Origin of the sequence: Afipia massiliensis, from assembly GCF_001006325.2 — a bacterium.
Classification (GTDB): domain Bacteria; phylum Pseudomonadota; class Alphaproteobacteria; order Rhizobiales; family Xanthobacteraceae; genus Afipia; species Afipia massiliensis_A.
On record NZ_LBIA02000001.1, the window covers coordinates 2,340,027 to 2,452,735 of the forward strand.

Below are 112,709 nucleotides of genomic sequence, written 5' to 3' on the forward strand. Positions count from 1 at the left end.
GCTGCGCTGGGTTGCGCTGTTCGTCTTCATCGCCGCGGCCATCACCGATTTCCTCGACGGCTATTATGCGCGGATCTGGGACCAGCAATCGTCGCTCGGCAAGATGCTGGACCCGATCGCGGACAAGCTTCTGGTGGCGTCGTGCCTGCTGATGCTGGCGGCGGACGAAACCATTCGCGGCTGGTCGCTATGGGCGGCCATCGTCATCCTGTGCCGCGAGATTCTGGTGTCGGGCCTGCGCGAATATCTCGCCGTCATCCGCATCAGCGTACCTGTGTCACAATTGGCGAAGTGGAAGACGACCGTGCAACTCGTTGCCATCGGCTTCCTGATCGCGGGCGAGGCGGGCGAAATGATCCTGCCGCCGACCGTCCTGATCGGCATCACGCTGTTGTGGATTTCGGCAATTCTCACCATCTACACCGGATGGGATTACCTCCGTGCAGGAATCCATCATTTGACCGAGGAAGACCGGTGAAGGTTCTCTATTTCGCCTGGGTGCGCGAACGTATCGGCAAGACCGAGGAAACACTCGATCCGCCCGCGGATGTGCGCACCGTCGCGGACTTGATGCAGTGGCTGGTGGCGCGGGGCGAGGAATACGCCAACGCATTCGCGTCGCCGCGCACCATCCGCGCCGCGATCGATCACACCCACGTCAAGCCCGACACCGCGATCGCGGGCGCGCGCGAGATTGCGTTCTTTCCGCCGATGACCGGCGGTTAAATTTCTATGACGACGCCCGTCACCATCCGAATTCAGTCAGCGGATTTCGACATCGCCGCGGAAATCGCGGCGCTGACCAGGGCGCGTCACGATGTCGGCGCGGTGGTAAGTTTTTCGGGGATCTGCCGGGGCGGCGAGGGCAAGGACGCCATCGCGGCGATGACGCTCGAACATTACCCCGGCATGGCCGAAGCCGAGATCGGGCGGCATGTGTCCGAGGCGATTGCGCGCTGGCCATTGACCGGCGTCACGGTGATCCATCGGTATGGCCGCGTGGTGCCGGGTGACAACATCGTACTGGTGCTGACAGCCTCGGTTCATCGCGAAGCGGCGTTTCAGGCGGCGGAGTTCCTGATGGATTATCTCAAGACCAACGCGCCGTTCTGGAAATCCGAGGAACGTGCGGGTGGTGGCGATACTGCTTCAACAAGCTGGGTCGATGCGCAGGCCCATGACGACAACGCAGCGGCGCGGTGGAAAAAGTAATGGCGAAGAAAACGAAGTCCGCGGCCGCGAAGGCGTCTGCAAAACGCGGTACGACGCGCGCAAAGCCGAAGAAGGTACTGAAGCCCGCAGCGCCGCCCAAGGTCGCACCGGGCGAACTCGTCACGCTGCTGGACCTGATGCGCTACGGCGTCAGCCGCTTCATCGAAGCCGATGTGGTGTTCGCCCACGGCACCACCGATCCGGTGGCGGAGTCGGCATTTATCGTGTGCGAGGCGCTGCATCTGCATCCGGACCAGTTCGAGATGTTTGCGGGCGCGCGGGTCACCTCGCATGAGGCGCAAAAGATTCTGGGTCTGATCGAAAAGCGCATCGCCACCCGCAAGCCTGCCGCCTATCTCGTCAACAGGATCTACATGCGCGGGCTGCCGTTCTATGTCGACGAGCGGGTGATCGTGCCGCGCTCCTTCATCGGCGAACTGCTGGATTCGCATTTCAGCGGCGAGGTCGAGGAGGAGGGCGGTTCGCTGATCGACGATCCGATCAACGTCACGCGCGTGCTCGATCTCTGCACCGGCTCGGGTTGCCTCGCGATTCTTGCGTGCCAGAGTTTCCCCAATGCGACCGTGGACGCGGTAGACATTTCACCCGACGCGCTGGCGGTGGCCGCGCGCAATGTCGCCGACTACGGCCTCGAGGATCGCGTCGCGCTGTATCAGGGCGATCTGTTCGATGCGGTGAATGATGCGCGCTACGACCTCATCATCACCAATCCGCCTTACGTTGACGCGGAAGGCATGGCGGGCCTGCCGCGCGAATGCCGCCATGAGCCGTCGATCGCGTTCGATGGCGGCGATGACGGTCTCGACGTCGTGCGCAGGATTCTCGACACGGCGAAAGATCACCTGACGCCGGACGGCGGCTTGCTGTGCGAGATCGGCCGTGGCCGCGACGTACTCGGAGACGCCTATCCGAATCTGCCGCTGTTGTGGCTCGACACAGAAGACTCCGACGGCGAAGTGTTCTGGCTTCCGGCTGAGGCGCTCTGATCCGAACAGACAGGGAGAGGCTGCATGTCCGCTGAACGCTTTTTGTGTGAAGCGATCGGGCTGGCGCGCGACAATGTCCGTCGCGGCGGCCGGCCATTTGGCGCAGTGCTGGTCAAGGACGGCAAGACGATTGCAATCGGCGTCAACGAAATCGCGGCGACCGGCGATCCCACCACACATGCGGAGTTGCAGGCGATCCGCGCCGCGAGCCAGGCGCTCGGTTCGCCCCGGCTTGATGGCTGCGCGATCTATGCCAGCGGACATCCATGTCCGATGTGTCTGGCGGCGATGCACCTCACCGGCATCACCGAGGTGACTTACGCCTATTCCAACGAGGACGGTGAATCTTACGGCCTGTCGACGGCGGCGATTTACGCGCAACTGGCGCAGCCGCTGCCGTCGCAGTCTTTGAAGATTGCCTATCTTCCCGTTCGTCCGGACGGAGAAGAAGACCTCTACAAGATGTGGAAGTCCGGCGTCAGCGGATAAGCGGACACGCGGATCGCGCCGCGATCTGCGGGAGGGCGCGCGTATCCGCATCTGCCGCTGGTGAAGTTTGTGATGTTACCCGCCTAGAATCCTGCGTCGTCCCCGCCTTCGCGGAGACGACCAAGTTGTATCGATTGCGATTCAGCTCTTCATCGGCTTATTTCTTTGCGCGCTCGGCCTGATCCCATGCAAACTGGAGACCGGCGGTGCCGCCCAACTCGATATTGATGTCGAGGAACGCGGGCACGGTGTCGGTGCGCTTCCAGTCGCGCTGAAGTTCGCAGAGCAACTGCACGAGCGTGATCATCTTGCCGCCGGCCTGCTCGATCCTGCGCAACGCCATGTCGTGCGAGACGACCGACGTGCCGCCGACGGCATCGACCACGACATAGACTTCGTATCCTTCCTTGAGCGCGTCGAGCGCGGGGAAGGTCAGGCACGCTTCGGTCCACAGCGCCGTCATGATCAGTTTTTTGCGGCCGGTCGCCTTCACGGCCTTGAGGAATTCGACGTCCTCCCAGGAATTGATCGTGGTGCGGTCATAGGTCGGATAGTCCGCCAGCACCTTCTGCAGTTGCGAGATCGGCGGCTTGTTGAGGCCGGTCTTCACGTTGACCGTGGAGTGGACGATGGGAAGGCCATAGGCGACGGCGGTCTTCGCGGTGCCGACGATATTCTTGACCATCGTCGGGCGGTCCATCGAGGCGATCGAGTTCACCTGAACCGGCTGATAATCGATGACGATGAATGCTGCGTTCTGCGGCGTGAGCAGATGATCCTTGACCGGATCGCGGATGGCTTCGCTGGTCATGATGGTTTTCCTTCCTTCAAAAGCTCGCAAGGGTGCCGCGCGCAGGCCACGCCTCCGCCGGTTGGGCAGTGCGAGCGCTCTGTCCCGATGTGATGTTTTTGAGAAAGACTCCGGCCTGGTCTGTCAGGCCGGAGTCTTATCTTTGCTTGGCTTATGCTTGGGCTATTGCGCCGAAACGACCAGCATTGAAGTCGTCGATCGCCTGACGGATTTCCGCCTCGCTGTTCATGACGAACGGACCGTGGCCGACGATCGGCTCATCGATCGGCTCGCCTGTGAGCACCAGCACGATCGCATCGCTGCTTGCATCGATGGTAGCGCTGCTGCCGTTGCGATCAAGCAGCACCATTTCCGCTTCGCCCGCGTCCTGCGTGCCGTTGACCGTAACCCGGCCGGAGACAACGACGAGCATGGTCGTGTGACCCTCGGGAAGATCGAGGGTAACGGCCGCGTCGCGGTTCAGCCTCACGTCCCAGAGGTTGATCGGCGTGAACGTCCGCGCCGGCCCCTTGCGGCCGTCGAAGGCGCCGGCAATCACCCGCACCCGCCCTGCATCACCGGGCAGATCGGCCACGGGAATGTCGCAGTCCGTGATGGTCTGATAGCCCGGTTGGCTCATCTTGTCCTTCGCGGGAAGATTCACCCAAAGCTGAATCATGCGAAACGGTCCGCCGCTGCGCATGAAGCCGCGCGAGTGAAATTCCTCGTGCAGGATTCCACCGGCCGCCGTCATCCACTGGACGTCGCCGGGGCCGATCACGCCGCCCTTGCCGGTGGAGTCCCGGTGCTCGACTTCGCCGTCGTAGACAATCGTCACGGTCTCAAAGCCGCGATGCGGATGCTGTCCGACGCCGCGCGGCTTGGCCGCGGGATCGAAGTAGTGCGGCCCGGCCTGGTCGAGCAGCAGGAACGGGCTCGCATGCTGGCCAAGCGTGTCATAGGAAAACAGCGAGCGGACCGGAAAGCCGTCGCCGACCCAGTGCATGTTGGGATTGCTGTAAACGCCAAGAACCTTCTTCATCTCAGATCTCCTTGGAGCATCGGGGCGATCCCCGGTTGCTGATGGGAAGGTTGTATTCCTCGGACGATAAGGCAGAAAGATTGTAAACAGGCACTCTGCGTCCTATAAATAGGACAATGCAGGACCTCAACGATCTCTACTATTTCGTCCAGGTGGTCGACCGTGGCGGCTTCGCCGCCGCCGGCCGTGCGCTGGGAATGCAGAAATCAAAACTGAGCCGCAGGATCGCGCTGCTGGAAGAGCGGCTCGGCGTTCGGCTGATCCAGCGTTCCACGCGGCGTTTCTCGGTTACCGAGATCGGGCAGGAATATTACGAGCGTTGCGTCGCCGTTCTGGTCGAGGCGGAAGCCGCGCAGTCGGTGATCGAACGGGTGCGCTCGGAACCGCAGGGTGTGATCCGTGTCGCCTGTCCGACCGCGCTGCTCAACTTTCAGTTCGGCGAACTGATCGCGCGATTCATGATCGAGAACCCGCGCGTTGAAATCCATCTTGAGAGCACCAACCGGCGGGTGGATGTGATCGGCGAAGGATTCGATATGGTGATCCGGGTCCGCTTCCCGCCGCTCGAACACTCCGAACTGGTGATGCGGCGGCTCGACGAAAGCACGCAATGTCTGGTGGCCAGTCCTTCATTGATTGAAGGCCGAAAGCTCCCCGAAAGCCCGGCGGATCTTCACGGCTGGCCGAGTCTCGATCTGGGGCCGGCGCATCGTGAGCATGGCTGGTCGCTCGAACAGTCCGACGGCAAAACGGCCATCGTCCCGCATACGCCCCGGCTTGTGACCGACGACATGGCCGCGCTGCGCGAGGCCGCGATCAAGGGCGTCGGGATTGTGCAACTGCCGACAATGATGGTCTGGCTGGATGTCCAGGCGGGGCGGCTCACTCACGTCCTGCCGCAATGGATTCCCAAGAGCGGAATCATTCACGCCGTCTTCCCGTCACGCCGCGGACTGCTTCCGTCCGTGCGCGCGCTGGTGGACTTCATGGTGAGCGAATGTGGCGCGCGGCGCCGCGCGATCAGTGCGTGAAGAAGGAGAGGCGGCGGAATAGTTCCGCCGCCGCCGATCAGAAGACCTTTCTGATCCATTTGTGCGTGTCGGCCGCGCGACCGTACTGGATGTCGACCAGCTTCTTGCGCAGCCCCATCGCGACGGGACCGGCGGCGCCGCCGTTGATGAGAAAGTCGCCGCTCGCGGAACACACCTTGCCGATCGGCGAGATGACAGCCGCGGTGCCGCAGGCAAAGGCCTCTTTCAGCTTTCCGCTGGCCGCGTCGGCACGCCACTGGTCGATGGTGTAGAGTTCTTCGCGCACGCGCGTGCCGGACTCCTTGGCGAGCGCGATGATCGAATCCCGGGTGATGCCCGGCAGGATCGTGCCGAGCGGCGGCGTCAGCAGCGAACCATCGTCGAACGCAAAGAAGACGTTCATGCCGCCGAGTTCCTCGATGTAGCGGCGCTCGACCGCATCAAGGAAAACCACCTGATCGCAGCCGTGATCGATGGCCTCGGCCTGCGCGCGCAAGCTTGCGGCGTAGTTGCCGCCGCATTTGACGGCGCCGGTGCCGCCGATCGCCGCGCGTGTGTAGTTCTCCGACACCCAGATCGACACGGGCGCAGGTCCGCCCTTGAAATAGGAACCGACCGGCGATGCGATGACGGCGAAGATGTATTCCGAGGACGGCTTCACGCCGAGGAAGACCTCGTTCGCGATCATGAAGGGCCGCAGATAGAGACTGCCCTCGCCACCGGGGATCCAGTCGCGGTCGATGCGCACGAGCTGCTCCACCGCTTCGATGAACACAGGTTCGGGCAGCGGCGCCATGGCCATCCGCTCGGCCGAATTTCGGAAGCGCCGGGCATTGGCGTCGGGACGGAACAGGTTCACGCCGCCGTCGTCGCGCTTGTAGGCCTTGAGACCTTCGAAAATCTCCTGAGCGTAATGCAGCACGGCCGTGGCCGGATCGAGCGCGAAATTCGCGCGGGATTCGACGCGCGCGCCATGCCAGCCCTTCGCCTGGCTGTAGCGAACCACAGCCATGTGATCTGTGAAAATCCGCCCGAAGCCGGGGTCAACGAGCTTTGCCGCGCGCTCCTTCTCGGGCGTCGGATTCGTCGCGGGCTGCTTTTCGAACTCCAGCAGCATCGCGCCATCGATCTTATCGAACGAAACTCCCATCGCTTTCCTCCAGATCCGCCGGTCCTGTTTCAGGAGCCGGCAGGCGCTCGTTCGTTTGTCGAGAGCGGTTAAGTCCAGTATGTTTCGTGGAATGTCGACCGACAATCGCACGGCGAAAAATTCGCTTCTTTTCCGGCCGAAGTTTTCAGGAACTCCGAGAGCCCGGCGACGGCGAAATATCCGAATATTTCGTGAAGCTTGGTCTTTTTGTAATATTGAACCCAAGATATGTCAATATGCCTGACGTAAATTTCAAAACGCAGGGTGCAGGGCAGCCTTCCGCCAAGGAGGGAGCTGTCGGCGCATCGTCGCGCGGCGACCAGCGCTGGGACATCATCGAGCTGCTGTTTTTCGCCTATCGGGACTTTGTCGGCGATGCTGACGACGTGCTGGAGGAATTCGGCTTCGGCCGTGCCCATCACCGGGTGGTGCACTTCGTGACCCGCTACCCCGGCCTCAAGGTCGCGGATCTGCTGGACGTGCTGCGGATCACCAAACAGTCGCTGGGGCGTGTCCTGAAACAGCTGCTCGACGAGGGCTATATCGTTCAGAAGGCCGGCGACAACGACCGGCGTCAGCGTCTTCTTTTCGCCACCCCGAAAGGCGAGGCCCTTGTGGCGAAACTGGCCGGATTGCAGACCACGCGCATCAACCGCGCGCTTGAGGCGATCGGCCCGGAGGGCGCCGACGCCGCGCGCCAGTTTCTGCTCGGCATGATCGACGATACCGATCCCGACAAGGTGCTGGAGGGAATCCTCCGAAGCGGCCGCACGACGGCGAAGGATGCAAGGTGATCGACATCGCAACACCGGAGCGAACCCGCCAGCAACCGGCCGACGATGCGCCGCATCTGCTGCTGGTCGATGACGACCGCCGCATTCGCGATCTGCTCTCGCGGTTCCTCGGCAACGAGGGCTATCGCGTCACCACCGCCAAGAGCGCTGCCGATGCGCGCGCCAAGCTGACCGGCCTGCATTTCGATCTGTTGATTCTCGACGTAATGATGCCCGGCGAAACCGGCTTCGATCTCGCGCGCTCGATCCGCGTATCTTCCGCGGTACCGATCATCATGCTCACCGCGCGGCACGAAGCCGAAAGCCGGATCGAGGGATTGCAGATCGGTGCCGACGATTACGTGGCCAAGCCGTTCGAGCCGCGCGAACTGGTGCTGCGCATCGCGAACATCCTCAAGCGCGCCGCGCCGGTGATCGCGCCGCCGGTGGAGTCGGTCGCGTTCGGACCTTATGTCTATCATCTCGAGCGCGGCGAACTGCGCGACGGCGAGAAGATCATCCATCTCACCGACCGCGAACGTGACATGCTGCGCATTCTTAGCGCGACGCCGGGCGAGACGGTGCCGCGCGGCGCGCTGACCGGCGGCGACGGCAGCGCCAACGAGCGCGCGGTCGACGTGCAGATCAACCGGCTGCGGCGCAAGATCGAGCGCGATCCCGCCAATCCGCTGTTCCTGCAGGCCGTGCGCGGCATCGGCTACCGCCTCGTGGCGTCGCCGTAAGCATGGCGGACGCTTCATCATGAGCACGCTCGACACCGGCCTCACATTTATCCGCACAGCGTCGCGGCGCGTGTCGGACGCCAGCGGATGGCTGGGACGCTGGTTCAAGGAGCTGATGCCGAAGGGGCTCTATGCCCGTGCGCTGCTGATCATCATCGTGCCGATGGTGATCCTCCAGTCGGTGGTCGCGTTCGTGTTCATGGAGCGGCACTGGAACACGGTGACGCGGCGCCTGTCCGCCGCCGTGGTGCAGGACATCTCCGCGCTGATCGATGTCTACAGATCCTTCCCGCAGGACAAGGACCGCACGCAGATCAAGCGGATCGCGCAGCAGCGTCTCGGGCTGGTGGTGGACTTCCTCCCGGTCAACGACATGCCGGCGCCGGGGCCGAAGCCGTTCTTCTCGCTGCTCGACCAGACCTTGTCGGTGCAGCTCAGCCGCCAGATCGCGCGCCCGTTCTGGATCGACACCGTCGGGCGTTCGTCGCTGGTCGAAATCCGTATCAAGCTCGACGACACGGTGATGCGCGTCTTCGCGCAGCGCAGCGCAGCCTATGCGTCGAATTCGGAAATCTTCATCTTCTGGATGCTGGGCACATCATCGATCCTGCTGATCGTCGCGGTGCTGTTCCTGCGCAACCAGATCAAGCCGATCCTGCGGCTGGCAGATGCGGCGGAGAGCTTCGGCAAGGGCCGCGAGGTGCCGGATTTCCGGCCGCGCGGCGCGCGCGAGGTTCGCCGCGCGGCGCTCGCTTTCATGGAAATGAAATCCCGCGTCGAGCGCAGCATTGAGCAGCGCACGGCGATGCTGGCCGGCGTCAGCCACGATCTGCGCACCATCCTGACGCGCTTCAAGCTGGAGATGGCGCTGATCGGCGACAGCCCGGAAGTCGAGGGCATGCGCAAGGACGTCGACGAGATGAGCGGCATGCTGGAGGCGTATCTGTCCTTCGCGCGCGGCGACAGCGGCGAACACGCGCAGCCGACCGACATGGAGCGGGCGCTGGAGGAATTGCGCAGCGACGCCGAGCGCCACGGCCATGCGGCGACGGTGGTCTTCCACGGCCTGCCGGTGGTGATCGTGAAGCCCGCGGCGTTCAAGCGCTGCCTCGCCAATCTTGTGTCGAACGCCGCGCGTCATGCCGATGCGATTGCGATCACCGGTCACCGCGATCATCGCTATCTGACGGTGACGATTGACGACGACGGCCCCGGCATTCCGCTCGACATGCGCGAGGAAGTGTTCAAGCCGTTCCTGCGTTTGGATGATGCGCGCAATCAGGACGAGGGCGGCACGGGTCTCGGTCTGGCGATTGCCCGCGACATCGCGCGCTCGCACGGCGGCGACATCACGCTCGGCGACAGCCCGCTGGGTGGATTGCGGGCGACCGTGCGCGTGCCGGTGTAAGGCAATCGCGGAATGTTTCCACACGTCGTCCCCGCGAAGGCGGGGACCCATACTCCCTACGTCTTCGATTTTGACGAGGACTCGTCACGATATCCCGCTTCAAATAGCAATTCAGGGGTTATGGGTCCCCGCCTTCGCGGGGACGACATCGTGAATGGAGATGTCGTTGTCCCTCAGTTGCGGTAATTGAGATAGGGAAAACTACTTCGCCAGTTCCCTCGACCGCTTCGTCGCCGCGGCAATCGCGCGGGTCAGCAGCGGCTGAAAGCCGCCCGGTCCCATTAACACCTCAAGCGCTGCCGCCGTGGTGCCGCCGGGTGAGGTGACGTTCTTGCGCAAGGTCGCGCTGTCGAGGTCCGAGCGATGCAGCAGTTCGCCTGACCCCGCGACGGTTTCGCGTGCAAGCTTTGTCGCCAGCGCTTCTGGCAATCCGGCTGCCACGCCGGCGCGCGCGAGTTCTTCCGCGAGCAGGAAGACATACGCCGGTCCTGAGCCGGAGACGGCTGTGACGGCATCCATCAGCGCTTCATCTTCGACCCATTCAACGCTGCCGGTGGCGCGCAGCAATGCATCGGCAACCGCTCGCTGATCCGGCGTTACGCCGTTGGCCGGCACCGCGACCGTGATGCCGCGTCCGATGGCGGCGGGTGTGTTGGGCATGGAACGGATGACCTTGCCGCCGCAGACTTCGGTGAGGGCGGCGATGGTGGTTCCGGCCATGATCGAAACCACAAGCGTGGACGCGCCGACCAGCGGCCGCAGTTGCGGCCCGGCGTCGCGAAACATCTGCGGCTTCACCGCCAGCACCAGCACGTCGGCGGTGCCGATGCTCGTTGTTTCCGGATTGAGCCGCACACCGCGCGCGATGAAGTCGCGCGTCTCGTCGGAGGGATAGGGCTCGATGATCGTGACGCGTTTGGCATCGAGCCCTCCGTCGAGCCAGCCGGACAGCATCGCGCCGCCCATCTTGCCAGCGCCCGCGAGCACGAGGGAGCCCTGGAAATTCTTCAGCGCGTTGGGGGAAGTTAATGTTGCCATGACTCAATCCACTCGGGTCGTCCCCGCGAAAGCGGGGACCCATAACCACAGAGTTCTATTGAATCAGCGGGAGCGCAACAAGCTATCGCAGCTTGCGCGGACCAAAAGATGGGTCCCCGCTTTCGCGGGGACGACATCATTTACTTGGTCAGCGCTCGGAAGACCGAGTGAAATTACGCCTCGCCGGCGGTATCGAACATCGCCGCGGTCATGGCTTCCGCGGCGGTCTTGCCGGCCCAGACCACGAACTGCAGCGCGGGATAGTAACGCTCGCAGGCATGCAACGCGCCGTCCAGCATCAGTTCGCATTGCGCGGGCGATGCGGTCATGCCGCCGGGCAGGATCAGCGCCTGCCGGTACATGATCGACCCTGTCGTCAGCCAGACGTCGAAATGGCCGATCCACAACTGCTCGTTGATCGCCGCGATCAGGCGCTGCACTTCGCTGCGCCGCGCCTCGGGGATTTTTATGTCGAAGGCACAGGCCAGATGCAGCGCGTCGATGTCACCCATCCAGGTGAAGGACAGCTGATAGTCGGTCCACTGTCCCTGCGTCAGGATCGTGATCTCGTCCTGACCCGATCGTTCGAACGACCAGTCATTCGTTGATGCAATCTCTTCGACCACCGACAGTGGGCTGTTCCGCGAATCCGTGATGATGTCCAGATGGGACATGCTGCCTTCACCCTGAGTTGGTGTGGGATGTGAAACGCTGAACGAAACGCAAAGAACGAGCGAGGACTGTCGCTGCAAGTTCTCCGTTTACGATCATGACGGTCCGAGTTTCGGATCGTGCGCCGCAACGGCAACCTTGTGTCAAGATTGATCGGTGATTTGCGGAATCTGCGCAACGCCGTGCCGAATCCCGTCCACAGGCAAAGGGTTAATTTCGTCAGTCTTCAACAGGAAGCGCCACGCGCGAAGATGAATTCCGGTTTTACATCGAGCCGCGAGTCAATTCGTGAGTCCGCGCTTGAGCTTAACCCGGATCGTTTCACGTTTCGGCGCGCGTGCGCATGAGAACAAAACGGAATCGGATTCGCCAATCGCGAGTCGCGCGGGCTGATTGCGCGCGCAGGGCGAAGAAAAAATATTTTTGAAGATTGAGCCGTTCAGTCGAACAGGCTCGACACCGACTCTTCGGACGCGGTGCGGCCGATCGCTTCGGCGATCAGGGAGGCGACCGAGAGCACGCGGATGTTCGGAGCCTTGCGCATCGCGTCAGTCGGCTGGATCGAGTCGGTGATGACCAGTTCCTTGAGCCGCGATGAGGTGATGCGCGCGACCGCGCCGCCCGACAGAACGCCATGGGTGAGATAGGCCGAGACTTCCTTGGCGCCGTATTTGAGCAGCGCGTCGGCGGCATTCACCAGCGTGCCGCCGGAATCGACGATGTCGTCGATCAGGATGCAGTCGTAGCCGGCGACATCGCCGATCACGTTCATGACTTCGGATTCGCCGGCGCGTTCGCGGCGCTTGTCGACGATCGCCAGCGGCGCGTTGATCCGCTTGGCGAGGCCGCGTGCGCGGGCCACGCCGCCGACGTCCGGCGACACCACCATCACCTTGGCAAGGTCGAACTTGTCCTTGATGTCGCGCACCATCAGCGGCGAGGCATAAAGGTTGTCGGTCGGGATATCGAAGAAGCCCTGGATCTGGCCGGCATGCAGGTCGAGCGTCATGACGCGGTCCGCACCTGCATGGGTGATCATGTTAGCTACCAGCTTGGCCGAAATCGGGGTGCGGCCGCCGGCTTTGCGGTCCTGCCGCGCGTAGCCGAAATAGGGGATCACGGCGGTGATCCGGCGCGCGGAGGCGCGGCGCAGCGCATCGGTGATGATCAGCAATTCCATCAGATGGTCGTTGGTCGGAAACGACGTCGACTGGATAATGAAGACGTCGGAGCCGCGGACGTTTTCCTGAATCTCGACGAAGATTTCCATGTCGGCGAAACGGCGCACACTCGCCTTGGTCAGCGGCACGCCGAGGACAGAGGAAATTTCGGCGGCCAATTCGGGGTTCGAATTGCCGGCCACCAGCTTGATGGAGCCATTTTTCGCTGAAATCGCAGCCTCTCCTCGTGATGTGGGGGAAACGCTCTTCAACATATCAACCGCCGCCTATGGAACCTGGATCGTGCTCTTCGCGCGCGCGAGCGTGATAACAAGGACCGAACGAGGCTGGCAATACAAAGCCAAGGGTTGGGGCGCGTTTTCCTGCAAAAACCCGTGCCGCGCAGGGCTGGCATCCTTCAATGGGCGTTGAAGGCGAGGGTTTGCGTTTGTCCGGGGGCCGATTCAGGCCGATTCTCGTCAGTCTGCGCGATGGCGGGGCCGGATCGCGGCGTGGCCGGTGGGGCGCTTTCCGGGGCCGGACCGCTTCCGCTGATCAGGCCGTTCAGGCCGTTCAGTCCGGCCAGCGCTATCCGGCGCATCAATTGCTCGTCCGCGGTGGCCCAGGCGTCACGGCCACCCTTGCCGCCGGGTTCCTCGCCGCTGAGGCGGATGGCGCGTTCCTGATCCCGGTCATAGACGTCCCAGACCCAGGCGATGGTGGTCTTGCCGCGCCGGACCTGCGCCGACAGGTAGCTGCGGACCCGGTACGAGGCCTGCGCCTCGCGGGAGACGATGGTGAAACTGCGGGCGGCGGATTCCGTCTCCAGCGCGCGCACCAGCCGGTCGAACACCTGGGGTGGCGGGCCATCCACGGATTCGAAGGCCACCGTCGGTCCAAAACTCGCGGTGGTCGCCACCGGGCCGGAGCCATTGGTGGTGCAGGCCGCCGTCAGGCTCAGCAGAACGAGCAACAGGGGCGCCCGCGCAAACCGCAGCGCCGCCGAAGTGATTGTTCGTCCTTTGAAACTCATGTCCGCCCCGAGTCCGTCGCCGGCGGGGTTGTGCCCTGCACGGCGGGGTTCGGTCCAGCGATATCGTTAATGAGCGTTAACGTCTAGGGCAGGCCGTGGGCAGGGTTTGCAAACCGCGACCACGGCCGTCGGTATTTGAGCCAAATCCGAGCGAAGACCGGACGATCAGCCCAGATGATGCTTCATGGCGTCGATGATCCAGGTCCACTCCCGGTTGGGACTGGTCTGCGGCGACTGGCCTTTCATGATCGCAACAAGCTCCCAATAACGCACCGCGCGGGCATCGTGCGCGGCGTATCTGGTCCGCAGCCAAGCCTTGTAAGCGTCATCCGGCGCACGGCCCATCACCCGTGCGGAGGTTTCCAGCCATTCCTGCGCAAGCTCATGGGCTCTCTCCGATTCCGGTCCAAACCCTTGCGCGATGGCGTCCTTGGCTTTCGCGATGAAGGGGTCGGTGGCTGCCTGCCAGGCGGCAAGATCGAAATTGGCGCCGTCCCAGACTTCCTTGGCGTTGGCGCGCATGGTGGCGACGAATTCCGGATCATCGAGGATCGCGGACAATTCGATCCATGCATCGCACTGCTCGGGCGTTGGATCGTCCGGCAGTTCCGGCGTGCTGGCCTCGATCATCTGCCGCATCCATTCGGGATCGATGCGGACGTCCTTTGACACCTGGCTGTAGAAGCGTTCGATCACGTTGCGGCGTTCGGTACGGGACAGATTGGTCATGGTCCAGAATCTCCTCAGGTCTGCTTCAGTGAGTTCGGGGGAACGGAGCGCGGCGCGCAGCGCGGATGCGACGCGGCGCTGCGAGGCGATCTCGGCCTCGAGTGCGCGCAGCCTGAGCCTCAGTGCGTCGGTCAGCGACAGTTCGTGCGACAGCACCTCGCGAATGGCGTCGAGACCGACGCCGGCGTCGCGCAGGCAGCGAATGAGATCGAGGCGGACGAGCTCTTCGTCAGTGAAGACGCGGTAGCCGCTCTCGGTCCGTCCCGCGGGCGGCAGCAATCCCTTGTCGGAATAGAAGCGCAGCCGCCGGACCGAAACGCCGCTCAGGCGGGCGGCCTCGCCAATGGTGTAGGTTCGATGTGTCATGGAAGCGTTGTGGGGCTTCCACCGGGTGGAGAGTCAAGGCCGGTCGCCGGAACAAATTCCGGTCACGACGTTCGATAATGTCGCAGGTGATGGGAGCTAGCCGTCCAGCACGATAGCGTGGATGTTGCGGCCGTAATCCGGTTCCTTGCGGTGGGTGGTGCGGCGGTAGCTGAAGAACCGCTCGTCCGCATAGGTGTCGACGCCGACATCGTCGATCATCAGGATGCCGGCACGCTCCAGCCGAAACCGGATGTATCCGGCAAGGTCGAACATCGCATGATCCGCGCGCGTGGACGGCACGAAGAACCGCGCGTTGTCGGGCGCGCCTTCCGAAAACCGCGCGACGAATTCCGCGCCGACCTCGTAGCTCTGCTGGCGGATCAGCGGACCGATCGCGGCGATGATGCCGCTGCGTGCTGCGCCGAGACCTTCCATCGCGGCGATCGTGTTTTCAAGCACGCCGCCGATCGCACCCTTCCAGCCGGAATGGGCCGCGCCGATCACGCGCGCTTGCGGATCGATAAACAGGATAGGCCCGCAATCCGCCGCGGTGACGCCGAGTGCGAGCCCCGGCACGTTGGTGACGATGGCATCGGCGCGCGGGCGCGTCTCCGTATTCCACGGCGTGGTGGCGACCGCGACATCGGGCGAGTGAATCTGGAACACGGTGAGGAATTGCGCGGGCGCGACGCCGAGATGTTCCGCCATGCGCCGGCGGTTCTCCGTGACATGCGCCGGATCGTCATTCGAACCGATGCCGCCGTTGAGGCTCTCATAAATGCCGTTCGAGACGCCGCCCTCACGCGAAAAGAATGCGTGGCGCACGCCGGGCACAGCCGAGAGAAGCGACGACGAAAACGTCATGGTTTTGCATCCTGATCGGACAGCGCCGCCAGCGTGTCGATCTCGGGATGTGAGATGCCGAGCACCTTGAACAGCGACCCCATGCCCTCGGGACTCGGGCCGGTGAGGCGGGCCAGTCCGGCGGCCGTGAGTTTCTGGCTGTCTTCGGTGGCGTTCTTCATCAGCGCCTGCGCGCGGGTCTCGATGCCGAGGTTTTTGAGGAACACGCCTTGCTCCACCGGGCCGTGGGCGCGCGCGCCGACATCCTCAGCGGCGCGGGCGAGCGCCTGAAAATCCACATGCGCGGTGAGGTCGGCGAGGCCGGCGTTGCGCAGCGGGTTGGTGTAGTTATGCCGCGCCACCGCCTGGAAGGTGTCGCCGGCGTCGCTGCGCAAATGGCCGTAGTCGATGATCAGCGCCGCGCCGCCCTGATCGCGGACCCGGCGCGCCAGCGTGATGATCTCGTTGTCCGGGCGCCATTCGAAAATCGCGCCGACCGGTGCGGCGCGCGCCAGCGGCGGCAGCAGCACCTCGAAACGCGGCATCGGATTCTCGGCCGTGCCGTAAGCGAGAATGCCGTCATCGATGCCGATGGTGCGCTCATGCCATCCGGTTTCCTTCCTCACCGCCTGATGGATCGGCAGCGCATCGAAGAATTCATTGGCGAGAATGATCGCAGGGCCTTCCGGAATGTCCTCGATCCTGTCGTACCATTCCACATAGGCCGCATCGGCGAGCTTGTCCCGCTGCTTGTCGCGCAGCGTCGGGCTCGCTTCGACCAGATGCACGCTGATGGCGTCATGGAAGGCGGGCAGAATCCGCACCGCGCGCAGCGCGTCGGCCATCATGGTGCCGCGGCCCGGTCCGAGCTCGATGAACTTGACTTCTTCCGGCATGCCCATCGCGTTCCAGACCGAGGCCGCCCACAGGCCGATCAGTTCGCCGAACATCTGGCTGACTTCCGGCGCCGTGATGAAATCGCCGTCGCGGCCGAGGGGATCGCGCTTGAGATAGTAGCCGTATTGCGGATGCGTCAGGCAGATCTGCATGTACCGCGACACCGGCATCGGCCCGCTTGCGGCGATCTGCTTCCGGATCAGGGTTTCAAGCGGGGAATAATCGGACACGGCAATCTTTCAGAACAATCGGGAATCGCGAGTTCAAATATTATCTTACGTTATTATGCCTTGCTTGGCTTTGCATCCGCCGTTCGCGGTCCCCGCCGCCATGCGGCCGCGATGAAGGCGAGGCCGGCAATGATCATCGGAACCGACAGGATCATCCCCATCGTCAATCCGCCCCAGAGAAATCCCAGTTGCGGATCGGGCTCGCGGAAAAACTCGCTGATGATGCGCGCCACGCCATAGAGCGCGGCGAACGCGCCGATGATCAGGCCGGGCCGCTTGAGCGCGCCACCCCGGATCAGCAGCGCCAGAACGATAAAGAGCGCCACGCCTTCGAGGCCTGCTTCATAAAGCTGGCTCGGGTGACGCGGCAGCGGCCCGCCGTTGGGGAATACCATCCGCCACGGCACGCTCGCGTCCGCGGTGCGGCCCCACAACTCGCTGTTGATGAAATTCGCCAGGCGGCCCAGCAGCAGGCCGATCGGGCCGACCGCGCAGGTGACGTCGCCGAGCGACAGCACCGGGATCTTGCGCTTCCAGCCGAACAGCAGCACCGCGATGACGCAGCCCATGAAGCCGCCGTGGAACGACATCCCGCCGGTCCACAGCTTGAAGATCTCGGTGGGATGCTGCGCGAAGAAACCGAAATTGTAGAACAGCACATAGCCGGCGCGGCCGCCGAGAATAATGCCGAGCGTCACCCACAGGATGAAGTCGTCGAAATCCACCACCGTGAACGGCGCCTTGCCGCCCCACAGCCGCTCGCTGCGGATGATCTTGCGGGCATAGAGCCAGCCCAGCACGATGCCGCCGATATAGGCCAGCGCGTACCAGCGGATCGCGATCGGCCCGATGGCGATGGCTACGGGATCGAAAACGGGGAACGCGATGGTCAGCATCATGAGTGGGGCTGTTTCCGGCGGGGGCGCATGTCTGTTCGAAGCCTTGTCGAAAGCCTCGGCGCGTCGGGCGCAAAATTGGCACCGGTTTGCGACAGGAATATGCGTTTACGATCCGGATGTTTACATCTTGCGTCCCGGCAACGCCATCACCATTGTCTGGGCAAGCTAGTGGTCCGTTTCTAACATTCGCACCCGGTTTCAGCAGACATTCTTGCGAATGTTAGAAACAAAGGACCACTAGCAAATATAAGTCTCTGGTGGAGTTTTGGATTTGACATTCGCTTCGCTGGCGTGTGGTTAGTTGGATAGCGAATGTCAAATCCACTCCACCAGACGCGGTAATCGGCCCCTCGGAGTTTCATGATGACCCAGACCAGCAACCGTTTTTTCGACGAGATCGCGCGCCTGATGAATGACGCCGCGGGCGCCGCTTCGGGCGTGAAGCGCGAGGTGGAAACCGTCGTCCGCAGCCAGGCCGAGCGCATCCTGAGCGACCTCGATCTCGTCAAGCGCGAGGAATTTGAGGCGGTGAAGGATATGGCCCGTCTGGCGCGCGAGGAGAACGAGGCGCTGAAGACGCGCATCGCCGCGCTGGAGAAGAAACTAGGACCCGTCGCGGAGACGTGAGGTTCTTCCGTCTACCGAGAGAGTGACGAAAGCAAGTGATCCGCGATCCATCACCGGGTCGTCCCCGCGAAGGCGGGGACCCATATTTCCTAAGTGTGATGTGCAGCGAACAAGTTTCCAGCTTTCGCAAAAAAGAGAGTGCGGTGGTTATGGGTCCCCGCCTTCGCGGGGACGACCGGTTAGGCCCTTCGTGCCGTGCCCCCGCAATTGCAGGAGCGCAACAGTCTGCTCCCGCGCAAAGCCGACCATTTGAATCGAAAAGCTTCGAGTTTGCGCCACAGACGTTGACTAATCTGTTCTCAGAATCACGACTTTGATTGCGTGGGAGTAGCTTGACGCGCGCTGACGTTGCGAGGTGAGCCGTGGCTCCATTTAACCGCACAAATATCTCCGAGGTTGAGCACGTCATAAGAGCGCCCGCATCACGGTGGGACAAGAAGATTGCCGCCGATCTGGTTTCGGAAATGGAGGCCTTCTTCGGCAAGGTGGATACGATTCCGCAGATGAAGCAGGCCCTGGCCATCGCAGGCTACCAGGGACTGCAACGGCAGATTGAAAAGGCTGTCGAAGGAAAAACGCATCTGGATGCGGTTCGGGCGATGGCGCATGCGATGCGCAGCTTTGCTCTCGGCAGTCCCGGATTGGCAGTCGCGTCATTTCGCGATCCGGATGTCGATAACTCCGAGTCCCAGAAAGCGGCAGGGCAACTGGCTCAGGTCGTGCTGCATGTTTTTGGTGACGCAGGCATCAGCGGCACGACGGCCAGGCATGCGATCCGTATCCTCAAGAGCCTTGTCCGTGGATTCGTGCTCAACGAAATGTCGGCTCCGGTGGCTCGCCCGATGGAATATCAAAAGAGCTATGTCTTCGCTGTCGAGATGTTTGTTCGCGGCTTGACTGAGCTTCGGGATGCTTCAACCGCAAAAGAAACCTGAGCGCATCGGATGATGCGCCGCGATTGCAGATTTTCGAATTGGATCAATCCAGCTTGATGCCCGCGGTCTTGATGACCTTCTCCCATTTCGCCGTTTCCGACGCGACATAGGCCGCCATTTCCTGCGGCGTGCTTTGCAGCGGGTCGATCCCGGCATCGATCAGCTTCTGCTTGTTCGCGGGGTCGTTGACCGCCTTGAGATAAGCCTCGCGCAGCTTCGCGATGATGTCGGGCGAGACTTTCGCCGGCGCGGAAAATCCCTGCCATGCCCATGCCTCGAAGCCCGGCACCGTGGCGGCGACGGCCGGCACGCCGGGCAATCCATAAAACTCGCCGGGCGAGCACACCGCAATGGCCTTGATCGATTTCAGGTTGAGCTGCGAACGCGCGGTGGCGAAATCGACGAACATCATGCCGATCTGGCCGCCCGCGAGATCCTGCAGCGCCGGTCCCGCGCCTTTATAAGGCACGTGGTTGAGCTTGATGCCGGATGACTGCGCGAACAGTTCAGCCGCCAGATGAAACGGCGAGCCGACGCCGGCGCTGGCATAGTCGATGGAGCCGGGCGCTTTCTTCGCGGCATCGATCAACGCCTGCACCGAGCCGACATTGAGCTTGTCGGTATTCACCAGCAGCACGATGGCGAAGCGTCCGGTCAGCGAGATCGGCGCGAAGTCCTTCTGCGGATCGTAAGGCAGCTTTTGATACAGGCTTCTGTTCGACGCATAGGTCGAGGTGTCGCCGAGCAGGAAGGTGTAGCCGTCGGGCTCGGCCTTGGCGGCGGCTTCGGCGCCGATCTGTGTTCCGGCGCCGGGGCGGTTTTCCACCACGATCTGCTGGCCGAGCGTTGCGCTCATCGAGGTCGCCACCAGCCGTGCGAAGAAATCGGTGCCGCCGCCGGCGGCATAAGGAACGATGAGACGAACCGGTCGCGCCGGATAGGCCGCCTGCGCCCAGGCGGGCACGGTCAGACCTGCGGGGGCAGCCAAATTCGCGCCGAGCGCGGCGGTGGCTGTCATGAACGAGCGGCGGGTCAACGGCGTATCGATCGGCATGGACGTTCTCCCTGCGCGGCCGATACGTGCCGGCCGACGGTCTCAATTAGTTGCAAGTGCATCTAATCGCGTCCCGCGGCTGAAATCAACAGCGTGGCGGAGCCCTACGTCCCCAGCGCGACCGGGCGAAAGGCCTGGCGCAATGCGTTGTCGAGCTTGTCGCCCATCAGTTCCATGATGCCGAAGGCCTGTTCCGGCGTCATCGCCGCTGTGCTGGCGTCGGGCTCGAGCAGGCTGGCGTAAGTATCCACCAGCGTCATGATGCGGACGATGTCGCTGATCTGTTGTCCCTGAAGCCCGTCAGGATAGCCGGTGCCGTCGAGCATCTCGTGATGATGCAGCACGACGTCGAGCACCTCGCCGGGAAAGCCGCGCTGTTCCTTCAGTGCATTGTATCCGAGCCGCGTATGCTGGGCGAGGATGGTGCTTTCGTCATCCGTTAGTTCGCTGCGCTTGTCGAGGATCGGCAGCGGCACGAACGCCTTGCCGACATCGTGAAGCAAAGCGGCGCGGGTCAGGCGGCGCTGGTCGTCCTCGCGCATGCCGAGATGGTGAGCGAAGGCGACGGCATAGCCGGTGACGTGGAGGGTGTGGCGATAGCTCTTGTTGTGATGCTTGTTCACGGCGATCAGCCATTGCCGCAGCGAGCAGCGCTTCAGGGCGCGCAGAATCTGCGTCTCCGCCTGCATCACGTCGTCGAGCGAGAACGGCATTCCGGCGGGGAGCCGGCGGAAGATCTTCGACATCACGACCAGCGCTGCAGTGACGCCGTTGCTCAGGATGCGGGCGTCGGTGGTGTGCTCGTCTTCCGGCGTTTCCGGAAACACCTGGCGAATCCGGTGCAGGATGCTTTCGGGATGGAACGGCCGCTGGATCGTGTCGGTCGCACCGAGCGCCCAGGCCTGCGCCGATCCGTGATGCAACGCGTCGGCCAGCACGAACAGCCGGGGTAGCGGCAGATAGGACTTGCCGGTCAGCTTGCTGCGGACGCGCTGCACCGCCGTGGCCGAGGTGAGATCAATGTCGATGACAACGCCGGCAAAATCGCTGGCGGGCTGATCGGGCAGATCGAAAATCGAAATTGCTTCCACGCTGCCCGCGTTTCTCAGAATGCGCGCGAGCTCCTCGCTCTGGTCTTCGCAATCCGATGCGAGCAGCAGACGCCGCGTGGATTGCGGCATATCTGCCAAAGCCGGGAGTTTTGCCAAAGCGGCCATGTCCGTCCTCTGCGGGGCGTTCGGTGGTTATGTACTCCATAGATGTAGCGAAAAACCGATTCCCGACCCTTAACAGGTATCCTTAACGGGGCGTGGCGGCGCAGGGTCAGATTGGCTGTCAGGAGACGTTTTTTGGGGCTTTTAAGGTCCAAAATCGGAGATCGAACCCCCTCATTTCCTTGTCTTTCCGGCGGTTTGGGGCTAAGAACCCGCCACGTCCGCGGCCCCCGCACCCCTGGAGGCTTGTCGCGGCGTGAAACCGGGCCGCTTTGCGGCCCTTCACTTTTCAAGACTCAAGGAACTGAACAATGGCGACCGTCAAGGAATTGAAGGCGACCGCTCGTCCGAAGGCCGGCAAGGGGGCCGCTCGGGCTGAACGTCGCGCTGGCCGTATCCCGGCAGTGATCTATGGCAACAACCAGCCCCCGCTCACGATCTCGCTCGACGACGCGGAACTGCGTCTGCGCATCAATGCCGGACGTTTTCTCACCACGGTCCATGACATCGAACTCGACGGCAAGAAGCACCGCGTGATTCCGCGCGACTTCAGCCTCGATCCGGTGCGCGACTTCCCGCTGCATGTGGATTTCCTGCGTCTCGGCGAAGGCGCCAAGATCCGCGTCAGCGTTCCGCTGCACGTTCTGAATGCGGAAACCGCGCCGGGCGTGAAGCGCGGCGGCACGGTCAACATCGTGACCCACAACATTGAACTCGAAGTCCCCGCGGACAACATCCCGCAGTACCTCGAAGCCGACGTTGGCAAGCTGGACATCTCCGGCTCGCTGCACATCACCGACATCAAGTTGCCCGCCAATGTGAAGCTGTTGACGCGCGATGACGCAACGCTGGTCACCATCGTTCCGCCGTCGGGCTACAACGAAGAGCTCAAGGCTGCTGCTGCGGCTGCTGCCGGTGGCGCAGCTCCTGCGGCTGGTGCGGCTCCTGCGGCCGGTGCTGCTCCTGCGGCCGGCGCTGCCAAGGCGCCTGCGGCTGGCGGCAAGGCTCCTGCCGCTGCTGCGGCGAAGCCCGCTGGCGACAAGAAGAAGTAAGCGGCCAGACGTAAACCAAGAGAACCCGCGCCATGCGCCTGTTCGTCGGACTGGGCAATCCCGGCACGAAGTATCAGGGCAACCGGCACAATATCGGGTTCATGGCTGTCGACGAGATCGCGCGGCGTCACGGATTTGGTCCGTGGCGCCGTCGCTTTCAGGGCGAGACCTCCGAAGGCCATCTCGGCTCCGGGCGAGTCATTCTGCTGAAGCCGGCGACTTATATGAACGAGTCGGGCAACGCGGTCGGCGAAGCAACGAAGTTCTTCAAGATGGGCGTCGGCGACATCACGGTGTTTCACGACGAGATTGAGCTGCCGCCCGCGAAGCTGCGGGTCAAGATCGGCGGCGGTATCGCGGGGCATAACGGGTTGCGCTCGATCTCCGCACATGTCGGCAATGACTATCGTCGCGTGCGGCTCGGCGTCGGGCATCCCGGCGTCAGGGATCTGGTGCATCAGCACGTCTTGTCCGATTTCGCCAAAAGCGAAATGCCTTGGGTCAGCGCGCTGTGCGAAGCGGTTGCCGACAACGCGGCGTTTATCGTCACCGGGCAGGACGCGTCGTTTGCAAACAAAGTGCATCTTGCGATGGATGCAAAAGGATTCACATCGAAGGACGACGGCGGCTAGTTCGCGCATCGTCCGGAAAATTCAGGGCAGGTTATGGGTTTCAAATGCGGCATCGTCGGACTGCCCAATGTCGGCAAGTCCACACTGTTCAACGCGCTGACGGAAACGGCGGCGGCGCAGGCAGCGAACTATCCGTTCTGCACCATTGAGCCGAATGTCGGTGCGGTGGCGGTGCCCGATCCGCGGCTCGACAAGCTGTCGGCGATTGCGAAGTCGCAGCAGATCATCCCGACGCAGCTGACGTTCGTGGACATCGCGGGTCTCGTGCGCGGCGCCTCCAAGGGCGAAGGCCTCGGCAACCAGTTCCTCGCCACCATCCGCGAAGTCGATGCGGTGGCGCATGTGGTGCGCTGTTTTGAAGATTCCGACATCACCCATGTCGAAGGCAAGATCGCGCCGCTGGCCGACATCGAGACCATCGAAACCGAATTGATGCTGGCCGACCTCGACAGTCTCGAAAAGCGCGTCGACAATCTGTCCAAGAAAGCCAAGGGCAACGACAAGGACGCCAAGGAGCAACTCGAACTGGTCGATCGCGCGCTGAAGCTGCTGCGCGAGGGCAAGCCGGCGCGTTTCCTCGAACGCAAGGCGGAAGAAGAGCGCGCGTTCCGCATGCTCGGCCTGCTGACGTCGAAGCCGGTGCTGTATGTCTGCAACGTCGAGGAAGGCGCTGCCGCCACCGGCAACGCATTTTCGCAAGCGGTGTTCGAGCACGCCAAGACAGAGGGCGCGGTCGCGGTGGCGATTTCGGCCAAGATCGAATCCGAGATCGCGACGCTGTCACGCGAGGAGCGCGTCGATTTCCTCGATACGCTCGGGCTGGAAGAAGCCGGTCTCGATCGCCTGATCCGTGCCGGTTACGAGCTGCTTCATCTCATCACGTATTTCACGGTCGGTCCCAAGGAAGCCCGCGCCTGGACCATCACCAAGGGCACCAAGGCGCCTGCGGCGGCGGGCGTGATCCATACCGATTTCGAGAAGGGCTTCATCCGCGCCGAAACCATCGCCTATGACGACTACATCGCGAACGGCGGCGAAGCCGGCGCGCGCGACACCGGCAAGCTGCGGCTGGAAGGCAAGGAATACGTTGTCGCCGATGGCGACGTGATGCATTTCCGGTTCAATACGTAATTTGCCAGAAGCGTGATCTCTCTGGTCGTCCCGGCCTGCGCCGGGATGACCAGAGAGAGATTAAACCTGCCCCTCGCGGTCGCGGCCCTGATCGCGGATCGCGCCGAGATGCTCGTTGATCCGGAACACGATCAGGATCAGTTCGGCGCTGATGCGCGAGAGAATGATTCCGACGACGATCCCTGCGAGCGCAGCCAGCAGCAGCACGAAGCCGCCGAACGGGCTGATCGCCATCATGGTCAGCGCGGAGAACACGCCTGAGATGCCGAACAGGATCACCAGCGCGATGACCAGCCAGTAGAACGCCTTGATGATGGCGGGCGTGATGAACCTGTCCCACTGGAAGAGATCCTGAAACTGAAACATGGGTTTGTCTCCAGATAAACCGCAAAGATGGATGACGGCAGGCGAACGGGTTGCCCGGAGCCGTCAGGCGATTGAGCGAATCAGCGGCCGACTGAATCGCTCCGGATGGTAAGGGTTGTCGCATATCGCCGAAAAGGACGGAAGGCGACGGCGAAACGCCTCACTTGAGGTGTCTGCAAATAACGGCCAAACTGCGCCTATCCACAACGTGATTGAAATGATGAAACGCGCATTCGAAGACTTTAAGCCCGGTCACCTCGGTACGTTCGGCCCGCATCATGTGTCCCGCGAAGATATTATTGAATTCGCCACCGAGTTCGATCCGCAGCCGATGCACCTCGACGAGGAGGCGGCCAGCCGCACCATTTTGAAAGGTCTGTCGGGCTCGGGCTGGCACATGTGCGCACTCTGGATGCGCATGGCGTGGGACGGTTTCATCAGCGGGATCGCTTCGATGGGCGCCCCGGGTGTCGAGGAAGTCAAATGGGTCTCGCCGCTGCGGCCGGGAGACGATCTCATGCTTGATGTCGAGGTGCTCGACACGCGAGAATCGAAAAGCATGCCGGACATCGGATTTGTCCATCTCAAGCAAGAGATGCGAAACGCATCCGGGCAGGTTCTCATGTTCAGCACGATTAAGATTATGGTCCTGCGGCGACACGCCGTGGAAGCGATGTGAGAGGCGCGCCGCAATGCCGTATTTCGACGACATCAAGATCGGCGATCGCCGCGAACTGGGATCGTTCACGTTTACGCCGGAGAACATCAAGGCCTTCGCCACGAAGTTCGATCCGCAGCCGTTTCATCTTGACGAGGAAGCGGGCCGCAAGTCGGTGTTCGGCGGTCTCGCCGCGTCGGGATGGCATGTCGCTGCGGTCTACATGAAGCTGACGGTCGCGAGTTTTCAGCGCGAGGCGGCAGCGTTGATCGCGCGCGGCGAGAAGCCGGTGGCGTCAGGTCCGTCGCCGGGGTTTCGCGAACTGAAATGGATCAAGCCGGTGCTCGCCGGCGACACGCTGACCTACGCGTCGGAGGTTACCTCGATGCGGCCGCTGGAATCGCGTCCGCAATTCGGCTTCGTCGGCTTCTACAACACCGGCGTCAATCAGCGCGGCGAACTGGCGTTCTCGTTCATGGGTTCGGTGTTCGCGCCGAGGCGGCCCGCCGCTTGAACCTCGCAGCCATGCGATAAAGAAAAAGCGCCGCCCGCTCGTGTCATGGAGAGGGCGGCGACAAGCCTCAGGGAGATTGCTTGTTTCAGAAGGCGTGATCCCGAAAGATCACGCCCGAACAAACAGAGTTCGGTCCTTATTTAGTCCTGGCGCGGTTCGGGAGCGGTGCGCTTCCACTGCGCCAGATTGTCGGCGATCATGCGGGTCGACTTCATCGCGGTCTGGCCGAGCTGGGCATAACCGGCCAGTTCGCGCTGAATGCGCTGGCCTTCGTTGTGCATCAGCGTGCGCAGTCCTTCCAACTCGGTGATCAGGTTTTCGATTTCCCCGAGCGACGCACCTGCGACGCGATGGATCAGCGTGTTGACGCTGCTGACCGCGGCTTCGGCGGACGTGTCTGCCGGTGCGTCGGTGGCTGGTGTTGCTGCTGTCGGGTTGCGGCGAAGATAGGCGACGTCCTTGCGGACGAAATCGCGAATTCCGGCTTCAACATCGCTGACGGCGGCGAGGTTCTTGTCCTCATCACTGATTTCGGACTTTTCTGCCTGAATGGCGTTCATCGGCTGTTCCTTGTTTCGCAGGTTGAGCGAGCGCGGAGGTCCCCCGCACGACGAATAGAGGTACATCAGTCCAGCCGATCGTGACCGAAACGCGGCAGGGATGCGGCGAAGACCGATTCATACAGTGGACAAACCGGGAAAGGCCGGGATGGTAGCCATCCGGTTAAGCGGAACCTACCAGCGGGTCTTGAAGCCCGCGCTCAGGCTGCGGTTGGCGAACCCTTCGGACGTCTCGCTGACCGATCCCGTGACAGTGACGCCGCCGAACAGTTTCTGTTCAGCGCCGATCCGGCGCAGCCATTTGTCGTCGGCGGTCGAATGGGTCTGGCCCGCGATGAAGCTGGTGCCGGTTTCAACGATGCCGAGCCGGGCGGACTGATCGACTTCATAAATCCGCGACGACGCGCCGAGGCCGAACACCGGCACCAGCGTCTGTTGCGTGACATTGTAGCCGTTCTGAAGCGTAAGCGAGTATCGATCGCCGCCGAACGGCAGGGATTTGCTGAGTGACGTGGCGAGCTTGCTCTGTTCTTGCGCGGGATCTGTGCGCGCCTCGATGGCGGTCTTGTCCCAGATCGAGCCGAGACCGGGCGCGGTCATCGCGGCCCATGCGCTGCCCGACGATTGCGAAATCTGATTGTTGTGCGCGATTTTTTCCGCGAGGACTGCCGACGAGGTCAACGGCATCTGGGTCGTGACGTTCAGGTCGGCGCCGACGCGGGTGTCCCAGAATGGCGTGATCGGTTGCTTGATCGTGACCGCGGACGAGCCGTCCTCTTTGTCGTTGCGGCTCCATGACCAGGGGGCGTCCAATGCAGCAGCCGTCTTGCGATCGATCGCGGAAGGCGATTCATAAACCGATGTGGGATCGGTATTGAGGATGCTCCAGTCGATGTCCGCAGGCTCGATGAATTCCGGCGTGGCGGTCTCGGCGGCTTCAACCGCTTCAGGTGCATCGCCGTCTTCCGCTCGCGCGACATCGGCAACACAAAGGCCGCAGGCGAACGCCAGCGCGATCGTCGTCAAGCATCGTGATGGCGGGGAGAGCGGCATTCGCGGCGTCATTGCATTGCGTCCGGCATTTTCGCGGGTCGTTATGGCTGATCGGGAGCCATCAAGTCATCAGGCAGGTTAATATCGTCTTTCGACGCCATCGCCGCCAGCCGCAGCGACGGTGTCTCAATCGTGTTTGTCGCAATTGTGACTCGGTGGGCTCAGGTGAATGAACCTTATGTGATGCTGCACATAAAAAAACGGCCCCGCATCGGGGCCGCTTGCGTTCGCCGAAGGATGCCGGGATTTGATTACGCGATTTTCGGCAGATGAATCTGACGGCCCAGCGCCTGCTCGACCAGATCGAACGTGTCGATGATGGCGCGAAGGTTGGTCAGTCGACCGGCCTTGAACGTCGCGAAGATGGCGATCCGGACGCTGATCGGATTGCCCGAGGCGGCCGGCGTTAGCGAATAACGCATCAGCGACGCTGCCGAATCCTCGCCCAGCATGATCGATTCCCGGTCGAAACGATGAAGGCTGACGATGTCGGAGATTTCGCGAACGACATCGATCACGGCGCGCTTGCCGTGGCGGGGGCCAAGAAAGGCGAACATGTCGATCGGGCCGTAGATCGCCCAATCGACGTTCTCGTCGAGGATCGATTCGAGGTGATCGGTCTGACGCTCGTTCAGCGCACGATGAAACGCGCGAGAAAAACGCCAGAGGCTGTGCTCTGTCATTTTGAGGTCCTGAAATGTCACTTAACCAAGCAGCAAACGGCCCATGTGGCGTCGCCGATGACGCCGGGCCAGGATGCTGGAATTCCAATTGATGACATCGGAAGTATCAAATTTAGCCCGGATGACAACGCACGATATTGCATTGCACAAATGTGCGAAACGCGGGTTAGGCGCTCAAAGTTCAATCAGAACGTGCGGTGGCACAAAACGGCAGCAGCTCTGAAGGGGCTGAAACGCGTCAGGCGTCGCTTTCCATGCGGATGCGGGCGCGTGCGGCGGTATAAGCGGCCCAGATGGCGCCGATCAGCCCGCCGAGAACGGCGCCGATGGGCGCGAAGGTGAAGAACACCAGCATCGCGCTGTAGCCTTCGAAATCCGTGGTCTGAAAAATGCTGACCCATGCGATTCCCGCCAGGATGCCCAGCGCGACTCCCAGAACGAGGCCGACGACGGTCCCCAGAGCTGCCAAAACGATTGTCTTCATCATGTCCCTCGTGATCCGGGTTGCGTCCCGGACACCGGTTCGTCGGGCGGCAAGGCCGACAGGTTCATGGCCGGGAGCGGCTTGAACGCGATACGGTCCCGCGCCATCCTCGAAGTCATAAGTTGACCAAGCGCTTTTCAGGAACGAATCGCCGATGACATGGTCATCCGCTCTCAATCGGCTGCGCGCGGCGGCATGTGTCTGCGTCCTGCTTGTGGCCGGAGCGGCGAAGGCGGAGGTGTCCGGCACACCCGCTGCCAAGACGTGCGGGCCGTCGTTCTCCCATTCAGGACCGGATGCGGAGGCCTATGGCGCGGTCCGGAATTACCCGCTCGGCACCATCGCCGACCGGCGGCGTCAGGACTACATGGTCGCGACGTTCAGCAATTTCGACAAGCTGCTACCTGCTCACGCTGTGGCGCCGCCGGCTGCGCCATCGCCGCTGGCGCGCGATTGCGACCGCGCCGCCTGGCATTATGACTTCGACGGCGAGCGCCGCACCCTCGACCAGTATCTGGCGCGGCATCCCACGACGGGACTACTGATTGCGCGCGACCAGACCATCCTGTTCGAGCGCTATCAGTACGGACGCCGCGACACCGATCGTCTGCTCTCCAACTCGATGGTGAAAACCATGGTCGCGATGCTGGTCGGCATCGCCATCAAGGAGGGCAAGATCCGCTCGATCGAGGATCTGGCGCAGGACTACGTGCCGGAGATGAAAGGCAGCGCCTACGGCCAGACGTCGCTGCGGGCGCTGCTCACCATGAGCGCGGGTATTGAGTTTTCCGAACGATACGACGGCACCGACGACGCCATGAAGTTCGCCATGGATCTGCGCCGCTCCGATTTGCCGAGCGCCGCCATCCTCCTGCGGCGCTACAACAACCGGCCGGTGCCGCCTGAAACGAAATTCGCCTACACCGGATCGCAGACCGAAACCCTCGGCCTTGTGCTGATGGCCGCGACCGGCAAGCGCCTGTCGGATTATCTGTCCGAGAAAATCTGGAAGCCGATGGGCGCGGAGGACGAAGCAAGCTGGACCGTCGACGGCCACAATCAGGAACTGGCCTATTGCTGTCTCGCTGCACGGCTGCGGGATTACGCACGCTTCGGCCTTCTGCTCGCGCGGGACGGCGGCGGAATCATTCCGGAAGCATGGGTGATCGAGGCGACCACCGCGCCCGAAGGATCATTTCGTTCGCCGCGCGTGGCGACGCCGTTCTACGGCTACGGCTACCAGACCTGGATCATGCCGGCGAAGCGCCGCATGTTCGCGATGCTGGGGATCAACGGGCAGGCCATCTTTGTCGATCCCGCCTCGAAGCTCGTGCTGGTGCATACCGCTGTGCGCGTGAAGCCGAACAGGGATCCCGCAGCGCGCGAATTGACCGCGCTGTGGTTCGGGCTGGTGCGTGAGCTCGGTGTATCGGCGGCGCGTTAGTTCTGGCGGACCATCGTGGCTATTGCCGCATCGCGTTCTTCAGGCGGGCCGCGAATTCGCCGGTCAGATCACGCCCGAGCAATTGCTGCACCAGATCGAAGGTATCGAACAGCGAGCGGTGCTCCAGGATGCGGCCGTTACGCAGGGTGAAGAATTCCCCGACATTCAGCGTGATGACGCGCTGGTCGCTGCGCTTGGTCAGGGTCGCCTGCACGAATGTTGCGGCCTGCGTTTCATCTGCGACCACAAAATCGATCGTATGGCGCCGGTCGGAATAGCGCTCATGCTGGATCTGGATCGCCTTCGCGATCCACGCCTTGCTCTGCTGGAGGCCGAGATGCGGAAATATTTCAACGGGGGCATAGGTGACTGAAACAAAAGCATCGTCGCAGCACTGCTCCATGCGCGCGACGTCACCGGAATAATAGGAGTCGATAAAAGTCCGCACACATTTTTCGGACTGTTGATTGTTCATTGCGTCGTCTCCCCCGTCTGGCGGTTCCGTAGGTGGGAACCGATTGAGGATCAAGCCGCATGCGGTGCGAGGTTTAACGAAGTCTATCCAATGTGTCGATGATTGTTCATGCATGTCCCAACGACGGAGAGCGACGTCGGCGACGAAAATTTCACCGGTAGTTAATGCTCCATTGCACGATTTGCGGACGCACGCGGCGCAACACCAGATTTGTCGACGCGATCAGCACGTCGCCCGTCACCGATGCGAAGCGGGGCGGTAACGGATTAGCGATACCGGGTTCGAACCTGATTTTCAGGGTGCAGTCACCCGGCAGATCGACGAACGGACTGTTGAGCTTCGAGGCCTCGCCGCCACCGACGCCACCGAAGCCGGTGACGCTGAAGCCGCCACCGTTGAGCTTTTCGAGATCCTTCAGCGTCAGGCCGTTCCGCACGCTGCCGGGGCCGGTCCAGGTGGAAGGCGCCTCGACGGTGATGGACAACGGCTTGGAGCGGGCCTTGCTGTCCTTCCAGAAGACAACGAGGCGCCGGGTCGGATCGCCGTCGAAAAGCACGGTGGCCTTGGTCAGCACGTTGTTGGTCACGTCGACGTCCTTGAAGGCGACATTCTTGACGCCGAACGCCGCCACCAGCTTGTCGTGCGTGGTGTCTTTCGCAAACGGCCCTTCGCAGGCCAGCGACGGAGCCTTCGGCGCGTCCTTCAGATTGTTGAGCGAGGTATCCTGCGCCATCGGCTCGGCAGGCTTGGTCGCCTTCTTCGCGGCATCAGCACCGGTCAACGCGAAAGCGCAGATCAGCACGGCTCCGAATAGGGATTTCATAGCCGTCATTGTCTTGTCCGTGGTGTGTCGCCTGAGCCAGTGGCGCTACCATACTACATCATACAGTAAGGTTGCGGGGAACGGTTGTCCGCAAGGCGCATTGTCTTCCCAATACACTGGAGGACTGCATGACCAAAACGATCCCGCCCGTCCCGGAAGACAACCGCAGCGACAAGGGCCCCGGCAGCGCGCCGAAGGTGACGACTGACGACACCAAGGGGCATCGTGACGATGAAAAGCAGAACATCGATGAGCAGGGCGACCACGGAAACATGAAGCAGAACACCAGCAACCGCAGGTCCGGTTGACGGGAAGCTGTCATGCCCCGCTCTTGTCAGTGCCCGTCCGCATGGACGGCAAGCGAATGGCATCCTAAAGTTCCCTCATGAAAGCTATTGCGATCCTGACCAGCGGCGGCGATGCCCCCGGAATGAACGCCGCGATCCGCGCGGTCACGCGTAGCGCGCTCAATCGCGATATCGCGGTGTTCGGCGTACGCGAAGGCTGGCAGGGGCTGATCGATGACCGGATGACCCGGCTCAATGCGCGCGACGTCGGCGGCATCATCCAGATCGGCGGGACGTTTCTCGGCAGCGCGCGTTCGAAGGAATTTCGCGAGGAAAGCGGCCGCTCGAAGGCGCTGCGCAATCTGGCGACGCGCGGCATCGACGCGCTGGTGGTGATCGGCGGCAACGGATCGCAGACCGGCTCCGCCGCGCTGCATGGTCTGGGCTTTCCCGTCGTCGGGGTCGCTTCGACCATCGACAACGATCTCTTCGGCACCGACGTCACCATCGGTTGCGATACCGCGATCAACGTGACGCTTGAAGCCATCGACAATCTGCGCACCACGGGCTCATCGCACACGCGCGCGTTTCTGGTCGAGACCATGGGGCGCAACTGCGGCTATCTCGCCATGATGGCTGGTCTTGCCGGAGGCGCGGAGGTCATTTCAACGCCCGAGCTGGAAGTGTCGGCTTTTGAAATCGCCGAGCGGCTGCGCGCGGCCTATGACCGCGGCAAGACCCATGCGATCGTGGTGATCGCCGAAGGCGTCAAGGAGAATGTTGCGCGTATCCTGGCTCACTTCGAGAAGGATCGGGATATGGTCGGGTTCGAATTGCGCGCCACCGTGCTCGGCCATGTGGTGCGCGGTGCGCCGCCCACGGCCTTCGACCGGCTGCTCGCGACACGGCTGGGTGTTGCCGCGCTCACGTCGCTGGCGGAAGGCGTGTCGGGAGTTCTGGTCGGCGAGCAGCGCGGCGAAATTACCCGCACGCCGCTGGCCGAGATTGCGGGACGCACCAAACCGATTTCCACCAGTCTCATCGACCTCGCGCGCGTGTTGGCGCAGTAGATGCTCGCAGCATACCGCGCGGCGTTGTGACGAGGATAATTTGCGTCAGTAGACTTTCGCGCCGGGCGCGACGATGTCGCGGCCGGTGTCATCTTTGCGCGGCGACAGCAGGATGACTTTTCCATCGGCGTTCGGTGCGCCGAGGATCAGCACTTCGGACATGAAGCCCGCGATGTTCCGCGGCGAAAAATTGCAGACGCACACCACCAGCGAGCCGACAAGCTGCTCGGCCGCGTAGTTGGTGATCTGTGCGCTCGACCATTTCTCGCCGAATTCGCCGAGATCGACCCGCACCTTCCACGACGGATTGCGGGCTTTCGGAAACGGCTGAACTTCAAGAACGCGTCCGACGCGGAGGTCGACCTTGGCGAAGTCGTCATAGGTGATGGGGGAGGAGGTCACATTCATCGATTGCGTTCGTGCACTGAGCGTGATGCATCACTATCTTCAACGCGACAGAGGGAACACCCGGTCTCGCTACAACATCTTGTTGTCTAGAGGAGAGAATTCACACGAGCAAGTTGTCTTGTCTGTTCGCGACGTCATCGATGTTCGGGATGGACAGGATTTCTTCCGGTGCTAGTATATTTTCAGCTCCCGACGGGACGAAGGACTGCTGTCCTTACGCAGCGACAGCATGATCACTTCAACGACGTCCAGTCCGGCGCACCGAGGTTTCTCGGAGAGCCCGCGATGACGCGGTGCGAACTGAAGAAGTAAATCAAGAACGTGGCGACGAACGTCGGCGGCGTAATTTGTGATGTGTGGTCGCGACGGCGACGATCAGCCCTTGGCTTTCCTGGTCGCCTTTTTAGCCTCCTTCTTGGAGGCTTTTTTCGCGGTCTTTTTTGCCGGTTTAGCGGATGCGACGGCCTTCTTGGCGGCAGCGGCATCGATTGCCTGCCGAACCGACCGGGCATAGCTGTAGGCGGCGTTGTCGGCGGACATCTGCAGGCGCTTCACCGTCGCCGTGCCGATCTCGAGAATGTCTTTCGCAAGCTGCCGCTGACGCTGCTTGCTCTCGGCATCCTTCGCCTTGGCGGCGAGGGCGATGGCGCGGTCCCGCCGCTTCTTCACGGCAGCCGTCAGAGCCTTGTTCTGCTGCTTTGCAAGCTGCCGGATGAGCGCATCGAGATCGGCGTCGGCCATTTATTCAATCCCCCAGGTGACGTGCAGAAATTCTGCTGATGACCTAGCAGGTGGCGAGGGGATTTTGCAATCGACGGCGCAGATGGAAACCAAGCATTTGAGCTTGTCTGAAACACAGAAGCAGGATCTCTCATCGGAGGACTGAGGCGACTAAGTGGGCGATGGTGTCGATAAACCTTATAAGAAGTGAAATTGCCATCATAACCAAGATGAAAACTGCGAGCCGCTTGGGCCAGCGACGCGGTTTCCAGTGAGAAGCTGGCTGGCTCTGGCTCACCGCTTCTTCCATCCCCCACGTTTGCCCGGTGCGCCGCCGGTGGAGCGGCCTGAGAATTCCGGGCCGGACTGGCGCGAGTCGGTCGGCTGGAAGATTTTGCTTTCCATTCCCGGTCCCATCTCGTCGAGGGTCGGCTTGCGCGCGCGGGACTTGTTGCGGGCCGCGGCCTTGTCCAGTTGCGCCGGCAGATTCGCCGCGTCGCCATACTTCTTCTTGCCGGCATAGGCGCCGGCTTTCGCCGCGACGCCGCGCTGCTTGATGGTCGGATTGTCGACCACGGCGAGCTCGGTGGCGCGCAGGCGCTTGACCTCGTCGCGCAGCCGCGCCGCTTCCTCGAAGTTGAGGTCGGCGGCGGCTTCGCGCATCCGGGTTTCGAGATCGCTCAGCACCGCCTCGAAATTGTGCCCGATGGCCACGGCGTCGTCGGCCATGCCGCCGTCGCCGATTTCCACCAGCACGTGATCGCGCTCATAGACGCTGCCGAGAATGTCGCCGATGTCGCGTTTGATGCTTTCCGGCGTGATGCCGTGCAGCGTGTTGTATTCGACCTGCTTCTCGCGGCGGCGATCGGTCTCGGCGATGGCGCGTTCCATCGAGCCGGTGATCTGGTCCGCATAGAGAATGACCTTGCCGTCGACGTTGCGTGCGGCGCGTCCGATCGTTTGAATGAGCGAAGTTTCGCTGCGCAGAAAACCTTCCTTGTCGGCGTCGAGAATGGCGACCAGCGCGCATTCCGGAATGTCGAGACCTTCGCGCAGCAGGTTGATGCCGACCAGCGCGTCGAACGCGCCGAGCCGCAGGTCGCGGATGATCTCGATGCGCTCGATGGTGTCGATATCGCTGTGCATGTAGCGCACGCGGATTCCCTGCTCGTGCAGGTATTCGGTGAGGTCTTCCGCCATCCGCTTGGTCAGCACGGTGATCAGCGAGCGATAGCCCGCCTGCGCGGTGGCGCGAACCTCGCCGACGAGATCGTCGACCTGGGTGCGGGCGGGGCGGATGTTCACCGGCGGATCGATCAGTCCGGTCGGGCGGATGACCTGCTCGACGAACACGCCGCCGCTCTCGTTCAATTCCCAGCCGCCCGGCGTCGCCGACACCGCGACCGATTGCGGACGCATCATGTCCCACTCTTCAAAGCGCAGCGGGCGGTTGTCCATGCAGGAGGGCAGGCGGAAACCGTATTCCGCCAGCGTCGCCTTGCGGCGGAAGTCGCCTTTGAACATGCCGCCGATCTGCGGCACGGTGACGTGGCTTTCGTCCGCGAACACCAGCGCGTTATCCGGCACATATTCGAACAGCGTCGGCGGCGGCTCGCCCGGCTTGCGGCCGGTGAGATAGCGCGAATAGTTCTCGATGCCGGCGCAGCTTCCGGTCGCTTCCATCATTTCGAGATCGAAGGTGGTACGCTGTTCGAGCCGCTGCGCTTCCAGCAGGCGGCCCTGCGCGTTCAACTGCTCAAGCCGCCATTTCAGCTCGGCCTTGATGCTCTTCATCGCCTGAATCAGGGTGGGACGCGGCGTCACATAGTGCGAGTTGGCGTAGATCTTGATGAATTCGAGTTCGTCCTGCTTGTGGCCGGTGAGCGGATCGAACTCCTCGATGCTTTCGATGGTGTCGCCGAACATGTTCACGCGCCATGAGCGGTCTTCATAATGCGCCGGGAAGATGTCGATGGTGTCGCCGCGCACCCGGAAGGTGCCGCGGGTGAAATCCGCCGAGGTGCGCTTGTATTGCAGCGCCACGAGGTCGGCGATGAGCTGGCGCTGGTCGACGCGCTCGCCCTTCTTCATCGCGAAGGTCATCGCGGTGTAGGTCTCGACCGAGCCGATACCGTAGATGCACGACACCGACGCCACGATGATGACGTCGTCGCGCTCCAGCAGCGCGCGCGTCGCCGAGTGGCGCATGCGGTCGATCTGCTCGTTGATCGAGGAATCCTTTTCGATGTAGGTGTCGGTGCGTGGCACGTAGGCTTCGGGCTGGTAGTAATCGTAATACGAGACGAAATACTCCACCGCGTTGTCGGGGAAGAAGCTCTTGAACTCGCCGTAGAGCTGCGCCGCCAGCGTCTTGTTCGGCGCAAGGATGATCGCCGGGCGCTGCGTCGCCTCGATCACCTGCGCCATGGTGTAGGTCTTGCCGGAGCCGGTGACGCCGAGCAGCACCTGGGTCCGGTCGTTGCGGTTGATGCCCTCGACCAGTTCCTTGATCGCGGTCGGCTGGTCGCCCTTCGGCTCGTATTCGGATTTCAGCTCGAAGCGCACGCCGCCTTCGGATTTTTCCGGGCGGGGCGGGCGATGCGGCGCCCAAATCTTGACCTGACCGTCTTCGCCGCGAAATTCCGGGCGGCCATCGCGCACCAGAGCTTCCAGCGCGTCGGCGGTCGCCTGCACGCCCAGCGCTTCCATCTTGTTGCGGGGCGGACGGGCCATCGCGGCTTCGTCTTCTTCCTCGGTGGTGTAGCCGAGTTGCTTCGCCAGTTCGGGATCGAGGGTCGGAATCGGCGCGCTGGTGCCATAGTTGGCCTGCGGGGCTTCGTCGAACCCGTGCGCTTTTTCTCCCTCCCCCCTTGCGGGGGAGGGTTGGGGAGGGGGGTAAGCTGCGGATTCTGAATTTGCATTTCCCCCCACCCCCGACCCCTCCCCGCGAGGGGGAGGGGAGGAAGCTTCGCGCCCATCAGCGAAATCCTTCGGCGTCGATGCGCGGGCGCGATGGATCGCTGCCTCGCCGCCGGAGCGCCGGTCCTTCGAATTGTCCGGCGGCGGCTGCAAGCCGGTGCCTGAGCCCAGCCCGCTTTCGCCGCGATTGATCGCGGGGTTCAGCAATTCCGCCAGCGCAGGCCCGATCGGCTGCACATCGGGACGATGCGCTTTCGATTTCGGGGTTTTGGGGGGCTTCTTCGAGGAATCGGGGTTCTTCGCCATGGGCGGAATATGGGGCGCGAAGTGCGGAGAGAAAAGGGCATTTTCTTCGCCGCTTTCAAGTGGAGTGGATTTGACATTCGCGGCCGACCCGGCCGCACGTTCGCATCGCGAATGTCAAATCCAAAACTCCACTAAAAGCTTATAATTGCTAGTGGTCCTTCGATTCTTGCATTCGCAAGTTTGCCTATCGAAACGTGATGCGAATGTTAGAATCGGACCACTAGCGAAGTTTGCGATGAAATTGACGCGTTTCCCCTGATAGGCTGAAGCCAACGCGTGGCGCATGCCGAGGACCACGCGGCAGTCCGGGAGTGTCCCATGTCATCATCGCGCATTGCCAGCCTGCTGGCCGCCGTAGTTGCCATCGCGCCGCTTTCGTCCGCATTCGCGCAGTCCAAGGACGCCGAACCTGCCAGCCGCGCAGTCAACGACACTTTCCTCAAGACGCTGCCGTTCGGCGACCGCGCCGATTTCGAGGACGCCAAACGCGGATTCATCGCCACGCTGCCCGACGGCATCATTCCCGGCCCTACCGGCAAGCCGGCGTTTGACACCAAGCAATACGATTTTCTGAAAAGCGATCAGGTGCCTGCCACGGTGAATCCCAGCCTGTGGCGGCAGGCGCAGCTCAACGCCATCAACGGCTTGTTCAAGGTCACCGAGCGTGTCTATCAGGTGCGCGGCCTCGACATCGCCAACCTCACCATCATCGAAGGCGACAGCGGCCTCATCCTGATCGATCCGCTGCTGTCCAACGAGACCGCGAAGGCCGCGCTCGACCTTTATCTGAAGAACCGGCCCGCGAAGCCCGTCGCTGCCGTGATCTACACCCACAGCCACGCCGATCACTTCGGCGGCGCCAAGGGCGTGATCAGCGAGGACGATGCCAGGCAGGGCAAGGTGAAGGTGATCGCGCCGGATGGTTTCATGGAACATGCGGTGGCTGAAAACGTCATCGCCGGTAACGCGATGTCGCGCCGCGCGCAGTATCAGTTCGGCAGCGCGCTGCCGGTCGGCGACCGGGCGCAGATCGACACCGGTCTGGGGAAGGCGCTGGCGCGGGGCTCCATCTCCCTGATCCCACCCAATGATGTGATCAAGCAGTCCTATGAGGCGCGCAATGTCGATGGCGTCGAGATCGAATTTCATCTGGTGCCGGGCTCCGAAGCGCCGTCCGAGATGATCATGTACTTTCCGCAGTTCAAATTGCTGAACATGGCGGAAGACGCCACCCACAACATGCACAATCTTTACACCATCCGCGGCGCGGAAATCCGCGACGGCCGGCTGTGGTCGCGCTACATCAACGAGGCGCTCGCGCGCTATGGTGACAAGACCGAGATCGTGATCGCACAGCATCACTGGCCGATCTGGGACAATGGACGCGTTGTCGCCTTTCTGAAGAAGCAGCGCGATCTTTACAAATTCATCCACGACCAAAGCGTGCGGCTGCTTAACCACGGCCTGACCTCGACGGAAATCGCCGAGCAGTTGAAGTTGCCGCCGTCGCTGGCGAACGATTGGGCGGCGCGCGGCTATTACGGCACGCTCAGCCACAACGCCAAGGCGGTCTACCAGTTCTATCTCGGCTGGTACGACGCCAATCCCGCCGATCTCAATCCGCTGCCGCGTGCGGACTACGCGAAGAAACAGGTGGAATACATGGGTGGCGCGGAGGCGACGATCAAACGCGCGCGCGACGACTTCAAGGCCGGACAGTATCGCTGGGTCGCCAGCGTGATGAGCCAGGTGGTGTTCGCCGATCCGGCCAACAAGGAGGCGCGCGAACTCGGCGCGGACGCTCTTGAACAATTGGGGTATCAGAGCGAGGCGGCGACATGGCGCAACGCCTATCTGCTCGGCGCGCTGGAGCTGCGCAGCGGGGTCGGCCCGCAGCCACCGGCGCTGGTGAATGCGGAGCTGCTGAAAGGCATTTCCATCGATCTCGCGTTCGATTTCCTCGGCGTGCGGCTCAATGCGGCCAAGGCGGAAGGCAAGACAATCGTCATCAACTGGACCTTCACCGATCTCAACGAAACCTATGTGATGAATCTGGAGAATTCCGCGCTGACGCACACGTCGGGCAAGCTTTCGGACAAGGCCGATGCCAGCGTGACGCTGACCCGCGCCGCGCTCGACGCCATCACGCTGAAGCAGCGGACGTTCCTCGGCAGCGTGCTGACAGGGGATGTGTCCGTGGGCGGCAATCCGTTGAAGCTGCGCGAGCTGTTCGGGATGCTCGATGAATTCTCGACTGGCTTCGAGATCGTGGAACCGAAGAAGGCGGCGGTGGAGTAGGGCGCAGGCGGGTCACCCCCACCCGGCGCTTTGCGCCACCCTCCCCACAAGGGGGAGGGAGAAGACGGTCTTCTATGAACGCCGCATTTCTTATCCCTCCCCTGAATGGGGAGGGTGGCCGGCCCAAGCTTGGGCCGGTCGGGTGGGGTGATATCTTTGAGCGAGTGGACTGCGAACAAGGAGTGGCTACCGCTCCGCGCCGCCCTTCAGATGCGGGCGGATCATCCCGACCATCTTCGCGGCATCGGTGCCCGGCGGAAAGAAGCCGAGATACTTGCCGTCGCGGTCGATCAGGTAGATGAAAGCCGAGTGATCCACGGTGTAGTCGTCGGGCTTCGATCCTGTTGAGACCCGCTTGTAGTAGACCCTGTAGACATCGGCGGCCTGCGACACGTCCTTGATGCTGCCGGTGAGGCCGAGCAGTCGCGGATGAAACAACGGCACGTACTGTGCGAGATGCCCGACCGTATCGCGTTCGGGATCGAGCGTAATGAACAGCGGCTGCACGTTCTTCGCGTCGTCGCCGAGTTGCTCCATCGCCAGCCCGATCTGCTGAAGATCCGTCGGGCAGATATCGGGACAATAGGTAAATCCGAAATAGACCAGTATCAGCTGGCCGCGGAAATCGGTGTCGGTGCGGATTTTGCCTGTCTGATCCTTGAGTGCGAACGCACCGCCGATCGGCTCGCGATTCCACATCACCGCGTCCATCAGTTCGGCTGCGGAGCGGGGCGAGCTTTGCGCGGATGCGGGAGATGTTATCCAAAGGCCAAACAGCAGCGCGGCCACAATGGCCGCGCCGGGCTTGCGCCACATCACAGGAAGGCCGCGCGCGCTCACGCGCTGAAGATCAGGCGGCTGCCGGTGGAGACGTTGATCACGTTGTCCGGCATCTGTGCGCGTGCTTCGAGCAGGAAGTTCAAGCCGCTGCAATGCATCGGGATGACCTCATCCGGCTGCAGCGCCTTGATCTCACCGACGATTTGCTTGAGGTAATCGGCGGGCGCGGGTCCGAGATGGAAGCCGCCGACCACGGCATGAACCTTCTGCACGCCGGACACTTCCTGCGCCTGCCGTACCGAATTGACGATGCCGACATGGCCGCAGGAGCTGATCACCACGAGTCCCTTGCCGCGGATGTTGAAGCAGGTCGCGTGCTCGTGGACATGTTCGTCCGGAACGAAATTGCCCTGCAGTTCGGCGGCGGTGTAGTGGCCATAGTCGCAACCGGCGCTTTCAGGTTTGTAGTCGACGAAGGTGTTGGGCAGAATTTTCTCGACGCTGCTGCGCTTGATCTTGCCGGTGGTGAAGGCATGGCCTTCGATCACGGTCGGCGTTTCGCAGAGTATGGTCTGGACTTTCTGCGCCGTGATCTGCTTGCGATCCAGCACGCCGCCTTCGCCGAATTGGCCGGTGGATGCGCGGCTGACACGGTGACAGAAATTATCCTCGCCACCCGCATAGAGCTTCAGGTCGGGCGGAAGCACGTTGCGATACTTCTCGAGGAAGCCGATCAGGCCGCCGTAGTGGTCGATATGGCCGTGGCTGACGATCAGCGCATTCACCTTGGCCGGATCGACCTTGAGCAGGCCGATGTTGTTGATGATGGCGGGCGAGGTGTAGCCGAAATCCAGCAGGATGTTGCGTTGCTCCTGCTCGCGCTGCGATTCCAGAAACAGTGACAGGCCCCATTCGTTATGCAGGACGTTGCGCGCATCGGCGCTGCGGCCGCCGCCCGGGCCTTCGTGCACCACGCCATTCACCGTGCTGCCGCGCAGGAACTGGTCGTGCTGCTGATCGACCAGCACGCGGATCGACAGCTTGTCGATGGTCGGCACCTGGATCGGCGCTGCGCTTGCGACGCCCATGCATGAGAAGCCGCCGGTTGCGGCCAGCCCCATTGCGGTGGAGAGCTTCAGAAAATCCCGCCGTGCGAATTCTTTTGTCATTGTCGACCTTTCCTGACCCTGAATCCGGGTTTGCCGGAACTCTATCTGCGGGACGCGAGAGGGACTGTTCTTAGTTTTCGTCGGAGCGATGGAAATCTTTCACGATCATGGGCTTGGAACGAATGAAATATATTTGATATGCGCCGCGCGGCATTGACTTCGCAGACGCGAAGCGCAAGGTTCATGCAATAGCATTGACTTTGCGGCGCCTGCAAATGACCCTTAGTTCAAGGATAGCAAGATGATCGATCTCTATTACTGGCCGACGCCAAACGGCCACAAGATCACGATGTTCCTCGAAGAGACCGGCCTCCCGTACAAGATTCACCCCGTGAACATCGGCACGGGCGATCAGTTCAAGCCGGAGTTTCTGGAATTCTCGCCGAACAACCGCATGCCCGCGATGATTGACCATGCGCCTGCCGACGGCGGCGCGCCGGTGAAGATCTTCGAATCCGGCGCGATCCTGATCTATCTCGCGGAAAAGACCGGCAAGTTCATGCCGTCCGATCTGCGCAAGCGTTTCGATGTGATGCAGTGGCTGATGTGGCAGATGGGCGGCCTCGGGCCGATGGCCGGCCAGAACCATCACTTCAATGTCTATGCGCCGGAGAAACTTCCCTACGCGATCGACCGCTACATCAACGAGACCAACCGGCTTTACGGTGTGCTCAACAAACGCCTCGCGGATCGCGAGTATGTCGCCGGTGATTACTCCATCGCGGACATGGCGTCCTATCCATGGATCGTGCCGTATGAGCGGCAGGGTCAGAAGCTGGAAGACTTTCCGCATCTCAAGCGCTGGTTCGAGACTATCAAGGCGAAGCCGGCGACGGTTCGCGCTTACGCGGTCGGCCCGACGGTGAATCCCAGCCTTGGAAAGACCTTCACCGATGAGCAGAAAAAAGTGCTGTTCGGACAGACCGCGTCCGTTGTGAAGGGCTGAGAAAGATGACCGCGTCGCGAAAGCTGTTCGAACTCTGCGGCACTGAAACCGAGCGCGTGTTCAGCCCGTTCTGCTGGCGCACGCGGATGGCGCTGGCGCACAAGGACATCAAGGCCGAAACGATTCCGTGGCGCTTCAGCGAAAAGGAGGCCATCGCGCCGCATCAGTCCGACAAGGTGCCGGTGTTCATCGACGGCGACACATCCGTCGCCGACTCGTGGACGATCGCGAACTATCTCGAAGACACCTATCCCGATCGTCCGTCGCTGTTCGGCGGCGAGGGCGGCCGCGCCATGGGCCGGATGCTGAACTGGTGGGGCGATACGGTAGTGCTCGGCGGCATCTTTCCGATGATCGCTGCGGATATTCATGCCCTGCTGCGGCCGGCCGATCAGGTGTATTTCCGCAAGACCCGCGAAGCGCGTCTCGGCAAAACGCTGGAACAGGCGGCTGCCAATCGCGACGAGGCGGTCGAGATGTTTCGCCAGAGCCTCACCCCGATGCGGCTGACGCTGAAGACACAAGCCTATCTCGGCGGCGCGTCGCCGAATTACGCCGACTACATCGTGTTCGGCCCGTTCCAGTGGGCGCGTGCGACCAGTCCATTCAAGCTGTTGAAGGAAGACGATCCGATCTACGCTTGGCGCGAGCGGCTGCTCGATGCGTTCGGCGGCATGGCGCGGAACTCACCGGGCTATGCGGTGTAGCTATATTTGATACTTTTCCGCAACCCTCAGTCAAATTCGTCATGGCCGGGCTTGTCCCGGCCATCCACGTCTTTGATGCTTGTGACAAGAAAGACGTGGATGCCCGGCACAAGGCCGGGCATGACGAACTGATTGAGATAGCTGCGTCACGACGTTGTCCGCTGCTCTGCCGCCGCGGTCCGCAGGCAGGCCCGACACAGACAGTCCTCGCCCTCGGCGGGCATCGGCAGCTTCGCGGTCTCATCCATGCACCAGCAATGCCCGGACAGGTCGCAGGTGAACGCTGTTCCGCAACGCGGGCAGTTCAGCGCACGGTGCGCCGCAGCGGCAGGTGAGGCGTTGTCTGGCCGATTTGTCATGAGGCGGTCCGGGAAATTGCCAATGTTTTGCGTGTCCTTCACGTCAGGTTCATGCGCCCGGGCAGCATAGTCTGCCGTTCCGGTGTATATTGGCCGGGACGTCAGCGAGATCAACCGTGAGATTCAGCCATGGCGCGTGACCCGCAAGGTGCTCTCGTCGCTCTCAACCGGTTCGGGTTTGGCGCGCGCGGCGGCGCGGCCAGCGATTTCTCCAGCGCGGCCTCCGATCCGCGCGGTTTCGTGAAGGCCGAACTGGGTCGACCGAACGCGGCGCTGCTCGATGCGCCGGGTTTGCAGTCATCCCCCGCGCTGGCGCAGGCGGTGTTCGACTATCAGCACGACATCAAGCGGCAGCGCGAAGCCGCCGCGAAAACCGCGCAGGCGATGGCTGCTATTGGTGACGATCTGACCAGAAAAATGCAGAACGACTTGCCGAAAGAGCTGGCGGCAGAGTCCGGGCTCGAGATGAAGCCCGGCGTGGCAACATCGACGACGTCGCCAGATGTGATGCAGCCGACCGCGTCTCCCAAACAACCGCCGAAGCCGCTCAACATCATCCAGAAGACGTTCCGCGCCGAGGCGCTGGCGCGGATTCAGCGCGCCACCATGGCGGAAAGCGGATTCGTCGAACGGCTGGTGACGTTCTGGTCGAACCATTTATGCACCTCCGCCAGCAAGGGTGAACTGGCGCGGATATGGTCCGGCGCGTTCGAGCGTGAAGCGATCCGGCCTTACGTGCTGGGGAATTTCGGCGAGATGCTCCGCGCCGTCGAGCAACATCCGGCGATGCTGTTCTTTCTCGACAACCAGCGCTCGTTCGGTCCGCAGTCGCGCGCCGGGCAGAACCGCAAGCGGGGTCTGAACGAGAACCTCGCCCGCGAGATCATGGAATTACACACGCTCGGCGTGAACGGCGGCTACACCCAGGATGACGTCGCGGCGCTGGCCCGTATCATCACCGGCTGGACCTTCGCCGGACGGGACGGGAAGCTCGCGCCGCCCGGCACCTTCACGTTTTTCGCCAATGCCCATGAGCCTGGGCCGCAAAAGCTGCTCGGCAAGGTCTACGAGGACACTGGCCTCGCGCAGGGCGAGGCGGCGCTGGCCGATATCGCGCGGCATCCGGCGACGGCGAAGTTCATCGCCACCAAATTCGTGCGCCACTTCGTGGCGGACGATCCGCCGCCTGCGCTGGTGGCGAAACTCGAAAGCACGTTCAAGAAAACCGGCGGCGATCTGCGCGCGATGACGCTGGCGCTGGTCGATGCGGACGAGGCATGGCACGCGCCGATGACCAAGATCCGCATGCCGTATGAATATCTGGTGGCGGCGGGACGGATGATGGGGCGCATTCCTGAAGATCCGCAACGCTATCTCGGCGGGTTGAATGTTCTCGGCCAGCCGCTGTGGGCGCCGGCAGGGCCGAACGGTTTCGCCGACACCAACGCGGCATGGGCCGCGCCGGAAGGGATCAAGTTGCGGCTCGACATCGCGTCGCAGATTGCGTCGCGCATTGCCGACAACGTCGATCCGCGCGCACTGCTCGATGTGGTGGCAGGGGAGGCAGCGTCAACGGAGACGCGGCAGACCGTTGAGCGCGCGGAATCGCGGCAGCAGGCCTTCGCGCTGCTGCTGATGTCGCCGGAATTCCAGAGGAGATGAGCATGTCGGATATCCCGATGGATTGCTGCGAAAGCCACACCGCGCGCGGGCTGACGCGGCGCGCGTTGCTATTGGGCTCGGCGACCTTCGCAGCCTGGGCTTATCTGCCGAAATTCGCCCGTGCCAAGGACGGACGCGATCCGCGCTTCGTCACCATCATCCTGCGCGGCGCGCTGGATGGCCTTGCCACTGTCGCGCCGGTCGGCGATCCCAATTACGCCGGGCTGCACGGATCGATCGCGCTGTCGCTCGACGGCGCGCACGCCGCGACCCCGCTTGATTCATTCTTCGCGCTGCATCCGTCGATGACGGAATTCGCGCGGATGTATAAGGACAAGAAAGCTGCCGTCGTTCACGCGGTGGCGACGCCATATCGCGAGCGCTCGCATTTCGACGGGCAGGACGTGCTGGAAAGTGGCTTCGGTGGACCGGGCCGCGTACAGAGCGGCTGGCTCAATCGCGCGCTGGAAGCGATGCCGCGCGGTGAGCGGGTGATGAGCGGGCTCGCGGTCGGCCCGACCACGCCGCTGGTGTTGCGGGGCGCCGCGCCGACGGTCGGCTGGGCGCCGCCCTATATTCCGCAAGCGGCTGACGACACTGCGATGCGCCTCGTCAATCTCTACAATCATCGCGATCCCGCGCTGGCCGCGGCGCTGTCGCAGGGTCTGCAGATCGACAGGATTGCGGCGCGCGACGACAGCATGAAACCGAAACGCGGCATGAACGGCGCGGCTGCGATGCGGCTCGCGGCCAAGGGCGCGGCGCGGTTGATGGCGGCGGATGACGGGCCGCGCATCGCGGCCTTGGCGTTCGACGGCTGGGACACCCACGCCAATGAAGGCGGATCCGTCGGTCGTCTGGCACAATTGCTGTCCGGCCTCGACGGCGCGCTGGCAGAATTCGAGAGCGGCCTCGGCGAGCGCTGGCGCGATACGGTGATCGTGGTCGTTACCGAGTTCGGCCGCACCGCGCGCATCAATGGCACCGAGGGCACCGACCACGGCACTGGCACGGTGGCGCTGCTTGCAGGTGGCGCGGTCAATGGTGGGCGTGTGATTTCGGATTGGCCGGGACTGAAGGTCGCGAACCTTTATGAAGGCCGCGACCTCAAGCCGACCGCCGATCTGCGCGGTGTCATCAAGGGCGTGCTGCGCGATCACCTCGGCCTCGGAGAGCGCGTGCTGGCGGAGACTGTATTCCCCGACAGCGGTGCCGTGAAAGCGATGCAGGGGCTGGTTGTTTAGTTACCGGCCAACGATCTTGTTTTCATCCCTCCCCCTTGTGGGGAGGGTCGACCGGCGTTAGCCGGTCGGGGTGGGGGCGTTGCACAAAATACCGCGTCGTCCCCGCGAAAGCGGGGACCCATAACCACCTGCGTATCTGTTCAGAAGAGATGTTTTAACGACCGCGCTAAGACACGATGACAGGGAGTATGGGTCCCCGCTTTCGCGGGGACGACATTGAATGTGATTGCGCGCGCTTCTGCCTGCTAACGCCTCAGCCCTTCGTGATGCCGTCGATCTGCGCCATCTCGTCCGCCGTCAGCTTCCAGTTGATGGCCTTGGCGTTCTGCTCGATCTGTTCGGCGCTGGATGCGCCGGCGATCACGCTTGAGACCTGCGGCCGCGCCGCGAGCCATGAGAACGCCAGTTCGATCATCGTCTTGCCGTGCGCATTGGCGAAGTCCTGAAGCTTCGCGACGATGTCGAAGTTTCTGTCGGTCATGTAACGGTCACCGAGAGACGAGACCTTGCCGAAGCGCGAGTCGGCGGATGGCTTCTCGCCGCGCTTGTATTTGCCCGTCAGCAGGCTACTGGCCAGCGGGAAGAACGGCAGCAGGCCGAGATTGTAGGCCTGCGCCGCCGGCAACAGATCCTTTTCGATGTCGCGCACGATCAGGCTGTATTCGTCCTGACATGACACGAAGGCGTGGGTGTTGATGCCGCGCGCGGTGAACTGCGCTTCGGCGATGCGCCATGCCGGAAAGTTCGAGCAGCCGATGTAGCGTACCTTGCCCTGGCGGATCAGGTCTTCCAGCGCACGCAGCGTCTCTTCAATAGGCGTCAGTTCATCGAAGTCGTGTTGCTGGTAGAGATCGATGTAGTCGGTCTTCAGGCGGCGCAGGCTGTCTTCCACGGCATTCATGATGTAACGCCGCGATGCGCCCTGCTTGGTGCCGTCGTCGCTCATCGCCTTGGAATATTTCGTCGCCAGCACGATGTCCTTGCGGCGGTCGCCGAGCACCTGACCGAGCACGGTTTCCGAGCCGCCGCGCCCGGCATAGATGTCGGCGGTGTCAAACAACGTGATGCCGAGGTCGATGGCTTTGTGAATGATCTTGCGCGAGGTTTCGAGATCGCTGCGCTGGCCGAAGTTATTGCAGCCGATGCCGACGGCCGAGACGCGCAGGCCGGAGCCGCCGAGATTTCTGATTTCCATGATCTTATCCGTCAGGTTTGTTCGAATGCGGGAACGGTCGATGCCGCCGCTTCATCCGTACCTGACGGCTGCGCCGCAGGCGAGCGCAAAGCGCGCGCCGTCATGCGCCGCACCGCGTTTTCGGCGTCCCGCGCGATCTCCTTGCGGTTCGCGGTCATGCCGTAGCCGATGGGATCGCCCCAGCTCACCGTGACATCGACGGCGCCCGACGAAAACACGCCGAGCAGGTGCGGGATCAGATCGACATCGCCATACCACGCCACCTTGTCGCGCAGCGCGCGGCCGACCGGAACGCCGCCATAGCGCACATAGGCGAGCGACACCGGCTGCACGGTGACGCGGTCATGATGGGTGGAATCGCCGATGGCGTGATGCACCGAGCCGATCAGCGCGGAGCGAAACGGCAGGATGCGGATGCCGTCGCTTGACGTGCCTTCGGGAAACAGCACGACGGCGTCGCCGCCGAGCAGGCGGTCGCCCATTGCGCGTGCGGCATCGCCGGTCTTGTGGCGGCGTTCGCGTTCGACGAACACCGTGCGCTGCAGTTTCGCCAATTGGCCGAACAGCGGCCAGTTCGCGACTTCGGATTTGGCGACGAACACCACCGGGGCGATCGCACCGAGCACGATGATGTCGAGCCAGGATGCGTGGTTGGACAGGATCAGCGCCGGACTTTCGCGGGTGCGCTCGCCGATCTGCGTAATCCGGACGCCGATCACAGCGCAGGCGGCGCGATGAAACAGGTTCGGCACGATGCGCTGCAGTCGGGAATTGAGCAGGATGCCGGCGGCTTGAAACGGCAACAGCAGCAAGGCGATGAAGACCATGACGATGGTCACGTAGGCGGTGCGGATCATGATGACGTGTCGTGAGAGTGAAAAAGCCTGACGCGGCTGCGGGGAACCTGTCGAAAGATTATAGCGGGTCGGACGCTGCTGGCAAAAGCAGGTAAGATCGAGGCATGAGTGGAAAGCTGAGAGATTGGGCGCGTGCTCTCAAGCGCGATGTTCATGCGATCTACCTTGCCAGCCGCGATCCGCGCGTGCCCTGGTATGCGAAGGCATTGGCCGTGGCGGTGGCGGGATATGCGCTGTCGCCGATCGATCTCATTCCCGATTTTATTCCGGTTCTCGGTTATCTCGACGACGTCATTCTTGTGCCGCTGGGGATCGTGCTGGTTCTGCGGCTGATCCCGCCGCAGATCATGGCCGAGCATCGCGCCTCGGCGCTGGTGCAGCAGGATCGTCCGGTGAGCCGCATTGCTGCATTTGCAATCGTCTGCGTCTGGATGGTGTCCGCCGTGCTCGCGGGCTGGCTTGTGTACGGTCACGTCGCGGCATGAATGTCCCGCTGACTCTCCGGAAAAAATGCGGCCCCGGCCGGATGCAGCGCAGAGGGGATTTACGCGACCGGGGGCCGCCCGAACGCGCGATCGGTGACGGGGGCATATCGCGCGCCATCGTCAGGCTAGAGGTTGAGCATTACAGGGCTGTGACAGGGCGAGTTGTCCACAGGGCATCAGGTGAGTTACCGGATTGCGCTCAAAACCTGTGTCGTCTCCGCTTTCGCGGGGACAGTGCAGTTTGTTCTCGAAAGGTCATCCATGCCCATTGCCATCTCTCCCGCGCTTCAGCCGTTCCTGCTGCTCCTCGTGTCCAATGTCTTCATGACCTTCGCCTGGTACGGGCATTTGAAATACAAGGAACACTCGCTGCCGCTGGTTATCATGGTGAGCTGGGGCATCGCCTTTTTTGAATACTGCATCGCCGTGCCGGCCAACCGCTGGGGCAGCGCGGTCTATTCGGCGGCGCAGCTCAAGACCATGCAGGAAGTCATTACGCTGGTGGTGTTCGCCGGCTTCTCGGTGCTGTATCTGAAAGAGCCGCTCGGCTGGAATCACGCCCTCGGCTTCGCGTTCATCGCCGCCGGCGCGTTCTTTATTTTCCACAAATGGTCGTGAGCTGCGTCGCAACGCAGCCCGGCGGCTCCGCCGGGCTTTGGCCAAGCGCCTGCGTTGCGATCAAAAATCCTGCAACGAGGACGATCGCCAGCGTCAGAGTCGCTGAAACCACGACAAGCGGTGCTTTCATTCGTGTCTCTCCACCGCGCACGCCAACGCGAGGCCGCGGGATTCCATCTCGGTGCGCAGGGAGTAAGTGGCCTCAGCCGGCAATCGGCATGGCGGCCACGACCTTGATCGACAGCGCCGTGACAGTGACGAGCAGGCATACTGACAGCGACGCCACCGCGAGCGAGGCGGCGAGGGCGTTCGACAATCGGGCCGACGCAATGCGCGCGGACCGCAGTCCGAAACCAATTCCTGAAACCGGCGACCGGATCATGGTCGTGAATCCTCAAATCGGGCGGCGAATCACCGCTGCCCGGAATCTCTCAGGAATCGCTGTCAACATTGCGGCGCACGCGCGTCAAACGTGGCGGAAACGAGGCGAGTTGAGCAAAATCAGCGGGTTATGCCCGCTATCCCGGCTGGAATCGGCGCGTTTCAGGCCTCGGCCGTGAGGCCGGTCTCGGTCCCCGGGGCGGTTTCGGGAGCCGCCACTTCGGCGGGTTTCCACGCCATCGAGACGAAGCGCGGCTCCTGTTCGATCCGCTTCAGCCAGGCACGCACCGACGGATAGCCGGAGAGATCGAAGTCGCACTGGTTGGCGACGTGGGTGTAGCCGTACATCGCGATGTCCGCGACGGTGAGATGTCCCGCCGCGAAATAGTCGTGGGTCTTGAGGTGATTTTCCATCACCCGCAGCGCGGCGTAGCCACGCTCCATCCAGTCTTCCAGCGAATGGGTCTGCAGATCGCGGCCGCCGCGCACCAGCACCAGCCAGAAATACGCGGCGCCGACGCTCGGCTCCAGCGCATGCTGTTCGAAGAACATCCATTGCAGCGCCTGCGCGCGATCGATGCGATCTTCCGGCGCGAGCGACGTGCCGATGGCGACGTACCAGAGGATCGCGTTGGACTCCGCAAGGTAACGGCCGTCAGCCACTTCCAGCAGCGGCACCTGTCCGCTGGGATTGCGCGCGAGAAATTCCGGCGTGCGGCTTTCGCCGCGCAAGATGTCGACCTCGATGGCCTTGTAGGGCGCGTTCAACAGCGCCAGCGCAAGGCGAACCTTGTAGCTGTTGCCGGAACGTTGCATCGAGTAAAGTTTGTACATGCGGGCTTTCGAAAAATACCGTCCAGAATAATTGCCAGTGACCAGCGGCGCGAGCGGAGTGCCGTCCGGCCGACCCTCAGGCCGGTGTAACAATGAGGTTCCGGGCCGCGTGCCGCAAGGCCTCCGCGTTAGAAAAAGTCAAATCGATCACAGCCATGCGGTCGGAGGCGATTTTATTCTGCGGTGCACATGATCGCGCGTCAATTTCGCGCAAAACGCCGTGAGGAAAATCCGGAAATCCGTGATCGTCAGGACTTGTTCGCAACTGCGTCAAGATCGAGATAGCGCATGCGCTTCGCCTCGCGGCGGCCCTGCGCGATGGCTTCGAGCACAAGGCCGATGGCGAAGGAGAGGAAGCCGAGTTGCGCGATGGCGGCGGCGAGAATCGCGGTCGGAAACCGCGGTACCAATCCCGTTTCCAGATAGGTGACGATCAGCGGCGCGCCGAGACCGGCGCAGATGATCAGCAGCATGGCGCCGATCGCGCTGAAGAAACGCAGCGGCCGGGTTTCCTTGTAGAGCTTGATCAGCGTCAGCAGGATGCGGGTGCCGTCGCGATAGGTCCGCAGCTTGCTCTGCGATCCTTCCGGCCGCGTCGCATAGGGCAACGGCATTTCACCGGTGGCGATCTTGAGATCGAGCGCGTGGACCGACAACTCCGCCTCGATTTCGAATCCGCTCGAGGTGACCGGAAACGATTTCGCGAAGCGCCGCGACAGCACGCGGTAGCCTGAGAGAATATCGGTAAAGCCGTCGCCGAACATATGCGCGAGGATGCGGTTGAAAAGCTGATTGCCGAAACGATGACCGCGCGGGAACGCGCCGTCGCCGCCGTTGCGGGTGCCGACCATCATGTCGAGGTTGCGTGTCACCAGCGCCTCGATCAGCGCGCCGGCCGCGGTCGGATCGTAGGTCGCGTCGCCGTCGGCGAGAATGTAGATGTCGGCATCGATGTCAGCCAGCATGCGGCGGACGACGTTGCCCTTGCCCTGAAGCATTTCGCGCCGGACGATGGCGCCGGCCGCGACAGCGGCCTCATAGGTGCCGTCGGTGGAATTGTTGTCGTAGACGTAGATCCGCGCGCCGGGCAGCGCGCGCTTGAAACCGTCGATCACGCGACCGATGGCGGCTTCCTCGTTGTAGCAGGGCAGCAGCACGGCGATGGAGCGATTGCGCACCAGCGCGCTGTGCGGAAACAGGTCGTCGATTTCGTCGCGAACGCGATCAAGCTTTGACAAGGCGGCTGCTCCCGATTGTCTGGATGCCGAGGTCGCTCGCCGCGCGCCGCAGCGTCATGGCGTAGAGCGCGAGCATGACGATGAGGCCGAGCGGAATGCCGCTCAGTCCGGCGATGCTGCGGGTGAGAAATGGCACGGCCCAGGCCAGCGCCAGCAAGGACAACTCATAAGGATGAAAGCCGCGCGTCAGTCCGTGACGGACGAGAAACGCAATCGCGATGCCGAGCACCACCATGTCGTAGTCCAGCACGTAGGGCGTCGCGAGGAGGCAGGCGACCGCGAGCGCCGCGGCCTTGAGTTCGAACGCCGCCTGCGAGCGCCACAGCCAGACGATGGATGCGGCGAGCGCCAGCGCCAGTGCGCCCTGCGCGGCATAGGCGGCATCGATGCTGCCGCCCCACATCCGCACCGCCGAGAACAGCGACTGGATTTTCTCCCAGCCGGTGCCGCCGGCTTCCAGCACCACTGTTCGGGTGAAGGTCGCGGAAGCGGCGAAGGCGTGCCACACGCTCATGCCGAATAGCAACGTCGATGCGACGATCAGCGCCGCCACGGTGGCGGTGGCGCTCAGGATCGTGGTCCAGCGTCCGGTCGCGAGCAGCACGAGCGGAATCAGGAGTCCGAACTGCGGCTTGTACGACAGCAGGCCGAGCAGCACACCGGCCAGCACCGGCCGCCGGTCCAGCAAGGTGAGGAAGCCGCCAAGCAGCGCCGCGGTGAAAAACGCATTCTGGCCGTGACCGATATTGACGAACACGGCGGGGAACGCCGCTGTCGCAAGCCACGTCTCGCGCCGTGGCACGATGGCATAGACCGCCGCCATGAAAGCCGGGAGCGAGACCGCGAGCCAGCACGCGAGCGCGAGCGCGTAGGGCATCAGCGCCAGCAGTGCGGCGACCATCAGGAAGAACGGCGGATAGTGCCAGCCGAAGAAGGGGACGTCGCGGCCTTCGAACACGGCGATCTCGGCGGCATGCTGAAGCTGTGGATCGTAGGCGTCGGGCGCCTTGCCCGACAGCGTCAGGACACCGGCGGCATAGACGTTGGAGAAATCGGTTCCGATCGGCTTGCCGTTGCGGTCGATGAAATGATTCGAGGTCGCAAGCAGGCCGATCAGGCCGGCCAGCGAAATGGCGAGCACCAGCAGGCAATAGCCGCGGATACGGCCTGGCGTGAGCCAGCTTCCGGTCCGCAGGTCTTGCCAGATATGGCTCATTTTCTCGCCAGAATTTACGAATGTTGCAGGGAGCGCCTTGGGCAGATTCTTGGGCGCATCGACCCTAGGCGGCGCGCTTTAAGGTTTCCTTAGTCCGGCGTGCAATTTCGTGTGTTTCCGGCAAAGTTTCTTGCGATGCAGCGTCGCCCGTTTTAGGGTGCCCCGCCCCGCTAAATCCGCGAATCCGGGCCTTCGCGACCCTTCAGCATCCTTTAGGAGAATATGATGCCGTTTCTGTCCGCTGCGCTTGACCGTGTGAAGCCGTCCGCGACCATCGCGGTCACGGATAAAGCACGTCAGCTCAAAGCCGCGGGCCGCAATGTCATCGGCCTCGGCGCCGGCGAGCCGGATTTCGACACGCCCGCCAACATCAAGCTGGCGGCGATCCACGCCATCGAAGCCGGCAAGACCAAGTACACCGCGGTGGACGGCATTCCCGAACTGAAAGAGGCGATCATCGCCAAGTTTCAGCGCGAGAATGGCCTGACCTACAAGCCGAACCAGATCACGGTCGGCACCGGCGGCAAGCAGGTGCTGTACAACGCGCTGATGGCGACGCTCAATCAGGGCGACGAGGTCATCATCCCGGCGCCGTACTGGGTGAGCTATCCGGAAATGGTGGCGCTGGCCGGCGGCGTGTCCGTGCCTGTGGTCTGCACCGCGGAGTTCGGTTTCAAGCTGCAGCCCGCCGCGCTGGAAGCTGCGATCACGCCGAAGACCAAGTGGATCATCCTGTGCTCGCCGTCGAACCCGACCGGCTCCGCCTATAAGCGCGCGGAGTTGAAGGCGCTCACCGACGTGCTGCTGAAGCATCCGCATGTCTGGGTGATGACCGACGACATGTACGAACATCTCGTCTACGACGACTTCGAGTTCACCACGCCGGCGCAGGTCGAGCCGCAACTGTTCGACCGCACGCTGACGGTGAACGGCGTGTCGAAAGCCTATTGCATGACCGGCTGGCGCATCGGCTATGCGGGCGGCCCGCAGCCGCTGATCTCGGCGATGGCGACCATCCAGTCGCAGTCGACCTCGAACCCGTCGTCGATTTCGCAGTGGGCTGCGGTCGAGGCGCTCAACGGGACGCAGGAGTTCATTCCGGCGAACAACAAGGTGTTTAAGGAGCGCCGCGATCTGGTCGTCGCCATGCTGAATCAGGCGACCGGCATCTCATGCCCGCGGCCGGAAGGTGCGTTCTATGTCTATCCGTCGTGCGCGGGCACCATGGGCAAGACCGCGCCGTCGGGCAAAAAGCTCGCGACCGATGAAGATTTCGTGACCGAGCTTCTGGAGACTGAAGGCGTCGCGGTGGTGCAGGGGTCCGCATTCGGCCTCGGCCCGGCGTTTCGCATCTCCTACGCGACGAAAACCTCGGATCTCGAGGAAGCCTGCAAGCGCATCCAGCGCTTCTGCGGCAATTTGCGATAACGCAGCACCACAAAAGCAACACTGCCGAAACAATGTCGGCAGTTTGATATCAAATAAGGGAAGCGCCATGTTTTTGACACGGCGCTTCCCTTTTGTCCGGCCGCCAATCAAACTTGCAATCTGGAGTTCTAATTCATGCGTCTTTCATCCCTCCTCGGTGTCGCGGTCGCGGCACTCGTCGCCTCGGTCGCTACGGCGAATGCACAGCAGCAGCAGGGCGTGCGCGTCGGCGTGCTCGAATGCAGCGGCGGCCAGAACGTCGGCATGGTGATCACATCCGCGACCACGCTTGAATGCGTCTTCCGCAGCGAAGGCCGCCGGCCGGAGCCTTATCTGGCGCATGTCAGCCGCTTCGGCATCGATCTCGGCGTCACCGCGAACACCGGCCTTGCCTGGGCCGTGCATGCGCCAACCCGGCGCGTTGGCCCCGGCGACCTCGCTGGTAACTATGGTGGCGTGGGCGGCAACGTCTCGTTCGGCGTCGGAGGCGGCGGCAACCTGCTGTGGGGTGGTTCGCAGAATTCCTTCGCGCTTCAGCCGCTCAGCCTGCAGGGCCAGACCGGCGTGAACGTGACGGGCGGCGTCGTCGGCCTCGACCTCGAGCCGGTCGCCTACAAGAAGAAGCGTCGCCATCGCGGTTGAGTTAACAAAACGGAATGAAAAAGGCCCGCTGATGCGGGCCTTTTTTGTGACTCTTTAAGTGCTGTCGACGGGCGGCAATTGAACATTGGCCGATGGTATGACTAGATGCGGCGACTTTTCACATCATCAGTTCTGTTTGCGCCATTCAGCCGGAGATATCTCATGCGCCGCCTTTCGACTTTCCTGACCGTTGCCTCGACAGCCCTGATTGCGACGGCTGTTCTTGCTCATGCGCAGTCAGGACGCACCCAGGTCGGCGTGCTGGAGTGCCGCGGCGGTCCGAATGTCGGCATGATCGTCGGCTCGGTCACCAATCTCGGCTGCGTCTTCCGTTCGCAGGGCCGTCCGGATGATCTCTACACCGCGCGCATCACCAAGATCGGCGTCGATCTCGGCATCACCACCGAGACGGCATTGTCATGGGCCGTGTTCGCGCCCACCGTGCAACTCGGCTCGGGTGACCTGGCCGGTAATTACGCCGGCGTGAACGCCAGCGCCGCCGTCGGCGTCGGACTCGGCGCCAACGCCATGATCGGCGGCTCGCAGAACTCGTTCGCCTTGCAGCCGCTCAGCGTGCAGGGCCAGACCGGATTGAGTGTGGCGGGAGGCGTGCAGAGCCTGGAACTGCGTCCCGGCCGCTTCTGATTTCCGCACGAAATATTTTTGCAAAGGCCCGTCGTCATGGCGGGCCTTTTGTTTTCGATAATGTCTGCAACGGGTCAGCAACTTTAGGTGATCGGAGGATGCTGCGCAGCGGCATGTTTCCCGCTTGCCAACCGCGCCGCGCCTTGAGACGATCACCCTGCCGACCCGCGTGAGCGCATTCCGCAGAAGTGGGCTTGGCGCGAGCGGAATGCGCGCAACATTGAAGTAAGAGTGTTCCGGCGGCGACCGGATTCCACCTCGGGTCAAACCCATGGGGCTTGCCCAAGGACATGCTTCGCCGGAACTTGCTCGATGCGGGCCGTGCTCCAGACAGGAGACGGCAAATGGGACAAGACAACCTGAGAAGTCCCCGTGGTCCCCGGTGCATCGCGCTGGTGGGCCCATTTCAGAGTGGCAAGACCACGTTACTTGAAGCGATCCTGGCCCGAACCGGGGCCATTCCCAAAGCAGGCACCATCGAGGCATGCAACACCGTCGGGGATTCCTCTCCGCAGGCGCGGCACCATCGCATGAGCGTCGGTCTGACTGCCGCGACCACGACCTTCATGGGCGACAGCTACACCTTTATCGATTGTCCTGGCTCCGTCGAATTCGCGCACGACATGCGCGCGGCGCTGCCGGCGGTCGACGCCGCCGTCATCGTGTGCGAAGCCGACGAGCGCAAGCTGCCGCAGTTGCAGCTGATCATGCGCGAGCTGGAAGACCTCGGCATTCCGCGCTTTCTGTTTCTGAACAAGATCGACAAGGCGAACAAGCGCATCCGCGAAACGCTGGCGACGTTGCAGCCGGCGTCACGCACGCCGCTGGTGCTGCGGCAGATTCCGATCTGGAAGGGCGATCTCATCGCCGGTTTCGTCGATCTCGCGCTGGAGCGCGCCTTTGTCTATCGCGAGCACATGCCGTCCGAGGTGATCGAGCTTGAGGCTGGCGATCTCGACCGTGAAAAGGAAGCCAGGCTCACGATGCTGGAGAAACTCGCCGATCACGACGACCGGCTGCTCGAACAGTTGCTGGAAGACATCCCGCCGCCGCGCGATGAGGTGTTCGACGATCTCGCCAGCGAATTGCGCGAAGGCCAGATATGCCCGGTGCTGCTCGGCTGCGCGACGCGCGAGAACGGCGTGCTGCGGTTGCTGAAGGCCTTGCGTCATGAAGCGCCCGATGTCGCCGCAACGGCGGAACGGCTCGGCGTCTCCAACGAGACCACAGCGCTCGCCTACGTCATGAAGACCACGCATCTTCAGCACGGCGGCAAGCTGTCGCTGACGCGGATCCTGCGCGGTCATATCGCCGACGGCGACACCGTGCAGTCCTCAGGTGGCGGCGCTGGCCGCATTTCGGGAATTGTTGCGCCGAATGTCGGCAGTGACACCAAGCGTGCATCGGCCGCTGCGGGCGAAACGGTCTCGCTCGGCAAGCTGGATGCGGTGAAGACCGGCGATACGCTGACGACGGGCAAGACCGTGCCTGAAGCGCTGGTGGACGTTGTGCCGACCGCGCCCGTGCTGGCGACGGCGCTCGCAGCAACGGATCGCAAGGACGACGTCAAGCTCGGCCAGGCTCTGACGCGCCTTGTCGAGGAAGATCCGTCGCTGAGCGTGGTCCACAATCAGCTCACCCACCAGATGGTGCTGTGGGGGCAGGGCGAGATGCATCTGCGCGTCGCGGTCGAACGGTTGCAGGACCGCTTCGGCGTCAGCGTGAAGCAGCACGCGCCGCCGGTGGGTTATCAGGAGACCATCCGCAAGACGATCACCCAGCGCGGGCGTCACAAAAAGCAATCCGGCGGCCACGGCCAGTTCGGCGATGTGGTGCTGGCCATCAAACCGCTGCCGCGCGGCAGCGGTTTTGTGTTCATCGAGAAGATCGTCGGGGGCGCGGTGCCGAAGAATTATATCGGCGCGGTCGAGGAGGGCGCCGGCGACGGTCTTGCGCGCGGGCCGCTCGGCTTCCCGGTGATCGATGTGGAAGTCACGCTGACGGACGGCTCCTATCACAGTGTCGACTCGTCCGATCAGGCGTTCCGGACTGCGGCGCGGATCGGCGTCACCGAAGCCTTGCCGCAATGCGCGCCGGTGCTGCTCGAGCCGATCCATGTGGTCGAGATCGTCTGCCCGACCGACGCAACCGCGAAGATCAACTCGATCCTCTCCGGACGGCGGGGCCAGATTCTCGGCTTTGACACCCGCGAAGGGTGGACCGGCTGGGATCTGGTGCGGGCGATGATGCCCGAAGCGGAGATCGGCGATCTGATCGTGGAGGTTCGTTCCGCAACGGCCGGTGCGGGCGGCTTCACCCGGCAGTTCGACCACATGTCCGAAGTGACCGGCCGCGCGGCGGACCAGATCATTGCCGCTCATCGCGCGGCGGCGTAGGCCTGTCCCCAACACTTGCGACAAAGGCCCGCCCTTGCGGGCCTTTTTTTTGACGCGGGCGGACTTCCCCGACTCGGCATCGTTGGCGACAATGGCGCAGGGGGACATCGATGCTGGACTCACGCGCGAACATCGCACTGGCTTGCCTGCTGAGCAGCCTCGCCGGATTTGTCGATGCCATCGGCTTTATCCATCTCGGCGGGCTGTTCGTCTCCTTCATGAGCGGCAACTCGACACGGCTCGGCGTGAGCTTGCAGGAGGGGCACTGGCGTGAAGCGCTTGAAACGGTGGGGCTGATCGCCTTGTTCGTCGCCGGCGCGGGCGCGGGAAACCTGATCGTGCTGGGCCGGGCCTCGTATCGGCAGACATGGGTGCTGCTTGCCGAAGGCCTGTTGCTGGTCGGTGCGGCGCTGTCTCATGGCTTCGGCTTTTCCGCGCTGTCGATTGCGCTGATTGTTTTCGCGATGGGGCTGGAGAATGCCGTGTTTTTCACCGGCGGTGCGGGCGGCCTCGGGCTGACTTACATTACGGGCGCGCTGGTGCGGGTCGGCCAACTCATGGCGCTGGCGCTACGCGGCGGCAAGCGGTGGGAATGGCTGCCGAGCTTCTTCCAGTGGGCTTCGCTTGTGGTCGGGTCCGTGCTCGGCGCATTCGCCTACCGGCTCTACAGCCTCGATGCGATCTGGTTCGGTGCGGCTCTGGCGCTCATGCTGAGCGCGGGGCTGGCGTTCGTTGCGCGCGCGAATGCCGCCGCTCCCTAGCGGTTCGCATTGACAGCCGCGGGTGCCGCGTGATTTGACCCATCATCCAACCGGAGTCCGTCCTCATGAGCGCCACCCCCGCCGCGTGTCTGATCGGCTGGCCGGCGGCGCATTCGCGTTCGCCGCTGATCCATAAATACTGGCTGAAGTCGTTCGGCATCGACGGCGATTATCGCATCGAGGCGGTGGAGCCGGCGGCCTTCGCGGAATTCATCGGCGGTCTCAAGGCGCGTGGCTACAAAGGTGCGAACGTCACCATCCCGCACAAGGAGCAGGCGCTCGCTTTGTCGATGCCCGATGCGCGCGCGCGGGCGGTGGGCGCGGCCAACACGCTCTATTTCAATGACGGTGAACTGTGTTCGACCAACACCGATGTCGAAGGCTTTATCGGCAATCTCGACGCCAGCGCGCCGGGCTGGGACAGCGCGGACGACGTGCTGGTGCTGGGCGCGGGCGGATCGTCACGCGCGGTGATTTTCGGATTGATCGAACGCGGCATCAAGCGCGTGCATCTTGCCAACCGCACCGCGTCGCGCACTCAGCTGCTGGCCGATCAGTTCGGCGCACAGGTGCAGCCGCTGGCATGGGATGCGGTTGCCGGAGTGTTGCCGCGCGCGAAGCTGCTGGTGAACACCACGTCGCTCGGCATGAAGGGACAGCCGCGGCTCGATATCGATCTCGGTGCACTTCCGGCGGGTGCGACTGTTGCTGATCTGGTTTATGTTCCGCTGGAAACCGATCTGCTGAAAGCCGCGAAGGCGCGGGGCCTGAAAACCGCCGATGGCCTCGGCATGCTGCTGCATCAGGCTGTGCGCGGATTCGAGTTATGGTTCGGGAAACGGCCGACGGTGACGCCGGAACTGCGCGCGCTGGTCGAGGCTGATTTGCTAAAGTAGATGCTTTCAACAAACACAATGTCGTCCCCGCGAAAGCGGGGAACCATACTCCCTGCGCTCCCATGTTTTGTCAGGAAGTTGCAACGCGTCGTTTTGGGTGCAACACGAGAGTTGAGGGGTTATGGGTCCCCGCCTGCGCGGGGACGACCCGAGATTTGTTAAAGCTTCAACACAGGACTTGATGTGAACAGAACCGGAAAATTCATCGTGCTCGCGGCGCTGGCGATCGTGCTCTACAGCGCCTGGACCGTTTATCAGGGCGCGCAGGGTTTCAATCCGCCTGCGATCGAGGATGTAAAGAAGCGCATGCAGGTGGACTTCGCCGCGAAGAACATGACGGTGACCGAGATATCGATGCTTCGCCGCAGTCCTCGCGAACTCGCGGGCTTCGTGAAGCTGAAGGCGCAAGGTTCCGATGAGATTCAGCAGAAGGCCTGCACGGCGACCATGGCCAAGGACAACGTGACCACGTCGTGGAGTTGTCAGTAGGGTGGGCTCAGTTGCGAGTCGTCATTGCGAGGAGCGTAGCGACGAAGCAATCCAGTCTTTGTATATGTTGCTCTGGATTGCTTCGCTTCGCTCGCAATGACGTCAATTCCTCGGGCTGCTCACCGCGTTGGTCTGCATGTAATCCGTCAGCACGCGGCGATCGATTTCGTCGATACGATTGACGCCGCACAGGCCCATCGTCACGCTCAGCTCCTTGCCGATCAGGTCGAGCGCCATGGTTACGCCGGCCTGTCCTCCGGCACCGAGGCCGTAGATATAGGCGCGGCCGATCATGCAGGACTTCGCGCCGAGCGCCAGCGCGCGCATCACGTCCTGACCGGAGCGGATGCCGCCGTCGAACATGATTTCAGTTTGCGAGCCGACATCCTGCACGATCTCCGGCAACACCGAGATCGATGACGGTGCGCCGTCGAGCTGGCGGCCGCCGTGGTTCGACACGACGATTGCTTCCGCACCGGTCTTCACTGCTTCGCGCGCATCGGCGACATCGAGGATGCCCTTGATGATGAGTTTGCCCGGCCAGATGCTGCGGATCCATTCGACGTCCTTCCAGTTCAGCGTGGTGTCGAACTGCGAGGCGACCCATTCGGAAACCGAGCCGAGATCCTGCGACCCGGCGACATGGCCGGCGATGTTGCCGAAATTCCGGCTCTTGCCCTTCAGGATGCCCGAGACCCAGCCCGGCTTGGTGGCGAAGTCGATGATGTTCTTCAGTGTCAGCAGTTTCGGCGGCACCGACAGGCCGTTCTTGACGTCGGCGTGACGCTGCCCCAGCACCTGCAGATCGACGGTCAGCACCAGCGCGCTGCATTTCGCGGCGATGGCGCGTTCAATGAGTGATTTCGCGAAGCCGCGATCCTTCATGACGTAAAGCTGAAACCAGAACGGCTTGTCGACATTCGCCGCGACGTCCTCGATCGAGCAGATCGACATGGTCGAGAGGGTGTAGGGAATGCCGAGCGCCTGCGCGGCGCGGCAGGCGTAAATCTCGCCGTCGCCATACTGCATGCCGGTCGAGCCGACCGGCGCCAGGATCAGCGGCATCGCGGCGGGCTCGCCGAGGATGGTGGTGGTCAGCTCGCGCTTCGAGACGTCCACGAGAATGCGCTGGCGAAACTTGTACTTCTGCATGTCGCTGACATTGGCGCGCAGGGTTTCTTCCGCATAGGAGCCGCCGTCCACGTAGTCGAAAAAGGGCTTCGGCACGCGGCGCTTGTGAAGCAGCCGCAGGTCCTCGATGCAGGTAATGTTCTTCATGGACGCATCCTCACGTCATTGAATTTCTTATTGTGGCGATCATCTATCATGGTTGAGGCGCACGCAAATAGCCGCTGCGCCGTGGAGAGGCTCATGAGCAAGAAAACCTCCAGTCCCAAATCAGCCAAGTCCGCCAAAGAGGCGGAAGCCGAAAAGCGCAAGCTGGACGAGGAGCTTGATGAAGCCCTGCGGGAGACTTTTCCTGCCTCCGACCCGGTCAAGCTGACCCAGCCGGACCCGCACGCCGAGCCCGATCCCGAGACGTGATCGCGGAGCGACCGGCGGCCTTCGGGTTTCGCGGCGGAACATGGGCCGTTCCCGGACGTTGATCCTGCGTACCAAATGCAGGAGCGCAACATGGCCGAGGCCGACACCAAGCCGAAAAACGACAACAAGCCGAAAGACCCGGAAAAGAAGAAGCTCGACGACGCCCTTGAGGAGGGGCTGGAAGAATCATTCCCGGGCTCGGACCCGGTCAATGTGACCCAGCCGGCGCCGTCCAGGCACGATCAGAACATCAAGCGGAAAGGCTGAATGAATCTCCGGGAGCCCCCGCCAAGGTAGGGGAGTCGAGATAAAGTCTTTATATATCAAATAGATAATGGCCGCCGCCCGCTCCGGGCGGCGGTAATGATTCATCATATTATTTGAAGGATTACCGCCCGCAGAGGCATTATAACTCGCTCTCCGCTAGAATGGGGCGTTCGCCAGTGTCCTTGAATCCGAAGTTCGCCTTACTTGGCAGCGTCTTCTGCAGCGAACTTCGGATTCAAGAGGACACTGGTATTTATGGATTCTAGTGTGGCTTTGGTTCGCAAGTCCGCAACAGTGCGTGCTGCAAAGAAATGCGGACTTGCGAACCGCCACACTAGAGCCAAACAGGTGCTTTTCGGGGACCTGGCCGGAGACGCGGCGGAGCAGGGGAATTCATGGTGCGCAAATATTTCGGGACCGACGGCATTCGTGGCCGCGCCAATGGCCTGATCACGCCTGAACTGGCGCTCAAGGTCGGGCAGGCTGCCGGGCTGGTGTTTCAGCGCGGTGACCATCGTCATCGCGTGGTGATCGGCAAGGACACCCGCCTGTCCGGTTACATGATCGAAAACGCCATGGTGGCGGGCTTCACCTCGGTGGGCATGGACGTGCTGTTGCTCGGCCCGATGCCGACGCCGGCCGTCGCCATGCTGACCAAGTCGATGCGCGCCGATCTCGGCGTGATGATTTCAGCGTCGCATAACCTGTTCGACGACAACGGCATCAAGCTGTTCGGCCCCGCCGGATTCAAGCTGTCCGACGATGTCGAAACCCAGATCGAACAGTTGATGGACGAGAACCTCGACAAGCGGCTCGCCCAGAGCGCCAGTCTCGGCCGCGCCCGCCGTATCGACGGCGTGCATGACCGCTACATCGAATTCGCCAAGCGCACCCTGCCGCGCGATCTCAGCCTCGACGGTCTGCGCGTCGTGGTCGATTGCGCCAATGGCGCGGCCTACAAGGTGGTGCCGGAAGCGCTGTGGGAGCTGGGTGCGGACGTCATTTCCATCGGCGTCGAGCCGGATGGCTTCAACATCAACAAGGATTGCGGATCGACCTCGCCCGAAGCGCTGTCGCGCAAGGTGCGCGAGATGCGCGCCGACATCGGCATCGCGCTCGATGGCGACGCCGATCGCGTCATCATCGTCGACGAGCGCGGCCATGTGGTCGACGGCGACCAGCTTCTCGCGGTGATCGCGCAGAGCTGGAAGGACGACGGGCGGCTGTCCAAGCCCGGCATCGTCGCCACCGTGATGTCCAATCTCGGCCTCGAACGCTATCTGAAAGAGCAGGGCATCGAGCTGCTGCGCACGCCGGTTGGCGATCGCTACGTGCTCGAGCAGATGCAGAAGGGCGGCTACAATCTCGGCGGCGAGCCGTCGGGTCACATCATCATGTCCGACTTCGCGACCACCGGCGACGGCTTCGTCGCGGCGCTTCAGGTTCTCGCCGTGGTGCAGCGCCTTGGCCGTCCGGTCTCGGAAGTCTGCCACCGCTTCGAGCCGATGCCGCAGATCCTCAAGAACGTGCGCTACCGCACCGGCAAGCCGCTCGACAATCCGGGCGTGAAATCCGCGATCCTTGATGCCGAGAAGCGCCTCAACGGCAGCGGCCGCCTGCTGATCCGTCCAAGCGGGACCGAGCCGGTCATCCGCGTGATGGGCGAGGGCGACAACCGCGACCTCGTCGAGGAAGCCGTCGACATGATCGTGTCGGCTCTCGGGACAGCCTCCGCCGCGGCGTAAAAAGCTCCAGTCGTCCCCGCGAAAGCGGGGACCCATACTCCCTGTCGGCGTTGTTCTGGAAAGACGTTAGCCACGCGGCCCAACGGCGGGCTTCGTGGTTATGGGTCCCCGCTTTCGCGGGGACGACGAAAACCAGTGAGTCCGGCCAATCCGGCACATCAGCCATGGTCAATCGCGACTGGTGGGATTGCCGCTGAATTTGTATTTCGTGGTTCATTCGATTTTGAATTTGCCGGGAAACTGCCGTGAACAAGCCCGTTATCCTGTCCGAAGATACCCTCGTTGCGCCCATCGTCGTGGATGCACCGGCGACGCCGGCTCCGGCCGCGCCTGCGTTCGCGGTCATCGGCGCCATCAGCTTCTCGCATCTTCTCAACGACCTGATGCAGTCGCTGATCCCGTCGGTCTATCCGATCCTGAAGGACAACTACGCGCTCGACTTCGGCCAGATCGGCATGATCACGCTGGCCTTCATGTTCACATCGTCGCTGCTGCAGCCGCTGATCGGCGCTTACACCGACAAGTATCCGAAGCCGTTCTCGCTCGCGCTCGGCATGGGCTTCACCTTCGCCGGGCTGATCCTGCTCAGCGTCGCGCACCATTACTGGGTGATCCTGCTGGCGGCCGGCCTCGTCGGCACCGGCTCGGCGGTCTTCCATCCGGAATCCTCACGCATCGCGCGGATGGCATCGGGCGGCCGCGTCGGCATGGCGCAATCGGTGTTTCAGGTCGGCGGCAATCTCGGCACGGCGATCGGCCCGGTGCTGGCGGCGCTGATCATCGTGCCGTTCGGGCAGGGCAGCATCGCGTGGTTCTCGCTGGTCGCCGCACTCGCCATCGTCGTGCTGTGGCAGATCGGGCGCTGGTATCAGCCGCGCATCGCGCATCGCAAGGGCGCGCATACGTCCCTGCCGGAAGACGGCCCGTCTTCGACGCGCACCATGGTCGCGCTCACCGTGCTGATGGTGCTGCTGTTCTCGAAGACGTTCTACACCGCGAGCATCGGCAGCTACTACACCTTCTTCCTGATGCAGAAGTTCGGCGTCAGCACACAGGCGTCGCAGATCTATCTGTTCCTGTTTCTGGGGGCGAGCGCGGTCGGCGTATTCTTCGGCGGCCCGCTGGGCGATCGCTTCGGCCGCAAGTACGTGATCTGGTTTTCGATCATCGGCGCGCTCCCGTTCACGCTCGCGTTGCCTTACGTCGATCTCTACTGGAATGCGGTGCTGAGCATCGTGATCGGCTTCATCATCTCGTCGGCGACACCCGCGATCATCGTCTACGCGCAGGAGCTGATGCCGCATCGTCTCGGCATGATCTCCGGACTGTTCTACGGCATGGCGTTCGGGTTCGGCGGCATCGGCGCCGCAGTGCTCGGTCAGGTCGCGGACTGGAAGGACATCAACTTCGTCTATCAGGTCTGCGCATTCCTGCCGGCGATCGGCCTGCTCGCGATCTTCCTGCCACAGATGAAGCACCGCAAGCTCTGAGTCTTTTCTCGTCATTGCGAGCGAAGCGAAGCAATCCAGTCTTCACAGATTCTGGATTGCTTCGTCGCGAGTGCTCCTCGCAATGACGAATGCAAATAGTGACCATGTCCGATCGCAGCGGCCCAGCGCCATCCTGTGATCTTGCGTCAGGATTCCTGACCTACCAGTCAACACATCGTTAGGATTTGCGGCGCGATGCCGCGCGCGTTGTGTAAACGTTTACCGTCTCGCTTAAGGCCGCTTAAAAATCACGGTTAAGAATTAGGGTTAAGTGGCGCTTAAGCATTTGGTGGCATCGTCCGGCTCGTGAGTTTTGTGTGTGAGGCCGTGTTGCCTCACCGGGGAAAGGACCGGACCAATGCGTACTCTCAAGAACCTGATTGCCGCAGGAGCGGCGTCATTGATTTCATCGGCCGCGCTCGCCGCCGACCTGCCGCCGCCGCCCATGTATGTCCCGCCTCCGGTCGAGGACTTCGGCGGCTGGTATCTGCGCGGCGATATCGGATTCAGCAATCAGCAGGTCAAGCGTCTCGACAACGCGCTCTACTACACGCCTGGAACGACCGTGCAGAACACCGGCCTCGGCTTTGACAGTGCCGGCATCTTCGGCCTCGGCGCCGGCTATCGCTTCAACAACTGGTTCCGCGCGGACGTCACCGGTGAGTATCGCGGCAAGTCGAATTTCCACGGCACCGACATCGTATTCTCCAACGGCGTGCCCACAAGCACCAACACCTACACCGGCAGCAAGTCCGAGTGGCTGGTTCTCGCCAACGCCTACTTCGATCTCGGCACCTGGTGGTGCATCACGCCGTTCGTCGGCGCCGGCATCGGTGGTTCTGCCAACACCATCTCGAGCTTCACGGATACGGGCGTGCAGAACAACAGCGTTGCATTCGGTCCAACTGCGACGAAATGGAATTTCGCTTGGGCGGTCCATGCCGGTCTCGCCTACAAGATCAATCCAAGCCTGACCATGGAACTGGCGTATCGCTACGTCGATATGGGTGACGGCATCACCGGCGACATGTACGCCTACGACGGCACAAATGCTCTCTACAACCCGATGCACTTCAAGAACATCACGTCGCATGACCTGAAGTTCGGTGTGCGCTGGGCGATCGATCCGGCTCCGGTTTACGCGCCGCCGATGCTGCCGCTCATGCGCAAGGGCTGATCGGATTTCTTCTCTCTTCTCGTCTTGCCTTCTTACAAACTTCATCGGCGCGGATTTTTCCGCGCCGCTTTCTTTTGCGCTACACGCGCTGTGGGAACGATTGATTAAGGTTAACGCGGCATCATCGAACGTAGTTAAGCGTTTATGACGGAGTTTGGTGATGCGTCGGACTGTGTTGGCGATGGCTCTGGTTGTGGCGGCGCACGGCGCACAGGCCGCGGACCTTCCCGATCTCCCGATCCTGCGCGGAGGCTTTAACGACGGCGTGATCCCGCGATGGCAGGGCTTCTACGTAGGTGGGCAAGCCGGAACCGGTTCGTCGGATATGAACTTCGCCGGCACGACGCAGGACATCGTAGCCAAACTTCTGGTGAACACCGCGATCGAAAACGTCGGCCGTGTTTCCGAGTGGCCGGTCATGGGCAAGAAATCGCAGCGGGGCAATGGCGCTGGCGGTTTCGTCGGCTACAACTCGCAGTGGGATGACGTCGTGCTTGGCATTGAAGCCAGTTACATGCATGGCAATTTCGGCGGTAGCGATTCAGGGACGATATCGCGATTCTTCGATGCGGGAGGTTCCACCAACTTCGTGGATTATACCGCGTCGTCAAGTTTCAAGATCAAGGACATGGGGTCGATCCGCGCGCGCGCCGGATATGCCTGGGGCGCCTTCTTGCCCTACGCGTTCGGCGGTGTTTCGCTCGGCCGGGCCGACGTCTTCAAAAGCGCGACCGTTTCGGGCACGCAGGTGCAAATTGCTCCTCCAAACACTGTCGTTCCTTTCTCGGTCAGTCAGACCGAAGGCCAGAGCAATCGCTTCATCTACGGTTATGCAGCGGGTCTCGGGGTCGATGTGATGCTGGCCGGCGGCCTGTTCATGCGCGGTGAGTGGGAGTATCTCAAGTTCGTTGGCCCCATCGATACCAGCATCAACACGGTGCGCGGCGGTCTCGGCTACCGGTTCTGATTGATCCGTCATCGGCAATCGTTTCTGGCGCAATTCCTGCGGCTGCTGTCGTTGACAGCGGCCACATCGCCTGTTGTGCTGCTCGCCTTATGAAAGTGGCGGCCATCGGGAAGGTGCGGTCATGAAAATCTATGGCGACCTGAAATCCGGCAATTGCCTGAAGGTGAAATGGGTGTGCGACAGGCTTTCGCGCCGCTACACCTGGGTCGAGATCGATACCCTGAAGAATGAAAGCCGCACGGCGGAGTTTCTCAAGCTCAACGGAGCGGGGCAGGTGCCCGTGCTTGAGCTCGACGACGGGCGCACGCTCGCGCAGTCCAACGCCATCATCCGCTATCTGGCGCGCGGCACCGACCTGATCCCCGCCGAGGCATTTCTCAGCGCAAAGATGGACGAGTGGCTGTTCTGGGAGCAGTACAGCCACGAGCCTTATCTCGCGGTCTGCCGCTTCCAGATGTTCTACCTCGGCAAGTCGCAGGGCGAGCTCGATCCCGAGAAGGTCAAGCGCGGCTATTTCGCGCTGGCGCGGATGGAACATCAGCTTCACGACACGCGGTTTCTGGTCGGCGATGCGCTGTCGCTCGCGGACGTGGCGCTGCTGGCCTATACCCGCGTCGCCCATGAAGGCGGCTTTCACCTCGACGGTTACGCCTCGGTGCGGCGCTGGATCGCGGACTCGGAGAAGGTGCTGGGGCTTTGAGGCTTCTAAGAGCGGCGCGTTGCCGCACATGCGGATAGTTTTATCCCTCCCCCTCGTGGGGAGGGTCGACCGGCGCAAGCCGGTCGGGGTGGGGGGCCGCCAGTTTCGACAGAATGACATCCATGACGCCATCGAGATTGGCGTCAATGTCCGAATTCCAGAAACGGATAATGTGGTAGCCCTGCGATCTCAGAAAATTGTCGCGAATGCGATCTAGCTCTGCGTGTTGCGAGAGGTTGTGTTGACCCCCATCGGCCTCGATGATGATCTTTCGACTGAAGCAGACAAAATCGACGATATAGCGGCCGACCGGCGCCTGGCGGCGAATATGCAAACCCATGGTTTTCAAGCTCCGCAGCTTGACCTAGAGTTTGACCTCCTGCGGCGTGAGACGCTTCCGAAGGCGGCGCGCATTCTCATTTGCCACGGAACGCTCCAGCAGTTCACCCCACCCGGCTGCCCTGCGGCATAGCCGATGCAAAGCATCGGCGTTCTATCATAAGAACGGCGGCCAAAAGCCGCCTATGCACCCTCCCCATCAAGGGGAGGGATAGACTCGCAGCAGGCATGTGCTCTGTCCATCCGGCCGTTCGGTACCCGGCCTTCGCCGGGACGACCTCAACCAGAGGTGCGCGCCGGCCCCGCATCCCAGCCTTGTGAACGGGGCCGGGCGAAGTTTCTTGACGAAGTCCAGAACCTCCCATATTCACGGCGGCGGGAAACCTCCCCCCACCGGGAGGCAGCTATCTGGAAGGATAGACTATGACTGTAGCGAAGCCCGCTTCGCGGCCTAACGTGCCGCATTTTTCGTCCGGCCCCTGCGCCAAGCGCCCCGGCTGGAACCCCCAAAATCTCAAGGACGCAGCCCTCGGCCGTTCGCATCGCGCGAAGGTCGGCAAGGCCAAGCTCAAGCTCGCGATCGATCTGACGCGCGAGGTGCTTGAAGTGCCTGCCGACTACAAGATCGGCATCGTGCCGGCGTCCGACACCGGCGCCGTCGAGATGGCGCTGTGGTCGCTGCTCGGGCCGCGCCCGGTCACCACCATTGCCTGGGAATCCTTCGGCGAAGGCTGGGTCAGCGACGTCGTCAAGGAATTGAAGCTCAAGGATGTCGTCAAGCTCCACGCGGGCTATGGCGAGATTCCCGATCTGTCGAAGGCCGACAAGAACTCGGACATCGTGTTCACCTGGAACGGCACCACCTCCGGCGTGCGGGTTCCGAACGCCGACTGGATCCGTGACGACCGCGAAGGCCTGACCATCTGCGACGCCACCTCCGCCGCGTTCGCGCAGCCGCTCGACTGGCCGAAGCTCGATGTCGTCACCTTCTCCTGGCAGAAGGCGCTGGGCGGCGAAGCCGCGCACGGCATGCTGATCCTGTCGCCGCGCGCCGTTGCCCGGCTCGAGAGCTACACGCCGCCGTGGCCGCTGCCGAAGATCTTCCGCATGACCAAGGGCGGCAAGCTCAACGCCGGCATCTTCGAGGGCGAAACCATCAACACGCCGTCGATGCTCTGCGTCGAGGACTATCTCGATGCGCTGAACTGGGCGAAATCCGTCGGTGGCCTCAAGGGGCTGATGGCGCGCGCCGACGCCAACACCAAGGTGCTCGCGGACTGGAAGGCGAAGACGCCGTGGGTGGATTTCCTCGCGGCCGACCCGGCGATCCGTTCCAATACCTCGGTGTGCATGAAGGTGGTCGATCCGGCGATCACGTCGCTGTCCGCCGATGCACAGGCCGACTTCGCCAAGAAGCTGGTTGCCGCGGTGGAAAAGGAAGGCGCCGGTTACGACTTCGCGCACTACCGCGATGCCCCCGCGGGCCTTCGCATCTGGTGCGGCGCGACGGTCGAGGCCAAGGACGTCGAGATCCTCACCGCATGGATCGACTGGGCGTTCGCCGAGACCAAGGCTTCGCTCGCCAAGGCGGCATGATTTTCCAAAGATGACGTCTCCTCTCCCATAATGGGGGAGGGGTTCTCCGCTTCGGAGGCCTTCATGATCTCACGCATCTGGCATGGCTGGACCACGCCCGCGAACGCGGACGTTTACGAACGTCTGCTGCGGACGGAAATCTTTCCGGGAATTCTCGCTCGCAAGGTCGCGGGCTTTCACGACATTCAGCTTCTGCGGCGTGACGCCGGCGCGGAGGTCGAGTTCGTCACCATCATGACGTTCGAGACACTCGACGCGGTGATCGCTTTCGCCGGGCCGAACTACGAAGAAGGCGTCGTGCCTGACAAGGCGCGTGCCGTGCTGTCGCGCTTCGACGCGACATCGCAACACTACGAAATCATCGAGACGCGGCAGAACCGCCAGCGCCCCCCAAATTTCTGATTGGAGTTTCCATGTCCAAGCCTAAAGTTCTCATTTCCGATGCGTTGTCTCCTGCCGCGGTGCAGATCTTCAAGGATCGCGGCATCGAGGTCGATTTCCAGCCCGATCTCGGCAAGGACAAGGACAAGCTCGCCGAAATCATCGGCAACTATGACGGCCTCGCGATCCGCTCCGCCACCAAGGCGACTGCGAAGATCCTCGAGAAGGCGACCCGCCTGAAGGTGATCGGCCGCGCCGGCATCGGCGTCGATAACGTCGAGATCCCGGCCGCCACGGCCAAGGGCATCATCGTGATGAACACGCCGTTCGGCAATTCCATCACCACCGCCGAACACGCGATCACGCTGATGCTGGCGCTGGCGCGCGAAATCCCCGCCGCCGATGCGTCGACCCAGGCCGGCAAGTGGGAAAAGAACCGTTTCATGGGCGTCGAGATCACCGCCAAGACTCTCGGCGTGATCGGCGCAGGCAACATCGGCTCGATCGTCGCCGACCGCGCGCTTGGGCTGCGCATGAAGGTCATCGCGTTCGATCCGTTCCTGTCGCCGGAGCGCGCCAAGGACATCGGCATCGAGAAGGTCGACCTTGAGGATCTGTTCAAGCGCGCCGACTTCATCACGCTGCACACGCCGCTGACCGATAAGACCAGGAACATCATCGATGCGGCCTCGCTCGCCAAGATGAAGAAGGGTGTGCGCATCATCAACTGCGCGCGCGGCGGTCTGGTGGACGAGGCGGCGCTGGTCGATGCGCTGAATTCCGGCCAGGTCGCGGGCGCAGCCTTTGACGTGTTCGTGGAGGAGCCGGCCAAGACCAACGTGCTGTTCGGTCATCCCAACGTCATCTGCACGCCGCACCTTGGCGCATCCACCACGGAAGCGCAGGAAAACGTCGCGTTGCAGGTCGCCGAGCAGATGTCGGATTACCTGCTGACCGGTGCAATCTCTAACGCCGTCAACTTCCCCTCGATCACTGCGGAAGAAGCGCCGAAGCTGAAGCCGTTCATTGAACTCGCCGAAAAGCTCGGCTCGTTCGCGGGCCAGCTCACCGAGACCGGCATCGCCAAGGTCACGATCACTTATGAAGGCGTGGTTGCGGACATGAAGATCAAGGCGCTGACCTCGGCGGCGCTGACCGGGCTGCTGCGGCCGATGCTGGGCGACGTCAACGTCGTTTCCGCGCCGGTGGTGGCGAAGGAGCGCGGCATGGTGGTGGACGAAGTGACCCGCGCCGCGCGCAGCGACTACGAAAGCCTGATCACGGTCACCGTCGCGACCGAACGGCAGGAGCGGTCGGTGTCCGGCACGGTCTATCACGACGGCAAGCCGCGCCTCGTGGACATCAAGGGCATCCGCGTCGATGCCGAGTTCGGCAAGTCGATGATCTACATCACCAACGAGGACAAGCCGGGCTTCATCGGCAAGTTCGCCTCGTTGCTTGGCGATGCCAAGATCAACATCGCGACCTTCCATCTCGGCCGCAACGAGCAGGGCGGCGACGCCATCGCGCTGGTCGAGGTCGACGGTGCGGTGCCGGCCGAGGTTCTCGCCAAGGTCTCGGCGTTGCCGCAGGTCAAGCAGGCCAAGGTGCTGACGTTTTAGAGTTCGGGTTCCCTGAACTGAAATACGCTCACTCCGCTCATTCCCGCGGAAGCGGGAATCCAGCCCAATGAAAATCATGGGTCCCCGCTTTCGCGGGGACGAGCGAGATGAATGACGGGCCGGAGTTTCTCCGGCCCGTTTTGCTTTCGGCGAACGAGAATCCGCAAACGTGACAGGGGTAACAAACCCGAAAGGAAGTTTCGATAGCTGATGGGAACGAATCCGCGCAGAAGCGCGCGATCCCGCCCCGGAGTGTCATCGTGAAATTCCTGAATAACCTGCCCATCACCGCCAAGCTCGGTATCTTGGTCGGTGCGACCCTGCTCGGCCTCAGCGCAGCCGGCCTGTACTCTGCCTACATGATGCAGCGTGAAATGGTCAGCGCACGCGAGGCTCAGACCCACGCACTGGTGGAAACGGCACTCAACACCGCGATCGGACTGCAGAAGCAGGTCGATGCCGGGAAGATGACCAAGGACGCCGCGATCGCTGAATTTGGCCGCGTTGCCCAGACCATGACCTACGACAAGGGCGATGGTTACATGTTCGCCTACACGATGGACGGCGTCACCGTGGCGACGCCGAACGCCAAGCAGATCGGCACCAACCGCCTCGACATCGAAACCAACGGCCGCAAGCTGGCGCGCGAGCTGCGCGACGGCGTTGCCGCCAAGGGCGATGTGACCCTGCGTTATGAATACTTCAAGCCCGGCGAGGAAAAGCCGATCCGCAAGATGTCCTATGCCGTGGCGATTCCCGGCTGGAACATGTTCGTCGGCACCGGCGCCTATCTCGACGATCTCGACGCCAAGCTGAAGCCCATCATTGTTGCGCTCGCGCTCGCCACTCTCCTGATCGGCGCATTCTCCGGCGCGGTTGCCTGGATGATCGGCCGCAGCATCACCAAGCCGCTCGGCCAGCTCGGCGCCCGCATGCAGACGCTGGCGGACGGTCAGCTTGAGGAAAACATCCCCGGCAGCGACCGCCGCGATGAAATCGGTGCGATGGCCGCGACCGTGCAGGTCTTCAAGGACAACGCAATCCGCATCCGCGAAATCGAGAAAGTAGACGCCGAAGCTCAGGAACGCGCTGCCGCGGAGCGCAAGGCGATGATGAACAGCATTGCCAGCAGCTTCGAGAGCAGCGTCAACGGCATCGTGCGTTCGGTGTCGGCCTCGGCGGCCGGCATGCAGAGCACCGCGGAATCCATGACGGCGTCGGCGAGCGACGCCAGCGCCCGCGCGGCCAACGTGGGATCGGCCTCGGAGCGGGCTTCCAACAACGTCGGAACGGTCGCGGCTGCGGCGGAAGAACTGTCGAGCTCGGTCGCCGAGATCGCACGCCAGGTCAACCAGTCCAACGAAATCGCCAGTAAGGCGGTGGGCGATGCCGAGCGTACCAACGCGACGGTTCAGGTGCTCTCCAGCGGCGCCGAGAAAATCGGCGAGGTGGTTCAGCTCATCCACTCCATCGCGGCGCAAACCAACCTGCTCGCGCTGAACGCGACCATCGAGGCGGCGCGCGCAGGCGAGGCCGGTCGCGGCTTCGCGGTGGTGGCATCCGAGGTCAAGGCGCTGGCCAACCAGACCGCCAAGGCCACCGAGGAAATCTCCGCGCAGGTTGCCGCCATGCAGGCGACCACCAGCGATGCGGTCGTGTCGATCGGCGGCATCACCGAGACCATCGCGCGGATGAGCGAGATTACGATGAACATCTCCAGCGCGGTCGAGGAGCAGGGAGCTGCGACCCGCGAGATCGCACGCAACATCCAGTCGGTGGCGGCGGGATCGAGCGAGATCAGCGATCACATCGGCGGCGTCAGCGCGGCGGCGGCTGCGACCGGCACCGCGGCGTCGGACGTTCTCACCAGCGCCCGCGATCTCGACCAGCAGTCGGGCATGCTGCGCACGGCAGTGGACGAATTCCTCGGCAAGGTGCGGGCGGCTTAGCGTTCGGTAGCGAAATATAGCTACGTACAGGGTGTCGTCCCCGCGAAAGCGGGGACCCACGCTTCCTAAGAAATTCCGGAGATGGCGAGATCAGACAAGTCCCGCCATTCCGGGTTCATCTTTTCGATGAGTTCGATTTTCCAGGCCCTATTCCATTTTTTAAGTTGTTTCTCCCGGCGGATCGCATCTGAAGGCGTGTCGTAGCCTTCAACGTAGACAAGACGATTAACGGCATAGCGTTGCGCGAACTCCGATCCGCGCCCGCCCTTATGCTGAGATAGCCGAAGAGCAAGATTATTTGTGATGCCGATATAGAGCGTGCCGTTGAGCTGGCTCGCGAGAATGTAGACGTAGTACGTCACACTCATTTGCGGTCACCACGAGTTCACTTCCAGGCAATGGGTCCCCGCTTTCGCGGGGACGACATCTTTTTCATAACCAGCGCTATCGTAATCGATAGCAACTACTGCTTCTCGATCTTGGCTTCGCGGATCAGCTTTTCCCACACCACGAGCTGCTCCTTCAGGAACTTGTCGAAGCTCTCGGGCGTGCCGGAAAATGCCTCCATGCCGCGGCCGGCCAGTTCCTTCTGCATGTCGGGCCGCTCGATGACCTTGCGGATCTCCGCATTCAGCTTCGTCACGATATCCTTGGGCATGTTGGCCGGGCCGAGATAGCCCTGCCATGACGTGATGTCGAAGCCCTTCACGCCGGCTGCATCCATGGTGGGGAGATCCGGCAACAGCGCGGAGCGCTTCATCGTGGTCACCGCCAGCGCCTTCAGCGCCTTGGCGTTGACATGCGGCAGGCCGGTCGGAACGTCGATGAACATCATCGAGACCCGGCCGGCGATCACGTCGGTCAGCGCCGGCGGCGAACTCTTGTAGGGAACGTGAAGCAGATCGATGCCGGCCAGCGTCGCGAAGGTCGCGCCGGAGACGATCGCCGACGAACTGCCGCTGGCATAGGAGTATTTGCCGGGATCCTTCTTGGCGAGCGCAACCAGTTCGGCAACCGAGTTGGCCGGGATTTCGGGATTGATCACCAGCATGAACGGCAGGTCGCCGGTGCGTGCGATCGGCGTGAAATCCTTGATCGGATCGTACGTCATGTTCTTCAGGAGGTACGGATTGGCCGAGTGCGACGTGTTGGTGGTGACGAAAATCGTATAGCCGTCCGGCTCGGCGCGCGCGACATAGCTCGCCGCGATCGACCCGTTGGCGCCGGGCTTGTTCTCGATCACGATGTTGGCGCCGAGCCCGGCGGCGAGCTCCTTCGAGATCAGGCGCGTCGTGCTGTCGGTGCCGCTGCCCGCCGCGAACGGCAGCACCAGTGTGATGTTCTTGCCCGGCGCCGGCCAGGGTGTTTGCGCGGCCGCTGGTCCGGCAGCCAGAACGCCCGCCGCGACGGCGAGCGCCAAGGTCATTGGCGATATCGTTGATTTCAGGAAGTTCATTGATGGTGTCTCCCGCCCTGTCAGTTTTTTGACATGCCGGTCGCTACGTCACCGAGGCGGTGACGACGCCGGCACTTGGAGCAGAGATTGCGCGAACTCGTGGCGAATTGCCAGCTAGTGGTCCGATTCTAACATTCGCACCCCTTTTCAACAGGCATTCCTGCGAATGTTAGAATCAAAGGACCACTAGTAAATATAAGTTTCTAGTGGAGTTTTGGATTTGACATTCGCTTTGAGGACTCGCCTCCGGCGGGCCGCGAATGTCAAATCCACTCCACTAGGAAGCGGGACGTTTCCCGGCCGATCCGCGCCGCGATGCGGTGAAAATGCCGGCCAGTACCAGCACGTAGCCGACCAGATGAAACAGCTCCGGCTTTTCGCCGAGCAGCATGATCGCCATCACCGAGCCGAACACCGGCACCAGATGGAAGAACGGCGCGGCGCGGTTGGGGCCGATCAGTTCGATGCCGCGGTTGTAGAAGATGTAGGCCAGCGTCGAGGGAAACAGCACGACAAAGACGATTGTCGATACCGTGAGCGTGTCGAAGGTCAGCATCTCGCCGGTCGAGACTTCCCATCCCACCAGCGGCAACAGCATCACGGCGCCGGTGCCGGTGGTGAAGGCGATCAGCGAGAGCGGGCTGATCCGCGGACGTTTCGGCATCAGGGCCGAGTACAATCCGAACACGAACAGCGCGGCGGCAAAACTGATGTCGCCGGCGTTGACCTGGATCGCTGCCAGCGCGGCAAGATCCCCCCGCAGCACGATGACGAGCACGCCGAGCAGCGAGACGACAATGCCGGCGGCCTGCATCCATGACAGCCTGACGCCGAACAGCATCAGCGACCAGAGCGCCACGAACAGCGGCCCCGACGACTGGATCAGCAGTGCGTTCAATGCCTGGGTGTGCTGCAGGCCCCAGTAGGACAGCGCATTGTTGAAGGCGAAGCCGGTAAAGGCGAGCAGCAGCAATAGCGGCAGATTCCTCCGGATCACCGGCCAGTCGCGCACAAGATACGGCCAGGCGAAGGGAAGGATTACGAGAGCCGTTCCGGCCCAGCGGCAGAATGTGAGGGCGAAAGGCGGCACATGACCCGCGACGAAACGGCCGAGCACGATGTTCATCGCCCAGAACAGCGACATCAGGCTGAGCATCAAATAGGGCTGATTGAAAAGCCAGCTAGCCGGCGAGGGCTTGCGCAAGGGCGGATCGGCAACGGTCATGGGGCTTTGGGAAAGAGGATGCGCAAATTGTGCCGATATTTCGCACCTTCACAACCGCCAATCCCGGATTGCTCCGTTGCGCTATGCGGGCAGCGCGTCATCTCAACGTCATGCCCGGGCTTGTCCCGGGCATCCACGTCTTCGTCGTTCCGCTCCTCGCAACGACGAATGAGAATTTCGCGGCCTCAAACCGGATTCGCCGAAGTCCGCCGCGCGGCGATGGCGACGCCCGCCAGCACCAGCGCGTAGCCTGCGAAATGGAAAGGCTGCGGCCGCTCGCCGAGGAACGTAATGGCGAGCAGCGATCCGAACACCGGGATCAGGTGGAAAAACGTTGCTGCGCGGTTCGCGCCGATCAGTTCGACCCCGCGATTGAAGAACAGATAGGAGAGGATCGAGGGAAAGATCGCGACATAGGCCAGCGTCAGCGCATTGTTCACGGTCAGTGCCGGGTGGTGTCCGCTCGCGGCTTCCACGATCACGGCGGGAATCAGCAACAGCGCTCCATAGCCGGACGTGAAGGCGACGAAGGCGAGCGGATGAATCGTAGGCCGTTTCATCGCCAGCACCGAGTAGACTCCGAAGATGACCATCGCGACGAGGAAGATCACGTCGCCCTTGTTCAGGTGGATCGCGGCAAGCGTCGCCGGATGGCCGCGTGACAGAATGGTGAGGACGCCGAGCAGCGAAATGCCGATGCCGATGGTCTGCGGCCAGGTGAGGCGGATGCCGAGCAGGGCGAGCGACCAGAGCGCCACGAACAGCGGCCCTGCGGACTGGATCAGCAGCGCATTCAGCGCCTCGGTGGATTGCAGGCCGAGATAGGCGATGGCGTTGTAGCCGGCGAGCCCGGTGAGGGACAGCAGCGTGAGAATCGGCAGGTGTTTGCGGATCACCGGCCAATCGGCCCGGAGATGCCGCCATGCGAACGGCAACGTGATCAGGCAAGCGAAGCCCCAGCGCAGGAAGGACAGCGCCATCGGCGGAAAATCGGCTGCGATGAAGCGCCCCAGCACGATGTTACCGGCCCAGAACAGGGCGGCGAGCGACAGCAGCACATAGGGCTGGTTCTTTAGCCAATTGGCCGGAGAACGCGGGGCGGGATCGTTCATGTCGGTGGCGGATTGGAGACTTTGCAAGGGTGCTCGGGACTGGCCGGAATTATTTGGGGATATCAATGATTTGCACCCCATTCGGCGCGAGCGTCAACCGCCGTTGGCGCTTGCGTCCCATGCGCGCATCCGTTATCCGATGATGCCTCGCACATGAGCGGCCCTGGCTGCAAGGCGCTGGATTTTCGGCAGATTTGCGGGTCGAGGAGATTCTCTGGAAATGGCCAATGTTGTCGTCGTCGGCGCCCAGTGGGGCGACGAAGGGAAAGGCAAGATCGTCGATTGGTTGTCGGAGCAGGCCGACATCGTCGTTCGCTTTCAGGGTGGGCATAATGCCGGCCATACCCTCGTCATCAACGGCAAGACCTACAAGCTCGCGCTGCTGCCGTCGGGCGTGCTGCGGCCGTCGAAGCTGTCGGTGATCGGCAACGGCGTGGTGTTCGACCCGCAGGCGTTTCTCGCCGAACTCGACAAGCTGCGGTCCCAGGACGTGTCGATCACGCGCGACAATCTGCGCATCGCCGAGAACGTCACGCTGATCCTGCCGCTGCATCGCGAACTGGATTCAGTGCGGGAGAACGCCAGCAAGGCCACCGCCATCGGCACCACCCAGCGCGGTATCGGCCCGGCCTATGAGGACAAGGTCGGCCGGCGTGCGATCCGGCTGATGGATCTCGCCGACCCCGAGACGTTGCCGCACAAGATCGACCGCCTGCTCGCGCATCACAACGCGCTGCGGCGTGGCCTGAACCTGTCCGAGATCGACGGCAAGGACGTCCTGTCCGAGTTGATGGCGGTTGCGCCGAAGGTGCTGCCGTTCGCCGATTCAGTCTGGAACCTGCTCGACCAGAAGCGCCGCGAAGGCAAGCGCATCCTGTTCGAAGGCGCGCAGGGCGCGCTGCTCGACGTCGATCACGGCACTTATCCCTACGTCACCTCGTCCAACACCGTGGCGGCGCAGGCCGCGACCGGCACCGGCATGGGGCCGAGCGCGGTGGGCTATGTACTCGGCATCTGCAAGGCCTACACCACCCGCGTCGGGCAGGGACCGTTTCCGACCGAACAGGACAACGACATCGGAAAGCTGATCGGAGAGCGCGGCCGCGAATTCGGCACCAACACTGGCCGTCCGCGCCGCTGCGGCTGGTTCGACGCCGTACTGGTGCGGCAGACCGCGCGCACCAGCGGGATCAACGGACTCGCCCTGACCAAGCTCGACATCCTCGACGGCTTCGATGAGATCCAGGTCTGTGTCGGCTACACGCTGGACGGCAAGGAGATCGACCATCTCCCCGCAGGCGAGGGCGCCCAGGCGCGCGTCGTGCCGATCTATGAAACCATCGAAGGCTGGAAAGAGCCGACGGCCAACGCCCGGTCGTGGGCGGACCTGCCGGCGCAGGCCATCAAGTATGTTCGCCGGGTCGAGGAATTGGTCGGCTGCCCGATCGCGCTGCTTTCCACCAGCCCCGAACGTGAGGATACTATCCTCGTGCAAAATCCGTTCGAGGCATAAGGATGGCCGGGCCCCGGTTTTCGGATCAGGCCATGGACAAAAAGAGCACGATCTTCGAGCAGGTTGTGAGGATTGACGTTTTTTAAGTACAGGGTTTGTAAAGAATCCTGCAGACTGGACGAGGATGGCTGATTACTACCCGCTCATAGCCCGTGCCATCGCCGGACTGGACCCCAGTGCTCCCGGCGAGCAGCGTCGTGCGCTCTATGAACGCGCGCGGACAGCCCTGATTTCCCAGTTGCGCGGCGTGCAGCCCGCATTGAGCGAAGCCGAAATCACCCGCGAGCGCCTGGCGCTCGAAGACGCAGTGCGCCGGGTCGAAGCCGACGCCGCCCGCCGCGCTGCGGCGCTTCAGGGCAATGAACCGCCGCGCGAGCGTCCCGCCGCGCCGCCGCCACCGGGTCCTTCCGCACCGCCGCCGTCCGCGCAGCCGCGCGCGCCGCTGCCGGGCCGCCGCGAAGGTCCGCGCCCGGGCGATGCCCTGCGGGAAAGCGCGCGCAGCGCGCGTGGCGGAACCGCGCCGCCCCCGCCAGGCCGGCCGGCTCCGCGACCCGATGCGAATGGAGCACCGGAGCAGCGTCCGCCGCGCAACCTGCGCGGCGATCAGCCGCCGCCGACCCGCGCCCAGCCGCCCGGTCCCCAGCAAGGTCTGCCAACGTCCATGCGTGACGTCCGCGCGCGCGATCAGCGCAGCGACGACACCCGCATGCTCGATGAATTCACGGAAGGCGCGCGCATGCCGCGCCGCGCACCGCAAGGCTCGGGCATGCGCGATGTGGTCGCGGACGCCAACGACCTCGGCAGCGCCACCCGTTCGGCGCGGCGCAGCCAGGCGCAGGACTTTCCCGATCAGCGCGGCGGCCCGGCGCCGTACAGCTACGACGAATCCGCCGAAGAGGCCGGGCGCTATCAGCCGAACGACCGGCCGCGCGCCCGCATTCAATCGCGCGACGAACCGGAAACCGCCAAGCGCGGCTTTCCGGTCAAGACCGCCATCGCGGTCTGCGTCGCCATCATCGCCATCGGCGGCGCGGTCTGGGGCGGGCCGAAGGTGTATTCGCTGGTCAAGTCGCTGACCACGAAGCCTGCGCAGCAACAGGCCGATACCGCGCAGAAGGATGCCTCGGGAACGCGGCCGAAGATCACCGATCGGGTGGGCCAGCCCGGCTCGGCGCAGATTGCGCCGGTGGCGCAGCGTGTGGTGCTCTATGACGAGGACCCCTCGGCGCCGCAGGGCAAGCAGTATGTCGGCTCGGTGATCTGGCGCACCGAAGCGGTCAAGGTGCCCGCCGGTCAGCCGCCGGATATCGGCGTGCGCGCCGACATCGATATTCCCGAGCGCAAGATCAAGATGTCGCTCTCGATCCGCCGCAACACCGATGCGTCGCTGCCCGCGAGCCACACCGCCGAACTCACCTTCGTGCTGCCGCCGGACTTCGGCACCACCATCGCCAACGTGCCGGGCGTGCTGATGAAGTCCAACGAGCAGGCGCGCGGCACGCCACTGGCCGGGCTCGCGGTGAAGGTCACCGACGGCTTCTTCCTGGTCGGGCTGTCGAATGTCGAGGCCGACAAGTCGCGGAACCTGCAGCTTCTGAAGGAACGGTCGTGGTTCGATATTCCGCTGGTCTACGCCAACCAGCGCCGTTCGATCATCGCCATCGAAAAGGGCGCGCCGGGCGAGCGCGCGTTCAACGAAGCATTCACGGCCTGGGGGCAGTGATCCTATGAAAATAACGCTTGCCGGCTCGCGCCACTTTGGCGTGGAGACGCTGAACATGATGCGCGGTCATGGCATCGAGGTGATCCGCGTCGTGGTCGCCGACGGCGAGGACCGTCTCGCCACAGCCGCGCGCGCCGCGGGCATCGAGGTCGTGGTGCAGGCGAAGCCGAAGCTGATCGTGGCGGCGGAAATCGCGCCCGGCACCGATCTCATCGTCACCGCGCACAGCCACGCGCTCGTTAGCGAGGGCGCGCTGCAAGCCTCCAAACATGGCGGCATCGGCTATCACCCGTCGCTGCTGCCGCGTCATCGCGGCATCGCCGCGGTGGAATGGACCATCAAGGAAGGCGACGCGATCGCCGGCGGCACGATCTATCACCTGTCGGAGCGGCTCGACGCCGGTGCGATCGCCGCGCAGGACTGGGTGTTTGTGAAGAAGAACGAGACCGCGCGCGAACTGTGGGAGCGGGCGCTGGCGCCGCTCGGACTCAGGCTGCTGGCGCAGGTGATCGATCAGGCCAAGACCAGCGGCAACCTGCCGTCGATGCCGCAGGACGAGCAGTTCGCGACCCATGCGCCGCGGCTCGACAAGGAAACGCCGCACGCCGCGCGAAAAAGCGCGGCGTCGGGATCGTAGTTTTCCGCAGCTTCATCTGTGAAATTTTCAGTGTCGTCCCCGCGAAAGCGGGGACCCATACTCCCGATGGCAGATGGGAGAACGCATCAGCATGCACCCCCACCCCGACCGGCTTCGCCGGTCGACCCTCCCCGCAAGGGGGAGGGATGAAGAGTCACGCAGCACGAGTCTCGCCGACGCGCACCGCGCTCGAAACAAGATCGCTGGCGTCGGTCACGCCGTCGGCGGCACGGCGCACGATGGTCTGCGCCATCTTCGCCTTGGTCGCGGGTGTGCGGTTCTCCTGCGCGATCTGTTCGACGGCGATGTCGAGAATTTTCCTCAACGTAGCGACATAATCCGGATCGAATTTTTCGTTGAGGTTGTTCAGCGGGCGATTGACCATACGCTTCTCCTCTTTGGTATTTCAAAACGTGATCGCGAATTTGCATCTGCGATCGCGCCTGCGGTGAGCGGGCGGACCATGCTTGCGCAATGGGGCAGATGTGAGTCAGCACTGCGAATTGCGCATACACCGATGTGAACTTGGAAAAGCTCCAGTCACATTTCCTTCAAACAGGTTACGATACCGCAACGCACTTTGACGGTTGATGCGGAGAATCGCACCACATCTTGTGTCGCCGAATAGACTTTCGATGCGGTGCAATGCATGCTTTCACAGGAACGTCAAAATCGTGAACGCCGGAACTGCGGTTACGTTCGCGGAACACAATTCAAATTGAACACTCCCAAGGAGAGAAGATGGCCGACACTCCCGCAATACCTTCCGATCCGAACTTCATTCCGATCGAAGGCATCATGGAGGCACCGGTGATCTTCTTCGAAGTGTGCCCCACGTTCGGCAACAATGGCGGCCTGCTCAATCTGATGCTGGCGACCGGCCTGATCGACTCCGCGCCCCATGGCAAGGTCGTCAGCCGCGTGAAAGCAGTGGCGCATCTGCGCATGACGGCCGCCGCTGCGGTGAACCTGCGCGACACGCTCAACAATGCGCTGGCGATGGGCGCGCCGAAGCCCGAGGGCCGGGCGAACTGATTAGCGCCGCACCGCGGCTGCGCGTGATGTGTTGCAAAGGATGATCCATGATGTTTCGCACAATGATGTTTCGCACAACGAATCTTCGCACAATGAGCATCCGCACACCGGATTCCCGGACAGTGATGCAGCATGCGCTCGCGGCGCTGGCCGCGCTCGCGGTTGCGTTGCTGGCGTGGCCGCTGGCAGCGCAGCATGCGACGCCGAGCAAGCCGTTCCTGGAAAAGAACGCCTTCTATCTGCGCTCGGCCGGGTTCCGGATTCAGTTCGCCAATGACGCGGCGGGCCAGCGCGCGCTGAAAGCACTACCGCCGCACCGTTTCGTGGTGCACAAGGCCGGCGGCGCGCCGCGGTATGTCTATGCCGATCCCGGCGTGTGCAATTGCATCTTCAGCGGGACGCAGGACAACTACAAATCCTATCTGGATATCCTGCGCCAGCCGTTGCCCGGCGTCGATGACGTGTCGCCGGATTACAAGACGCAGGCGAGCGCGCTGCTGCTGGACCAGCCGGTCGACTTCGGCATGACCAACAACGACGACAGCCTGTCGGATTATTTCCGCGACTATCTGTAACCCGATACGCCGCTTCTGCTCTTGTGCGCTGCCATAAGCGCGCCGCGCGCATCGCGCGCCTTGTTTGCTCTCGTTTGTTTGTTACGCTCCGGTGTTGTCCATCAACACATGCTGACCGCGCGCCAAGTCGCGGCAGCCGGGGAGAAACAAAATGGCTTCACGACGCGCCGCGGTCGGTCTGATCGCGATGGGCTTTACTGCACTCGTTTCAATGGGCGGCGCTGCGGCGCAGGATTATCCGACGCGACCGGTGCGCTGGGTTGTCGGCTATCCGCCGGGCGGCGCCACCGATATTCTCGCGCGCCTGGTCGGCCAGCGGCTGTCGGAGCGGCTGAACCAGCAGTTCGTGATCGAGAACAAGCCGGGCGCCGGCAACAATGTCGGCACCGAGTCCGTGGTGAATGCCGAGCCCGATGGCTACACGGTGCTGCTGGTCAATCCCGCCAACGGCATCAATGCCTCGCTCTACGCGAAGCTGAGCTTCAACTTCATCCGCGACATCGCACCGGTGGCCGGCCTCGCGCGGGTGCCGAATGTCATGGTGGTGCCGAAGGATTTCCCGGCGAAGTCCGTCGAGGAATTCATCGCCTACGCGAAGGCCAATCCGGGCAAGGTCAACATGGCCTCATCGGGCAACGGCACCTCGATCCACCTCTCGGGCGAACTGTTCAAGGCGATGACCGGCGTCGAGATGCTGCACGTTCCGTATCGCGGCTCCGCGCCGGCGATCACCGATCTGCTCTCGGGGCGGGTGCAGGTGATGTTCGACAACATGCCGTCTGCGATTTCGCACATCAGGGCGGGCACGTTGCGCGCGCTGGCGGTGACCACGGCGTCGCGCTCGGCCGAGTTGCCCGACGTTCCGACCGTCGGCGACAGTGTGAAGGGCTATGAAGCCAGCGCGTGGTTCGGCATGGGCGCGCCGAAGAACACGCCGAAGGAGATCATCGCCAGGCTCAACAAGGAGATCAACGCGATCCTTGCCGAGCCCGAGATGAAGAAGAAGATCGCGGACATGGGCGGCATCACGCTCACCGGCTCGCCGGAGGATTTCGGCAAGATCATCGCGTCCGAAACCGACAAGTGGGAGAAGGTCGTCAAGTTCGCGGGCGCGCGGGTGGAGTAGATGGTTGAGCTTTGAGCAGAGCGAGCCTGCTCCCTCTCCCCGCTTGCGGGGAGAGGTGAAGACCTCGTCGTCATTGCGAGCGAAGCGAAGCAATCCAGAATTCTTGAGAGAAACAAGGCTGGATTGCTTCGTCACTACGCTCCTCGCAATGACGGGCGCGGATTAACGAAAATGTCGCTTCACTCCGGTCATCCCCGCGAAAGCGGGGATCCATTCTTTGCAGCGAGTGAAGTCTCAAAGATTTAGGGCTGGGTCCCCGCTTTCGCGGGGACGACATCCGTACCGATTATTACGCGAGGGGCTTGATGTCGTCTGTTTTTGATCCTTTGGTGGAGTTAAGCCGACAACCAATGTCGCAGGACGATTTCACATTTTATCATCAATATTTTGCATAACTCAGAAGTTGATAGCGTAGTGGCTATTTCGGGAGCTGCTTTGCTCGAAGCGGCGGTAACACAAGCTTTGCTTTCGCGGTTACGTGAAAGCAAAACCGGTAATCGCGAATTGTTTCGAGGCAACGCCCCACTTTCTAGTTTTTCTTCCATTACCCAGATGGCATTTGCTTTGAACGTATTCGGGAAAGAGTACCGACACGATATTGACGGGGTTCGACACATTCGGAACGCCTTTGCGCACTCGCCGAAAGAGCTAAGATTTGCAACGAAAGCTATTTCTGATGTGTGCGATACTTTCTATGCGCTTCGCGTTGCCCCTAAGTTCAATGAGGCGCCCACGACAGCTCGGGATAAATTCAGTTTCACTGTGCGAACTGTTGGGATGTTTCTGATTCTGGCTTCAGCAGAATTGATGACTCCCCTTAAGTCTGATTTGCCATAGTCATAGGAAAATATTCCTTGACATCCTCTCCGCATTAACGCATCCTCATCCCATCCCGCCTCACTTGAGGGGCGTTGCCAGGGACGCTTGAGAGCGCGGGGCGGGATGCGGCGCCTGCGCGCGCGGGAGAGACGTTCTCCCTCGCGTCCGGGAGGCTTCGGGTGATCGTCTGGGCCAACTACGTGGCTCCGCCTTCAGTGGCTGGACGCGGACAGGATGAACGCGGGCGAAAGTCCGCCGGATCGGGGCGTGAAAGCGCTCGTCCTGTCCCGGAAGAACGATCCCGTCGCCAAAAATCGCCCATAGCAGTCGCAGACTGCGTAAACTTGTCTGCATACGGAGCGCCGAAAGGCGATGCGCGGTGCGGCTTGTCCGCGTCGCGACTCCACCCAACGTGCGCCTTTCGGCGTTCCGTCCCCTCATGTTTCGAGGGGATGAGGTGAGGCGAGGCCGCCGCGCGCGATGCGCGCGACAGACGGCGCGTGCGCGAGCCTCCGCGCGAAAATCATTCCACGCCATTTTCAATCATCACGGAGCGCTGCCGATGACGGCGAGATTCAGCCTCGAAGGTCCCTACGGTTTCAACGGCACGGAGAACGCGCGCCTGAAGGGCGAAACGCGCGCCGCGCACACCGCGCGTGATTACGATTATTGCGCACTCGTCGTGGCGCGCGCGGAGATGGATTTCCTGCGCGCGTACCGCAAGTGTCCCGATGGCGCGTGCCGCCGCACGCGGCGTTGCGCCGGGCCAGCGTTTTCCTGCCGCGCGGTTTTCAGCGGTCGGTTGCTCGGATGGCTCGAGCAGGGCGCCGCGATCGATTTCGCCTACGCAGAGTTACAGCGCCGGCGCGCGGCAATTGATTCAAGTTGCGCAGGTGTGTTGCGCAATCGGCATATGTGGAACCCGGATGTGCAAATTGCGGCGCAGAGTGATTCGGGTTTACGCTGCAACATCGTTTGAACGAATGCGGGGCGGGGGCATCGCGGCGGGAGAACGAAATGCAGGACGGCGAGAGCTCCCGCGCGCGCGGGAGTGCTGTGCGCGACAACAAGAACAATAAGGTCTGCAAGATCCGCGCTGACCTTCTTGCCTCCACCGCATTGATTGTCCTTGCTGTGGCTGGCGCCGGCAGCGGCCCTGCTCTCGCCGCTTGCGACAATCACACGCCCGCCACAGGGCAGGCCGCGGTTTGCGACACATCGGCTCCCAATCCTGACACCCTGGGTGTGCAAGCCGTGGGCGGCAGCACCGGCGTCGCCGTCAATATCGGAGCGGGCGCCAGCGTCGCGGTTCAGCGCGTCACGAGTCCCACTGCCATCAGGGTGGATACAAGCAGCCAGGTCACCAATGACGGCTCGATCAGCCTGACCGGCGGCGGAGGCACCGGCGGCAATCGCGGTGCGGGCATTGTCGGGTTGGGCAACAACAATATCCTCATCAACAACGGCTCGATCTCGACGACCGGCGGTTTCAACGATGGCATGGCCGCCAACGGCAGCGGCAACGCGCTGACCAACAACGGCACGATCACGACCAATGGGCCGAATGCCTACGGCATGACAGCGGCGTGGGGACAAACCAACACGGGACAAGCCAACAACACGCTAACAAACAACGGTACCGTGACGACCAACGGGACCAGCGCTCGCGCGGTGTCCATTCTCGGTCAGAACGGTGTGGTCGTGAACACCGGGACGCTAACCACCAACGGAAGCTCAAGCACTGTTGTCTACATGCAGGGCAACAACGCCAGACTGACCAACAGCGGGGTGATCCACGCGACGGGCTCCGGTTCGGAAGGCGTCTTTTCCAACACCGCAGGATCGGGCTTTACCGCCACCATCCAGAATCTCACCGGCGGCCAGATCATCAGCGATCAGGGACCGGCGGTCCGCACGCTGAACGGCGCAACGAACGTTACGAATGCGGGGTTGCTGAGCGGCGGCAACGGAGTCGCTCTGCAGGGCGGCGGCGGGAACGTAACGCTCACGCTGCAAACCGGCTCAAGAATCGTCGGGCTGGCGGACGGCGGCGGGGGAGCCAATCAGGTTATTCTCCAGGGCTCCGGCCTGATCGACAACGCCTTCACCAATTTCCCGACATTGACGATGTCAGGGACTGATTGGACATGGGCGGGCATCGGCGATTTCGCCAACACATTTCTCAACAGCGGTAATTTCCGTTTGGGCGCCAATCTGACCGGCAACGTGTCGATCGCCGCAGGCGCAAGCCTTCTCGCCGGTAACGGCGTCAATCCCACCATCTCCCCGAACTCGAGCGGCACGCCGATCACGGTGACGAACGCGGGCGCGATTGATCTCACCAACGGGGGATCGACCGCCATGAACACGCTGACCGTTGCCGGCAATTATGTCGGTGCGGGCGGCACGCTGCGTCTCAACGCCGTGTTGGGCACGGACGGTTCGCCGTCCGACAAGCTGGTGATCGCAGGCGCCGGTGCATCGGCCAGCGGTTCGACCGGCATTGCCATGGTCAACGCGGGCGGCGGCGGCTCAGCGACGCTCAGCGACGGCATCAACGTGGTGCAGGTGACAGGCGGCGCGACCACTGCGCCGGGCAGCTTCTCGCTTGCAGGTCCCGCGGTCGCGGGTGCCTATGAATATCTGCTCTACAAAGGTGGCTTGGGCGGCGCCAATCCGGACAACTGGTATCTGCGCTCAACGATCCTGGTGCCGATAACGCCACCACCGCCCGGCGTGCCGCCGGCCCCCGAGCCGCCGCAGCCCTTGCCTTTGCCGGCTGCGCCGCCTCCGGGATTCGCCGTGGTGCAGTTGATCCGTCCGGAAGTCGCGGTGCATTCCGTGGTGCCGGACCTGACGCGGACGCTGGGGCTTGCCGCGCTCGGTACATTCCACGAACGGCGCGGCGATCAGGCGCTGCTCGACACCGCCCCCGCCGCGTGGGGCCGTGCGTTCGGTCAGCACCGCAAAGAGCAATACACAGGCGGCGTCAGACCGGATTTCAGCGGCACCATTGCCGGATTTCAGGCTGGTTTTGACGCGTGGCGGTTTGAGACGTTCGACAGCGTACGCAATCTCGTCGGCGTGTCGGTGGGACATGCGCGTGCGAGCGGCGATGTCAGCGGCTTCGTGATCGGTGTCGAAGGCGCTCGCGCCGGCGTGATCGATCTGGGCGCCACCAGCGTGGGCGGCTACTGGACGATGATCGGCTCGCAGGGCTGGTACATCGACACGGTGGTGCAGGGCGATTTTATCGATGGCTCGCCGCACTCGGATCGCGGGATCGCTGCGAAAGTCTCCGGTGCGAATTTCGCTGCGTCGGTGGAGGGTGGCTTGCCGATTCCTCTCGGCGCGGGAATCGCAATCGAGCCGCAGGCGCAGTTCATCTATCAGCACCTCGGACTGAACGGCACGAGCGATGGACTCTCAAACATCGCTTTCGCGCAGTCAGACATCGTCAACGGCCGTATCGGCGCGCGCCTGAAGGGCACCTTCGGCAGCGGCGATGCAGTGTGGACGCCTTACCTGAAAGGCGATGTGTGGTGGCGCACCGCGGGCCTCGACAACGTTGCATTCGCGACCAACGTCATTTCGACGGTGCGCAATTCCGGGCCAGCGGTGGAAGTCGGCGGCGGCGTCAGCGGCAGGCTCACGCAGGCCGTCAGCCTCTACGGCGAGGCCAGCTATCGCACGGCGATCGACGACAGCCTGAGAGTCTACAAAGGCAACATCGGCTTGCGCGTGTCGTGGTGATGTTGGATTTTCCCCCTCTCCCCTTGTGGGAGAGGGTGGTTCGAGCGTAGCGAGAACCGGGTGAGGGGGTCTTTTCGCGCCTATGACGATTTACCCCTCACCCGGCGCGATGCTCACTGCGTTCGCATCTTGCCACCCTCTCCCACAAGGGGAGAGGGGAAGAAGGAACGGACACAAAAAAGCCGGCCCGAAGGCCGGCTTTCGCAACTCGTGATGCGCAGGAAGTTAGTACGCCGCTTCCAGCGCCGCCTGTTCGGCGCGCGCGACGGTGGTCTTCACCGCCGCCTGCACCTTCTCGAACGCGCGGACCTCGATCTGCCGCACGCGCTCGCGCGACACGCCGAATTCGGCGGCGAGGTCTTCCAGCGTCATCGGCTCTTCAGCCAGACGCCGCGCCTCGAAGATCCGGCGCTCGCGGTCGTTGAGCACGCCCATCGCGCCGGTCAGGGCGCTGCGGCGATGATCGAACTCCTCGCTCTCCGCCATGATGGCTTCCTGGTTGGGCGAGGTATCGACCAGCCAGTCCTGCCATTCGCCGGGTTCGCCGTCGTCGCGGATCGGCGCGTTGAGCGACGCGTCGCCGCCGAGGCGGCGGTTCATGTCGATCACGTCCTGCTCGGTGACGCCGAGGGAGGTTGCGATCTGCTTCACCTGATCGGGGCGAAGATCGCCCTCTTCAAGCGCGGAGATCTTGCTCTTCGCCTTGCGCAGGTTGAAGAACAGCTTCTTCTGGTTCGCGGTGGTGCCCATTTTCACGAGCGACCACGAACGCAGGATGTATTCCTGGATCGACGCCTTGATCCACCACATCGCGTAGGTGGCCAGGCGGAAGCCCTTTTCGGGCTCGAAACGTTTCACCGCCTGCATCAGGCCGACGTTGCCCTCCGAGACGACCTCGGAAATCGGCAGGCCGTAGCCGCGATAGCCCATGGCAATCTTGGCCACGAGCCGCAGATGGCTGGTGACAAGCTGATGCGCCGCATCGCGGTCGTCATGTTCCCGCCAACGCTTCGCCAGCATGTATTCCTGCTGCGGCTCCAGCATCGGGAACTTGCGGATTTCAGTCAGGTAGTGAGCAAGACCGGATTCTCCGTTGAGAACCGGAAGAGTAGCTGCACGGGCCATGTCGCGCCCTCCAGAGTTCACGCCCCCGATAGCGGCGGGCGAGGCAGGCCATCTGCTGTGTCAAAGCCAGAAGCGCTGCAATGTTCCGCGCCGGGACGATCCCTGCGCAGGTGCAACATACTCCAAAACCCGAGGGGGAGGGAAGAACAAAACGAGGTCACGAACCCGTGACCCGGGTTAAATGTCTGTAACCATGCGTCTTTTTAGCGCATCCCTTTTAGTCTATTCTACGAAGGGCTGCCTCAAGCAGAACCAAATCCTCCGGCAGCGCCGATTCCCAGTGCAAAATCTCTCCGGACACCGGGTGTTCGATTACCAGCAAATATGCATGGAGGGCCTGTCTGCCAAGGGCAGTCAACGCGGCCTGGCTTTGCGGCCCGAGCTGGCGGGCCTTGGTCTTGAAGCCGGAGCCGTAGACCTCGTCGCCCAGCAGGGGGTGACCGAGATGGGCGAGGTGGACGCGGATCTGGTGGGTGCGGCCGGTCTCGAGCTGGCAGGCGAGCAGGGAGGCGACCGGTTTTGTATCGCGGCCGTTGAAGGCCTCGATCATCTCCCAGTGGGTAACCGCGTCGCGGCCTCCCTGGCGCACCGCCATTTTCTCACGGCTATACGGGTGCCGGTCGATCGGCTGGTCGATGGTGCCGGTTTTGCGGCTCGGCGCGCCCCACGCAAAGGCCATGTAGCCGCGCCGCATCTCGCCGGTGCGGCCATGGTCGGCGAACTGCGCCGACAGCGACTGGTGGGCGCGGTCGTTCTTGGCCACCACCATCAGGCCGGTGGTGTCCTTGTCGAGCCGGTGGACGATGCCGGGACGGCGGACCCCGCCAATTCCAGAGAGGCTTGCGCCGCAGTGGGCAATCAGCGCGTTGACCAGCGTTCCGGTCTCGTGCCCGGCGGCGGGATGCACCACGAGGTTCTTCGGCTTGTTGATGACGATGATGTCGTCGTCTTCGAACACGATATCGAGCGGGATGTCCTCACCCTCGGGCTCGGCGGGGGCGGCGGGCGGAACGTCGATTGTGATCGTATCGCCCGCATTGACATGATAAGCGGGGTCGCGAACCGGGGCGCTGCCGATGCTCACCTGGCCTGCGAGGATCAGCGCTTTCAGGCGCGAGCGCGACAGGTCGGGACTGCGGACGGCGAGCACGCGGTCCAGCCGCCGCGATCCCTCGTCGCCTTCGACCGTGACCTCGTGACGGCTGTTTTCGTTTTCGGAAGAGTTAGAAGAGCTTTGCATGTCTGAAACTGTTGCGCCCGATCCGACCCCCGAGCAAGCCGCGCTGATCGCGCGGGTGCGCCGGATGATGTTGATCGCAGGCCTGACCACCGCCGTCGGTGTCGGGGCCTTGCTGGTCGCCATCGGCTACCGCCTTTTCCGCACCGATGGAAGCGTCCAGGTGACGGACGTGACCGCGACCCTGCCGAAGGGCGCGCGGATCGTCTCGACCGCCACTGCAGGGGACCGGCTGGCGGTGACCGTCGATATCGGCGGCGCGACGGAAATCCGCACCTATGACGCCAAGACCCTGAAGCCGGTCGGGCGGCTGAAATTCGCTCTTGAGCCGTGAGAGCGGTAAAAGTGGCGGACGGCCGCAGCCATCCGCCAACAAGCGATAATCAGGGCTGCGCCAGCTTCGCTTTCAGGAAGTCGGTCATCCCCTTTGAGTACTCGGCCGCCTGATCGCCTTCGCTGCCGATCGTGACGCCCTTGTGCAGGAAGCCGCCCTTGACGGAATAAGTGGTGAGCGCCTGAGCGGTCACCGTCGGGTCGGCCTTGCCGGTGCGCATGTTATAAAACGTGCCCTGATCGTCCATGTAGATCGTCGGATAGATGGTGGACGTCACCGCGGCTGGAATTTCCGTTCGCGGTACGCCCGCGCGATCGAACGCATGCAGCGCGCCCGGAAACAGCTCCATGATCACATCCTGCTTGGCGACGTCCATGGCATGCGCCGCATCCTGACATTGCTGCGGAGACACCCAGTTGTCGCGGTCGCCCGACATGATCAGCAGGCTCGCCCCGTCCGCGAGGCGCGAGGAACGGAACTGCACGCCGCACCAGGGATAACCCGCAACGACGGCGCGCAGGCCCTTGCCCTTGCCGAGAACGGCATCCGACACCGGCGCAGCGGCGGCCATCATGACCGCCGTTCCGCCGCGGCTGCCGCCTGTGGCGCCGAGCCGTGCCGGGTCAATCTCCTTGCGCGTGCGCAGATATTTGGCGGCAGCGAGAACGTCATAGGCGCTTGCAGCGAAGGTCAACTGCCCTTGATCCGCAATGGTGTCCTTGATGCCGCGTCCGAAGAAGGGATCGACGATCAGCACGCCAAGTCCTGCTGATGTGAGCGCTGCGGCGTGCGCGATATGATGCGGGCCAAGATTGCCGCTGCCGGGTGTTTCGATCACGGTTGGCACAGGGCCCTTGGCATTTGCCGGCAGGAAGAGCTGCGCCGTGAGCGTCACCGTCTTGCCCATCTCACCCTTCATGAGCGGGCCGTAATCGGCAGGGTTGGCGCTGTCGAACTTGACGAGTTCGCCGCGAAGGCCGTTCGGCAGGACCAGCGGGGTCGTTGCGAACTCTGACGAATCCACCTTCGGAAGCGGCGTTTGTGCGGACGCGGTCCCGGCCGCCAGAACGCTGAGCAGGGCGAGGGCCGTTCGATACGCGATTTTGCTGCGAAGCATCGAAATTTCTCCCGGAACGGTTTGTAGCTGAGCATTTGCAGCGCGGTTATCGCGCCGGCGTCAGCCTTCAATGGCCGGGTAACCTAGTGAGGGCTCACAGGCCGGACCAATGAAAAATCGGGCGCCGAACTATAGAGATGGTGCATGGAGATGACGGCGTTTACCGGATACCGTGCGCCGGATTGCAGAATTCTCGCATGCCGCGGTCTGACATGAATTCCCTTGGCAAGATCGATCTCAACCTCTTTGTCGTGCTCGAAGCCATCTTCACCGAAGGCAACATCACGCAAGCCAGCAAGAGTCTGAATCTGACCCAGCCGGCGGTCAGTCATGCGCTCGCGCGGCTGCGCCAGTTGCTGAACGATCCGTTGTTCGTCCGCGACGGTCACAAGATGGTGCCGACGGCGCTGACCCGGCAACTGATCGGGCCGGTGAGGGCCGGGCTTCGCGAGATGACCGGCGTCCTGTCTCAACTGGATGATTTCGATCCCACGACATCGCGCAGGCATTTCAGGATCGGGCTGCGTCATACCATCGAGTCCACGATCTTTCCCTCGCTGGCGACGCTGATCTGCAATGAGGCTCCCGGTGTCGAAATCTCCACGCATCATCACGATCGTGAAACCATTCAGAGCGCGCTTGCTGCGGGCGAGTTCGATGTGGTGATCGATATACTGGTGTCGTCCGCGCCGGATATTCCGCTGCGGCGGCTGTATGGCGGCAAGCTCGTTGTCATCGCGCGGAAGGATCATCCGGTTCTTCGCGAGCCGTGGGGGCTGGAGGCCTATCTGGCGCAGGATCATATTCTGGCGAGTTCGCGAAAATCGGCGCTGGGATATGAGGATCAGGCGTTGCAGGAGATCGGCCGGAAGCGCCGCATTCGCGTTCGGTGTCAGGGCCAATGGACCGCGAGCCGGCTGGTGGCGTCCTCGGACATGCTCTTCACGCTGCCGGAGCGCTTTGCCGAAACCGTCGGCCGTCAGCTCGGAAACCAGATTCTGCCGTTTCCGCTGGATGTTCCCGCGGCTCACCTTTTTCTCTACTGGCATTCGAGCGCCGAGAACGATCCCGCGAACCGGTGGCTCCGGGAGAAAATTACGCAGTTGTACGGCGCGGAGGGCTGATCCGATCGCCAGCGCACGGCAGTCCGCTGGCCTTCGTGCATTGACCATTTTGAGCGCCCGGCGCTTGCAGTCGCGGGATTTCGAGGCTATCCCTTCGCGGCGCGTATTCCGCAAAAGTGGGTACCGGTTTTGCGACCAGAATACGCGCTATGTTATGATCTGGTGCTTGCTCCCTTCGTCTAGCGGTTAGGACGCGGCCCTCTCAAGGCTGAAACAGGGGTTCGATTCCCCTAGGGAGCGCCATTCCCTCTCAAGGGACGCGCGTGCGCTGCAATCGCCGTGGCGAGCGACCGCACAACCTTCCATCATATGTAATCAGGATATTGCGATCAGGGCTTCGCCTTGCGACGCTCATTGATCGCGCCGCGGGCAGATGATTACATCGGCGCGCTGGGGCTTTGCCAGCCCATTCGAGAAGGATTTCAGACACGCAGACATTGATTTGAAAATATTGGCCGATCAACGGCCAATACATCAGGGAGGAGACGACCATGACCGAGTTTACGCCGGATCGACGATCTCTGCTCAAAGGAAGCGCCGCCACGCTGGCTGCGGCGGCGACCATGTCAGCCGACCAGATGCTCGGCTACGCCAAAGCCTGGGCGCAAACCGCGCCATGGAAGCCGGAAGCCGGCGCCAACATCAACATGCTGCGATGGAAGCGGTTTGTGGAGGCGGAGGATGTCGCCTTCATGAAAATCGTCGATGCCTTCCAGAAGGCGACCGGCGTGAAGATCAATATCTCCAATGAATCCTTCGACGACATTCAGCCCAAGGCCTCGGTCGCGGCCAATACAGGGCAGGGCCTCGATATGGTGTGGGGCCTGTATTCGCTGCCGCATCTGTTTCCTGAAAAGTGCGTCGATGTCACCGACGTGGCCGACTATCTCGGCAAGAAATACGGCGGCTGGGCGCCGTCCGGCGTTGCCTACGGCAAGCGGGGCAACAAGTGGCTCGGCATTCCGGTCGCGGCGAGCGGCGGCCTGGTGAATTACCGTATCGCCGCCATGCAGAAAGCCGGCTTCAAGGAGTTTCCGAAAGACCTCGCCGGATTCCGGGAATTGATCAAGGGCCTCAAGGCCAACGCGACGCCTGCCGGCATGGCGCTCGGCCACGCGACGGGTGACGCCAACGGATGGCTCGCGTGGGCGATGTGGGCGCACAACGCCTACACGGTCGACAAGGACAACAAGGTAACCATCAACTCGCCGGAGACGGCCAAGGCGCTGGAATACGTCAAGTCGCTCTATGAGAACTTCATTCCCGGCACGGTCTCCTGGAACGACAGCTCAAACAACAAGGCGTTTCTGGCCGGCCAGCTCCACCTCACCACCAACGGTATTTCGATCTATGTCGCGGCGAAGAAGGAAAATCCCGCGATAGCGCAGGACATGGATCACGCGCATCTGCCGGTCGGGATCAGCGGGCAGGTGCGGGAGCAGCATCTCGGCTTTCCGATCCTGATCTTCAACTTCAGCAAGTATCCGCAGGCCTGCAAGGCATTCACTGCGTTCCTGATGGAAGGGCCCCAGTTCAATCCATGGATCGAGGCGGCGCAGGGATACCTGTCGCACTTCCTGCTCGCTTACGACGCCAATCCGATCTGGACAGTCGATCCCAAGAACACGCCGTATCGCGATGTCGCCAAGCTGGCATCGACCCCGGCTGGCCGTGGCACCCTGAACGAAAGTGCCGCGGCCGCGATCGCGGACTTCGTCGTCGTCGATATGTTCGCGAACTACTGCACCGGGCGTGAAGATCTCAAGGGCGCGATGGCATCCGCGGAACGGCAATTCAAGCGAATCTATCGGACCTGAGGCAACACTGACGGTTTCGGCGCGTGGCGATCAAATTGCCGCGCGTGGATGATTTTCCACGGACGTCATTGCGAGCGAAGCGAAGCAATCCAGAGCAATAAGTAAAAGAGCTGGATTGCTTCGTCGCTTACGCTCCTCGCAATGACGGCCATCTGGGCGATCTGCCCATAAAAAGGCCAGCCGCATTATCATTTCGACTCATTCATCCGGCACACTACACTGACCATCCCAAGGCCGGCCGGTTGACGCCGGTCCCCCCGCCCCTGTCCGTGCCCGCAGTTTTGCCGGGGGCGGTTCGCGGAACACTTTGCAATCGATGAGGTCATGATGCTCACGTCGCAGCAGTTGAAGGAATTGTTTCCCGAGGAAAGCCTGCTGAAGGATTGCGATGTGCCGCCGCCGGTTCATCAGCGCGAAACGCTGGTCAACGGAGAACTGAGGCCGTGGACCGGACCGGTAGAGACCGTGCATTCGGCAATCTGCGTGCGCAAGGCCGACGGCTCGCTGGAGCAGGTTGAACTCGGCAGTCATCCAATCGGCGGCGTGCCTGAGGCGCAGGTCGCACTCGACGCTGCCGTGGCGGCCTATGACAACGGGCGCGGCGAATGGCCGACCATGACGGTGGCGCAGCGCATTGCCTGCATGCAGGATTTCACCCGGCAGATGGTGGCCCGCCGCGAGCAGATCGTCGCGCTCATCATGTGGGAGATTGGCAAGACACTGCCGGACTCACAGAAAGAGTTTGATCGCACCGTCGAATACATGAAGGCGACCATCGAGGCGTTGAAGCATCTCGACAACGACAACTCGCGCTTTACCATTGTCGAAGGCACCATCGGCCAGATCCGCCGCACGCCGCTCGGCGTCGTCCTCTGCATGGGGCCGTACAACTATCCGCTCAACGAAACATTCGCGACGCTGATCCCGGCGCTGATCATGGGCAACACCATGGTGTTCAAGCCCCCGAAATTCGGCGTGCTGCTGTTTCAGCCGTTGCTCGAAGCGTTTCGCAGCGCGTTTCCGAAGGGCGTGATCAACACGGTCTACGGCAAAGGCTCGGAGGTGGTGCCGATGCTGCTCGAATCCGGCAAGGTCAACGTGCTGACCCTGATCGGCTCCAGCCGCGTCGCCGACCATCTCAAGAAGATGCATCCCAAGGTCAATCGGCTGCGCGCCATTCTCGGCCTCGACGCCAAGAACGCGGCCATCGTGCTGCCCGATGCGAATGTCGAACTCGCCGTGAAAGAATGCCTGCTCGGTTCGTTGTCATTCAACGGCCAGCGCTGCACGGCGCTGAAGATGCTGATTGTCCATCGTTCGATCGTCGACAAATTTCTCGCGCGGTTCACTGAGGAATTGGCCAAGCTAAAAGCCGGCATGCCGTGGGACAAGGGCGTCACGCTGACGCCGTTGCCGGAATTCGGCAAGGTCGAGCACATGACGCGGTTGGTTTCTGACGCCAAGGAGAAGGGCGCCAAGGTGATCAACGAAGGCGGCGGCGCGAGCAGCGGCACGCTGTTCTATCCCGCCGTGGTCTATCCGGTGAAAGAGGGCATGCTGCTGTATCGCGAAGAACAGTTCGGCCCGATTGTCCCGGTGATGGCATTCGACGACATTGATACCGCGCTCGAATACGTCATCACCTCCGAACACGGCCAGCAGGTCTCGATTTTCAGCGAAGACGCAGAGACCATCGGGCGGCTGGTCGATCCGCTGGTCAATCAGGTCTGCCGGGTGAACATCAATTGCCAGTGCCAGCGCGGACCGGACGTCTTCCCGTTCACCGGCCGCAAGGATTCGGCGGAAGGTACGCTCTCGGTCACCGACGCGCTGCGCTCGTTCTCGATCCGCTCGATGATCGCGGCGAAGCAGACCGAGGATTCAAAACGGCTGCTCGACGACATCGTGCGCGACCACACGTCGAACTTCATAAATACTGGGTTCATTTTGTAATTGATACAAAACTCACGGATGGCGCGCGTTGCCGCCGTGAGTTCTCGATGCGATCTCGCTGTCGAAACGAAGCGCTGTCCGGGTAACGAATTCTCAACCAATTCGTGGTTACCAAATAGTAAACCATTTCGGAGTTAGCGCTCATGACCGACCATACTGCCGACGGTGATATCAAGCAGACGGGCAATCACAGCGAAGCATCGCTGGTTCCGGAAACCGGCGATATGGTTCAGCATGAAGCGAAGGCTGCAGATACGGCAAAGGAAAGCGCTTCCACGCATGTCGCAAGGCAGCCGTCCAAGGAAATCACCTTGCAGCGTCTGACGGCGCACAGTTCCTGGGAAGATATTGTTTCCAATGAGAGTGCCGCGCGCGAGCAGCAATTCAATGCCGCCGCCGCTCCGGAAGCCAACGGCCGTCGCCTCTCGATAGCGGCCATCGTCGCCATCGCCGCCGCTGTCGGCGCCATTGGCGGCGCGTTCGCGACGGCGGGTGTCGGGCATTATCTAAAAAGCGACCAGACCGCCACCGTTGCGGCCGATGCCGCTGCCGCGCAGGCGCGTTCGATGGAAAGCGCGATCGGGAAGATCAACTCCGACATCGCAGCCCTCAAGACCAGCAGCGCAGCGCAATCCGCGAAGATTGTTGAGCGGATCGACCGCGTCGAGAAGGCGCAGGCCGAACCCGCCGCGAAACTGGCGAAGCTGAGCGACGCCGTTGAGAAGCTGCGGACACCGGCACTCGCGCCGGAAACCACTGGCTCGATCGCCAACAATCAGGCCGCACAGCTGAACCGGCTTCCCGTTGTCTCCGGCTGGACGCTGCGCGAGGTGTCCGACGGCATTGCGACCGTGATCGGCCGACAGGGAGTCTTCGACGTCATTCCCGGCGATCCGCTGCCCGGCGTCGGGCGGGTCGATGCGATCCGCCGTCAGGATGGCCGTTGGGTCGTCGTCACCAGCCGCGGTCTGATCGTGGCGCGTTGATCGTCGCGCGTTGAGCGCGGTGTCCGCGCGGGCCCTTTGAAAATGCGCCAGACCGCTAAAATTTGAGTGTTCGCCTGAACGGACCGGCATGATCTCGCTGGCATGATGCAGCCTCTGATGAAGAGGAACGAGCATGCCTGCATTTCGAGTGATTCCGCGCCTCCATGTGGTTAATTTTTTCGCCCATGAGGTGATCGATGCATCTGGCGACGTACCGCCCGCGGCAAACGACAACAATTGTCCGTATTGCGGCGGCGTGCTCGAGCCGGGCGACAAGGCATCCGACTGTTCCGGGTCTGGTTCCGATACGGGCGCCTGGCCGATGATCCCGTTCCCCAAGGGGTGGGGCGCGTCCTGCTGAAGAACTAGCGCGCGAGAGCCGCGCGCTGGCCTGCGAGATACAAGATCAATCCAAGCATGGTTAGCGCCGCCTGTACGATGCCGATGGCAAGCGTCGCGCTTGTAATCGATGCGGTCAGGACGACGCCGACCGCCGCACCTGCCATCTGCAGGAACCCAAGTAGCGCCGATGCAAGGCCGGCCCTGTCGCCGAAGGGCTGCAACGCTGTGGCCGTCGCCAGCGGGCTGACCATGCCGAACCCGGCCAGGAAGATCAGTACCGGGATAAGGTAACTCCAGATCGTCGGGGTCACCCAGTGTGCCAATAGCAGCAGTGTGCCGCCCATGGTCGCAATGATAAGGCCAGCTAGCGTGGCGCGGGCATGCCCGATCTTGATTGCCAGCCGCGGCGCGGTCATGCCGGATCCGAACACGACGAACACGGTGCCCGCAAAAAACAGGCCGAGCTGGATTGGCGAGAAGCCCAGCCCGTCGATCAGGATGCGTGGAGACACCGAGAACATCGCGAAGATGGCACCCATGAACAGCCCGATGGTTCCGGCCGGTGCGATGAAACGCAGGTCGGTGAGCAGGCCCCAGTATCCGCGCCGGATCGCGGTCAATTGTATTGAGACATTGCTATCGGGCCGATGAGTTTCGCCCACGAATCTGAAATAGGCGAGTGCAACGGTTGCCCCGAACAGGCCGACCACGAGAAATTCCGAACGCCATCCGGAGGTAGCATCGAGCAGGCCACCGATCAGCGGCGAGAAGCCGGGAGCAGCGGACATAGCGACCATGATGAAGGCCAATGCCTTTGTCAGGTCTTCGCCGCTTAACAGATCGCGGGCGACGGCGCGCGACAGGACGGAGGCGGCACATGCGCCCAGCGCCTGAATGGTGCGCCCCACCAGCATCATTGGCAGGGTCGTGGAGAATTCGCACCAGATGCTGCCCAACACGAAGATGCCAAGTCCGAACATGACCGGCTTCCATCGGCCGTAACGGTCCGACAGCGGGCCGACGATCAATTGACCGACGGCAAAAACCGCAAGGTAGACACTGATCGTCGACGAGACGGCGGCGGTCGAGACATTCAGGTCTTTCGCCATCGAGGGCAGGGACGGCAGCAGGATGTTCGTCGCAAAGGATCCGACCGCGGCCAAGGCGGCGAGAACGCTGATGCGCGCGAATATCGATGACGGTGCGCGAGCCAATGTCAGCTTGTTGCCGTCGCCGATGTTCTGAATGGTCATCTGGAAGTTTCCTTTTTTGCTTTTTATATGATGATCATCATATATCAAAAGGGAAATGTCGGCCTGAGCTCCTTGTTTTTCGCCGGGTGACGGTTGCGGCTGGGACATGGCGGTGCAGGCTTCGCGGCGAGGACGCGACGCGCCGCCGCAGGAACCGGGCTCTTGAATGAGGGCCCTGGTCCTCACCATTTATGAGGCTGGAATGGGACATCCCCGGCAAACCACCGGTCAGGAGGAGGCGAATGAGTTACTTTAAAACGGCGGTTTTGCTTGCCGGGTTGACGGCCCTGTTCATGGGAGTCGGCTACCTGATCGGCGGAGCGGGCGGCGCGGTGGTCGCGCTGGTGATTGCCGCTGCCACCAACATGTTCGCATACTGGAACTCTGACCGCATGGTGCTGTCGATGCACGGCGCTCATGAGGTCGACGAGCGCAGTGCGCCGGACCTCGTGCGGCTCGTGGCAGAACTGGCAGGGCGCGCGCAGTTGCCGATGCCGAAGGTCTATCTGATGGACAATCCGCAGCCGAATGCGTTTGCGACCGGCCGAGATCCGCAGCATGCCGCGGTGGCGGTGACCACCGGTCTGGCGCAGTCGTTGAGCCGTGAAGAACTGGCTGGCGTGATTGCGCATGAGCTGGCGCACATCAAGAATCACGACACGCTGATCATGACGATCACCGCGACCATCGCAGGCGCGATCTCCATGATTGCTCAGTTCGGGATGTTCTTCGGCGGCAATCGCGAAAACGGTCCGGGCATCATCGGCTCACTGGCGATGATGATCCTGGCGCCGTTGTCCGCGACCATCGTGCAGATGGCGATCAGCCGCACGCGCGAATATTCGGCGGACAACATGGGCGCGCGGATTTGCGGTCAGCCGATGTGGCTGGCGTCGGCACTGGTCAAGATCGACAACGCCGCGCATCAGATTCCGAACATGGACGCCGAGCGCAGCCCCGCGACCGCGCACATGTTCATCATCAATCCGTTGTCGGGTCAGGGCATGGACAATCTGTTCTCGACCCATCCGTCGACCGAGAACCGTGTCCATGAGTTGCAGCGTCTTGCTGGCGAACTGGGGCCGCGCGGGGGCTTGGCAACCGCGCCGGCAAATGCGTCCAGCAACTCGCGTGAGCCCTGGGGCAGACAGCGTGGCCCTTGGGGTTGATCCCAGAACTGATCCTGGGGCTGATCACGCGTCGCAGAGTTAGCAAAGGTCCGATCCAGTTCTGCTGAATCGGACCTTCCTATCAGACCTTGAGATTTTCCGCCGACGTCTTGCCGCGGTTGGCGACTTCTTCGTACTCGACCGATTGTCCCTCGTTGAGGGTCGAAAGACCTGCCTTCTCAACTGCCGAGATATGCACGAACACGTCCTTGCCGCCGTTGCTGGGCTGAATGAATCCATAGCCCTTGGTCGGGTTGAACCACTTCACAGTACCTTTAGCCATTCCGTAGTCTCCAGAGGGTAAGACCGATAACAAAACGTCGAACCCCGCGGATGGGCGTGTCCAACGGCGCGCACGATACGCGGTAAGTTTGAGCCTTGATAGAGAAAATGGCGTTTGAGGCGGCCGCTTTCGCTCAAACTTTGCTCGAATCTGGCGATTTTATGCTGCTGCAACTGCGAAATCGGCGACCAGATCAGACAGCATTCCGGCTTTTTTGACCGTGTAGACGATCAAGGGTTCGACCCGGCCGCGGATGGGGACCTCGGCCTGAGGCAGGTCGCCGACAGAAACGTGGGCGGTTTTCAGGACGTCTCCGGACACCACCACTTCGCAGGACAGGGCCTTGGTCATGTCCTGCAGCCGCGCCGCGACGTTCACGGAATCTCCGAGCGCGGTGAAGACCGTGTGCTCCTCGGAGCCGATATCACCGATGATCACCTCGCCGCCGTGAATGCCGATCCCGAAGCGCAGCGGCTCCGGCACGTCGTTGCCGAGAAATTCGTTCAGCGCATCGACATGGATCGCGATCCGCGACGCCGCTTCGATCGCCTGCCTGCAGGCGGTTTGCGGATTGGTCGAAAGTCCGAACAGCGCCAGTTGCCCGTCGCCGACAAACTGGTTTGGCTGCCCGCCGCATTCGACCACGGCCTGCGAAACCGCCGTCAGGAAGCGGTTGATGATGAAAACCGTATCGAACGGCAGCAGCTGTTCGGCGAGCTTGGTCGATCCACGCATGTCGACGAACATGCTGACAACGTACCGCTCGCGCCCCGGAAGAGCGGGCTTGATGGTTGCGGCCGATGCCGCGGTCGTATGCGCGGGAAAGATCTGGAAGAAGGAAACGTCGGTCCGGGGGCGTAGCTGGCAGGCGAGGCGGATGGCGGGATCGTGGCCCGCGCCGACGCGCTCCAGCACGAAGGTTTCGCGGTTCGACGGCTCGGGCAGGGCGCTGCAGTCGCCGATGACGCGGATGCGGCAGGTGGAGCAGCGCGCCCGGCCGCCGCAGACGCTGGAATGGGGAATGTTGAAGCGGGTGCTCGCCTCCAGCACGCTCAGGCCGATCGGGACGCGAACAGTCTTGCCATTGCCGTAGGACAGCCTAACCAGGCCGCGGCGGCGTTCCACCAGCGCGCGGACGCCGCGTGCGGCAAGCGTCAGCCCGATCAGCCCGAAATATCCATAAAGCATGGCGGAGCTGATCCGTTCGAGGGCGGCCTGATCGGCGCTTGTCCCGACCTTGTCGCGCGAGAGATTGTCCGCCCGCCATTCCGGAGCGGCGCTCGCGCGCTCGACTGTTCGGCCGGCCTGATAGAGGCCAAGCAGGGACAGCGTCGGCAGGATTACGGCGAGGGCGAGCAGCAGCGACGATATTTTCCTGAAGTACGGCTTGGTCCGGAGCCAGAAGTAAATTCCGATGCAGCCATGCACCCACGACACCACCAGCACGGCGAACATCATCCACTTGAGATGCGGGCGGGCCACCCAGTAGTTGAAAAGGACCTGCGGGTATTCCTTCTCGTGGCCAAACATCGGCGCGGCGATCCGGACGCCGACCAGATGTCCGATGACGAAGACCGGAATGCTGAGGCCGAACACAAGCTGCGTCATTTCGATGGCGGTCCAGCGAAACTGGCGGCGTGCGTAAAGCGCCCAGACGCCAAGGCCGAGATGCGTCAACACCGCGCCATAGAACACGATCAGGACCGGCCAGCTCTGCCAGAACAGCATGTGATAGACGAGCGCCTCGTCCGTCGCGGCGAGCGAGATGTTGCCAAGCGCATGGTTGGTGAAGTGGCTGATGAGGTAGGCAAACAGGATAAGGCCGGTGGCGAGCCGCACCTGACGAATTCCGATCCCGCGCAGGAACCGGGGAAGAGGCGAGGCGGCGGTTTCGGCCATGCTGCAAATCGCTCGATGAAAACAACTGAATGCACGATGCGCCCGGATCGCCCGGAGGCCATGAAATCCTAACGAAGATGTCGCGGCAGCGCCATGGGCCGGCGATCGCGCTTTCACCTTTTGGGGAGGCACAGGGGACGGGCTGGTTTGACTTCACCGATGCAGTCGCGGAAAAGCTACCGCATGGAGAAGGCTGTCACGACCGGAATCACAAAAGAGCAACGTCTGTCCCCGCGCACCATGCTTGCCGCGGTCATCGCGATTTCCGTTCTTGTGACCTTGCAGGTGGTCTACGCCGTGACAGCCGATCTGCGCACGGACGAGGCCTATTACTGGACGTTCTCCAAGGAAAACGTGCTGTCCTATCTCGATCATCCGCCGATGATCGCGTGGGTCGTGCGCTTCGGCACGGCGATCTTCGGCGATACCAATTTCGGCGCGCGGTTCGGCGGGTTGCTTGCGATGTGGATCGCGCTCGCACTTCTGGCGGACATCGTCTGGCGGCTGACGCGCGACCGCCGCTTCGTCCTTCTTGCCGTGCTGATGCCGCTTGCGGCGCCCGAATACGGATTGTTCGCGTCGCGGATTCTGCCCGATGTCGCGCTGATCCCGTTTTCACTCGCCATGGTCTGGTCGCTGGTGCGGTTGACCGAAAGCAACGACAGCCGCTGGTGGCTTGCCGCCGGATTGTTTGGCGGATTGGCGCTGCTGTCGAAATACACCGCGATCTTCTTTGCGCCGGCCATCCTGGCGTTTGTGCTGGTACCGCCGTGGCGGACGCGCTGGCTGCGAAGTCTTTATCCGTGGATCGCGGTGGTCATCGCACTGCTGGTGTTTTCACCGGTGCTGATCTGGAACTGGCAGCATGACTGGGCGTCGTTCAAATTCCAGTTTATCCGTGCCGGTGCGGACCATGGCATCTCGGCACGGACCGTCAGCGATTTTCTCGGGCTTCAGTTCGCGCTGGTCGGCCCGATCCTGTTTCCAGTGGCGTTGGCAGGTGCGACGATGCTGGCATGGCGCGGTTATCGGCGGCGCGATCCGGCCTTTATTCTGATCTCGACCTGCGCGCTGGTGCCGTTCGCTTATTTTTTGTGGAAGTCGCTGTCGCTCCGGATCGGCGACACCTGGCCGATGCTGGTCTGGCCGTTCGCCTTTGCCGCTGCCGCGATCAACCTTGCCGAGATCGAAAAAGAGCGGCGCTCAAACTGGATCTTGCGCACCGCTGAACCATGGGCAAAGGCCGCGATCGCGCTCGGCATCGTGCTGAACGTCGCGATTTTCTATTACTACGCCGTCAGCAGTTTCGCATTCGCCGCGACCAAGGATCCGGTGGCGAAGGAAGCCGGTTACGGAGAGATCGCAAGGCGCGCCAAGGCCACGGCAGATCAGGTTGGCGCGACATGGATTGCGACGCTCGACTACCGGATCTACGCGGAATTGCGCTGGCATCTCAAGGACAGCATCCCGGTTGTTCAGGTCAATGAGCGAAGCCGCTTCATCGGCTTCAAGGATTTTTCCAGCGAGGCCATGAAATCCGGTATCGGGCTTTATGTCGACAGCATGCCCAACGACGGAAACGTGATCGAGACAAAGACGCCCGCTGTGTTGCGTCCCGTCGGACAGGCGGTCCGGACGTGGCGGGGTGTCGTGATCGAACCGTTCGCATTCAAGACGATCACCGGCTGGGTGCCAGATTTGTCGCCGCCGCCGGACTCGCCGTTCTATCGCTGGCGATTGCTGAACTGACGATTGTGCTGTAGCGCTCAGGTCTTCTGATCATCTCCGCCAGCCCGCCGCAGCAGGTCTTTCGCGAGGTCGGACAGCGCGGGACGCGGCAGCGCTTCAAACGGCAGCGGTCGCGTCACGTCGATGGCGGCGAGGCCGAGCCGCGCGGTGAGCAAGCCGTTGAGCAACCCTTCGCCGAGCTTGGCCGAGAGCTTCGCGGTAATGCCGTGGCCCAGCATCTGCTGGATCAGGCTGTCGCTGGCGGCCATGCCGCCGGTCAGCGCCAGATGCGCCACCACATGGCGCATCAGCCGGATCATGCCGAGCGTGCCCGGGCGTCCGCCGTAGAGCCGCGCCAGTTGCCGCACCAGACGCAGCGCCGCCGCGAACACGAACAGCATGTCGATGACCGCGCCCGGACTGACCGCGGTGACCAGCGAGACGCGCTGCGCCGCGCTGGAGACCAGCCGGCGCGCCTCCTGATCGAGCGGCGTCATGAGTTCGCGCTCGGCCAGCCGCACCATGTCGGCGCCGTCGATGATATCGCGGCCGTGCTCCTCCAGCGCGGCGCGGGCGCGGGCAAGCCTTGGACTGTCGTGCGCCACCTTAAGCAGGTCGCGGACGATGGCGTCGCTTTCCTTGCGGTCATCGCTCAGGAGCACAGCGTTGGCTCGTGCGTGCAGCTTCTCGATGGTTTCCAGCCGCGCCAGGCTCAAGGCCTCCCGCGCGATGATGACCACCAGCGCCACCACGGCGAGGATGGCGAACACAAGTCCGATATAGCCGAGGCTGGCGCTACGGTTGAACAGGTCCTCGACCAGATTGGAGATGCCGAGACCGAGGCCGAGCACGACAAGCCCGCCGAGCGCAGTCCAGAACACGCCTCCCCAGCCGAAGCCCTTGCGGACCGGTACGGCTGGCTCATCGATGACAACGGGAAGCTGCGCAGGGTCGGATTCCGGCGTGATGTGGACCTTGCCGCGCGCAGGACGCGAGGGATCGTCCTCGGCATCCATCAGGATGACGCGGGGATCATCGAGCTTGAAGGCCGCCGGTTTGCGGTGGTGCGGCTTGTCGCTCATTGCAGCTTGTCTCCGATCAGGAACTGAAGCGCACGGTCGAGGCGGATATGGGGCAGGGCGGGCTCTTCGCCACCCTCACGCTGCAGCAATGGGGGGCGAAAGCGCAGAAACCGGAAGTCGGTCTGGTCGGATGCGGCGTTGGACAGGCCACGGAACGTGCCATCGCCGCTGAACAGATCGTCGAGCTTGGCCGGAAGGTCGCCGGGGAAGGTCGCTGCCTCCGTCTCGCCGTCAAAGACTTCATCGCCGGACATCTCGCCCTCTTCGGGCGTGCCGAGGATCGAGGGCAGCTTCTCGCGGCCCTGCTGCACCAGCGCTTCACGGGTCGCGCGCACGGCGGCCAGCGCCACCACATCCACGCCCGCGCCCGCGAACTCGGCGCGCGAGGCGGCGCGCTCGACCATGCGCTTCAGGATGGCCTCCAGCTTGTCGTGACTGGTGTGATGCAGATGGTCAGCCTTGGTGGCGGCGAACAGGATCTTGTCGATGCGCGGACGGAACAGCGAATTGATGAACGTGCTGCGGCCGATGTTGAAGCAGTCGAGAATGCCCGACAGTGCACCTTCAAGATCCTTGAGCGCCTCGGGCCCGGCGTTGAACGCAGCCAGCGCATCGACCAGCACGATCTGCCGGTCCAGCCGCGTGAAGTGATCGCGGAAGAACGGCCGCACCACCACGTCCTTGTAGGCTTCATAGCGCCGCCGCATCATCGCCCACAGCGAGCCGTCCGGCGCCGTGCCGTCCTGCCGCACGTCGAGCGGCGCGAAGGTGAGCGCAGGCGATCCCGCGAGATTGCCGGGCATCAGGAAACGGCCGGGCGGCAAGAGACTCATGGCAAAGCGCTCGTCGCGGCAGGCGCGCAGGTAGTCGGTGAACAGCTTCGCCGCGGTCAGCGTTGCCTGTTCGTCTTCGCGCCCGTTCGCATCGAGCGTTGCCAGATGGGCGTGCCACTGCGCCGCAAGTTTTGCGCGCGGCTCGCGGCGAGACAGCGCGAGGCTCTCCGCCGACCACTGCTCGTAGCTCTTGTTCAGCAGTGGCAGGTCGAGCAGCCATTCGCCAGGATAATCCACGAGATCGAGCGTCAGCGTGCGGGTCGCCGCGTTCTGCCGCTGGTACTCGATCACGAGGCGCAGCTCGCTGATGTCGGTGGTCGAGTGGGGCCAGCGCCGGTCTTCGATCAGGGTGCGGACGTGCCCTTCATAGGCGAAGCGTGGAACGGCATCGTCGGGCTGCGGCTCGAGTCGCGCGCGGGCGATCCGGCCCGTCGCCAGCGACTCGAACACCGGAAAACGGCCGCCGCGCAGCAGGCCGTGAACCAGCGCAGTGATGAAGACAGTCTTGCCCGCGCGTGACAGGCCCGTGACCCCGAGCCGTACCGTGGGATTGAACAGGCTTTCGCCATACTCGATCAGAGAGCGGATGGAGAGGCGGGTGTCTTCGACAATGTCCGAAAAGCTGGGTGCCATAATTCCATCAAGACTTTATCGGACAGGGATAAACTGACAAAAATACAAGCCGTGCGACAGTTCTGTGAAACTGGAGACTTATGGGGTGGAAATCAAGTTTCAAAGCCATTCTGATTCCTGATCACGTCCTTTTCAGGTTTCATTGACCGTCACCAAGTTATCATTGGTGCTCACGTAAGATGAACCCGCAAACCCGATTGTATGCATGACGATCTTCCGATTGAAGCAGATCAGCTCTCACGCCCGGGTCGCGGGCGGCGGCGTGGTTCGCTGGGACTATGATCGCGCGGAGCTGATCGCGGACGGCGTGGTGCATGTGCTCGGCATTGCCTCCGGATTGATCGCCGCTACGGCCCTCGTGGTCGTTGCCGTCCTGTATGCCTCGACCAAGGAAATCGTTTCGGTATCGGTCTACGTCGCCGGGCTGCTTGCCATGCTCGGCCTGTCGGCGACCTATAACCTCTGGCCGGTCTCGCCCGTCAAATGGGTGTTGCGCCGCTTCGATCACTCGGCGATCTACATTCTGATCGCTGCCACCTACACCCCCTTCCTGGCGCAGATGAACGACCGCTTCATGGCTGTGGTCCTGCTGATCGGCGTCTGGTCGGTCGCGGCGGCGGGCATCGCGCTCAAGATCTTTCTGCCCGGGCGGTTCGATCGTCTCTCCGTCGGGCTCTATCTCGCGATGGGATGGAGCGGCGTCATCGCCTATGACAGCCTTGTGGCCTCGCTGCCGAACTCGACGCTCTGGTTCATTGCCGCGGGCGGGCTGATCTACTCACTCGGCGTGATCTTCCATGCCTGGGAGCGGCTGCGGTTTCAGAATGCGATCTGGCATTCCTTCGTGCTGCTCGCTGCCGCATTGCACTATACGGCGGTGCTCGACATGGTTCTGGTCGCGGCCTGAAGGTTTTTCGTCATTGCGAGGAGCGCTTGCGACGACGCAATCCAGCTTTTTTTCGTTGCTCTGGATTGCTTCGCTCCGCTCGCAATGACGGCTTGAGTCGATTGATCCGGCGTCGTTTCCCGCCTAAAACGTCTGCATGAAAGTTGCAGGAAAAGTCGTTGTCGTCACCGGCGGCGCGAATGGCATCGGCCAGGCGCTGTGTGAAATCTTCCATCGCGAGGGCGCGGCCAAGGTCGTGGTCGCCGATCTCGAAGGCGCGCGGGCCAAGACCGTCGCCGACTCCATCGGCGGCGCATCGTTCGCCTGCGATGTGGCTCAGGAGAGCGACATTCTCCGTGTCATCGACGAAACCGAAAAACAGTTCGGTCCCATCGATCTGTTCTGTTCGAATGCCGGCATCGGCGGCGGGTTCGATCCGCTTTCGGAAAACGCCGGCGGCACGTCGGACGAACCGTGGGCGCGAAGCTGGGCGATCCACGTCATGGCGCATGTCTATGCGGCGCGCCATCTGATCCCGCGCATGAAGACGCGCGGCGGCGGATATTTCCTCAATACGATTTCGGCGGCCGGGTTGTTGTCGCAGGTCGGCAGCGCGGCCTATTCGACCACCAAGCATGCGGCCGTGGGCTTTGCGGAGAACCTCGCGATCTCGCACAAGGCGCACAACATCCGGGTCTCGATCCTCTGCCCGCAGGGGGTCGAAACCAACATGCTGAAGGGGCTGCCGAAGGGCCCGCAATCCAACGACGGCAATCTGATGCCCGAGGATGTTGCAAAGTCCGCGCTGGAAGGCATCGACCGCGAGACGTTCCTGATCCTGCCGCACCCGCAGGTGATCGACTACATGCGCAAGAAGACCGATAACTACGATCGCTGGATCGGCGGCATGGCCAAGATTCAGGCCAGCCTGCGCGAGGCGTTCAGCAAGAAGTAAAAGCCGCCCCGGATTACTCCGTCATTGCGAGGAGCAAAGCGACGAAGCAATCCACTCATGGCTATAGCTCTGGATTGCTTCGCTTCGCTCGCAATGACGAGTTATTTTACCACGTCGCAGTGCCCTTCATGGTCGGAGCGCCGGCAGCATTGGCGGTCCACACTTCCAGCCCGCCATCCTTCTCGTTGCCGTTGACGCTGAATTCCGCGCCGTCGAACAGTGGATTGACGCCGCGATAGACAAACTTCGCGGGCGCCTTGCCGCCATGCTGGCGGGCGGCGAACTCGATCAGCAGCGATGCCTGCAACGGGCCATGCACGATCAGGCCGGGATAGAACTCGACCTTGGTAACGTAATCGCGATCGTAATGAATGCGATGACCGTTGAAGGTCAGCGCTGAGTAGCGAAACAGCAAAACCGGATCGGCCATGTGGGTTTCGCGTATTTTTCCCGCCGGGGCAGGTGCGGGCGATACAGCCGGCTTCTGATCGCCTGCCTTAGGCATGTCGCGATAGACGATATCGTGGCGCTCGCGGATGGCGATGCCGCGCGGCGTTGTGATGCTGTGCTCCACGGACACGAAACACAGTGCGCCGGTGCTGCCGGTCTTCATCGTCACGTCGGAGATGCGCGATGATCGCGTGACCGTATCGCCGACCCGCAGCGGATCGATGAATTCGATCTGGCCGCCGGCCCACATCCGGCGCGGCAGCGGCACCGGCGGCAGAAATCCTCCGCGGGCGGGATGGCCGTCCGTTCCGATTTCGCTCATAGGCGCGACCGGCTGCGCGAGGCACCAGTGCGTCGTGAGCGGTGCCGGGTCGCCTTCAAAGGGATTGCCGATGTCGAGGAACAGCGTCGCGCGCAGGCCCTTCACCAGTTGAACGGTGATGACGTCGGACGCTTCCTGGGTGCGGCCAATCCACTGGCGCAGATGATCGATGTCGGGTTTGCTGGTCATGATTTCTTGCCTCGCGGAATCTCGCTGGTGGATTCGCCGACCGCCGGCACAGCGCCATAATGCCGCTGTTCGCCAATCACGATGGAGGCGGGCGCAGGATATGCGACGACGCCATTCGGGGTCGCGACTTCGATCCGGCGCAAATGCGGATGTGCCGACAGGTCATCCATGGTGTTGACCTCGGCGAAGGCGATGTCGGCGTCGGTCAGGCGCTTGAGCAGTTCATCGCGGGTCATGGTTCTGAACACGCCGGCTACTGTGTCGTCGGTCAGTTTACGGTTACGGACGCGCTCGACCATGTTGGAAAAACGCGGATCGCTCGGCAGGTCGGGCATCGCCATGACCTCGGTGCAGAGTTTCTTCCATTCACGCTCGCTCTGGATCGAGATCAGGATGTCGCGATCATCCTTCGACGTGAACACGCCGTAGGGCGCGATCGAGGTGTGGGCGAGACCGATGCGCTTCGGCGGCGTGCCGGCTTCCGCGTTCAGCAGCGGGACAGCAAGCCAGTCGGCCATCACATCGAACATCGAAATGCGGATGTCTGCGCCTTGCCCGGTGCGCGACCGGCCAATCAGGGCTTCGAGAATCGCCGCATGCGCCGTCGCGCCGGTGGCGATGTCGACGATGGACAGGCCAACGCGGGCGGGTGCATCCGGGCCGCCGGTGATCGAGGCAAGCCCGCTCTCAGCCTGAATGAGCAGGTCGTAGGCCTTGCGGTCGGCGTAGGGGCCGTCGTCGCCGTAGCCGGAGATGGTGCAGATCACCAGTCCCGGATAATCCTTGCGCAGGCGTTCACGCGTGAATCCGAGTTTGTCCATCGAACCGGGCTTGAGGTTCTGCACCAGCACGTCCGCGCCCGCGATCAGTTTCTCCAGCGCCTTGCGTCCATCGTCGGTGGCAAGATCGATCACGACGGAGTCCTTGCCGCGATTGAGCCAGACGAAGTAACTGCTCTGGCCCTTGGCGGCGGCATCATAACCGCGGGCGAAATCGCCTTCCGGTCGCTCGACTTTAAAAACGGTCGCGCCGGCATCTGCGAGACGTGAGGTACAGAACGGGGCGGCAACCGCCTGCTCGACGGCGATGACGGTCAGTCCTTCAAGCGGCAGCATCGATCTCTCTCAATAGGAACGCGGCATGCCGAGCACGTGCTCGGAAAGATGCGACAGGATCAGGTTGGTGGAGATCGGCGCGACCGAGTAAAGCCGCGTTTCGCGGAATTTCCGCTCGACGTCGTATTCCTCGGCGAAGCCGAAGCCGCCGTGGGTCTGGATGCAGGCGTTGGCCGCCTCGAACGACGCGTCGGCGGCGAGCATCTTGGCCATGTTGGCTTCGGCGCCGCAGTCCTTGCCGGCCTCGTAGAGGCGCGTGGCTTCCCGCACCATCAATTCGGCGGCGCGCATGTTGGCGTAGGATTTGGCGATCGGAAACTGGATGCCTTGATTCTGGCCGATCGGCCGCCCGAACACCGAGCGTTCCTTGGCGTAGTCGCTGGCCTTCTTGATGAACCATTTGGCGTCACCGACGCATTCCGACGCGATCAGGATACGTTCTGCATTCATGCCGGACAGGATGTAGCGGAAGCCCTTGCCTTCCTCGCCGATGAGATTTTCGGCCGGCACTTTCATGTTGTCGAAGAATACTTCCGTGGTGGCGTGGTTCATCATGGTGCGGATCGGCCGGATCGTCAGCCCGCCGGCCTTCTTCGCTTCCTGCATGTCGACGATGAAGACCGACAGGCCGTCGGTGCGTTTGGCTGCCTGCTCCTTCGGCGTCGTGCGGGCCAAGAGGATCATCAGGTCGGAATATTCGGCGCGGCTGGTCCAGATCTTCTGGCCGTTGACCACGTAGTGGTCGCCCTCGCGCTTGGCGAAAGTCTTGAGCGACGACGTATCGGTGCCACTGGTCGGTTCGGTCACGCCGAAGGCCTGCAGTCGCAGCTCGCCGCTGGCGATGCGCGGCAGCCACTTGGACTTCTGTTCCTCGCTGCCGTGCCGCAACAGCGTGCCCATGGTGTACATCTGGGCATGGGTGGCGCCGCCATTGCAGCCGGCGCGCTGGATT

114 protein-coding genes and 1 tRNA gene (2 of these 115 cut by a window edge) are annotated in these 112,709 nt (G+C 62.6%); 64 read left to right on the forward strand and 51 right to left on the reverse strand.

All coding sequences use genetic code 11. The annotated features are described in order from the left end of the window. The 5 genes in view from pgsA to YH63_RS11165 are tightly spaced (at most 24 nt apart) and all read left to right on the forward strand, a layout consistent with a single transcriptional unit that may run on beyond the window. Window positions 1–478, forward strand: partial view of a CDP-diacylglycerol--glycerol-3-phosphate 3-phosphatidyltransferase gene (gene pgsA, locus YH63_RS11145; RefSeq protein WP_137325179.1) — the 3' portion only. 137 nt of this gene lie to the left of the window's left edge; only the last 478 of its 615 coding nucleotides appear in the window; its start codon lies beyond the left edge, outside the window; it ends in the stop codon at window positions 476–478. After that, on the forward strand, window positions 475–726 hold the full coding sequence (gene moaD / locus YH63_RS11150) for a molybdopterin converting factor subunit 1 (protein WP_046827546.1): 252 nt from the start codon (window positions 475–477) through the stop codon (window positions 724–726). Before pgsA ends, moaD begins: the two co-directional genes overlap by 4 nt. Window positions 727–732: 6 nt before the next feature. Further along, window positions 733–1,212 (forward strand): molybdenum cofactor biosynthesis protein MoaE, encoded by a 480-nt coding sequence (locus tag YH63_RS11155; RefSeq protein WP_046827545.1) that lies wholly within the window; start codon window positions 733–735, stop codon window positions 1,210–1,212. Then, window positions 1,212–2,219 (forward strand): 50S ribosomal protein L3 N(5)-glutamine methyltransferase, encoded by a 1,008-nt coding sequence (gene prmB / locus YH63_RS11160; RefSeq protein WP_046827544.1) that lies wholly within the window; start codon window positions 1,212–1,214, stop codon window positions 2,217–2,219. The genes YH63_RS11155 and prmB overlap by 1 nt, the downstream gene beginning before the upstream one ends. A gap of 24 nt (window positions 2,220–2,243) precedes the next feature. Beyond that, window positions 2,244–2,708: a nucleoside deaminase gene (locus YH63_RS11165; RefSeq protein ID WP_046827543.1), complete on the forward strand. Its 465-nt coding sequence runs from the start codon at window positions 2,244–2,246 to the stop codon at window positions 2,706–2,708. A 157-nt stretch (window positions 2,709–2,865) separates the two neighbouring features. On the opposite strand, the gene YH63_RS11170 is transcribed toward YH63_RS11165, so the two are convergent. After that, a complete protein-coding gene (locus YH63_RS11170; protein ID WP_046827542.1) occupies window positions 2,866–3,519 on the reverse strand; it encodes a hydrolase in 654 nt (217 codons plus the stop codon). A 151-nt stretch (window positions 3,520–3,670) separates the two neighbouring features. Next, window positions 3,671–4,540, reverse strand: a complete 870-nt coding sequence (locus YH63_RS11175; RefSeq protein ID WP_046827541.1) for a pirin family protein — start codon at window positions 4,538–4,540, stop codon at window positions 3,671–3,673. Between the two features lie 116 nt (window positions 4,541–4,656). Between YH63_RS11175 and YH63_RS11180 the strand changes: the two genes are divergently transcribed. Further along, window positions 4,657–5,571 carry a LysR family transcriptional regulator gene (locus YH63_RS11180; protein ID WP_046827540.1) on the forward strand — a complete coding sequence of 305 codons (915 nt, stop codon included), beginning with the start codon at window positions 4,657–4,659 and terminating at the stop codon, window positions 5,569–5,571. A 37-nt stretch (window positions 5,572–5,608) separates the two neighbouring features. Here YH63_RS11180 and YH63_RS11185 read toward each other — a convergent pair whose 3' ends face one another. After that, window positions 5,609–6,721, reverse strand: coding sequence for a branched-chain amino acid aminotransferase (locus tag YH63_RS11185; protein ID WP_046827539.1), 1,113 nt, complete (start codon window positions 6,719–6,721; stop codon window positions 5,609–5,611). Window positions 6,722–6,957: 236 nt separating this feature from the next. Here YH63_RS11185 and YH63_RS11190 point away from each other — a divergent pair, with 236 nt between their 5' ends. From YH63_RS11190 to YH63_RS11200, 3 genes are read left to right on the forward strand one after another with little or no spacing between them, the layout of a single operon-like run. Next, complete coding sequence (locus YH63_RS11190) at window positions 6,958–7,515, forward strand: MarR family winged helix-turn-helix transcriptional regulator (protein ID WP_170978683.1); 558 nt, start codon at window positions 6,958–6,960, stop codon at window positions 7,513–7,515. Next, complete coding sequence (locus YH63_RS11195; protein ID WP_046827538.1) at window positions 7,512–8,237, forward strand: response regulator; 726 nt, start codon at window positions 7,512–7,514, stop codon at window positions 8,235–8,237. Before YH63_RS11190 ends, YH63_RS11195 begins: the two co-directional genes overlap by 4 nt. A 19-nt stretch (window positions 8,238–8,256) precedes the next feature. Further along, window positions 8,257–9,645: an ATP-binding protein gene (locus YH63_RS11200; RefSeq protein ID WP_046827537.1), complete on the forward strand. Its 1,389-nt coding sequence runs from the start codon at window positions 8,257–8,259 to the stop codon at window positions 9,643–9,645. A gap of 201 nt (window positions 9,646–9,846) precedes the next feature. Here the strand turns inward: YH63_RS11200 and proC are convergent, their stop codons facing one another. The 8 genes from proC to lgt form a co-directional block, all read right to left on the reverse strand. Next, window positions 9,847–10,683 (reverse strand): pyrroline-5-carboxylate reductase, encoded by an 837-nt coding sequence (gene proC, locus YH63_RS11205; RefSeq protein WP_046827536.1) that lies wholly within the window; start codon window positions 10,681–10,683, stop codon window positions 9,847–9,849. Between the two features lie 173 nt (window positions 10,684–10,856). Continuing rightward, entirely contained in the window at window positions 10,857–11,357 is a 501-nt protein-coding gene (locus YH63_RS11210; protein WP_046827535.1) for a YbjN domain-containing protein, read from the reverse strand. A gap of 437 nt (window positions 11,358–11,794) precedes the next feature. Next, entirely contained in the window at window positions 11,795–12,748 is a 954-nt protein-coding gene (locus YH63_RS11215; RefSeq protein ID WP_040427486.1) for a ribose-phosphate pyrophosphokinase, read from the reverse strand. A 185-nt stretch (window positions 12,749–12,933) separates the two neighbouring features. Continuing rightward, complete coding sequence (locus tag YH63_RS11220) at window positions 12,934–13,548, reverse strand: hypothetical protein (protein WP_046827533.1); 615 nt, start codon at window positions 13,546–13,548, stop codon at window positions 12,934–12,936. Between the two features lie 165 nt (window positions 13,549–13,713). Beyond that, window positions 13,714–14,643 (reverse strand): MerR family transcriptional regulator, encoded by a 930-nt coding sequence (locus YH63_RS11225; protein WP_046827532.1) that lies wholly within the window; start codon window positions 14,641–14,643, stop codon window positions 13,714–13,716. Window positions 14,644–14,739: 96 nt separating this feature from the next. Further along, complete coding sequence (gene pgeF, locus YH63_RS11230) at window positions 14,740–15,507, reverse strand: peptidoglycan editing factor PgeF (protein WP_046827531.1); 768 nt, start codon at window positions 15,505–15,507, stop codon at window positions 14,740–14,742. Further along, window positions 15,504–16,613: a class I SAM-dependent methyltransferase gene (locus YH63_RS11235; RefSeq protein WP_046827530.1), complete on the reverse strand. Its 1,110-nt coding sequence runs from the start codon at window positions 16,611–16,613 to the stop codon at window positions 15,504–15,506. The genes pgeF and YH63_RS11235 overlap by 4 nt, the downstream gene beginning before the upstream one ends. 53 nt (window positions 16,614–16,666) lie before the next feature. Then, on the reverse strand, window positions 16,667–17,512 hold the full coding sequence (lgt, locus tag YH63_RS11240; protein ID WP_046827529.1) for a prolipoprotein diacylglyceryl transferase: 846 nt from the start codon (window positions 17,510–17,512) through the stop codon (window positions 16,667–16,669). Between the two features lie 363 nt (window positions 17,513–17,875). On the opposite strand from lgt, the gene YH63_RS11245 reads away from it, so the two are divergent. Next, entirely contained in the window at window positions 17,876–18,139 is a 264-nt protein-coding gene (locus YH63_RS11245) for an accessory factor UbiK family protein (RefSeq protein ID WP_046829584.1), read from the forward strand. Between the two features lie 362 nt (window positions 18,140–18,501). Further along, window positions 18,502–19,074 carry a TetR-like C-terminal domain-containing protein gene (locus YH63_RS11250; RefSeq protein WP_046827528.1) on the forward strand — a complete coding sequence of 191 codons (573 nt, stop codon included), beginning with the start codon at window positions 18,502–18,504 and terminating at the stop codon, window positions 19,072–19,074. A gap of 43 nt (window positions 19,075–19,117) precedes the next feature. Here the strand turns inward: YH63_RS11250 and YH63_RS11255 are convergent, their stop codons facing one another. Next, window positions 19,118–20,128, reverse strand: a complete 1,011-nt coding sequence (locus YH63_RS11255) for a Bug family tripartite tricarboxylate transporter substrate binding protein (protein ID WP_046827527.1) — start codon at window positions 20,126–20,128, stop codon at window positions 19,118–19,120. Between the two features lie 104 nt (window positions 20,129–20,232). Further along, window positions 20,233–21,345, reverse strand: coding sequence for an HD domain-containing phosphohydrolase (locus YH63_RS11260; RefSeq protein ID WP_046827526.1), 1,113 nt, complete (start codon window positions 21,343–21,345; stop codon window positions 20,233–20,235). A gap of 308 nt (window positions 21,346–21,653) precedes the next feature. On the opposite strand from YH63_RS11260, the gene YH63_RS11265 reads away from it, so the two are divergent. From YH63_RS11265 to ychF, 3 genes are read left to right on the forward strand one after another with little or no spacing between them, the layout of a single operon-like run. Next, the gene (locus YH63_RS11265; RefSeq protein ID WP_046827525.1) at window positions 21,654–22,394 is read left to right on the forward strand and encodes a 50S ribosomal protein L25/general stress protein Ctc; all 741 of its coding nucleotides are present in this window, start codon (window positions 21,654–21,656) and stop codon (window positions 22,392–22,394) included. A 32-nt stretch (window positions 22,395–22,426) separates the two neighbouring features. Continuing rightward, on the forward strand, window positions 22,427–23,026 hold the full coding sequence (gene pth / locus YH63_RS11270) for an aminoacyl-tRNA hydrolase (RefSeq protein ID WP_046827524.1): 600 nt from the start codon (window positions 22,427–22,429) through the stop codon (window positions 23,024–23,026). Between the two features lie 33 nt (window positions 23,027–23,059). Continuing rightward, on the forward strand, window positions 23,060–24,157 hold the full coding sequence (gene ychF, locus YH63_RS11275) for a redox-regulated ATPase YchF (RefSeq protein ID WP_046827523.1): 1,098 nt from the start codon (window positions 23,060–23,062) through the stop codon (window positions 24,155–24,157). A 60-nt stretch (window positions 24,158–24,217) separates the two neighbouring features. On the opposite strand, the gene YH63_RS11280 is transcribed toward ychF, so the two are convergent. Continuing rightward, the gene (locus YH63_RS11280) at window positions 24,218–24,523 is read right to left on the reverse strand and encodes a DUF4282 domain-containing protein (protein ID WP_046827522.1); all 306 of its coding nucleotides are present in this window, start codon (window positions 24,521–24,523) and stop codon (window positions 24,218–24,220) included. A 220-nt stretch (window positions 24,524–24,743) separates the two neighbouring features. On the opposite strand from YH63_RS11280, the gene YH63_RS11285 reads away from it, so the two are divergent. Next, on the forward strand, window positions 24,744–25,202 hold the full coding sequence (locus YH63_RS11285; RefSeq protein WP_046829583.1) for a MaoC family dehydratase: 459 nt from the start codon (window positions 24,744–24,746) through the stop codon (window positions 25,200–25,202). A gap of 13 nt (window positions 25,203–25,215) precedes the next feature. Further along, complete coding sequence (locus YH63_RS11290) at window positions 25,216–25,695, forward strand: MaoC family dehydratase (RefSeq protein ID WP_046827521.1); 480 nt, start codon at window positions 25,216–25,218, stop codon at window positions 25,693–25,695. A 140-nt stretch (window positions 25,696–25,835) separates the two neighbouring features. Here the strand turns inward: YH63_RS11290 and YH63_RS11295 are convergent, their stop codons facing one another. From YH63_RS11295 to YH63_RS11310, 4 genes are all read right to left on the reverse strand, one after another. Next, entirely contained in the window at window positions 25,836–26,255 is a 420-nt protein-coding gene (locus tag YH63_RS11295; RefSeq protein ID WP_046829582.1) for a hypothetical protein, read from the reverse strand. Window positions 26,256–26,429: 174 nt separating this feature from the next. Beyond that, complete coding sequence (locus YH63_RS11300) at window positions 26,430–27,281, reverse strand: hypothetical protein (protein WP_246658043.1); 852 nt, start codon at window positions 27,279–27,281, stop codon at window positions 26,430–26,432. Window positions 27,282–27,559: 278 nt separating this feature from the next. Next, window positions 27,560–27,991: a nuclear transport factor 2 family protein gene (locus YH63_RS11305; RefSeq protein WP_046827519.1), complete on the reverse strand. Its 432-nt coding sequence runs from the start codon at window positions 27,989–27,991 to the stop codon at window positions 27,560–27,562. Window positions 27,992–28,229: 238 nt separating this feature from the next. Continuing rightward, window positions 28,230–28,475 (reverse strand): hypothetical protein, encoded by a 246-nt coding sequence (locus tag YH63_RS11310; protein WP_046829581.1) that lies wholly within the window; start codon window positions 28,473–28,475, stop codon window positions 28,230–28,232. Between the two features lie 154 nt (window positions 28,476–28,629). Between YH63_RS11310 and YH63_RS11315 the strand changes: the two genes are divergently transcribed. Continuing rightward, complete coding sequence (locus YH63_RS11315; RefSeq protein ID WP_046827518.1) at window positions 28,630–29,919, forward strand: serine hydrolase domain-containing protein; 1,290 nt, start codon at window positions 28,630–28,632, stop codon at window positions 29,917–29,919. A 19-nt stretch (window positions 29,920–29,938) separates the two neighbouring features. Here YH63_RS11315 and YH63_RS11320 read toward each other — a convergent pair whose 3' ends face one another. Next, a complete protein-coding gene (locus YH63_RS11320; protein WP_046827517.1) occupies window positions 29,939–30,394 on the reverse strand; it encodes a nuclear transport factor 2 family protein in 456 nt (151 codons plus the stop codon). Between the two features lie 151 nt (window positions 30,395–30,545). After that, entirely contained in the window at window positions 30,546–31,226 is a 681-nt protein-coding gene (locus tag YH63_RS11325) for a hypothetical protein (RefSeq protein ID WP_046827516.1), read from the reverse strand. A 119-nt stretch (window positions 31,227–31,345) separates the two neighbouring features. On the opposite strand from YH63_RS11325, the gene YH63_RS11330 reads away from it, so the two are divergent. Next, entirely contained in the window at window positions 31,346–31,525 is a 180-nt protein-coding gene (locus tag YH63_RS11330; protein ID WP_046827515.1) for a hypothetical protein, read from the forward strand. A 77-nt stretch (window positions 31,526–31,602) separates the two neighbouring features. Beyond that, window positions 31,603–32,574 carry an ATP-dependent 6-phosphofructokinase gene (locus YH63_RS11335; protein WP_046827514.1) on the forward strand — a complete coding sequence of 324 codons (972 nt, stop codon included), beginning with the start codon at window positions 31,603–31,605 and terminating at the stop codon, window positions 32,572–32,574. 45 nt (window positions 32,575–32,619) lie between these two features. Here YH63_RS11335 and YH63_RS11340 read toward each other — a convergent pair whose 3' ends face one another. The 3 genes from YH63_RS11340 to uvrB form a co-directional block, all read right to left on the reverse strand. After that, window positions 32,620–32,982 carry a tRNA-binding protein gene (locus YH63_RS11340; RefSeq protein ID WP_046827513.1) on the reverse strand — a complete coding sequence of 121 codons (363 nt, stop codon included), beginning with the start codon at window positions 32,980–32,982 and terminating at the stop codon, window positions 32,620–32,622. 375 nt (window positions 32,983–33,357) lie between these two features. Then, a complete protein-coding gene (locus tag YH63_RS11345; protein WP_046827512.1) occupies window positions 33,358–33,723 on the reverse strand; it encodes a hypothetical protein in 366 nt (121 codons plus the stop codon). 273 nt (window positions 33,724–33,996) lie between these two features. Further along, window positions 33,997–36,927, reverse strand: a complete 2,931-nt coding sequence (uvrB, locus tag YH63_RS11350) for an excinuclease ABC subunit UvrB (protein WP_083992579.1) — start codon at window positions 36,925–36,927, stop codon at window positions 33,997–33,999. A gap of 318 nt (window positions 36,928–37,245) precedes the next feature. Between uvrB and YH63_RS11355 the strand changes: the two genes are divergently transcribed. After that, window positions 37,246–39,225, forward strand: a complete 1,980-nt coding sequence (locus YH63_RS11355) for an alkyl/aryl-sulfatase (RefSeq protein ID WP_046827511.1) — start codon at window positions 37,246–37,248, stop codon at window positions 39,223–39,225. A 186-nt stretch (window positions 39,226–39,411) separates the two neighbouring features. On the opposite strand, the gene YH63_RS11360 is transcribed toward YH63_RS11355, so the two are convergent. Next, complete coding sequence (locus YH63_RS11360; RefSeq protein ID WP_046827510.1) at window positions 39,412–40,041, reverse strand: SCO family protein; 630 nt, start codon at window positions 40,039–40,041, stop codon at window positions 39,412–39,414. Between the two features lie 20 nt (window positions 40,042–40,061). After that, window positions 40,062–41,174 carry an MBL fold metallo-hydrolase gene (locus YH63_RS11365; protein ID WP_046827509.1) on the reverse strand — a complete coding sequence of 371 codons (1,113 nt, stop codon included), beginning with the start codon at window positions 41,172–41,174 and terminating at the stop codon, window positions 40,062–40,064. Between the two features lie 241 nt (window positions 41,175–41,415). On the opposite strand from YH63_RS11365, the gene YH63_RS11370 reads away from it, so the two are divergent. After that, window positions 41,416–42,120, forward strand: a complete 705-nt coding sequence (locus YH63_RS11370) for a glutathione binding-like protein (RefSeq protein ID WP_046827508.1) — start codon at window positions 41,416–41,418, stop codon at window positions 42,118–42,120. A gap of 5 nt (window positions 42,121–42,125) precedes the next feature. Continuing rightward, window positions 42,126–42,827: a glutathione S-transferase family protein gene (locus YH63_RS11375; RefSeq protein WP_046827507.1), complete on the forward strand. Its 702-nt coding sequence runs from the start codon at window positions 42,126–42,128 to the stop codon at window positions 42,825–42,827. 146 nt (window positions 42,828–42,973) lie between these two features. On the opposite strand, the gene YH63_RS11380 is transcribed toward YH63_RS11375, so the two are convergent. After that, complete coding sequence (locus tag YH63_RS11380; protein ID WP_083992702.1) at window positions 42,974–43,186, reverse strand: cysteine-rich CWC family protein; 213 nt, start codon at window positions 43,184–43,186, stop codon at window positions 42,974–42,976. 129 nt (window positions 43,187–43,315) lie between these two features. On the opposite strand from YH63_RS11380, the gene YH63_RS11385 reads away from it, so the two are divergent. After that, on the forward strand, window positions 43,316–44,848 hold the full coding sequence (locus YH63_RS11385; protein ID WP_046827506.1) for a DUF1800 domain-containing protein: 1,533 nt from the start codon (window positions 43,316–43,318) through the stop codon (window positions 44,846–44,848). A 2-nt stretch (window positions 44,849–44,850) separates the two neighbouring features. Then, entirely contained in the window at window positions 44,851–46,092 is a 1,242-nt protein-coding gene (locus tag YH63_RS11390) for a DUF1501 domain-containing protein (RefSeq protein ID WP_046827505.1), read from the forward strand. A gap of 253 nt (window positions 46,093–46,345) precedes the next feature. Here the strand turns inward: YH63_RS11390 and YH63_RS11395 are convergent, their stop codons facing one another. Continuing rightward, window positions 46,346–47,287 carry an aldo/keto reductase gene (locus tag YH63_RS11395; RefSeq protein ID WP_046827504.1) on the reverse strand — a complete coding sequence of 314 codons (942 nt, stop codon included), beginning with the start codon at window positions 47,285–47,287 and terminating at the stop codon, window positions 46,346–46,348. Window positions 47,288–47,298: 11 nt separating this feature from the next. After that, window positions 47,299–48,144: a lysophospholipid acyltransferase family protein gene (locus YH63_RS11400; protein WP_046827503.1), complete on the reverse strand. Its 846-nt coding sequence runs from the start codon at window positions 48,142–48,144 to the stop codon at window positions 47,299–47,301. Between the two features lie 104 nt (window positions 48,145–48,248). On the opposite strand from YH63_RS11400, the gene YH63_RS11405 reads away from it, so the two are divergent. Next, window positions 48,249–48,629 (forward strand): YkvA family protein, encoded by a 381-nt coding sequence (locus YH63_RS11405; RefSeq protein ID WP_046827502.1) that lies wholly within the window; start codon window positions 48,249–48,251, stop codon window positions 48,627–48,629. A 261-nt stretch (window positions 48,630–48,890) separates the two neighbouring features. After that, a complete protein-coding gene (locus tag YH63_RS11410; protein ID WP_046827501.1) occupies window positions 48,891–49,247 on the forward strand; it encodes a DMT family protein in 357 nt (118 codons plus the stop codon). Here YH63_RS11410 and YH63_RS21625 read toward each other — a convergent pair. From YH63_RS21625 to YH63_RS11430, 5 genes are all read right to left on the reverse strand, one after another. After that, window positions 49,225–49,377, reverse strand: coding sequence for a hypothetical protein (locus YH63_RS21625; RefSeq protein WP_170978684.1), 153 nt, complete (start codon window positions 49,375–49,377; stop codon window positions 49,225–49,227). The two genes, YH63_RS11410 and YH63_RS21625, sit on opposite strands and share 23 nt — an antisense overlap. Before the next feature lie 72 nt (window positions 49,378–49,449). Then, window positions 49,450–49,629 (reverse strand): hypothetical protein, encoded by a 180-nt coding sequence (locus tag YH63_RS11415; protein ID WP_019195763.1) that lies wholly within the window; start codon window positions 49,627–49,629, stop codon window positions 49,450–49,452. Between the two features lie 161 nt (window positions 49,630–49,790). After that, the gene (locus YH63_RS11420; RefSeq protein ID WP_046827500.1) at window positions 49,791–50,462 is read right to left on the reverse strand and encodes a glutathione S-transferase family protein; all 672 of its coding nucleotides are present in this window, start codon (window positions 50,460–50,462) and stop codon (window positions 49,791–49,793) included. A gap of 248 nt (window positions 50,463–50,710) precedes the next feature. After that, on the reverse strand, window positions 50,711–51,700 hold the full coding sequence (locus YH63_RS11425; RefSeq protein ID WP_083992578.1) for a glycosyltransferase family 2 protein: 990 nt from the start codon (window positions 51,698–51,700) through the stop codon (window positions 50,711–50,713). Continuing rightward, window positions 51,687–52,916, reverse strand: a complete 1,230-nt coding sequence (locus tag YH63_RS11430; protein WP_046827499.1) for a glycosyltransferase family 87 protein — start codon at window positions 52,914–52,916, stop codon at window positions 51,687–51,689. Before YH63_RS11430 ends, YH63_RS11425 begins: the two co-directional genes overlap by 14 nt. A 225-nt stretch (window positions 52,917–53,141) precedes the next feature. Between YH63_RS11430 and YH63_RS11435 the strand changes: the two genes are divergently transcribed. The 7 genes from YH63_RS11435 (at window position 53,142) to YH63_RS11465 (ending at window position 60,173) form a co-directional block, all read left to right on the forward strand. Beyond that, complete coding sequence (locus YH63_RS11435) at window positions 53,142–54,344, forward strand: pyridoxal phosphate-dependent aminotransferase (protein ID WP_046829578.1); 1,203 nt, start codon at window positions 53,142–53,144, stop codon at window positions 54,342–54,344. Between the two features lie 135 nt (window positions 54,345–54,479). Beyond that, the gene (locus YH63_RS11440) at window positions 54,480–54,986 is read left to right on the forward strand and encodes a DUF992 domain-containing protein (RefSeq protein WP_046827498.1); all 507 of its coding nucleotides are present in this window, start codon (window positions 54,480–54,482) and stop codon (window positions 54,984–54,986) included. Window positions 54,987–55,148: 162 nt separating this feature from the next. After that, window positions 55,149–55,631 carry a DUF992 domain-containing protein gene (locus YH63_RS11445; protein WP_046827497.1) on the forward strand — a complete coding sequence of 161 codons (483 nt, stop codon included), beginning with the start codon at window positions 55,149–55,151 and terminating at the stop codon, window positions 55,629–55,631. 344 nt (window positions 55,632–55,975) lie between these two features. Then, window positions 55,976–58,027: an elongation factor G gene (locus tag YH63_RS11450; protein ID WP_046827496.1), complete on the forward strand. Its 2,052-nt coding sequence runs from the start codon at window positions 55,976–55,978 to the stop codon at window positions 58,025–58,027. Window positions 58,028–58,137: 110 nt separating this feature from the next. Beyond that, on the forward strand, window positions 58,138–58,788 hold the full coding sequence (locus YH63_RS11455) for a YoaK family protein (protein ID WP_046827495.1): 651 nt from the start codon (window positions 58,138–58,140) through the stop codon (window positions 58,786–58,788). Window positions 58,789–58,853: 65 nt separating this feature from the next. Then, window positions 58,854–59,684 (forward strand): shikimate dehydrogenase, encoded by an 831-nt coding sequence (locus tag YH63_RS11460; RefSeq protein ID WP_046827494.1) that lies wholly within the window; start codon window positions 58,854–58,856, stop codon window positions 59,682–59,684. A 183-nt stretch (window positions 59,685–59,867) separates the two neighbouring features. Then, on the forward strand, window positions 59,868–60,173 hold the full coding sequence (locus YH63_RS11465) for a hypothetical protein (protein WP_046827493.1): 306 nt from the start codon (window positions 59,868–59,870) through the stop codon (window positions 60,171–60,173). 102 nt (window positions 60,174–60,275) lie between these two features. Here YH63_RS11465 and YH63_RS11470 read toward each other — a convergent pair whose 3' ends face one another. Continuing rightward, entirely contained in the window at window positions 60,276–61,451 is a 1,176-nt protein-coding gene (locus tag YH63_RS11470) for an alpha-hydroxy acid oxidase (RefSeq protein WP_046827492.1), read from the reverse strand. A 93-nt stretch (window positions 61,452–61,544) separates the two neighbouring features. Here YH63_RS11470 and YH63_RS21630 point away from each other — a divergent pair, with 93 nt between their 5' ends. From YH63_RS21630 to YH63_RS11495, 7 genes are all read left to right on the forward strand, one after another. After that, on the forward strand, window positions 61,545–61,718 hold the full coding sequence (locus tag YH63_RS21630; RefSeq protein WP_170978685.1) for a hypothetical protein: 174 nt from the start codon (window positions 61,545–61,547) through the stop codon (window positions 61,716–61,718). A 90-nt stretch (window positions 61,719–61,808) separates the two neighbouring features. Next, a complete protein-coding gene (locus tag YH63_RS21635) occupies window positions 61,809–61,985 on the forward strand; it encodes a hypothetical protein (RefSeq protein WP_170978686.1) in 177 nt (58 codons plus the stop codon). A gap of 395 nt (window positions 61,986–62,380) precedes the next feature. Next, complete coding sequence (glmM, locus tag YH63_RS11475; RefSeq protein WP_046827489.1) at window positions 62,381–63,730, forward strand: phosphoglucosamine mutase; 1,350 nt, start codon at window positions 62,381–62,383, stop codon at window positions 63,728–63,730. A 245-nt stretch (window positions 63,731–63,975) separates the two neighbouring features. After that, complete coding sequence (locus tag YH63_RS11480) at window positions 63,976–65,220, forward strand: MFS transporter (protein WP_046827488.1); 1,245 nt, start codon at window positions 63,976–63,978, stop codon at window positions 65,218–65,220. 358 nt (window positions 65,221–65,578) lie between these two features. Beyond that, the gene (locus tag YH63_RS11485; protein WP_046827487.1) at window positions 65,579–66,397 is read left to right on the forward strand and encodes an outer membrane protein; all 819 of its coding nucleotides are present in this window, start codon (window positions 65,579–65,581) and stop codon (window positions 66,395–66,397) included. Between the two features lie 160 nt (window positions 66,398–66,557). Beyond that, the gene (locus YH63_RS11490; RefSeq protein WP_046827486.1) at window positions 66,558–67,364 is read left to right on the forward strand and encodes an outer membrane protein; all 807 of its coding nucleotides are present in this window, start codon (window positions 66,558–66,560) and stop codon (window positions 67,362–67,364) included. A gap of 121 nt (window positions 67,365–67,485) precedes the next feature. After that, window positions 67,486–68,064, forward strand: coding sequence for a glutathione S-transferase family protein (locus YH63_RS11495; RefSeq protein ID WP_046827485.1), 579 nt, complete (start codon window positions 67,486–67,488; stop codon window positions 68,062–68,064). A gap of 40 nt (window positions 68,065–68,104) precedes the next feature. On the opposite strand, the gene YH63_RS11500 is transcribed toward YH63_RS11495, so the two are convergent. Next, window positions 68,105–68,404, reverse strand: a complete 300-nt coding sequence (locus YH63_RS11500) for an endonuclease domain-containing protein (protein WP_083992577.1) — start codon at window positions 68,402–68,404, stop codon at window positions 68,105–68,107. A 422-nt stretch (window positions 68,405–68,826) separates the two neighbouring features. On the opposite strand from YH63_RS11500, the gene YH63_RS11505 reads away from it, so the two are divergent. The 4 genes from YH63_RS11505 (at window position 68,827) to YH63_RS11520 (ending at window position 73,951) form a co-directional block, all read left to right on the forward strand. After that, complete coding sequence (locus YH63_RS11505) at window positions 68,827–69,999, forward strand: phosphoserine transaminase (RefSeq protein ID WP_046827484.1); 1,173 nt, start codon at window positions 68,827–68,829, stop codon at window positions 69,997–69,999. A 63-nt stretch (window positions 70,000–70,062) separates the two neighbouring features. Then, window positions 70,063–70,401, forward strand: a complete 339-nt coding sequence (locus YH63_RS11510; RefSeq protein WP_046827483.1) for a hypothetical protein — start codon at window positions 70,063–70,065, stop codon at window positions 70,399–70,401. Between the two features lie 11 nt (window positions 70,402–70,412). Continuing rightward, on the forward strand, window positions 70,413–72,002 hold the full coding sequence (serA, locus tag YH63_RS11515; RefSeq protein WP_046827482.1) for a phosphoglycerate dehydrogenase: 1,590 nt from the start codon (window positions 70,413–70,415) through the stop codon (window positions 72,000–72,002). Window positions 72,003–72,262: 260 nt separating this feature from the next. Continuing rightward, window positions 72,263–73,951 (forward strand): methyl-accepting chemotaxis protein, encoded by a 1,689-nt coding sequence (locus YH63_RS11520; RefSeq protein WP_046827481.1) that lies wholly within the window; start codon window positions 72,263–72,265, stop codon window positions 73,949–73,951. Window positions 73,952–74,016: 65 nt separating this feature from the next. Here the strand turns inward: YH63_RS11520 and YH63_RS11525 are convergent, their stop codons facing one another. From YH63_RS11525 to YH63_RS11540, 4 genes are all read right to left on the reverse strand, one after another. Further along, the gene (locus YH63_RS11525) at window positions 74,017–74,319 is read right to left on the reverse strand and encodes a GIY-YIG nuclease family protein (RefSeq protein ID WP_046827480.1); all 303 of its coding nucleotides are present in this window, start codon (window positions 74,317–74,319) and stop codon (window positions 74,017–74,019) included. Window positions 74,320–74,414: 95 nt separating this feature from the next. Next, the gene (locus YH63_RS11530; protein ID WP_046827479.1) at window positions 74,415–75,407 is read right to left on the reverse strand and encodes a Bug family tripartite tricarboxylate transporter substrate binding protein; all 993 of its coding nucleotides are present in this window, start codon (window positions 75,405–75,407) and stop codon (window positions 74,415–74,417) included. A 277-nt stretch (window positions 75,408–75,684) separates the two neighbouring features. Next, complete coding sequence (locus tag YH63_RS11535; protein ID WP_046827478.1) at window positions 75,685–76,632, reverse strand: DMT family transporter; 948 nt, start codon at window positions 76,630–76,632, stop codon at window positions 75,685–75,687. A gap of 185 nt (window positions 76,633–76,817) precedes the next feature. Then, window positions 76,818–77,744: a DMT family transporter gene (locus YH63_RS11540; protein WP_046827477.1), complete on the reverse strand. Its 927-nt coding sequence runs from the start codon at window positions 77,742–77,744 to the stop codon at window positions 76,818–76,820. Window positions 77,745–77,964: 220 nt separating this feature from the next. Between YH63_RS11540 and YH63_RS11545 the strand changes: the two genes are divergently transcribed. From YH63_RS11545 to YH63_RS11555, 3 genes are all read left to right on the forward strand, one after another. Beyond that, window positions 77,965–79,257: an adenylosuccinate synthase gene (locus YH63_RS11545; RefSeq protein ID WP_046827476.1), complete on the forward strand. Its 1,293-nt coding sequence runs from the start codon at window positions 77,965–77,967 to the stop codon at window positions 79,255–79,257. 124 nt (window positions 79,258–79,381) lie between these two features. Then, on the forward strand, window positions 79,382–80,980 hold the full coding sequence (locus tag YH63_RS11550) for a hypothetical protein (RefSeq protein WP_046827475.1): 1,599 nt from the start codon (window positions 79,382–79,384) through the stop codon (window positions 80,978–80,980). 4 nt (window positions 80,981–80,984) lie between these two features. Beyond that, window positions 80,985–81,617, forward strand: a complete 633-nt coding sequence (locus YH63_RS11555) for a formyltransferase family protein (RefSeq protein WP_046827474.1) — start codon at window positions 80,985–80,987, stop codon at window positions 81,615–81,617. Between the two features lie 154 nt (window positions 81,618–81,771). On the opposite strand, the gene YH63_RS11560 is transcribed toward YH63_RS11555, so the two are convergent. Beyond that, complete coding sequence (locus YH63_RS11560; protein WP_046827473.1) at window positions 81,772–82,002, reverse strand: hypothetical protein; 231 nt, start codon at window positions 82,000–82,002, stop codon at window positions 81,772–81,774. 356 nt (window positions 82,003–82,358) lie between these two features. On the opposite strand from YH63_RS11560, the gene YH63_RS11565 reads away from it, so the two are divergent. The 6 genes from YH63_RS11565 to YH63_RS11590 all read left to right on the forward strand — a co-directional run bounded on the left by YH63_RS11565 (window position 82,359) and on the right by YH63_RS11590 (window position 88,925). Next, window positions 82,359–82,652, forward strand: coding sequence for a hypothetical protein (locus YH63_RS11565; RefSeq protein WP_046827472.1), 294 nt, complete (start codon window positions 82,359–82,361; stop codon window positions 82,650–82,652). 92 nt (window positions 82,653–82,744) lie between these two features. Beyond that, window positions 82,745–83,227, forward strand: coding sequence for a hypothetical protein (locus tag YH63_RS11570; RefSeq protein ID WP_246658045.1), 483 nt, complete (start codon window positions 82,745–82,747; stop codon window positions 83,225–83,227). 151 nt (window positions 83,228–83,378) lie between these two features. Further along, entirely contained in the window at window positions 83,379–84,353 is a 975-nt protein-coding gene (locus YH63_RS11575) for a Bug family tripartite tricarboxylate transporter substrate binding protein (protein WP_046827471.1), read from the forward strand. A 414-nt stretch (window positions 84,354–84,767) separates the two neighbouring features. Beyond that, window positions 84,768–85,190 (forward strand): hypothetical protein, encoded by a 423-nt coding sequence (locus tag YH63_RS11580; protein ID WP_137325181.1) that lies wholly within the window; start codon window positions 84,768–84,770, stop codon window positions 85,188–85,190. A 544-nt stretch (window positions 85,191–85,734) separates the two neighbouring features. Continuing rightward, window positions 85,735–86,151, forward strand: coding sequence for a hypothetical protein (locus YH63_RS11585; RefSeq protein ID WP_205717111.1), 417 nt, complete (start codon window positions 85,735–85,737; stop codon window positions 86,149–86,151). Between the two features lie 38 nt (window positions 86,152–86,189). Further along, window positions 86,190–88,925: an autotransporter outer membrane beta-barrel domain-containing protein gene (locus YH63_RS11590; RefSeq protein WP_046827470.1), complete on the forward strand. Its 2,736-nt coding sequence runs from the start codon at window positions 86,190–86,192 to the stop codon at window positions 88,923–88,925. A 225-nt stretch (window positions 88,926–89,150) separates the two neighbouring features. On the opposite strand, the gene rpoH is transcribed toward YH63_RS11590, so the two are convergent. Both rpoH and YH63_RS11600 read right to left on the reverse strand, forming a co-directional pair. Further along, complete coding sequence (gene rpoH / locus YH63_RS11595) at window positions 89,151–90,050, reverse strand: RNA polymerase sigma factor RpoH (RefSeq protein ID WP_046827469.1); 900 nt, start codon at window positions 90,048–90,050, stop codon at window positions 89,151–89,153. Between the two features lie 217 nt (window positions 90,051–90,267). Beyond that, a complete protein-coding gene (locus YH63_RS11600; protein WP_046827468.1) occupies window positions 90,268–91,290 on the reverse strand; it encodes an RluA family pseudouridine synthase in 1,023 nt (340 codons plus the stop codon). On the opposite strand from YH63_RS11600, the gene YH63_RS11605 reads away from it, so the two are divergent. Beyond that, window positions 91,289–91,621 carry a hypothetical protein gene (locus YH63_RS11605; RefSeq protein WP_046827467.1) on the forward strand — a complete coding sequence of 111 codons (333 nt, stop codon included), beginning with the start codon at window positions 91,289–91,291 and terminating at the stop codon, window positions 91,619–91,621. The two genes, YH63_RS11600 and YH63_RS11605, sit on opposite strands and share 2 nt — an antisense overlap. Window positions 91,622–91,670: 49 nt before the next feature. Here the strand turns inward: YH63_RS11605 and YH63_RS11610 are convergent, their stop codons facing one another. Beyond that, window positions 91,671–92,738 (reverse strand): dienelactone hydrolase family protein, encoded by a 1,068-nt coding sequence (locus tag YH63_RS11610; protein WP_052753827.1) that lies wholly within the window; start codon window positions 92,736–92,738, stop codon window positions 91,671–91,673. 197 nt (window positions 92,739–92,935) lie between these two features. Between YH63_RS11610 and YH63_RS11615 the strand changes: the two genes are divergently transcribed. The 6 genes from YH63_RS11615 (at window position 92,936) to YH63_RS11640 (ending at window position 98,979) form a co-directional block, all read left to right on the forward strand. Beyond that, window positions 92,936–93,862 (forward strand): LysR family transcriptional regulator, encoded by a 927-nt coding sequence (locus YH63_RS11615; RefSeq protein WP_205717112.1) that lies wholly within the window; start codon window positions 92,936–92,938, stop codon window positions 93,860–93,862. Between the two features lie 168 nt (window positions 93,863–94,030). Next, window positions 94,031–94,105 (forward strand) — tRNA-Glu (locus YH63_RS11620). A 248-nt stretch (window positions 94,106–94,353) separates the two neighbouring features. Further along, on the forward strand, window positions 94,354–95,679 hold the full coding sequence (locus YH63_RS11625; RefSeq protein WP_046827465.1) for an ABC transporter substrate-binding protein: 1,326 nt from the start codon (window positions 94,354–94,356) through the stop codon (window positions 95,677–95,679). A gap of 324 nt (window positions 95,680–96,003) precedes the next feature. Beyond that, the gene (locus YH63_RS11630) at window positions 96,004–97,632 is read left to right on the forward strand and encodes an NADP-dependent glyceraldehyde-3-phosphate dehydrogenase (RefSeq protein WP_246658046.1); all 1,629 of its coding nucleotides are present in this window, start codon (window positions 96,004–96,006) and stop codon (window positions 97,630–97,632) included. 143 nt (window positions 97,633–97,775) lie between these two features. Next, window positions 97,776–98,618: a hypothetical protein gene (locus tag YH63_RS11635; RefSeq protein ID WP_046827464.1), complete on the forward strand. Its 843-nt coding sequence runs from the start codon at window positions 97,776–97,778 to the stop codon at window positions 98,616–98,618. A 133-nt stretch (window positions 98,619–98,751) separates the two neighbouring features. After that, window positions 98,752–98,979 (forward strand): hypothetical protein, encoded by a 228-nt coding sequence (locus YH63_RS11640; protein ID WP_083992575.1) that lies wholly within the window; start codon window positions 98,752–98,754, stop codon window positions 98,977–98,979. Between the two features lie 4 nt (window positions 98,980–98,983). Here the strand turns inward: YH63_RS11640 and YH63_RS11645 are convergent, their stop codons facing one another. Continuing rightward, window positions 98,984–100,213, reverse strand: coding sequence for a multidrug effflux MFS transporter (locus YH63_RS11645; protein ID WP_046827463.1), 1,230 nt, complete (start codon window positions 100,211–100,213; stop codon window positions 98,984–98,986). A 242-nt stretch (window positions 100,214–100,455) separates the two neighbouring features. Here YH63_RS11645 and htpX point away from each other — a divergent pair, with 242 nt between their 5' ends. Next, window positions 100,456–101,382 carry a zinc metalloprotease HtpX gene (gene htpX / locus YH63_RS11650; protein ID WP_046827462.1) on the forward strand — a complete coding sequence of 309 codons (927 nt, stop codon included), beginning with the start codon at window positions 100,456–100,458 and terminating at the stop codon, window positions 101,380–101,382. 82 nt (window positions 101,383–101,464) lie between these two features. On the opposite strand, the gene YH63_RS11655 is transcribed toward htpX, so the two are convergent. Then, complete coding sequence (locus YH63_RS11655; RefSeq protein ID WP_006021915.1) at window positions 101,465–101,665, reverse strand: cold-shock protein; 201 nt, start codon at window positions 101,663–101,665, stop codon at window positions 101,465–101,467. A 159-nt stretch (window positions 101,666–101,824) separates the two neighbouring features. Further along, complete coding sequence (locus tag YH63_RS11660) at window positions 101,825–103,564, reverse strand: adenylate/guanylate cyclase domain-containing protein (RefSeq protein ID WP_046827461.1); 1,740 nt, start codon at window positions 103,562–103,564, stop codon at window positions 101,825–101,827. A 183-nt stretch (window positions 103,565–103,747) separates the two neighbouring features. Between YH63_RS11660 and YH63_RS11665 the strand changes: the two genes are divergently transcribed. Continuing rightward, window positions 103,748–105,313: a glycosyltransferase family 39 protein gene (locus tag YH63_RS11665; RefSeq protein ID WP_046829573.1), complete on the forward strand. Its 1,566-nt coding sequence runs from the start codon at window positions 103,748–103,750 to the stop codon at window positions 105,311–105,313. A gap of 17 nt (window positions 105,314–105,330) precedes the next feature. On the opposite strand, the gene YH63_RS11670 is transcribed toward YH63_RS11665, so the two are convergent. Together YH63_RS11670 and YH63_RS11675 are read right to left on the reverse strand one after the other, a co-directional pair. Then, window positions 105,331–106,374, reverse strand: a complete 1,044-nt coding sequence (locus tag YH63_RS11670) for a YcjF family protein (RefSeq protein ID WP_046827460.1) — start codon at window positions 106,372–106,374, stop codon at window positions 105,331–105,333. Next, the gene (locus tag YH63_RS11675; protein WP_046827459.1) at window positions 106,371–107,840 is read right to left on the reverse strand and encodes a YcjX family protein; all 1,470 of its coding nucleotides are present in this window, start codon (window positions 107,838–107,840) and stop codon (window positions 106,371–106,373) included. The genes YH63_RS11670 and YH63_RS11675 overlap by 4 nt, the downstream gene beginning before the upstream one ends. A 205-nt stretch (window positions 107,841–108,045) precedes the next feature. Between YH63_RS11675 and trhA the strand changes: the two genes are divergently transcribed. Next, entirely contained in the window at window positions 108,046–108,747 is a 702-nt protein-coding gene (trhA, locus tag YH63_RS11680) for a PAQR family membrane homeostasis protein TrhA (RefSeq protein WP_046827458.1), read from the forward strand. A gap of 136 nt (window positions 108,748–108,883) precedes the next feature. Next, a complete protein-coding gene (locus tag YH63_RS11690; protein ID WP_046827457.1) occupies window positions 108,884–109,681 on the forward strand; it encodes an SDR family oxidoreductase in 798 nt (265 codons plus the stop codon). A gap of 106 nt (window positions 109,682–109,787) precedes the next feature. On the opposite strand, the gene YH63_RS11695 is transcribed toward YH63_RS11690, so the two are convergent. The 3 genes in view from YH63_RS11695 to YH63_RS11705 are tightly spaced (at most 9 nt apart) and all read right to left on the reverse strand, a layout consistent with a single transcriptional unit that may run on beyond the window. Beyond that, window positions 109,788–110,642 (reverse strand): FAS1-like dehydratase domain-containing protein, encoded by an 855-nt coding sequence (locus YH63_RS11695; RefSeq protein WP_046827456.1) that lies wholly within the window; start codon window positions 110,640–110,642, stop codon window positions 109,788–109,790. Continuing rightward, entirely contained in the window at window positions 110,639–111,757 is a 1,119-nt protein-coding gene (locus tag YH63_RS11700; protein WP_046827455.1) for a CaiB/BaiF CoA transferase family protein, read from the reverse strand. The genes YH63_RS11695 and YH63_RS11700 overlap by 4 nt, the downstream gene beginning before the upstream one ends. Before the next feature lie 9 nt (window positions 111,758–111,766). Beyond that, window positions 111,767–112,709 carry the 3' portion of an acyl-CoA dehydrogenase family protein gene (locus YH63_RS11705; protein ID WP_046829572.1) on the reverse strand. 221 nt of this gene lie beyond the right edge of the window, so 943 of the gene's 1,164 nt are visible here — the last part of the coding sequence; its start codon lies off the right edge, out of view — the gene reads right to left on this strand; it ends in the stop codon at window positions 111,767–111,769.

Coding starts and splice junctions, on each gene's coding strand:
- YH63_RS11490 (WP_046827486.1), top strand. CDS start 66,558: ATGCGTCGGACTGTGTTGGCGATGGCTCTGGTTGTGGCGGCGCACGGC.
- YH63_RS11380 (WP_083992702.1), bottom strand. CDS start 43,186: ATGACAAATCGGCCAGACAACGCCTCACCTGCCGCTGCGGCGCACCGT.
- YH63_RS11445 (WP_046827497.1), top strand. CDS start 55,149: ATGCGCCGCCTTTCGACTTTCCTGACCGTTGCCTCGACAGCCCTGATT.
- YH63_RS11290 (WP_046827521.1), top strand. CDS start 25,216: ATGCCGTATTTCGACGACATCAAGATCGGCGATCGCCGCGAACTGGGA.
- YH63_RS11660 (WP_046827461.1), bottom strand. CDS start 103,564: ATGGCCGAAACCGCCGCCTCGCCTCTTCCCCGGTTCCTGCGCGGGATC.
- YH63_RS11255 (WP_046827527.1), bottom strand. CDS start 20,128: ATGCCGATCGATACGCCGTTGACCCGCCGCTCGTTCATGACAGCCACC.
- YH63_RS11245 (WP_046829584.1), top strand. CDS start 17,876: ATGACCCAGACCAGCAACCGTTTTTTCGACGAGATCGCGCGCCTGATG.
- YH63_RS11500 (WP_083992577.1), bottom strand. CDS start 68,404: ATGGGTTTGCATATTCGCCGCCAGGCGCCGGTCGGCCGCTATATCGTC.
- YH63_RS11225 (WP_046827532.1), bottom strand. CDS start 14,643: ATGACACATCGAACCTACACCATTGGCGAGGCCGCCCGCCTGAGCGGC.
- rpoH (WP_046827469.1), bottom strand. CDS start 90,050: ATGGCCCGTGCAGCTACTCTTCCGGTTCTCAACGGAGAATCCGGTCTT.
- YH63_RS11450 (WP_046827496.1), top strand. CDS start 55,976: ATGGGACAAGACAACCTGAGAAGTCCCCGTGGTCCCCGGTGCATCGCG.
- YH63_RS11325 (WP_046827516.1), bottom strand. CDS start 31,226: ATGACGGCTATGAAATCCCTATTCGGAGCCGTGCTGATCTGCGCTTTC.
- YH63_RS11485 (WP_046827487.1), top strand. CDS start 65,579: ATGCGTACTCTCAAGAACCTGATTGCCGCAGGAGCGGCGTCATTGATT.
- trhA (WP_046827458.1), top strand. CDS start 108,046: ATGACGATCTTCCGATTGAAGCAGATCAGCTCTCACGCCCGGGTCGCG.
- YH63_RS11600 (WP_046827468.1), bottom strand. CDS start 91,290: ATGCAAAGCTCTTCTAACTCTTCCGAAAACGAAAACAGCCGTCACGAG.
- YH63_RS21635 (WP_170978686.1), top strand. CDS start 61,809: ATGGCCGAGGCCGACACCAAGCCGAAAAACGACAACAAGCCGAAAGAC.
- YH63_RS11695 (WP_046827456.1), bottom strand. CDS start 110,642: ATGACCAGCAAACCCGACATCGATCATCTGCGCCAGTGGATTGGCCGC.
- YH63_RS11540 (WP_046827477.1), bottom strand. CDS start 77,744: ATGAACGATCCCGCCCCGCGTTCTCCGGCCAATTGGCTAAAGAACCAG.
- YH63_RS11570 (WP_246658045.1), top strand. CDS start 82,745: ATGAGCATCCGCACACCGGATTCCCGGACAGTGATGCAGCATGCGCTC.
- YH63_RS11375 (WP_046827507.1), top strand. CDS start 42,126: ATGACCGCGTCGCGAAAGCTGTTCGAACTCTGCGGCACTGAAACCGAG.
- YH63_RS11700 (WP_046827455.1), bottom strand. CDS start 111,757: ATGCTGCCGCTTGAAGGACTGACCGTCATCGCCGTCGAGCAGGCGGTT.
- YH63_RS21630 (WP_170978685.1), top strand. CDS start 61,545: ATGAGCAAGAAAACCTCCAGTCCCAAATCAGCCAAGTCCGCCAAAGAG.
- YH63_RS11385 (WP_046827506.1), top strand. CDS start 43,316: ATGGCGCGTGACCCGCAAGGTGCTCTCGTCGCTCTCAACCGGTTCGGG.
- YH63_RS11420 (WP_046827500.1), bottom strand. CDS start 50,462: ATGTACAAACTTTACTCGATGCAACGTTCCGGCAACAGCTACAAGGTT.
- YH63_RS11345 (WP_046827512.1), bottom strand. CDS start 33,723: ATGGCCGACGCCGATCTCGATGCGCTCATCCGGCAGCTTGCAAAGCAG.
- YH63_RS11395 (WP_046827504.1), bottom strand. CDS start 47,287: ATGGAAATCAGAAATCTCGGCGGCTCCGGCCTGCGCGTCTCGGCCGTC.
- YH63_RS11360 (WP_046827510.1), bottom strand. CDS start 40,041: ATGTGGCGCAAGCCCGGCGCGGCCATTGTGGCCGCGCTGCTGTTTGGC.
- YH63_RS11590 (WP_046827470.1), top strand. CDS start 86,190: ATGCAGGACGGCGAGAGCTCCCGCGCGCGCGGGAGTGCTGTGCGCGAC.
- YH63_RS11525 (WP_046827480.1), bottom strand. CDS start 74,319: ATGAGTGTGACGTACTACGTCTACATTCTCGCGAGCCAGCTCAACGGC.
- YH63_RS11655 (WP_006021915.1), bottom strand. CDS start 101,665: ATGGCTAAAGGTACTGTGAAGTGGTTCAACCCGACCAAGGGCTATGGA.
- YH63_RS11280 (WP_046827522.1), bottom strand. CDS start 24,523: ATGTTTCAGTTTCAGGATCTCTTCCAGTGGGACAGGTTCATCACGCCC.
- ychF (WP_046827523.1), top strand. CDS start 23,060: ATGGGTTTCAAATGCGGCATCGTCGGACTGCCCAATGTCGGCAAGTCC.
- pth (WP_046827524.1), top strand. CDS start 22,427: ATGCGCCTGTTCGTCGGACTGGGCAATCCCGGCACGAAGTATCAGGGC.
- YH63_RS11505 (WP_046827484.1), top strand. CDS start 68,827: ATGACTGTAGCGAAGCCCGCTTCGCGGCCTAACGTGCCGCATTTTTCG.
- YH63_RS11410 (WP_046827501.1), top strand. CDS start 48,891: ATGCCCATTGCCATCTCTCCCGCGCTTCAGCCGTTCCTGCTGCTCCTC.
- YH63_RS11370 (WP_046827508.1), top strand. CDS start 41,416: ATGATCGATCTCTATTACTGGCCGACGCCAAACGGCCACAAGATCACG.
- YH63_RS11550 (WP_046827475.1), top strand. CDS start 79,382: ATGGCTGATTACTACCCGCTCATAGCCCGTGCCATCGCCGGACTGGAC.
- YH63_RS11285 (WP_046829583.1), top strand. CDS start 24,744: ATGAAACGCGCATTCGAAGACTTTAAGCCCGGTCACCTCGGTACGTTC.
- YH63_RS11615 (WP_205717112.1), top strand. CDS start 92,936: ATGCCGCGGTCTGACATGAATTCCCTTGGCAAGATCGATCTCAACCTC.
- YH63_RS11690 (WP_046827457.1), top strand. CDS start 108,884: ATGAAAGTTGCAGGAAAAGTCGTTGTCGTCACCGGCGGCGCGAATGGC.
- YH63_RS11260 (WP_046827526.1), bottom strand. CDS start 21,345: ATGGCCGCTTTGGCAAAACTCCCGGCTTTGGCAGATATGCCGCAATCC.
- lgt (WP_046827529.1), bottom strand. CDS start 17,512: ATGATGCTGACCATCGCGTTCCCCGTTTTCGATCCCGTAGCCATCGCC.
- YH63_RS11310 (WP_046829581.1), bottom strand. CDS start 28,475: ATGAAGACAATCGTTTTGGCAGCTCTGGGGACCGTCGTCGGCCTCGTT.
- YH63_RS11565 (WP_046827472.1), top strand. CDS start 82,359: ATGGCCGACACTCCCGCAATACCTTCCGATCCGAACTTCATTCCGATC.
- YH63_RS11605 (WP_046827467.1), top strand. CDS start 91,289: ATGTCTGAAACTGTTGCGCCCGATCCGACCCCCGAGCAAGCCGCGCTG.
- YH63_RS11390 (WP_046827505.1), top strand. CDS start 44,851: ATGTCGGATATCCCGATGGATTGCTGCGAAAGCCACACCGCGCGCGGG.
- YH63_RS11315 (WP_046827518.1), top strand. CDS start 28,630: ATGACATGGTCATCCGCTCTCAATCGGCTGCGCGCGGCGGCATGTGTC.
- YH63_RS11635 (WP_046827464.1), top strand. CDS start 97,776: ATGACCGACCATACTGCCGACGGTGATATCAAGCAGACGGGCAATCAC.
- YH63_RS11665 (WP_046829573.1), top strand. CDS start 103,748: ATGGAGAAGGCTGTCACGACCGGAATCACAAAAGAGCAACGTCTGTCC.
- YH63_RS11220 (WP_046827533.1), bottom strand. CDS start 13,548: ATGAGTTTCAAAGGACGAACAATCACTTCGGCGGCGCTGCGGTTTGCG.
- YH63_RS11645 (WP_046827463.1), bottom strand. CDS start 100,213: ATGACCATTCAGAACATCGGCGACGGCAACAAGCTGACATTGGCTCGC.
- YH63_RS11455 (WP_046827495.1), top strand. CDS start 58,138: ATGCTGGACTCACGCGCGAACATCGCACTGGCTTGCCTGCTGAGCAGC.
- YH63_RS11210 (WP_046827535.1), bottom strand. CDS start 11,357: ATGTCCCATCTGGACATCATCACGGATTCGCGGAACAGCCCACTGTCG.
- prmB (WP_046827544.1), top strand. CDS start 1,212: ATGGCGAAGAAAACGAAGTCCGCGGCCGCGAAGGCGTCTGCAAAACGC.
- YH63_RS11530 (WP_046827479.1), bottom strand. CDS start 75,407: ATGAACTTCCTGAAATCAACGATATCGCCAATGACCTTGGCGCTCGCC.
- YH63_RS11435 (WP_046829578.1), top strand. CDS start 53,142: ATGCCGTTTCTGTCCGCTGCGCTTGACCGTGTGAAGCCGTCCGCGACC.
- YH63_RS11175 (WP_046827541.1), bottom strand. CDS start 4,540: ATGAAGAAGGTTCTTGGCGTTTACAGCAATCCCAACATGCACTGGGTC.
- YH63_RS11545 (WP_046827476.1), top strand. CDS start 77,965: ATGGCCAATGTTGTCGTCGTCGGCGCCCAGTGGGGCGACGAAGGGAAA.
- YH63_RS11185 (WP_046827539.1), bottom strand. CDS start 6,721: ATGGGAGTTTCGTTCGATAAGATCGATGGCGCGATGCTGCTGGAGTTC.
- YH63_RS11200 (WP_046827537.1), top strand. CDS start 8,257: ATGAGCACGCTCGACACCGGCCTCACATTTATCCGCACAGCGTCGCGG.
- YH63_RS11335 (WP_046827514.1), top strand. CDS start 31,603: ATGAAAGCTATTGCGATCCTGACCAGCGGCGGCGATGCCCCCGGAATG.
- YH63_RS11415 (WP_019195763.1), bottom strand. CDS start 49,629: ATGATCCGGTCGCCGGTTTCAGGAATTGGTTTCGGACTGCGGTCCGCG.
- YH63_RS11330 (WP_046827515.1), top strand. CDS start 31,346: ATGACCAAAACGATCCCGCCCGTCCCGGAAGACAACCGCAGCGACAAG.
- YH63_RS11625 (WP_046827465.1), top strand. CDS start 94,354: ATGACCGAGTTTACGCCGGATCGACGATCTCTGCTCAAAGGAAGCGCC.
- proC (WP_046827536.1), bottom strand. CDS start 10,683: ATGGCAACATTAACTTCCCCCAACGCGCTGAAGAATTTCCAGGGCTCC.
- YH63_RS11460 (WP_046827494.1), top strand. CDS start 58,854: ATGAGCGCCACCCCCGCCGCGTGTCTGATCGGCTGGCCGGCGGCGCAT.
- YH63_RS11495 (WP_046827485.1), top strand. CDS start 67,486: ATGAAAATCTATGGCGACCTGAAATCCGGCAATTGCCTGAAGGTGAAA.
- YH63_RS11610 (WP_052753827.1), bottom strand. CDS start 92,738: ATGCTTCGCAGCAAAATCGCGTATCGAACGGCCCTCGCCCTGCTCAGC.
- glmM (WP_046827489.1), top strand. CDS start 62,381: ATGGTGCGCAAATATTTCGGGACCGACGGCATTCGTGGCCGCGCCAAT.
- YH63_RS11365 (WP_046827509.1), bottom strand. CDS start 41,174: ATGACAAAAGAATTCGCACGGCGGGATTTTCTGAAGCTCTCCACCGCA.
- YH63_RS11670 (WP_046827460.1), bottom strand. CDS start 106,374: ATGAGCGACAAGCCGCACCACCGCAAACCGGCGGCCTTCAAGCTCGAT.
- YH63_RS21625 (WP_170978684.1), bottom strand. CDS start 49,377: ATGAAAGCACCGCTTGTCGTGGTTTCAGCGACTCTGACGCTGGCGATC.
- YH63_RS11575 (WP_046827471.1), top strand. CDS start 83,379: ATGGCTTCACGACGCGCCGCGGTCGGTCTGATCGCGATGGGCTTTACT.
- uvrB (WP_083992579.1), bottom strand. CDS start 36,927: ATGGCGAAGAACCCCGATTCCTCGAAGAAGCCCCCCAAAACCCCGAAA.
- YH63_RS11535 (WP_046827478.1), bottom strand. CDS start 76,632: ATGACCGTTGCCGATCCGCCCTTGCGCAAGCCCTCGCCGGCTAGCTGG.
- YH63_RS11180 (WP_046827540.1), top strand. CDS start 4,657: ATGCAGGACCTCAACGATCTCTACTATTTCGTCCAGGTGGTCGACCGT.
- YH63_RS11560 (WP_046827473.1), bottom strand. CDS start 82,002: ATGGTCAATCGCCCGCTGAACAACCTCAACGAAAAATTCGATCCGGAT.
- YH63_RS11190 (WP_170978683.1), top strand. CDS start 6,958: ATGCCTGACGTAAATTTCAAAACGCAGGGTGCAGGGCAGCCTTCCGCC.
- YH63_RS11400 (WP_046827503.1), bottom strand. CDS start 48,144: ATGATCCGCACCGCCTACGTGACCATCGTCATGGTCTTCATCGCCTTG.
- htpX (WP_046827462.1), top strand. CDS start 100,456: ATGAGTTACTTTAAAACGGCGGTTTTGCTTGCCGGGTTGACGGCCCTG.
- YH63_RS11340 (WP_046827513.1), bottom strand. CDS start 32,982: ATGAATGTGACCTCCTCCCCCATCACCTATGACGACTTCGCCAAGGTC.
- YH63_RS11155 (WP_046827545.1), top strand. CDS start 733: ATGACGACGCCCGTCACCATCCGAATTCAGTCAGCGGATTTCGACATC.
- YH63_RS11355 (WP_046827511.1), top strand. CDS start 37,246: ATGTCATCATCGCGCATTGCCAGCCTGCTGGCCGCCGTAGTTGCCATC.
- YH63_RS11405 (WP_046827502.1), top strand. CDS start 48,249: ATGAGTGGAAAGCTGAGAGATTGGGCGCGTGCTCTCAAGCGCGATGTT.
- YH63_RS11305 (WP_046827519.1), bottom strand. CDS start 27,991: ATGACAGAGCACAGCCTCTGGCGTTTTTCTCGCGCGTTTCATCGTGCG.
- YH63_RS11170 (WP_046827542.1), bottom strand. CDS start 3,519: ATGACCAGCGAAGCCATCCGCGATCCGGTCAAGGATCATCTGCTCACG.
- YH63_RS11555 (WP_046827474.1), top strand. CDS start 80,985: ATGAAAATAACGCTTGCCGGCTCGCGCCACTTTGGCGTGGAGACGCTG.
- YH63_RS11295 (WP_046829582.1), bottom strand. CDS start 26,255: ATGAACGCCATTCAGGCAGAAAAGTCCGAAATCAGTGATGAGGACAAG.
- pgeF (WP_046827531.1), bottom strand. CDS start 15,507: ATGACGTTTTCGTCGTCGCTTCTCTCGGCTGTGCCCGGCGTGCGCCAC.
- YH63_RS11320 (WP_046827517.1), bottom strand. CDS start 30,394: ATGAACAATCAACAGTCCGAAAAATGTGTGCGGACTTTTATCGACTCC.
- YH63_RS11470 (WP_046827492.1), bottom strand. CDS start 61,451: ATGAAGAACATTACCTGCATCGAGGACCTGCGGCTGCTTCACAAGCGC.
- YH63_RS11675 (WP_046827459.1), bottom strand. CDS start 107,840: ATGGCACCCAGCTTTTCGGACATTGTCGAAGACACCCGCCTCTCCATC.
- YH63_RS11165 (WP_046827543.1), top strand. CDS start 2,244: ATGTCCGCTGAACGCTTTTTGTGTGAAGCGATCGGGCTGGCGCGCGAC.
- YH63_RS11440 (WP_046827498.1), top strand. CDS start 54,480: ATGCGTCTTTCATCCCTCCTCGGTGTCGCGGTCGCGGCACTCGTCGCC.
- serA (WP_046827482.1), top strand. CDS start 70,413: ATGTCCAAGCCTAAAGTTCTCATTTCCGATGCGTTGTCTCCTGCCGCG.
- YH63_RS11630 (WP_246658046.1), top strand. CDS start 96,004: ATGATGCTCACGTCGCAGCAGTTGAAGGAATTGTTTCCCGAGGAAAGC.
- YH63_RS11640 (WP_083992575.1), top strand. CDS start 98,752: ATGCCTGCATTTCGAGTGATTCCGCGCCTCCATGTGGTTAATTTTTTC.
- YH63_RS11585 (WP_205717111.1), top strand. CDS start 85,735: ATGACGGCGAGATTCAGCCTCGAAGGTCCCTACGGTTTCAACGGCACG.
- YH63_RS11265 (WP_046827525.1), top strand. CDS start 21,654: ATGGCGACCGTCAAGGAATTGAAGGCGACCGCTCGTCCGAAGGCCGGC.
- YH63_RS11430 (WP_046827499.1), bottom strand. CDS start 52,916: ATGAGCCATATCTGGCAAGACCTGCGGACCGGAAGCTGGCTCACGCCA.
- YH63_RS11510 (WP_046827483.1), top strand. CDS start 70,063: ATGATCTCACGCATCTGGCATGGCTGGACCACGCCCGCGAACGCGGAC.